The organism is Pseudoclavibacter sp. RFBI5 (genome assembly GCF_002931395.1).
Lineage (GTDB): Bacteria > Actinomycetota > Actinomycetes > Actinomycetales > Microbacteriaceae > Pseudoclavibacter.
In genome coordinates, this window is record NZ_PSYA01000005.1 from 1 (window position 1) to 113,782 (window position 113,782).

At 69.4% G+C, this 113,782-nt stretch carries 102 protein-coding genes and 2 tRNA genes (1 of these 104 cut by a window edge); 58 read left to right on the forward strand and 46 right to left on the reverse strand.

What is annotated here, in order from left to right; all coding sequences use genetic code 11:
- Nucleotides 1–194 precede the first annotated feature (194 nt).
- The 5 genes from C5E06_RS03995 to C5E06_RS04015 are packed head-to-tail and all read right to left on the reverse strand — an operon-like array spanning nt 195 to nt 5,801.
- Entirely contained in the window at nt 195–1,502 is a 1,308-nt protein-coding gene (locus tag C5E06_RS03995; protein WP_104306064.1) for a DUF58 domain-containing protein, read from the reverse strand.
- Between the two features lie 58 nt (nt 1,503–1,560).
- Nucleotides 1,561–2,514: a MoxR family ATPase gene (locus C5E06_RS04000; protein ID WP_104240388.1), complete on the reverse strand. Its 954-nt coding sequence runs from the start codon at nt 2,512–2,514 to the stop codon at nt 1,561–1,563.
- The gene (locus C5E06_RS04005) at nt 2,504–3,802 is read right to left on the reverse strand and encodes a DUF4350 domain-containing protein (protein ID WP_104306065.1); all 1,299 of its coding nucleotides are present in this window, start codon (nt 3,800–3,802) and stop codon (nt 2,504–2,506) included. The genes C5E06_RS04000 and C5E06_RS04005 overlap by 11 nt, the downstream gene beginning before the upstream one ends.
- Nucleotides 3,799–4,476 carry a DUF4129 domain-containing protein gene (locus C5E06_RS04010; RefSeq protein WP_104306066.1) on the reverse strand — a complete coding sequence of 226 codons (678 nt, stop codon included), beginning with the start codon at nt 4,474–4,476 and terminating at the stop codon, nt 3,799–3,801. The genes C5E06_RS04005 and C5E06_RS04010 overlap by 4 nt, the downstream gene beginning before the upstream one ends.
- On the reverse strand, nt 4,476–5,801 hold the full coding sequence (locus C5E06_RS04015; protein WP_146081181.1) for a hypothetical protein: 1,326 nt from the start codon (nt 5,799–5,801) through the stop codon (nt 4,476–4,478). Before C5E06_RS04015 ends, C5E06_RS04010 begins: the two co-directional genes overlap by 1 nt.
- Before the next feature lie 118 nt (nt 5,802–5,919).
- Between C5E06_RS04015 and mtrA the strand changes: the two genes are divergently transcribed.
- From mtrA to secA, 6 genes are all read left to right on the forward strand, one after another.
- Entirely contained in the window at nt 5,920–6,609 is a 690-nt protein-coding gene (gene mtrA, locus C5E06_RS04020) for an MtrAB system response regulator MtrA (RefSeq protein WP_104240392.1), read from the forward strand.
- Nucleotide 6,610: 1 nt separating this feature from the next.
- The gene (mtrB, locus tag C5E06_RS04025; protein ID WP_258067483.1) at nt 6,611–8,752 is read left to right on the forward strand and encodes an MtrAB system histidine kinase MtrB; all 2,142 of its coding nucleotides are present in this window, start codon (nt 6,611–6,613) and stop codon (nt 8,750–8,752) included.
- Nucleotides 8,749–10,467, forward strand: a complete 1,719-nt coding sequence (locus C5E06_RS04030) for an LpqB family beta-propeller domain-containing protein (protein WP_104306067.1) — start codon at nt 8,749–8,751, stop codon at nt 10,465–10,467. The genes mtrB and C5E06_RS04030 overlap by 4 nt, the downstream gene beginning before the upstream one ends.
- A 77-nt stretch (nt 10,468–10,544) precedes the next feature.
- A complete protein-coding gene (locus C5E06_RS04035; protein ID WP_104306068.1) occupies nt 10,545–11,333 on the forward strand; it encodes a ComF family protein in 789 nt (262 codons plus the stop codon).
- Nucleotides 11,334–11,444: 111 nt separating this feature from the next.
- Nucleotides 11,445–12,113 (forward strand): ribosome hibernation-promoting factor, HPF/YfiA family, encoded by a 669-nt coding sequence (gene hpf / locus C5E06_RS04040; protein ID WP_104240395.1) that lies wholly within the window; start codon nt 11,445–11,447, stop codon nt 12,111–12,113.
- Nucleotides 12,114–12,255: 142 nt separating this feature from the next.
- A complete protein-coding gene (gene secA, locus C5E06_RS04045) occupies nt 12,256–15,210 on the forward strand; it encodes a preprotein translocase subunit SecA (RefSeq protein ID WP_104240396.1) in 2,955 nt (984 codons plus the stop codon).
- An 89-nt stretch (nt 15,211–15,299) separates the two neighbouring features.
- Here the strand turns inward: secA and C5E06_RS04050 are convergent, their stop codons facing one another.
- A complete protein-coding gene (locus C5E06_RS04050) occupies nt 15,300–15,767 on the reverse strand; it encodes an Rv3235 family protein (protein ID WP_146081182.1) in 468 nt (155 codons plus the stop codon).
- Between the two features lie 138 nt (nt 15,768–15,905).
- Between C5E06_RS04050 and C5E06_RS04055 the strand changes: the two genes are divergently transcribed.
- Nucleotides 15,906–16,502 (forward strand): hypothetical protein, encoded by a 597-nt coding sequence (locus C5E06_RS04055; protein WP_146081298.1) that lies wholly within the window; start codon nt 15,906–15,908, stop codon nt 16,500–16,502.
- A gap of 89 nt (nt 16,503–16,591) precedes the next feature.
- Here the strand turns inward: C5E06_RS04055 and C5E06_RS19750 are convergent, their stop codons facing one another.
- Nucleotides 16,592–16,903: a helix-turn-helix domain-containing protein gene (locus C5E06_RS19750; RefSeq protein WP_104306070.1), complete on the reverse strand. Its 312-nt coding sequence runs from the start codon at nt 16,901–16,903 to the stop codon at nt 16,592–16,594.
- A 125-nt stretch (nt 16,904–17,028) separates the two neighbouring features.
- Between C5E06_RS19750 and C5E06_RS04065 the strand changes: the two genes are divergently transcribed.
- From C5E06_RS04065 to C5E06_RS04075, 3 genes are read left to right on the forward strand one after another with little or no spacing between them, the layout of a single operon-like run.
- The gene (locus C5E06_RS04065; RefSeq protein ID WP_104306071.1) at nt 17,029–17,655 is read left to right on the forward strand and encodes a hypothetical protein; all 627 of its coding nucleotides are present in this window, start codon (nt 17,029–17,031) and stop codon (nt 17,653–17,655) included.
- 1 nt (nt 17,656) lies between these two features.
- Nucleotides 17,657–19,168: a P-loop NTPase gene (locus C5E06_RS04070; RefSeq protein ID WP_104306072.1), complete on the forward strand. Its 1,512-nt coding sequence runs from the start codon at nt 17,657–17,659 to the stop codon at nt 19,166–19,168.
- Nucleotides 19,169–19,177: 9 nt separating this feature from the next.
- Complete coding sequence (locus tag C5E06_RS04075) at nt 19,178–20,680, forward strand: sensor histidine kinase (protein ID WP_104240402.1); 1,503 nt, start codon at nt 19,178–19,180, stop codon at nt 20,678–20,680.
- A gap of 48 nt (nt 20,681–20,728) precedes the next feature.
- Here the strand turns inward: C5E06_RS04075 and C5E06_RS04080 are convergent, their stop codons facing one another.
- Complete coding sequence (locus C5E06_RS04080) at nt 20,729–20,977, reverse strand: WhiB family transcriptional regulator (RefSeq protein WP_068476994.1); 249 nt, start codon at nt 20,975–20,977, stop codon at nt 20,729–20,731.
- Between the two features lie 179 nt (nt 20,978–21,156).
- Between C5E06_RS04080 and C5E06_RS04085 the strand changes: the two genes are divergently transcribed.
- Nucleotides 21,157–21,573, forward strand: coding sequence for a hypothetical protein (locus C5E06_RS04085; protein ID WP_104306073.1), 417 nt, complete (start codon nt 21,157–21,159; stop codon nt 21,571–21,573).
- Here C5E06_RS04085 and bcp read toward each other — a convergent pair.
- Entirely contained in the window at nt 21,570–22,049 is a 480-nt protein-coding gene (bcp, locus tag C5E06_RS04090) for a thioredoxin-dependent thiol peroxidase (protein ID WP_104240404.1), read from the reverse strand. The two genes, C5E06_RS04085 and bcp, sit on opposite strands and share 4 nt — an antisense overlap.
- A gap of 89 nt (nt 22,050–22,138) precedes the next feature.
- Here bcp and C5E06_RS04095 point away from each other — a divergent pair.
- Nucleotides 22,139–22,211: transfer RNA gene (locus C5E06_RS04095), tRNA-Lys, on the forward strand.
- A 210-nt stretch (nt 22,212–22,421) separates the two neighbouring features.
- Nucleotides 22,422–23,729: a D-arabinono-1,4-lactone oxidase gene (locus tag C5E06_RS04100; protein ID WP_181062886.1), complete on the forward strand. Its 1,308-nt coding sequence runs from the start codon at nt 22,422–22,424 to the stop codon at nt 23,727–23,729.
- A 58-nt stretch (nt 23,730–23,787) separates the two neighbouring features.
- On the opposite strand, the gene C5E06_RS04105 is transcribed toward C5E06_RS04100, so the two are convergent.
- Complete coding sequence (locus C5E06_RS04105) at nt 23,788–25,050, reverse strand: MFS transporter (protein WP_104240406.1); 1,263 nt, start codon at nt 25,048–25,050, stop codon at nt 23,788–23,790.
- A gap of 135 nt (nt 25,051–25,185) precedes the next feature.
- On the opposite strand from C5E06_RS04105, the gene C5E06_RS04110 reads away from it, so the two are divergent.
- Both C5E06_RS04110 and C5E06_RS04115 read left to right on the forward strand, forming a co-directional pair.
- On the forward strand, nt 25,186–25,977 hold the full coding sequence (locus C5E06_RS04110; protein ID WP_104240407.1) for a thioredoxin domain-containing protein: 792 nt from the start codon (nt 25,186–25,188) through the stop codon (nt 25,975–25,977).
- A 12-nt stretch (nt 25,978–25,989) separates the two neighbouring features.
- Entirely contained in the window at nt 25,990–26,637 is a 648-nt protein-coding gene (locus C5E06_RS04115) for a vitamin K epoxide reductase family protein (protein WP_104306075.1), read from the forward strand.
- 101 nt (nt 26,638–26,738) lie between these two features.
- On the opposite strand, the gene C5E06_RS04120 is transcribed toward C5E06_RS04115, so the two are convergent.
- Together C5E06_RS04120 and C5E06_RS04125 are read right to left on the reverse strand one after the other, a co-directional pair.
- Nucleotides 26,739–27,248, reverse strand: a complete 510-nt coding sequence (locus C5E06_RS04120) for a hypothetical protein (RefSeq protein ID WP_104330602.1) — start codon at nt 27,246–27,248, stop codon at nt 26,739–26,741.
- Nucleotides 27,249–27,501: 253 nt separating this feature from the next.
- A complete protein-coding gene (locus tag C5E06_RS04125) occupies nt 27,502–27,693 on the reverse strand; it encodes a hypothetical protein (protein ID WP_104240410.1) in 192 nt (63 codons plus the stop codon).
- A 178-nt stretch (nt 27,694–27,871) separates the two neighbouring features.
- Here C5E06_RS04125 and C5E06_RS04130 point away from each other — a divergent pair, with 178 nt between their 5' ends.
- The 3 genes from C5E06_RS04130 to C5E06_RS04140 are packed head-to-tail and all read left to right on the forward strand — an operon-like array spanning nt 27,872 to nt 33,677.
- The gene (locus C5E06_RS04130; RefSeq protein ID WP_104240411.1) at nt 27,872–28,468 is read left to right on the forward strand and encodes a TetR/AcrR family transcriptional regulator; all 597 of its coding nucleotides are present in this window, start codon (nt 27,872–27,874) and stop codon (nt 28,466–28,468) included.
- A 29-nt stretch (nt 28,469–28,497) separates the two neighbouring features.
- Nucleotides 28,498–31,458, forward strand: coding sequence for an MMPL family transporter (locus C5E06_RS04135; RefSeq protein ID WP_104306076.1), 2,961 nt, complete (start codon nt 28,498–28,500; stop codon nt 31,456–31,458).
- Nucleotides 31,455–33,677: a YhgE/Pip domain-containing protein gene (locus C5E06_RS04140; RefSeq protein WP_104306077.1), complete on the forward strand. Its 2,223-nt coding sequence runs from the start codon at nt 31,455–31,457 to the stop codon at nt 33,675–33,677. Before C5E06_RS04135 ends, C5E06_RS04140 begins: the two co-directional genes overlap by 4 nt.
- Before the next feature lie 132 nt (nt 33,678–33,809).
- Here the strand turns inward: C5E06_RS04140 and C5E06_RS04145 are convergent, their stop codons facing one another.
- From C5E06_RS04145 to C5E06_RS04155, 3 genes are read right to left on the reverse strand one after another with little or no spacing between them, the layout of a single operon-like run.
- Complete coding sequence (locus C5E06_RS04145; RefSeq protein ID WP_104306078.1) at nt 33,810–34,625, reverse strand: sugar phosphate isomerase/epimerase; 816 nt, start codon at nt 34,623–34,625, stop codon at nt 33,810–33,812.
- Nucleotides 34,626–34,679: 54 nt separating this feature from the next.
- Nucleotides 34,680–35,402, reverse strand: a complete 723-nt coding sequence (locus C5E06_RS04150) for a response regulator (protein ID WP_104306079.1) — start codon at nt 35,400–35,402, stop codon at nt 34,680–34,682.
- On the reverse strand, nt 35,392–37,089 hold the full coding sequence (locus tag C5E06_RS04155; protein ID WP_181062887.1) for a sensor histidine kinase: 1,698 nt from the start codon (nt 37,087–37,089) through the stop codon (nt 35,392–35,394). The genes C5E06_RS04150 and C5E06_RS04155 overlap by 11 nt, the downstream gene beginning before the upstream one ends.
- A gap of 161 nt (nt 37,090–37,250) precedes the next feature.
- On the opposite strand from C5E06_RS04155, the gene C5E06_RS04160 reads away from it, so the two are divergent.
- The gene (locus tag C5E06_RS04160; protein WP_104240417.1) at nt 37,251–38,630 is read left to right on the forward strand and encodes a cation:dicarboxylate symporter family transporter; all 1,380 of its coding nucleotides are present in this window, start codon (nt 37,251–37,253) and stop codon (nt 38,628–38,630) included.
- 112 nt (nt 38,631–38,742) lie between these two features.
- On the opposite strand, the gene C5E06_RS04165 is transcribed toward C5E06_RS04160, so the two are convergent.
- Nucleotides 38,743–39,708: a magnesium transporter CorA family protein gene (locus C5E06_RS04165; RefSeq protein ID WP_181062888.1), complete on the reverse strand. Its 966-nt coding sequence runs from the start codon at nt 39,706–39,708 to the stop codon at nt 38,743–38,745.
- Nucleotides 39,709–39,736: 28 nt separating this feature from the next.
- Entirely contained in the window at nt 39,737–40,963 is a 1,227-nt protein-coding gene (locus tag C5E06_RS04170; protein ID WP_104306082.1) for a DUF418 domain-containing protein, read from the reverse strand.
- Nucleotides 40,964–41,060: 97 nt separating this feature from the next.
- Between C5E06_RS04170 and C5E06_RS04175 the strand changes: the two genes are divergently transcribed.
- From C5E06_RS04175 to serA, 11 genes are all read left to right on the forward strand, one after another.
- Nucleotides 41,061–44,138 carry a Na+/H+ antiporter subunit A gene (locus C5E06_RS04175; RefSeq protein WP_104306083.1) on the forward strand — a complete coding sequence of 1,026 codons (3,078 nt, stop codon included), beginning with the start codon at nt 41,061–41,063 and terminating at the stop codon, nt 44,136–44,138.
- Nucleotides 44,135–44,821: a Na(+)/H(+) antiporter subunit C gene (locus C5E06_RS04180; RefSeq protein WP_104306084.1), complete on the forward strand. Its 687-nt coding sequence runs from the start codon at nt 44,135–44,137 to the stop codon at nt 44,819–44,821. Before C5E06_RS04175 ends, C5E06_RS04180 begins: the two co-directional genes overlap by 4 nt.
- Complete coding sequence (locus tag C5E06_RS04185) at nt 44,818–46,383, forward strand: Na+/H+ antiporter subunit D (RefSeq protein ID WP_104240422.1); 1,566 nt, start codon at nt 44,818–44,820, stop codon at nt 46,381–46,383. Before C5E06_RS04180 ends, C5E06_RS04185 begins: the two co-directional genes overlap by 4 nt.
- Nucleotides 46,380–47,087, forward strand: a complete 708-nt coding sequence (locus C5E06_RS04190) for a Na+/H+ antiporter subunit E (protein WP_104306085.1) — start codon at nt 46,380–46,382, stop codon at nt 47,085–47,087. Before C5E06_RS04185 ends, C5E06_RS04190 begins: the two co-directional genes overlap by 4 nt.
- On the forward strand, nt 47,087–47,371 hold the full coding sequence (locus tag C5E06_RS04195) for a monovalent cation/H+ antiporter complex subunit F (protein ID WP_104240424.1): 285 nt from the start codon (nt 47,087–47,089) through the stop codon (nt 47,369–47,371). Before C5E06_RS04190 ends, C5E06_RS04195 begins: the two co-directional genes overlap by 1 nt.
- Nucleotides 47,358–47,855 carry a monovalent cation/H(+) antiporter subunit G gene (mnhG, locus tag C5E06_RS04200; protein WP_104298332.1) on the forward strand — a complete coding sequence of 166 codons (498 nt, stop codon included), beginning with the start codon at nt 47,358–47,360 and terminating at the stop codon, nt 47,853–47,855. Before C5E06_RS04195 ends, mnhG begins: the two co-directional genes overlap by 14 nt.
- A gap of 51 nt (nt 47,856–47,906) precedes the next feature.
- Nucleotides 47,907–49,607: a dihydroxy-acid dehydratase gene (gene ilvD, locus C5E06_RS04205; protein ID WP_104240426.1), complete on the forward strand. Its 1,701-nt coding sequence runs from the start codon at nt 47,907–47,909 to the stop codon at nt 49,605–49,607.
- A 62-nt stretch (nt 49,608–49,669) separates the two neighbouring features.
- On the forward strand, nt 49,670–51,475 hold the full coding sequence (locus tag C5E06_RS04210; RefSeq protein ID WP_104306086.1) for an acetolactate synthase large subunit: 1,806 nt from the start codon (nt 49,670–49,672) through the stop codon (nt 51,473–51,475).
- Between the two features lie 3 nt (nt 51,476–51,478).
- Nucleotides 51,479–51,985 carry an acetolactate synthase small subunit gene (gene ilvN, locus C5E06_RS04215; RefSeq protein WP_104240428.1) on the forward strand — a complete coding sequence of 169 codons (507 nt, stop codon included), beginning with the start codon at nt 51,479–51,481 and terminating at the stop codon, nt 51,983–51,985.
- 69 nt (nt 51,986–52,054) lie between these two features.
- Nucleotides 52,055–53,080, forward strand: a complete 1,026-nt coding sequence (gene ilvC, locus C5E06_RS04220) for a ketol-acid reductoisomerase (protein ID WP_104240429.1) — start codon at nt 52,055–52,057, stop codon at nt 53,078–53,080.
- 184 nt (nt 53,081–53,264) lie between these two features.
- Nucleotides 53,265–54,857, forward strand: coding sequence for a phosphoglycerate dehydrogenase (gene serA, locus C5E06_RS04225; protein ID WP_104240430.1), 1,593 nt, complete (start codon nt 53,265–53,267; stop codon nt 54,855–54,857).
- 606 nt (nt 54,858–55,463) lie between these two features.
- Here serA and C5E06_RS04230 read toward each other — a convergent pair.
- Nucleotides 55,464–55,991 (reverse strand): hypothetical protein, encoded by a 528-nt coding sequence (locus tag C5E06_RS04230; protein ID WP_104240440.1) that lies wholly within the window; start codon nt 55,989–55,991, stop codon nt 55,464–55,466.
- A gap of 73 nt (nt 55,992–56,064) precedes the next feature.
- On the opposite strand from C5E06_RS04230, the gene C5E06_RS04235 reads away from it, so the two are divergent.
- From C5E06_RS04235 to C5E06_RS04245, 3 genes are read left to right on the forward strand one after another with little or no spacing between them, the layout of a single operon-like run.
- Nucleotides 56,065–57,147 carry a 3-isopropylmalate dehydrogenase gene (locus tag C5E06_RS04235; protein WP_104306087.1) on the forward strand — a complete coding sequence of 361 codons (1,083 nt, stop codon included), beginning with the start codon at nt 56,065–56,067 and terminating at the stop codon, nt 57,145–57,147.
- Entirely contained in the window at nt 57,144–58,289 is a 1,146-nt protein-coding gene (locus C5E06_RS04240) for a branched-chain amino acid aminotransferase (RefSeq protein WP_104306088.1), read from the forward strand. The genes C5E06_RS04235 and C5E06_RS04240 overlap by 4 nt, the downstream gene beginning before the upstream one ends.
- A 43-nt stretch (nt 58,290–58,332) precedes the next feature.
- Nucleotides 58,333–58,743 carry a hypothetical protein gene (locus C5E06_RS04245; RefSeq protein ID WP_146081300.1) on the forward strand — a complete coding sequence of 137 codons (411 nt, stop codon included), beginning with the start codon at nt 58,333–58,335 and terminating at the stop codon, nt 58,741–58,743.
- On the opposite strand, the gene C5E06_RS04250 is transcribed toward C5E06_RS04245, so the two are convergent.
- The gene (locus C5E06_RS04250) at nt 58,740–59,252 is read right to left on the reverse strand and encodes a hypothetical protein (RefSeq protein ID WP_104306090.1); all 513 of its coding nucleotides are present in this window, start codon (nt 59,250–59,252) and stop codon (nt 58,740–58,742) included. The two genes, C5E06_RS04245 and C5E06_RS04250, sit on opposite strands and share 4 nt — an antisense overlap.
- Before the next feature lie 45 nt (nt 59,253–59,297).
- Nucleotides 59,298–60,743, reverse strand: coding sequence for a PucR family transcriptional regulator (locus C5E06_RS04255; protein ID WP_104306091.1), 1,446 nt, complete (start codon nt 60,741–60,743; stop codon nt 59,298–59,300).
- Between the two features lie 138 nt (nt 60,744–60,881).
- Here C5E06_RS04255 and gabT point away from each other — a divergent pair, with 138 nt between their 5' ends.
- Complete coding sequence (gene gabT / locus C5E06_RS04260) at nt 60,882–62,231, forward strand: 4-aminobutyrate--2-oxoglutarate transaminase (RefSeq protein ID WP_104240446.1); 1,350 nt, start codon at nt 60,882–60,884, stop codon at nt 62,229–62,231.
- Between the two features lie 284 nt (nt 62,232–62,515).
- On the opposite strand, the gene C5E06_RS04265 is transcribed toward gabT, so the two are convergent.
- From C5E06_RS04265 to C5E06_RS04305, 9 genes are all read right to left on the reverse strand, one after another.
- Nucleotides 62,516–63,328 carry a sulfite exporter TauE/SafE family protein gene (locus tag C5E06_RS04265; RefSeq protein ID WP_104240447.1) on the reverse strand — a complete coding sequence of 271 codons (813 nt, stop codon included), beginning with the start codon at nt 63,326–63,328 and terminating at the stop codon, nt 62,516–62,518.
- A 7-nt stretch (nt 63,329–63,335) separates the two neighbouring features.
- On the reverse strand, nt 63,336–64,694 hold the full coding sequence (locus C5E06_RS04270; RefSeq protein WP_104306092.1) for a Zn-dependent hydrolase: 1,359 nt from the start codon (nt 64,692–64,694) through the stop codon (nt 63,336–63,338).
- Nucleotides 64,691–65,938: an alanine--glyoxylate aminotransferase family protein gene (locus tag C5E06_RS04275; protein ID WP_181062889.1), complete on the reverse strand. Its 1,248-nt coding sequence runs from the start codon at nt 65,936–65,938 to the stop codon at nt 64,691–64,693. The genes C5E06_RS04270 and C5E06_RS04275 overlap by 4 nt, the downstream gene beginning before the upstream one ends.
- A gap of 20 nt (nt 65,939–65,958) precedes the next feature.
- Complete coding sequence (locus C5E06_RS04280; protein ID WP_181062890.1) at nt 65,959–67,623, reverse strand: AtzH-like domain-containing protein; 1,665 nt, start codon at nt 67,621–67,623, stop codon at nt 65,959–65,961.
- The gene (locus C5E06_RS04285) at nt 67,620–68,813 is read right to left on the reverse strand and encodes an acetamidase/formamidase family protein (protein ID WP_104306093.1); all 1,194 of its coding nucleotides are present in this window, start codon (nt 68,811–68,813) and stop codon (nt 67,620–67,622) included. The genes C5E06_RS04280 and C5E06_RS04285 overlap by 4 nt, the downstream gene beginning before the upstream one ends.
- Nucleotides 68,810–70,156 carry an allantoinase AllB gene (allB, locus tag C5E06_RS04290; protein ID WP_104306094.1) on the reverse strand — a complete coding sequence of 449 codons (1,347 nt, stop codon included), beginning with the start codon at nt 70,154–70,156 and terminating at the stop codon, nt 68,810–68,812. Before allB ends, C5E06_RS04285 begins: the two co-directional genes overlap by 4 nt.
- Nucleotides 70,153–70,908 carry an aspartate/glutamate racemase family protein gene (locus tag C5E06_RS04295; protein ID WP_104306095.1) on the reverse strand — a complete coding sequence of 252 codons (756 nt, stop codon included), beginning with the start codon at nt 70,906–70,908 and terminating at the stop codon, nt 70,153–70,155. The genes allB and C5E06_RS04295 overlap by 4 nt, the downstream gene beginning before the upstream one ends.
- 6 nt (nt 70,909–70,914) lie before the next feature.
- Nucleotides 70,915–72,528, reverse strand: coding sequence for an NCS1 family nucleobase:cation symporter-1 (locus C5E06_RS04300; protein ID WP_104306096.1), 1,614 nt, complete (start codon nt 72,526–72,528; stop codon nt 70,915–70,917).
- Between the two features lie 138 nt (nt 72,529–72,666).
- Nucleotides 72,667–73,329 (reverse strand): TetR/AcrR family transcriptional regulator, encoded by a 663-nt coding sequence (locus tag C5E06_RS04305; protein ID WP_258063027.1) that lies wholly within the window; start codon nt 73,327–73,329, stop codon nt 72,667–72,669.
- Nucleotides 73,330–73,510: 181 nt separating this feature from the next.
- On the opposite strand from C5E06_RS04305, the gene C5E06_RS04310 reads away from it, so the two are divergent.
- The 3 genes from C5E06_RS04310 to C5E06_RS04320 are packed head-to-tail and all read left to right on the forward strand — an operon-like array spanning nt 73,511 to nt 77,428.
- On the forward strand, nt 73,511–74,878 hold the full coding sequence (locus tag C5E06_RS04310; protein ID WP_104306097.1) for an NAD(P)/FAD-dependent oxidoreductase: 1,368 nt from the start codon (nt 73,511–73,513) through the stop codon (nt 74,876–74,878).
- Between the two features lie 52 nt (nt 74,879–74,930).
- Entirely contained in the window at nt 74,931–75,851 is a 921-nt protein-coding gene (locus C5E06_RS04315; protein WP_104298351.1) for a universal stress protein, read from the forward strand.
- A complete protein-coding gene (locus C5E06_RS04320; RefSeq protein ID WP_104240456.1) occupies nt 75,848–77,428 on the forward strand; it encodes an APC family permease in 1,581 nt (526 codons plus the stop codon). The genes C5E06_RS04315 and C5E06_RS04320 overlap by 4 nt, the downstream gene beginning before the upstream one ends.
- A gap of 190 nt (nt 77,429–77,618) precedes the next feature.
- On the opposite strand, the gene C5E06_RS04325 is transcribed toward C5E06_RS04320, so the two are convergent.
- The gene (locus C5E06_RS04325) at nt 77,619–78,956 is read right to left on the reverse strand and encodes an LCP family protein (RefSeq protein ID WP_181062891.1); all 1,338 of its coding nucleotides are present in this window, start codon (nt 78,954–78,956) and stop codon (nt 77,619–77,621) included.
- A gap of 199 nt (nt 78,957–79,155) precedes the next feature.
- Between C5E06_RS04325 and C5E06_RS04330 the strand changes: the two genes are divergently transcribed.
- Together C5E06_RS04330 and C5E06_RS04335 are read left to right on the forward strand one after the other, a co-directional pair.
- Entirely contained in the window at nt 79,156–80,757 is a 1,602-nt protein-coding gene (locus tag C5E06_RS04330; protein ID WP_181059721.1) for an APC family permease, read from the forward strand.
- 44 nt (nt 80,758–80,801) lie between these two features.
- Entirely contained in the window at nt 80,802–81,572 is a 771-nt protein-coding gene (locus C5E06_RS04335) for a fumarylacetoacetate hydrolase family protein (protein WP_104240461.1), read from the forward strand.
- Between the two features lie 105 nt (nt 81,573–81,677).
- Here C5E06_RS04335 and C5E06_RS04340 read toward each other — a convergent pair whose 3' ends face one another.
- The 5 genes from C5E06_RS04340 to C5E06_RS04360 are packed head-to-tail and all read right to left on the reverse strand — an operon-like array spanning nt 81,678 to nt 86,641.
- Nucleotides 81,678–82,706: an ABC transporter substrate-binding protein gene (locus C5E06_RS04340; RefSeq protein ID WP_104240462.1), complete on the reverse strand. Its 1,029-nt coding sequence runs from the start codon at nt 82,704–82,706 to the stop codon at nt 81,678–81,680.
- A 50-nt stretch (nt 82,707–82,756) separates the two neighbouring features.
- On the reverse strand, nt 82,757–83,623 hold the full coding sequence (locus C5E06_RS04345) for an ABC transporter ATP-binding protein (protein ID WP_104306100.1): 867 nt from the start codon (nt 83,621–83,623) through the stop codon (nt 82,757–82,759).
- Nucleotides 83,620–84,690 (reverse strand): iron chelate uptake ABC transporter family permease subunit, encoded by a 1,071-nt coding sequence (locus C5E06_RS04350; RefSeq protein ID WP_258067487.1) that lies wholly within the window; start codon nt 84,688–84,690, stop codon nt 83,620–83,622. Before C5E06_RS04350 ends, C5E06_RS04345 begins: the two co-directional genes overlap by 4 nt.
- Entirely contained in the window at nt 84,687–85,700 is a 1,014-nt protein-coding gene (locus tag C5E06_RS04355; protein WP_104306101.1) for an iron ABC transporter permease, read from the reverse strand. The genes C5E06_RS04350 and C5E06_RS04355 overlap by 4 nt, the downstream gene beginning before the upstream one ends.
- On the reverse strand, nt 85,697–86,641 hold the full coding sequence (locus tag C5E06_RS04360) for a siderophore-interacting protein (RefSeq protein ID WP_104306102.1): 945 nt from the start codon (nt 86,639–86,641) through the stop codon (nt 85,697–85,699). Before C5E06_RS04360 ends, C5E06_RS04355 begins: the two co-directional genes overlap by 4 nt.
- Nucleotides 86,642–86,800: 159 nt before the next feature.
- Between C5E06_RS04360 and C5E06_RS04365 the strand changes: the two genes are divergently transcribed.
- The 12 genes from C5E06_RS04365 (at nt 86,801) to C5E06_RS04420 (ending at nt 98,102) form a co-directional block, all read left to right on the forward strand.
- On the forward strand, nt 86,801–87,778 hold the full coding sequence (locus C5E06_RS04365) for a tripartite tricarboxylate transporter substrate binding protein (protein ID WP_104306103.1): 978 nt from the start codon (nt 86,801–86,803) through the stop codon (nt 87,776–87,778).
- Nucleotides 87,779–87,791: 13 nt separating this feature from the next.
- Entirely contained in the window at nt 87,792–88,304 is a 513-nt protein-coding gene (locus tag C5E06_RS04370) for a tripartite tricarboxylate transporter TctB family protein (protein WP_146080294.1), read from the forward strand.
- Nucleotides 88,301–89,809 carry a tripartite tricarboxylate transporter permease gene (locus tag C5E06_RS04375; RefSeq protein WP_104306104.1) on the forward strand — a complete coding sequence of 503 codons (1,509 nt, stop codon included), beginning with the start codon at nt 88,301–88,303 and terminating at the stop codon, nt 89,807–89,809. The genes C5E06_RS04370 and C5E06_RS04375 overlap by 4 nt, the downstream gene beginning before the upstream one ends.
- Nucleotides 89,810–89,813: 4 nt before the next feature.
- Nucleotides 89,814–90,731 (forward strand): sugar kinase, encoded by a 918-nt coding sequence (locus tag C5E06_RS04380; RefSeq protein ID WP_258067488.1) that lies wholly within the window; start codon nt 89,814–89,816, stop codon nt 90,729–90,731.
- A gap of 13 nt (nt 90,732–90,744) precedes the next feature.
- Nucleotides 90,745–91,494 (forward strand): IclR family transcriptional regulator, encoded by a 750-nt coding sequence (locus C5E06_RS04385; protein ID WP_104306105.1) that lies wholly within the window; start codon nt 90,745–90,747, stop codon nt 91,492–91,494.
- Nucleotides 91,487–92,098 (forward strand): bifunctional 4-hydroxy-2-oxoglutarate aldolase/2-dehydro-3-deoxy-phosphogluconate aldolase, encoded by a 612-nt coding sequence (locus tag C5E06_RS04390; RefSeq protein ID WP_104306106.1) that lies wholly within the window; start codon nt 91,487–91,489, stop codon nt 92,096–92,098. Before C5E06_RS04385 ends, C5E06_RS04390 begins: the two co-directional genes overlap by 8 nt.
- A gap of 43 nt (nt 92,099–92,141) precedes the next feature.
- Nucleotides 92,142–93,194: an aldo/keto reductase gene (locus C5E06_RS04395; RefSeq protein WP_104306107.1), complete on the forward strand. Its 1,053-nt coding sequence runs from the start codon at nt 92,142–92,144 to the stop codon at nt 93,192–93,194.
- On the forward strand, nt 93,187–93,723 hold the full coding sequence (locus tag C5E06_RS04400; protein ID WP_104306108.1) for a heme-degrading domain-containing protein: 537 nt from the start codon (nt 93,187–93,189) through the stop codon (nt 93,721–93,723). The genes C5E06_RS04395 and C5E06_RS04400 overlap by 8 nt, the downstream gene beginning before the upstream one ends.
- Before the next feature lie 130 nt (nt 93,724–93,853).
- Entirely contained in the window at nt 93,854–94,972 is a 1,119-nt protein-coding gene (locus C5E06_RS04405; RefSeq protein ID WP_104306109.1) for a GNAT family N-acetyltransferase, read from the forward strand.
- Nucleotides 94,973–95,025: 53 nt separating this feature from the next.
- A complete protein-coding gene (gltX, locus tag C5E06_RS04410; RefSeq protein ID WP_104306110.1) occupies nt 95,026–96,549 on the forward strand; it encodes a glutamate--tRNA ligase in 1,524 nt (507 codons plus the stop codon).
- A gap of 300 nt (nt 96,550–96,849) precedes the next feature.
- Nucleotides 96,850–97,935: an NAD(P)/FAD-dependent oxidoreductase gene (locus tag C5E06_RS04415; protein ID WP_104306111.1), complete on the forward strand. Its 1,086-nt coding sequence runs from the start codon at nt 96,850–96,852 to the stop codon at nt 97,933–97,935.
- 95 nt (nt 97,936–98,030) lie between these two features.
- Nucleotides 98,031–98,102 (forward strand) — tRNA-Gln (locus C5E06_RS04420).
- Nucleotides 98,103–98,293: 191 nt separating this feature from the next.
- Here C5E06_RS04420 and C5E06_RS04425 read toward each other — a convergent pair.
- Nucleotides 98,294–99,448, reverse strand: coding sequence for a hypothetical protein (locus C5E06_RS04425; RefSeq protein ID WP_146081301.1), 1,155 nt, complete (start codon nt 99,446–99,448; stop codon nt 98,294–98,296).
- Between the two features lie 177 nt (nt 99,449–99,625).
- Between C5E06_RS04425 and C5E06_RS04430 the strand changes: the two genes are divergently transcribed.
- On the forward strand, nt 99,626–100,837 hold the full coding sequence (locus C5E06_RS04430) for a carbamoyl-phosphate synthase large subunit (RefSeq protein WP_104306113.1): 1,212 nt from the start codon (nt 99,626–99,628) through the stop codon (nt 100,835–100,837).
- A gap of 129 nt (nt 100,838–100,966) precedes the next feature.
- Here C5E06_RS04430 and C5E06_RS04435 read toward each other — a convergent pair whose 3' ends face one another.
- From C5E06_RS04435 to C5E06_RS04445, 3 genes are all read right to left on the reverse strand, one after another.
- Nucleotides 100,967–101,230 (reverse strand): hypothetical protein, encoded by a 264-nt coding sequence (locus C5E06_RS04435; RefSeq protein WP_104298365.1) that lies wholly within the window; start codon nt 101,228–101,230, stop codon nt 100,967–100,969.
- A gap of 79 nt (nt 101,231–101,309) precedes the next feature.
- A complete protein-coding gene (locus tag C5E06_RS04440; RefSeq protein ID WP_104306114.1) occupies nt 101,310–102,158 on the reverse strand; it encodes a phosphatase PAP2 family protein in 849 nt (282 codons plus the stop codon).
- Nucleotides 102,159–102,205: 47 nt separating this feature from the next.
- Entirely contained in the window at nt 102,206–103,288 is a 1,083-nt protein-coding gene (locus tag C5E06_RS04445; protein WP_146081302.1) for an LppP/LprE family lipoprotein, read from the reverse strand.
- A gap of 608 nt (nt 103,289–103,896) precedes the next feature.
- On the opposite strand from C5E06_RS04445, the gene C5E06_RS18915 reads away from it, so the two are divergent.
- Complete coding sequence (locus C5E06_RS18915) at nt 103,897–104,496, forward strand: hypothetical protein (RefSeq protein ID WP_146081303.1); 600 nt, start codon at nt 103,897–103,899, stop codon at nt 104,494–104,496.
- Nucleotides 104,497–104,631: 135 nt separating this feature from the next.
- Nucleotides 104,632–105,534, forward strand: coding sequence for a hypothetical protein (locus tag C5E06_RS04455; protein WP_104306117.1), 903 nt, complete (start codon nt 104,632–104,634; stop codon nt 105,532–105,534).
- 77 nt (nt 105,535–105,611) lie between these two features.
- On the opposite strand, the gene C5E06_RS04460 is transcribed toward C5E06_RS04455, so the two are convergent.
- Nucleotides 105,612–106,067: a YbhB/YbcL family Raf kinase inhibitor-like protein gene (locus tag C5E06_RS04460; protein WP_104240484.1), complete on the reverse strand. Its 456-nt coding sequence runs from the start codon at nt 106,065–106,067 to the stop codon at nt 105,612–105,614.
- A gap of 197 nt (nt 106,068–106,264) precedes the next feature.
- Here C5E06_RS04460 and C5E06_RS04465 point away from each other — a divergent pair, with 197 nt between their 5' ends.
- A complete protein-coding gene (locus C5E06_RS04465; protein ID WP_104306118.1) occupies nt 106,265–108,280 on the forward strand; it encodes a BCCT family transporter in 2,016 nt (671 codons plus the stop codon).
- Between the two features lie 93 nt (nt 108,281–108,373).
- Nucleotides 108,374–108,745, forward strand: coding sequence for a RidA family protein (locus C5E06_RS04470; RefSeq protein WP_104240486.1), 372 nt, complete (start codon nt 108,374–108,376; stop codon nt 108,743–108,745).
- 69 nt (nt 108,746–108,814) lie between these two features.
- Here C5E06_RS04470 and C5E06_RS04475 read toward each other — a convergent pair whose 3' ends face one another.
- From C5E06_RS04475 to C5E06_RS04495, 5 genes are all read right to left on the reverse strand, one after another.
- Nucleotides 108,815–110,005: an alpha/beta fold hydrolase gene (locus C5E06_RS04475; protein WP_258067490.1), complete on the reverse strand. Its 1,191-nt coding sequence runs from the start codon at nt 110,003–110,005 to the stop codon at nt 108,815–108,817.
- Between the two features lie 65 nt (nt 110,006–110,070).
- Nucleotides 110,071–110,343, reverse strand: coding sequence for a hypothetical protein (locus C5E06_RS04480; RefSeq protein WP_146080486.1), 273 nt, complete (start codon nt 110,341–110,343; stop codon nt 110,071–110,073).
- Nucleotides 110,340–110,669 (reverse strand): hypothetical protein, encoded by a 330-nt coding sequence (locus C5E06_RS04485; protein ID WP_104306119.1) that lies wholly within the window; start codon nt 110,667–110,669, stop codon nt 110,340–110,342. The genes C5E06_RS04480 and C5E06_RS04485 overlap by 4 nt, the downstream gene beginning before the upstream one ends.
- 32 nt (nt 110,670–110,701) lie before the next feature.
- Nucleotides 110,702–111,481, reverse strand: coding sequence for an SDR family oxidoreductase (locus C5E06_RS04490; RefSeq protein WP_104306120.1), 780 nt, complete (start codon nt 111,479–111,481; stop codon nt 110,702–110,704).
- Between the two features lie 48 nt (nt 111,482–111,529).
- Nucleotides 111,530–111,793: a hypothetical protein gene (locus C5E06_RS04495; RefSeq protein ID WP_104240490.1), complete on the reverse strand. Its 264-nt coding sequence runs from the start codon at nt 111,791–111,793 to the stop codon at nt 111,530–111,532.
- Nucleotides 111,794–112,063: 270 nt separating this feature from the next.
- On the opposite strand from C5E06_RS04495, the gene C5E06_RS04500 reads away from it, so the two are divergent.
- Both C5E06_RS04500 and C5E06_RS04505 read left to right on the forward strand, forming a co-directional pair.
- On the forward strand, nt 112,064–112,390 hold the full coding sequence (locus tag C5E06_RS04500) for an ATP-dependent DNA ligase (RefSeq protein ID WP_104240491.1): 327 nt from the start codon (nt 112,064–112,066) through the stop codon (nt 112,388–112,390).
- A gap of 28 nt (nt 112,391–112,418) precedes the next feature.
- Nucleotides 112,419–112,739 carry a hypothetical protein gene (locus C5E06_RS04505; protein ID WP_104306121.1) on the forward strand — a complete coding sequence of 107 codons (321 nt, stop codon included), beginning with the start codon at nt 112,419–112,421 and terminating at the stop codon, nt 112,737–112,739.
- A gap of 165 nt (nt 112,740–112,904) precedes the next feature.
- Here C5E06_RS04505 and C5E06_RS04510 read toward each other — a convergent pair whose 3' ends face one another.
- Nucleotides 112,905–113,782: the 3' portion of an aldehyde dehydrogenase gene (locus C5E06_RS04510; protein ID WP_181062892.1), read on the reverse strand. It continues 640 nt past the right edge of the window; only the last 878 of its 1,518 coding nucleotides appear in the window; the start codon falls outside the window, past its right edge; its stop codon occupies nt 112,905–112,907.

Here is a 113,782-nt window from a genome sequence, read left to right on the forward strand (position 1 = left end):
ACCCTGTGGGAGAGTAGGTCACCGCCGGACTTCTTCATAAGCCGGGGTTGGTTGTTGAGTGAGCAGAGATGCTCCTCGATGACCAACCCCGGCTTTTTTGTTGCCCGAAAACAACAGCATTGCAGGCGGAGCGGCGAATGTGCGCCAAGGCCTGCTGAGATGAGCCCCCGCAGCCCTGGCGCACGCTGAGACGCCTAGAGGCGGCCCGTGGCCTTCAGCTCGATGTAGTGGTCGGCGATCGCTGGCGGCAGCGCCGATGGCGTCCCTGTCACCGTGTCCCCGCCGACGCGGAGAACCGTCTGACGGACGCGCTCCTGGTCCAGGAGCGCGCGCTCCGCGGCCGACGCAGCATACGTCTGCTCACGCGTCTCACGACGCACGGCGACCTCGTGAACATCCGGGTTCAGCACCGACCCCAACACGACGACGTGCTTGCTCGCCAGCTGCGGCAGCGCAGCGATGACGGGCTCGAGGGTGCCACCGGTCTCCAGCGTCGACAGAATGACCACAAGAGAACGGTGTGTCGTCACTCCACGCACCAGCCCTGGGATGGCCCGCCAATCCGTCGCGATGAGTTCGGGCTCGACATCCGCGAGCGACTCCACCATGCGGCTCAGCAGCTCAGCCCCCGAGACGCCTTGGATGCGCGCCCGCACTCGACGGTCCCAGGCGACGACATCGACGCGGTCACCCGCACGCGTCGCCAGCGCCGCGAGCAGCAGCGCCGACTCGATGGCAGTATCGAGGCGCGTCTCGTCCGCGACGCGAGCCGCCGACGTTCGCCCGGTGTCGATCACGATCACCACGCGGCGGTCACGCTCGGGCCGCCAGGTCCGTACGACCAGTTCCTGACGACGAGCGGTGGCTCGCCAATCGATCGAGCGGACGTCGTCGCCCCGCACGTACTCGCGCAGCGAATCGAACTCCGTGCCCTGCCCACGAACCATGAGGCGCGTGGCGCCGTCCAGCTCGCGGAGGCGCGCCAGACGTGAGGGGAGATGCTTCCTCGAGTTGAAGGGAGGGAGCACCCGCAGGACTCCGCGGTCAGCGAGGCTCACCTGTCGGGCCGCCAGCCCCATCGGACCCCAGCTGCGGAGCGTGACGAGCTCGGCCCGACGGTCGCCGCGGCGCGACGGAAGCAGCGGGAACTCGGCCACGCGGCGCTCGCCGACTGGCACATCCAGCTTCGGTCGGTGCTGCGTGCCACCGGCCGTCGGCTCCCAGCCGTCGCGCACCTGCAGCCGCAGCGTGCGTGAGCCGCGGTTCGTGATGGCGACGCGGCTCACGGCCGCCTCGCCGAGGCGGACCCGCGAAGGCAGGCTCCGCTCGATCTCCACCTGACGGGGTGCCCCCGCCAGGAGGACATCCGCGATGGACGTGAGGAGCACGAAGAGCAGCCAGATCGCCAACGTCACGTACGCCGATTCGGCGGTCTGCCCGAAGAGCACCACGGGTACCGCCCCGACGGCGGTCAGGAGGACAAGACGTCCACTCACGACCATGCGCTCACGCTTCCCTTCCAGCTCTCGACTTCAACGGTGATTGCGCAGCTTGCAGGGCTCAGATCGGAACCTGCACCTGCGCGAGCACGGAGCGGAGGATCGCATCGGCACCGACGCCCTCCAGCTCGGCTTCCGGCCGGAGCTGGAGGCGGTGGCGGAGCACGGGAAGCGCCATCGCCTGCACGTGATCCGGAGTCACCGCCTGGTAGCCGCTCAGATATGCGAACGCCTTGCTGGCCGACATGAGGGCCGTCGCCCCGCGGGGAGAGACGCCCATCCGCACGGACGGAGACTGCCTGGTCGCGCGGGCGATGTCGACGATGTACGCCAGCACATCCGCTCGCACCTCGACGGCAGCCGCCTCAGCCTGCGCTCGGCGCAGCTCCTCGGCAGAGAGGGCGCTCCGTACCCCGGCAGCCCGCAGGTCACGCGGCGAGAAGCCGGCGGCATGCCGCCGGAGCACTTCGAACTCCGCGTCCCGGGACGGGAGCTCGAGGACGAGCTTCAGCAGGAAGCGGTCGAGCTGCGCCTCGGGCAACGTGTACGTGCCCTCGTACTCGATGGGGTTCATCGTCGCCGCCACGAGGAAGGGAGCCGGGAGGGCGCGGGTCACGCCGTCGGCGGACACCTGTCGCTCCTCCATCGCCTCGAGCAGGGCCGACTGCGTCTTCGGCGGCGTGCGGTTGATCTCGTCGGCGAGGAGGATGTTCGTGAAGACGGGGCCCTCGCGGAACTCGAACTCGCCGGCTGCGGAGTCGTAGACCAGCGACCCGGTGATGTCGCCCGGCATGAGGTCCGGGGTGAACTGGACCCGTTTCGTGTCGAGCGACAGGGTCTCGCTCAGCGTGCGCACGAGCAGCGTCTTGCCCACGCCGGGAACACCCTCGAGCAGTGCATGCCCTCCTGCCAGGAGGGCCACGAGGAGGCCGTCGACGGCGCGCTCCTGTCCGACGACGGCCTTGGCGACCTCGCCGCGGACTCGCTGCAGTGCTTCACGGACATCAGTGCTCATAGGTGCCTCCGTAGTTCTCGGCGGTGCTGCTTGGGTCGGTGATCGTGGGGCGGGCCTGGCGAGGGCGGGCGCTGCTCGGATCGACGGCTGCTGCGACTTCCCGTTCGAGGGTCAGCAGCGCTTGGCTCAGATCGAGGAGCTCGGCCTCGCTGCCGGGAACGGCGTCGAGCAGCGTCCACGCGACTGCGGCTCGGTTCGCCCCGAGGGCCGCAGCGCTCGATGTGATGATGTCCTGGACGTGGCTCGCGCGCGCTAGCCCGAGCGACCTCGCGAGACGAGTCGTCGTGCCGATGCGGAGATTGTCGATGGCGCGAAGCCGGGCCCGCTGCTGCGCGTAGAGCCTGCCGCGGCCCTGCATCGTCTCGGAAGCCTCGACGACGACTGGCAGCCGCTCCTCGACGAGGGGCCCGAAGCGGCGTCCTCGCCACACCATCACTCCGAGCAGCGAAGCGAGCGCGATGAGGATGGTCGGCGTGAGCCACGGCGGGACGTAGGTGCCGAGCGACGGCTGCGCTCCGAAGACCGACTCGGCGTCGGCGACGCCCGGCACGTACCAGACCAGCGACTCCGTCTCGCCGAGGACCGCGAGACCCATGGCCGCGTTCGCGGCGCTGAGCACTTCGCCGTTGCTGAGGTTGTCGGTCGCGCCCAGCGCGGCGAGCTCCGTTCCGGAGGCGAGCTTCGTCTCGACGTAGGCGAAGCGCGCGGACTCGGCGTAGCAGGCGCTGCCTCCAGAGGCCTCGTCACCCAGCTGGTACAGCCGCGCACCCCGTTGGGAGATGTCGGGGGCGAGATCTCCGAGCGGCGAAGCGCACTCCTCGCCTGCGGCGACCGTGTCTGCATCTTCACCGTCGGCACCGACGCCGCCCACGACGATCGCACCGTCGAACGCCTCGAGGAGGTCTCGGCTCGGTGCGAGGAGCAGCACCCGCTCCGCGTCGAGCTCCGCGACCTGAGCTGCGAGGTCGTCGACGGCCAGGCCGTCACGGTCGTGGACGACCAGCGTCGTGTCGCCCTCAGCGTCCAGCAGCTGCGACCGAGCCTCCTCGAGGCTCGAGGCCGCGCTCGTGGACACCCCCTGGTCGCCGAGCACGGTGAAGACGGCCTTCGCTCCATTGGGCTGTGCGGAGTCAACGCCGAGATACGGCGAGGTCGCGCTTGCTATCCCCCCGGCGAGGAGCGCGCTGGTCGCGGCGATGACGACCGCACCCGCGGCGATGAGCAGCCACGGACGCGCGCGTCTGAGCCGCTCCGGAACGGTCGGCGTCGCGGCGCGCGTGATGCTCACGAGGAGCGCCCGGAGAACGAGGCCAGCTTGACCGGTGCTGCCGAGTCGAGCGCGAGGTCGAGATCGCGCAGCTGGTGCCAGTCAGCCTCGGAGGCTCCGAGACCGAGGTACCTGGCAGCGTCGAAGGCCTTCGCGGCGACGTGCAGCGCTGGAGCGTGACCGGGGAACGAGACGCCCGTCGCCTCCGCGACCGCCGTCGCCGTCATCCCAGGACTGAGAGAGATCACCGTGCGCTCATGCACTGCCCGAGCGAGCGCCCGGAACTGCTCTACGACGGCCGTCTCGAAGTCGCCTCGCGATGCCGCCGCGGCTGCGGAACCGCGCAGGTCGCGAGCAGAGCGTTCATCGCCGTCGAAGAGATCCGCGGGCATGCCGGTCCGTCGCCTCGCCCGTTGCGCGAGGATCGGCCGACCGATGAGCAGCGCGAGGACGCCGAGGACGACAACTCCGCCCAGGATGAGCGCGATCGGCGAGAAGCCCCCTGGCACCCCCTCGATGGGCTGGAGCAGGTCATTCACCCAGTTCCAGAAATCGTCGATCCAGAGATCGAGCCAGGTGGGGGAGGCCTGCGTGTACTCGGCCTTCGCGAGCTCACCCTGCAGAAGATCGCGCGCCGGATCCTCGTCGATCTCAAGCGGCGGCTCCATCGAGCCGACCCACGGGCCGAGCCGCATCAGCGCACGTACCCCGGAGCCCCCGTCGCGGAGACCGGCCGCTGCACCTGCACGTCGAAGTCAGCATCGGCGATGTCGGCACCGGCCGCGGACTGCTCCGCATATCGCTGCAGGGTGACGCCGAGCGCCTCCTTGCGCATCCGCAGGTCGAAGTACAGGATCGTCGCGTTCCCGCTCGTCAGGACGAGGACGATCGCCCCGAGGAGCACCTGCAGCGCGGAGGTGATGAGCAGGATCAGCGCGAACGCGACGATCGTGCCAGCGTCAGGTTCGGACGACTCGCCACTTCCGAGGGGCAGGATGATGACCTGACCAAGGCTGACGGCCAGCTGCGCGACCGTCGAGACGGCGCCGGTGGCGACGTTCAGGATCACCTGGATGACGACGACGACCCCGAGCACTCGCCAGAAGTTGCCATGGGAGAGGTTCCAGCTGCGGCGGATGGCGGCGATGGGGCCGAGGCCCTCGAGGACGATGGCGCTCGGGGCGAACATGATCTTGATGCCGAGCCACACCATGAGCACGACCGTCGCCCCGCCGAGGAGCAGCGTGAAGATGACGCCGAGCCCGATCGAGCCGGCGATCGTCGCCTCATCTCCGCCTGACCCCGAGAGGACGGCGAACATGATGAGCGGGATGAGGAGCCAGCCGACGGCGATGAGCACCACCGCGCCGACTCCGACGAGCAGCGCGTACCCGATCAGTCGCCAGATGCCGCGCCACCCCGCGCGCCAGGCCTCCTTGAAGCCGAGCTTCTCGCCGATCGCGCCACGGGCGACGACGCGCACGAGGATGCCCTGCAGGAGCGCTGAGCCGACCCCCGCGACGGCGAGGCCGAGGATCGCGGCAAGCGATGTCAGCGTGATGGAGGAGACCAGCATCGGCGCGATGTCCTCTTGGCTTCCCCCAAAGGGGATGCGCGTGAACATGAGCATTCCGACGACGACGGGAAGCAGGCTCGCGAAGAGCGTCGTTGCTCCCATGACGATGACGGCGCTCCCGAGCGTTGTCTTCGGTGAGGTGCGGAACAGGCGGAACGTCGCGGCGAGAGCGTCGCCGAAGGCGAGCGGACGGAGGGGGAAGAGGCCGGGCGTCGGGGCCGGCATCCACTGACCGCCCGGCTGGCCCTGGCCCGGTTCCTGCGGAGGTCCGTACTGCCAGCTCGCCGGGCCGGGTGCGCCGTACTGATCGGGCTGCTGTCCCTGCCATTGCCCCTGGCCCTGCCAGTGACCGGCCTGCGGGAAGGCGCTCGGCGTCGGCGCTCCGGGCTGCGGCGGATACGCGTGGTTGGGCTCGGGTGCGTGCTCGTATGGGCCATGCGTCACGCGTCCATCGTGGCACACCCCGCGCCGCGCACTCTGGGTTGAGCCTCTGAGGGGACTATGCCCGCTACGCTGAGGGAAGCGCCCGGTCTCGGGCAGGTTCTGGAACAGGGAGGGTTCTGTGGGCGAACGCATCCTCGTGGTCGATGACGACCTCGCGCTGTCGGAGATGATCGGCATCGTTCTCAGGGCCGAAGGCTACGAACCCGAGTTCTGCGGCGACGGCGCGGCTGCCCTCGGCGAGTTCCGTCGGGTCAAGCCGGAACTCGTCCTGCTCGATGTCATGCTTCCCGGCCTGGACGGCATCCAGATCTGCCACCTGCTTCGCGCGGAATCCGGCACGCCCATCATCATGCTGACCGCGAAGTCGGACACGACCGACGTGGTCCGCGGGCTCGAAGCCGGTGCCGATGACTACATCGTCAAGCCCTTCAACCCCAAGGAGCTCGTCGCTCGCATCAAGACCCGGCTGCGCGCGAGCCAGCCGGAGGTGCAGAGCATCATCCGCGTCGGCGACCTCACGTTGAACGTCAACGCGCACGAGGTCCTGCGCGGCGAGGAGCAGATCAACCTGACTCCGCTCGAGTTCGATCTGCTGCTCACGCTCGCCGCGAAGCCGCAGAAGGTCTTCACACGCGAGGAGCTGCTCGAGCAGGTCTGGGGCTACCAGTACAAGGCCGACACGCGTCTCGTCAACGTGCATGTGCAGCGCCTGCGCGCCAAGGTGGAGCACGACCCGGACCACCCGAAGATCGTGGCGACGGTTCGCGGCGTGGGGTACCGCGCTGGGAACACGACCGCGTTCTCCTGACGTGAGCGCAGTAGCCCGGCGGACGACCTCCACCCCTTCTTCTCGGACGCCCGACGTCGACACGGAGGGCATCCGCGTCCCGTACCGGTGGCGCTCCGCGCACGGGGTCTGGCGGAACCTCGTCTTCCTCTGGCGGACGTCGCTTCCCTTCCGGACGATCGCGCTCTCGGTCGCGTTGACGACGGCGACGGTGCTGTCCGTCGGCTTCGTCATGTCCAACTCCATCGCGAGCGACCTGTTCAACTCGAGGCTCAGGCCCCTCGTCTCGGAGACCGAGCGTGCCGTGACCGCGGCTCAGACGGTCTTCGCCTCAGGCGAGGAGACCGACAGCGCGGCCCTCGAGACCCTGCAGACGCTTGCGGTTGACGCGGCGCAGGACTCGGCGGCCAACAGCTACGGCGTCATCTTCATGCAGGGGGCGTCGGACGGCGAGGAGCAATCCAACGAGCTGCGGGCGCTGGCGAAGGGGCCAGTCTCGGCCGATCTGGTCTCGCCGGAGCTGAAGGAAGCGGTGAGGTCGGGCGCGGAGACCGCGGCGACCGGAACGACCTCGGCGTCGCCGCAGACGTACTACCAGTCGATCGCGCTCGTCGACGAGTTCGGCAACGAGGTGCCCGGCATCGTCATCGGCTCGACCGTCACCGTGCAGAGCCTCGGCCAGTACGAGATGTACTTCGTGTACTCGATGGAGGAGACGCAGCAGACGCTCGACTTCGTGCAGCGCACCCTCGTGGTCGCCATGATCGTCCTGGTGCTCCTGGTCGCCGTCATCACGGGGTTCGTCATGCGGGCTGTGATCCAGCCGATTCGGGAGGCCGCGAAGACGAGCAGGCGCCTCGCGGCGGGGCACCTGGAGCAGCGCGTGCCGGAGTCGGGAGAGGACGACATCGCGACGCTCGCGAGGTCGTTCAACGAGATGGCGGACAGCCTGCAGGACCAGATCGAGCGCCTCGCGAACCTGTCCCAGGTGCAGCAGCGCTTCGTCTCAGATGTCTCGCACGAGCTGCGCACGCCGCTCACGACCATCCGTCTCGCCGGTGGGATGCTCTTCGACCGTCGCGACGACTTCGACACCGTCACGGCGCGGTCGGTCGAGCTCCTCCACGACCAGATCGAACGGTTCGAGATCCTGCTCGCCGACCTCCTGGAGATCTCCAGGTACGACGCCGGAGCGGTCGAGATCCTGCGGGAATCGAACAGCCTCGCGACCGTCGCCGACGACGTCATCGGCGCCATGACCCCGGTCGCGCTCGATCACGGCACGCGCCTCGTGCTCAAGGCGCCAGGTGGCTACGGGGAGTCCGAGTTCGATGCCCGCCGCATCAACCGCGTCGTCAGGAACCTCCTCGGCAACGCCATCGAGCACGGGGAGGCGAAGCCGATCGTCGTGTCGGTCGACTCCAACGAGTCTGCCGTCGCGCTGTCCGTGCGCGATTACGGCATCGGCATGACCGAGGCCGAGCGCACCAGGGTCTTCGACCGCTTCTGGCGCGCCGACCCGTCGCGCAAGCGCACGATGGGCGGGTCCGGTCTCGGTCTCGCGATCTCGCTCGAGGACGTTCGCCTGCACGAGGGGCGCCTGGAGGTCTGGTCGGAATCGGGCAAGGGGACGAACTTCCGGCTCACCCTGCCGCGATTCGTCGGCGGCAAGATCATGGGCTCACCGCTTCCGCTCGAGCCCGGAGATGCAGGTGCCGCCACCGTCATGATCGACGAGGAGGACGTGTCCTCCGAGGCGTTCACCGACGAGGACGTCGACACTCAGCCGATCGAGCTGCCTGACCTCGTCGGCATGCGCTCCTCCAACGCCGAACCGCTCGTCTCCTCGGCACCCACGAACTCGATGGATGTCATCGAGGCGACGTCCCTCGACGAGCCGGCCCAGACCCCAGCACCCTGGGACGATGCGGAAGCTGTTGTGGTGACCAGCTCGGCTCCCGAGTCCGTGCCTTCGCTTCCCAGCATCGACGACCACGATGGTGATGATCACGATGGCGGCGATCACGACGGCGATGCCGACACGCGCCGCGAGGACCACCAAGGCGACGAGGGCACGCGCGGCGAGGATGCGCGCGAGGACGCAGAGGACGAGGACCCGCCCGTCGGGGAATCAGCAGAGCAGGGGCAGGAGGAGCGGACATGAGACGAGCTGCGAACCGACGGCGCGCGACGCGGGGAGCCGCGGCAGGAATCCTGGTCATCGCGATGCTCGTGCTCGTCGGATGCGCCCGCATCCCGACCTCCGGCCAGGTCCTCGCGGGCGAGTCCGAGCAGCAGGAGAGCGACCAGTCGTACAGCTTCTTCCCCGACCCGCCGCGCGACGGCATGAGCCGCGAGGAGGTGATCGAGGGGTTCCTCGATGCAGGAACGGGAACACAGAACGACTACGAGGTCGCTCGGGAGTACCTCGACGAATCGTTCCGGCAGGAATGGGACCCGAACGCCCGCATCATCGTCACCGCCTCCGTCCCTGATGTGGTCGACGACGGGTCCGATCGGGTCGAAGCGAGCTACAAGTCCTCGGCCAGCGTCGATGCCGAGGGCATCTACAGCGAGCTCAAGAGCGGGACGACCGAGCGCCTCGACTTCACGCTCGCCCAGAACGCGGACGGTGAGTGGAGGATCACGGAGGCGCCTCCCGGCATCGTGCTGCTGAACCAGAACTTCCGCAGTCTCTTCAAGAGCTACACCCTCTACTTCTACGACGACACGCTTTCGCGGCTCGTCCCGGACGTCCGGTGGTTCGACGCGCAGCAGACCGCGATGACGCGCATCGCGCGTGCCCTGGTCAACGGGCCGGCGCCCTGGCTCGCCGAGGGCAACGTCGTCAGCGCCATCCCCTCCGACGTGACGCTGCTCGGCGCCGTGACCGTCGAGGGAGACGTCGCCGATGTCGACTTCTCGTCGGTTCTCTCCTCGGCCTCTCCCGAACGATATTCGCGGATGCTCTTGCAGCTCACCGAGAGCTTCGCCGACTTCGAGTCGATCACGAGCGTCACCATGTCCATCACAGGCGTCCCGATCGACCAGGATCTCCCTCCTGAGGACGCCGTCGTCGTCAACCGACAGGTGACCAGCACCCCCCTCGTCTACAAGGGCGGCGAGCTCGGATTCCTGAGCGGCGTCAACGTGACGGCGTCGCCGGAGACCGCGGCCCTGCAGGGGGCGATCGCCTCCCTCACCCCGCAGAAGGGCGCCTACTCGAGCGCCGGCGATGTCGCCTCGTTCGTGACGCCCAACGGCGTCTACACGACCCCGATCGCCGTCCCCGACCCGCTGCTCGTCGACGCCAGGCCGGGTCCCCTCGCGATGAGCCTCGACAGCTGGGGGTACACCTGGACGGGCAGCACGGATGGTTCCGGGCTCCGTGCCACGGATGTCGACGACCGTCAGCACAGCTGGCTGGAGCCCGCGGAAAACGTCGGCGCGACCGGCTATCGGTCCATCGCCGTGTCTCGAGACGGCGCCAGGCTCGCGGTGCTCGAGAACAGCTCCGTCGGAGTCAAGGTCGCCGTCATGGCGATCGAACGCGAGCCCAGCACCAACCGGCCGATCGCGCTCGGCAACCCGCTCATCCTCGAGCCGGGCGGCGCCTCGCCGATCGACCTCGCCTGGGTCGATGAGACCTCGCTCGCGGTGCTCGCGACGGGGAGCGAGGGCACGGCCGAGGTGCGCACGCAGACGGTCGGTGGCACGGTCAGCGTCAACGGCGCCGTGCTCGAAGGGCAGCAGATCACGGGGAGCAACACGCCCGCCGGTCTTCGAGTGCTCGACAAGGACCGCCATATCTACGTGCCGAAGGGCAACAGGTGGCAGCAGTCGGAGGCTGTCGTGGACTTCATCCTGACCCAGGTGTGATCAAGGGCCGGTCTCGGTTCTCCACAGCTCCGGGATCGAGGCAGCGTCTCGCCCTCGCTTGTCGTCATGCTTGGACGATGCCTCTGCCCGCCGGCGTCACAGCGCTGCTCCACGACCGGGTGGAGCGACTGCGCGCAGCTTCGCTCGACGCACTGGCGGTTCTCCTCCCCGTCGCCTGCGCCGCCTGCGGCCGGCTCGGTCGCGCGCTCTGCCGGGGCTGCGCTGAGCAGCTTGCCCGGCTCGCTGCGGTGCGGGCGTGCGGCGTGAGGATCATCGCCGCTGATGGAGGCCGGATCCCCGTCATCGCCGCCTGCGCCTACGAGGGCTCCGTGAAGGTGCTCCTCGCCTCGCTCAAGGAACGGGGGAGAGCGGATGCGGCGCGCCCGCTCGGGGTGCTCCTGCGGTCGGCGGTCTCGGGGTTCGCCGCCGCTGCCAGAAGCGGTCGGGAGGCGGCGCCGCACTCCGGGCCCGTCTCCGCGACCTGGGTGCCGGTGCTCATCCCGTCGTCGGCGAGCTCGATCCGTGCTCGTGGCTACGCGCACCTCGCTCTGCTCTGGGAGCAGGCGCTGCCAGGGACGAGGAGTGTGCGGGCGCTCCGACTCGTCCGGCGCGTGCAGGACCAAGCTGGGCTCACGGCCCCCGCTCGGGCCGAGAACCTGCGGCGCGCCTTCGCCGCCGACCCGGGAATGGCAGGCGCGCGGGTGGTGCTCGTCGACGATGTCGTCACGAGTGGCGCGACGATGCGTGAAGCGGTCCGTGCCTTGGAGAGCGTCGGCGCGGTCGTGGTCGGATGCGTCGTCGTCGCCGAGACAGTCGGCAGATCTGCGAGGGCAGCGCGCCCGGAAGTCGACACGCGCGGAGGGTAGGGCATGTCTGCGAAATCGCAGACAACACCGGGTGAATAGGGGTCTACGATTGCGGCACAGCATCACGAGGCAGTGACACCTCGGCCTCGTGCAGAACGACAGGAGAGTGACATGGAAATCACGATCACCGGTCGCAACACCGAGATCCCGGACCGCTTCCGCGAGTACGCCACCGAGAAGGCGCTTGCGAAGGTCTCGCTTCTCGATGGCAAGACGCAGGCAGCGGAAATCAAGCTGACCAAGCGAACCGACAGGGCTGGAAACCTGCTCGACAAGGGCAAAGTCGAGATCACGCTCTTCGGACCCGGCCCGGTCGTCCGCGCCGAGGCCGAGGCCGGTGACAAGTACGCGGCCTTCGATCTGGCCCTGGACAAGCTCGTCGAGCGACTTCGCCGCAACAAGGACCGCAAGAAGATCCACCGCGGCCAGCACACGCCACTCCGTCTCCAGGAGGCGGCCGCCGACAACTTCGCGCAGATCGACGTCACTCCCGCCAACACCGACACGATCCGCCTCGTCGAATCCGGCGCCACCGCGTCGGAGATCGAGGCCGAGGAGGAGAGCCTCGAGGAGCTCTACTCGCCCGTGGTGATCCGGGAGAAGACCTTCGCCCCCAAGCGCCTCAGCAACGACGAAGCCGTCGACCACATGGAGCTCCTCGGGCACGACTTCTTCCTCTTCATCGAGAGCGAGTCCCTCCGTCCGAGCGTCGTGTACCGACGCCGCGGCTGGGACTACGGAGTCATCGCGCTCGACGAGAACTCGGTTCCCGTCTCCTAGTTCCGTTCTCGCCCACCTCGCCCCGGTCGATGCATCCAGCATCGGACGGGGCGAGGTGCGTAGAATCAACCGATGTGCACAGCACGGGCTGTGCTTCGCCGCGCGTTCTCGCGCCACTTGCGTCAACCAGTAGGAGCAGACCTTGGCCTCAGTTCTCGAGAAGATCCTCCGCATGGGCGAAGGGCGCACCCTTCGCAAGCTGGAGAGCGTAGCCAAGCAGGTCGGTCGCCTCGAGGACGCCTTCAAGGAGTACAGCGACGACGAGCTCCGTGACATCACGGTCTCGTTCCGTGAGCGTCACGAGGCTGGGGAGTCGCTCGACGCTCTCCTCCCAGAGGCCTTCGGTGCCGTCCGCGAGGCCGCGGGACGTGTGCTCGGCCTCCGGCACTACGACGTGCAGCTCATGGGTGGGGCGGCGCTCCACCTCGGCAACATCGCCGAGATGAAGACCGGTGAGGGCAAGACCCTCGTCGCGACCCTGCCCGCGTACCTCAACGCCATCGCCGGCAAGGGCGTGCACGTGGTCACGGTCAACGACTTCCTCGCGACCTACCAGTCCGACCTCATGGGCCGGGTCTTCCGTGCCCTCGGCATGACGACCGGATGCATCGTCGCGGGGCAGTCCCCGGCCGAGCGCCGTGAGCAGTACGCCGCCGATGTCACCTACGGCACGAACAACGAGTTCGGCTTCGACTACCTCCGCGACAACATGGCCTGGCGATCAGAGGACATGGTGCAGCGCGACCACTTCTTCGCGATCGTCGACGAGGTCGACTCCATCCTGATCGACGAGGCCCGAACGCCTCTCATCATCTCCGGGCCAGCGCAGGGTGACGCGAACCGGTGGTACTCGGAGTTCGCCTCGATCGTGCGCAAGCTCAAGGAGGGCCGCGACTACGAGGTCGACGAGAAGAAGCGGACCATCGGCGTGCTCGAGCCGGGTATCGACCGAGTGGAAGACGCCCTCGGCATCGACAACCTCTACGAGTCGGCCAACACCCCGCTCATCTCCTTCCTGAACAACGCCATCAAGGCGAAGGCGCTCTTCAAGCGCGACAAGGAATACGTCGTGCAGAACGGCGAAGTCAACATCGTCGACGAGCACACCGGCCGCATCCTCAAGGGCCGACGCTACAACGAGGGTCTCCACCAGGCCATCGAGGCGAAGGAAGGGGTGCAGATCAAGGCCGAGAACCAGACGATGGCGACGGTCACGCTGCAGAACTACTTCCTCATGTACGACAAGCTCGCAGGCATGACCGGTACGGCCGAGACCGAGGCCGCGGAGTTCATGAGCACCTACAAGCTCGGCGTCGTGCCCATCCGCACGAACCGCCCCATGCAGCGCAAGGACAACCCCGACCTCGTCTACAAGAACGAGAAGGTCAAGTTCGATCAGGTCGTCGAGGACATCGTCGAGCGCCACGAGACCGGCCAGCCTGTCCTGGTCGGCACCACGAGCGTCGAGAAGAGCGAGTACCTCTCGAAGCTCCTCGCGAAGCGCGGCATCAAGCACGAAGTGCTCAACGCGAAGAACCACGCACGCGAGGCGGCGATCGTCGCCCAGGCTGGGCGCCGAGGCGCCGTCACGGTCGCGACGAACATGGCCGGCCGCGGTACCGACATCATGCTCGGCGGGAACGCCGAGTTCCTCGCCGTCGCCGAGATGACGGCGCTCGGTCTCGACCCGCAGGAGAACGCGGACGAGTACGACGAGAAGTGGCTCGAGGTCTTCGGCTCCATGAAGGAGCAGGTGAAGAGCGAGGCTGACGAGGTGGCTGAGGCAGGGGGGCTCTACGTCCTCGGCACCGAGCGTCACGAGTCCCGCCGAATCGACAACCAGCTCCGCGGCCGCTCCGGCCGTCAGGGCGACCCCGGCGAGAGCCGCTTCTACCTGTCGATGACCGACGACCTCATGCGTCTTTTCAACACGGGAGCGACGCGCGCGATCATGGCAGGCGACGGAACACCCGACGACCTCGCCCTCGAGTCCCGCATCGTGTCGAGGGCCATCCGGTCGGCGCAGTCCCAGGTCGAGTCCCGCAACGCCGAGATCCGCAAGAACGTGCTCAAGTACGACAACGTGCTCAACGAGCAGCGCACCGCGATCTACAGCGATCGCCGCCGCATCCTCGAGGGCGACGACATCGCCGACAAGGTGCAGAACTTCCTCACCGACGCCATCGACGACATCATCCAGGAGCACACGGGAGATGGCACGGGCGACGACTGGGAGTTCGACGCCCTGTGGACCGACCTCAAGCAGCTCTACCCGGTCGGCATCACCGAGGACGAGCTCTTCGAGGAGGCTGGCGGGCGCAGCAAGCTCACGAGGAAGATGCTCGAGGAGGAGGTGCTCTCCGATGCACGTCTCGCGTACGAGCGTCGTGAGGAGTCGATCGGCGAGGAAGCGACCCGCGAGCTCGAGCGACGCGTCGTGCTGAGTGTCATCGACCGCAAGTGGCGCGACCACCTGTACGAGATGGACAACCTGAAGGACGGCATCGGTCTGCGTGCGATGGCCCAGCGCGACCCGCTCGTGGAGTACACGCGTGAGGGCTTCGCGATGTTCCAGCAGATGCTCGGCAGCATCCGTGAGGAGTCCGTCGGGTTCCTCTACAACCTCGAGGTCACCGTCAAGAAGGACGAGACCCCGTCTGCGAGTGAGACCCCGGACGTGCAGATCGTCGCGAAGGGGCTGGACGAGAAGGCCCAGACCGCGTTGAGCTACTCTGCCGCGACCGACCAGGGTGAGGTCGAGGTGCGCAACGAGCGTGGCCAGCTCAACCAGCGGGCGACGGCGGACGCGAAGCGTCGCGAGCGCGACCTCGGCACTTCGTCGGCGCTCGACCAGGCTCGTGAGGAAGCCGGCGAGGAGCCCGCGGCACCGGTCGCGAAGGCCCCGCAGGGCACGCGACCCCGCCAGCCTGTCTCTCGCTCGGGGAACCCCGCCAAGCGTCAGGCTGCGGAGCAGGGCGAGCAGGCGGAGGCGGAGTCCTCAGGGCCGGCTGCAGGCAGCTCGTTCGGCAAGGGCGCGACGTCCAAGCCGGGTGGACAGCCAGCGGGCAACCGGGCTCAGCGCCGCAGGAAGAAGTAACGACGGCTGCTCGGAGTCGAGCACCCTGACCAGCGGGCGTCCCACAGTGTGGGGCGCCCGCTGCGTCGTCCGAGGCGCCGCAACCGCGATCAGAGCACGTGGATCGCGGACGCCCGCCAGCGACGGTCGAGCCCTTCCAGCCGCACGGTGACCGCGCGAACGCGCGCCCCGAAATCGAGGATGACAACCGCGTCGACGATGTTCTCGCTTGTGGTCTGCACTCGCAGGCTGAGCTCCACGAAGTGCGGGCGTCGCGTCGGTCGCCGTCGTGCCTGCCGCGCTCTGTTCGCGTGCTGCGTGCGGATGAGGAGATGGCGGAAGACGTCGTCGGTGACCCACCGTGAGAGCTGCTCGATGTCTCGGACGCCCGCGATCACCTCGACGACGCTCCTCGCGAGGTTCGAGATGAGCGGGCTCGGTTCCGGCAGGTCGCTCGCGGCCGTGCGCTCGCGGACGAACAGCGGATCGGCATCGATGAGCACCCCCGCCCCGGACGTGGCGGATGGATGAGCTGCATCGACGGCGCGTAGCGCCCCGATGCTGCGCGCTGGCAACATGCGGCCCCCGAATGTTCTGCGGCGATTCCCCCCGAACCGCCTGGCGTCATGAAACCACGCGTCCGGCTCGGCTCGCGAGGTTCGAACTGCCCTGTGGATAACCCTCGCCGCTGCTGCGCCTGCCCCTACGCTGGCCGCGTGCGCTGGGACGACATGTTCGACGACCTCGCAGGTCAGCTTCAGGGCGGGATCGACGACGAGGCCGCCAGGCGCGCCATCGACGACGAACGGCTGCGGGTCGGTCGGCTCTCGCTGCGTGAACGGCTCGTCGCGCTCGCGGAGAGCGGTGACGAGCCCGTGTCGCTGCAGATGTCCGACGGCTCGATCGTGGCGGTGCGCCCACGGGCCTTCGGCAGCGACTGGCTCTCGGCCGAGCTCGTCGCGGAATCGGGGCGAGTTCGCGTCTGCATCGTGCCGACTGCCGGCATCGCGTCGTTGGTGCTCACGGAGGCGCAGCTGCTCGCGAGCCTCCGCGAGTCAACGGGGAACAGGCCGGGCGATCTCTCCGGCAGGCTGGGGCTGGCGTTCGCACTCCGAGACCTTGGTCGGCGCCGAGCGCAGTGCGAGTTCGTCGTGACCACTGGGTCGATCGTCGGCACCATCGACCGCGTCGCCCGAGACCACGTCGACGTCGCGGTGCACGAGCGAGGGGTCGCGCGTCGCTCGAAAGATGTCGTCGCCTACCGGATCATCCCGCTCGACGATCTGCGTCTTGTGGTCCTCGCCGGCGACTGAGCCGCGGACCGGCCGCGGATCGCGGCCTCGCACGCCCGCGCGGCACTCTCCCGCGTCGCTGGCTCGGTGAGCGCTTGAAGAGGTGCGAGCTAGAGGAGTGGCCGAAGTCGCGGGGGTGCCTCGTCTTGATGCTCGTCAGCGGTCATGAAGTCGCCGGAGTCGGCGAACTCGGCCTGCCGGAGCGCGGCGACACGGCGCTGGTAGTCGTACTGGTCGTCGATGTACTGCTCGAGCATGCTCCGCTCGACCCGCCACTCGCCGACTCCGCCGATGCGGATCGCGGGCAGCTCCGCGCTCTGCACGAGTCCCATTGCGACATCCATCGTGACGTTGAGGATCTCGCAGACCTCGGCGAGGGTCAGGAAGCGGCCGATTGACTGGGGGTCAACGGATGCGTTCATGCCGTCGATTATCGCCCGCCCCCGCTTGCTCGCCCCGCGTTGTGGATAACTTCTGCGCCGTTTCCCACCTTGCGCCACGATGTCCGAGTCGCCGCGACTGGCGACCGACGGTGGGGGAGAGACGCATGACCGTGACCAAGGCTCGGAAACCGAGACGCTGGGTCGACCCGCGGGTCGTCATCGGCGTGCTTCTCGTCGCCGTCTCGGTGCTGGGAGTCGTGGGGGTGCTCGTCGTCGGCAACCGCACGTCGGTCGCCTACGCGGCGGCATCGACGATCGCGCCAGGCGCGGTGCTGACGGTCGATGACCTCGTCCCGGTCGAGGTGGGTCTCGGGGCGAGCGCCGGGGCGTACCTCGATGTCGGGACCGCCCCGCAGGGCGAGTTCGTCGTGACGCAGGCAGTGCAGTCGGGCGAGCTCGTCCCGAGATCCCTGATCGGAGCCGCAGACACCAGCCGCACCTCGATCGTCGTGGAGATCGCGGGCGGCCTCCCGACCGAGCTGGGTGCGGGCGGCGCGGTGGAACTCTGGTCGAGCCAGGAGAGCAGCCCAGGAACCTACGGTGCGCCAGTCCTGATCTCGGCAAGCGCCATCGTCGCGAAGATCCTCCCCCGGGAAGGAGCGCTCTCGCGCAGCCAGGCCGATCGCGTCGAACTGCTCCTCCCGAAGAGCGAGATACCGACGCTGCTCGCTGTCGTCAGCAACGACGCCCGCGTCGCGCTTGTGCCCGTGTACCTCGAGGCGGAGGACTGAGGTGGCGCGCATCCTCATGGCCATCGACTTCGAGATCGAGGCCCGCCTGCTGGAGGGCATCATCGCGGCCGGGCACGACATCGTCGACCGGGTCTCCGGGGGACTCGCCGCCGCAACCGCAATCGAGCGTCTCCGCCCCGAGATCGTCCTCCTGCAGGGCGCGCCGGAGACACTGACAGCACGGAGCCTCGCCGCCTGCGTCCGGTTCGGGGCGCGCTTCATCGTCGTGGTGGCAAGCGACCTCGAGCGCCGCAACGCGGAGACGCTCTCCGCGCGGGAGGTCGTGGAGGCGGCGGCGAGCTGGAGCGAGATCGAGATGCTGCTCGAGTCCTCGCCAGACGGCGTCGGCGATGTCTCGACGGGGCCGATCCCACAGCAGTCGCCCTCGTTCGCGAGGCCTCCTGCGGCTCTGCCTCGCCCGACGGACGCGCGGCATGCAGCCCGCGACACGGAGCGCGTTCCGGTGGCCGAGGGCAGCCGCTCAGCGGCCAGGCGTGCTGGGCGAGCCCGTGCACACGCGGCGACTCGGGCGACAAGAGAGCCGGGCGCCGCAGAGGCACCACGTCCAGCACGAAGAGGAGAGCGGGGAGGAAGGGGCGCCCTGCTCGCAGTCTGGGGCTCGCACGGGGCGCCGGGGGCGTCGACGGTCGCGGCCGCGGTCGCCGCCAGCGCGGCCGCGGCAGGCCGGAGGGTGCTCCTCATCGATGCCGACAGCTACGGGGGATCGCTCGCCGCCATGCTCGGCATCACCGACGAGGCCCCTGGCTTCGCAGCCGCGTGCCGTCTCGCGGGTGCGGCGCGGCTGACGCTCGCCGAGCTCGAGCGGATCGCGGCCCCCTCTGCAATCGGTCGAGACGAGCTGCTGGTGCTCACGGGCATCGCCAACCCTGCCAGGTGGCCGGAGCTCAGTCGGGAGCGTGTCCTCACCGTGCTCGAGAGATGCCGGGAGATCGCCGATCTCGTCGTCGTGGACGTGGGGTTCAGCCTCGAGAGGGACGACGAGATCGCGAGCGATGCGTTCTCCCCTCGTCGATCGGCGGCGACGCTCACCTCACTCGGCGCTGCGGACCGGATCCTGGCCGTCGCAGACGGGCAGGCGGTCGGCCTGCAGCGGTTCCTGCGAGCGAGGGTGAACCTCATCGAGATCACCGGCGAGACCCCTGTGGACGTGATCGTCAACCGAGTGCGGGGGGAGGCGGTCGGCCTTGGCGCAGCGGGACAGATCAAGCACGTGCTCTCGCGCTTCGCCGGTCTGCAGGCGAGCGCCCTCATCCCGCTCGACCAGTCGGCGTGCGACCGTGCGCTCCTCGCAGGCGAGCCCGTGACCTACGCGAGTCCCCGCTCCGGATTCGCACGCGCGATCTCCAGCTACGTCGCAGACTCATTGCTGGCGGAGGCGGAAGCCAACACCCCGGCTGTCGACGGCGTGCGCCTCGGCAAGCGGACAGCAGGAAGTGCCCCATTTCGTCGATTCTGGCGCGGTCGTGGCGAACTGCAAGGTCAGAACTCCTAAGCTGACCGAGTGTCCAGTCTCTCCTCGCAACTCCAGCGCCGCGGAACCCTCAGTGAAGCTGAGCAGTCGTGGATACTCCAGCTGAGCGCCGACTGGCAGCTCCTCACCGACCTCTCGTGCGCCGACGTGGTTCTCTGGGTCCATACCAAGGACGACGACTTCGTAGCGGTCGCGCAGGGCCGCCCATCGAGCGCCCCGACGCTGTTCTACCGAGACCTCATCGGGCAGCCCGTTCGCGAGCAGTGGGCGGTCGCCGTCCGCCGTGCCTACGAAGAGGGCACCACCGTGCGATCGACAGAACCCGACTGGTTCGACGAGATCCCGACACAGCTTCTCGTGACGCCCGTCTTCTGCCGTCTCCCCGGCGAGGGTGTGAGCCAGCACCCCATCGCCGTCATCACACGGCACACCAATCTCGGCAGCACGCGTTCCATCACTCGTCAGGAAGAGACCTTCCGCGACTGCGCGGACGAGATCTTCGCCATGATCGAGGAAGGCGCCTTCCCAGACCCGGAAGCCCCGCAGATCTCCCGCCGGGGCGCGCCACGCGCCTCAGACGGCCTCATCCGGCTCGACAGGGACGGGGTCGTCACGTTCGCGAGCGCAAACGCGCTCAGCGCGATGAACAAGCTCGGCTTCGGCGGCGAGCTCGAAGGCGAGGTGCTTTCGGAAGTCGCTTCCGCCCTGGTCCATGACAAGAGCCGCGTCACGGTCGATGAGGCGCTTCCGCTTGTCGTCACCGGTCGAGCGCCCTGGATGACCGACGTCGAGGCACGAGACATCACCGTCACCCTCCGTGCACTCCCGCTGCGAGCGCACGGAGAGCGCACTGGCGCGATCGTCCTCTGTCGTGACACCACCGACGTCAGGCACCAGCAGCAGGAGCTCATCACCAAGGACGCCACGATCCGCGAGATCCATCACCGGGTCAAGAACAACCTCCAGACCGTCGCGGCCCTCTTGCGCATCCAGGCCCGGCGCTCCCGCAGCGACGAAGCCAGGGAGTCGCTCACCCAGGCGATGCGGCGCGTGTCCTCCATCGCGGTCGTGCACGACACGCTCTCCGGCGGCTTCTCGCAGACCGTCGACTTCGACGAGGTGTTCCTCCGCGTGATGAAGCTCATCACGGAAGTCTCCTCGACCTCCAACACGGTCGTCAGGCCAGTCGTCAGCGGTCGCTTCGGCACGCTGCCGAGCGAGTACGCCACACCCCTCGCCCTGGCGCTCACCGAGCTCGTCACGAACTCCGTCGAGCACGGCCTCGCGGGCCAGGAAGGCGAGGTGACGGTCACCGCTGAGCAGACGCCTGGAGGCCTCTCCGTCACGGTCGCCGACACCGGATCCGGATTCGTCGCCGGACGAATCGGGGCGGGTCTCGGAACGCAGATCGTGCGCACGCTCGTCGAGGGCGAACTCGGTGGCTCGATCGAATGGCACTCGGAGCCGGGTGAGGGCACGCAGGTGAAGCTGCGCATCCCGAGCCGCTGGAAACGCGAAACGGGCGGCGCGTGAGCGCCGCCCGTCGGGCGATCCGCGGACAGGCCGCGGAATGTTCGGTTGCTAGGAAGCTCGTCGAGCCCTCGCTGCGCGACGCTTGAGCGCGCGACGCTCGTCCTCCGAGAGGCCTCCCCAGACGCCGGAATCCTGACCGGTGTCGAGTGCATACTGGAGGCACACCTCGGTGACCTTGCACGAAGCGCAGACGGCCTTCGCAGCATCGATCTGGTCTACAGCTGGGCCGGTGTTCCCGACGGGGAAGAAAAGCTCGGGATCTGCGTCCAAGCAGGCGGCAGTGTCGCGCCAATCCATCAGTGGTGCTCCTTATCGAGTGCGCCTCGCGCACAAAAACGCTCCGCTGGGAGCGAAGTTCTGGAACCCGGGATGCGGTGACTGGCCTATAGACTTGGCCTCGATTTTGCATTCCTCCGGGTATCTCTACCTAGAGAAAGATTTTGCCACAGCGTGATTTTCCAGGCAAGGGGTAATTCGTGAGCACCGGCACGACCAAGCGCCCGAAGACCGTCCTGCTGCTCGCCGGAGTCCTCGGGCTCGAGGCCGCGATCCTCGCCGCCGCGACGGTGTTCCTCGTCATCGAGACGGCTGCGCAGGAGGCCGAGTTCCTCGCGTCATCCCTTGCGCTCGCTGGCCTGTCGCTGCTCGGGGCCGTCCTGCTGGCGCTCGTCGCCGTGGCGACGCTGCGCCTGCGCTCCTGGGTCCGTGGGGCCGCCATCACCTGGCAGATCATGCAGCTGGCAGTCGCCTGGGTGTTCCTCCAGGGCGATATCGCGGTCTGGGTCGGCTGGGCGCTGACCGCGGTCAGCCTCGTCGGCGTCGTCGCGGCCGTGCATCCGGCGACCGGCCGTGCACTGCACCGCGACGACGACGAGCTGGCCGAGTCCCGCTAGACCTCGAGCAGCTTGAGGATGCGGGCGACGTGGCCCGCCGCTCGAACGTTGTAGAGCGCGTGCACGATGCGCCCCTCTTCGTCGATCACGAAGGTGGAGCGGATCGAGCCGACCGCGACGCGGCCGTACTTGTTGCGCTCGCCGTACGCGCCGTAGGCGGTCTGCACCGCGTGATCGGCGTCGCTCAGGAGCGTGAAGTCGAGGTGCTCGGCTTCGCGGAACTCGGCCAGCTTCTCCGGGTCGTCCGAGGAGATGCCGAGGATCGTGTAGCCGGCTGCGCGCAGGGGAGCGTCGCTCTCGCGGAAGTCGCAGGCCTCAGCCGTGCATCCGGGCGTGAAAGCCTCGGGGTACGTGTAGAGGATGACCCGCTTGCCGCGGAAGTCGGCGAGGGAGACGGCGCTGCCGTCCTGGTCGGTCAGGGTGAAGTCCGGGGCGCTGGTGCCCGGCTCGAGGCGGGCCGGAGTTGTTGTCGTCATGCCCTCAATCGTGGCATGTTGCGGCCGATTGGACTTCGAGTTCAAAACAGTGCTATGCTCTCTCGGTCGCCACGGAAACGGAACGACATGCACCTCTAGCTCAATTGGCAGAGCAATTGACTCTTAATCAATGGGTTCTCGGTTCAAGTCCGAGGGGGTGTACGAGACAGGCCCGGTAGCTCTCGCCAGCTACCGGGCCTTCTTGCATCTGCGCGCAGGCCCTGGCGTCGGTACGCAGGCTCTTGCATCTCCCCGCAGGGTGCCTCTCCGGCCCGCCCATCGCCGGTCTGCCGTTCTTGGAGGCTGGGTGCTGGCAGAATGGGCATGCACTGGCTTGGCGCGGAACGCGCCGACGACGAGGAGGCGGATTCCGTGACGAATGCACCCGGTGAACTGTGGGCGAACTGGCCGCGAACCGCACGGGCGAACCCCTCGAGCATCGTTGCTCCTCGGGTCGCCGAAGACGTGCAGCAGATCGTCGCGGACGCCTACGCGAGTGGCAGGCACGTTCGTCCGGTCGGTGCGAGCCACACCTCGAACGCCCTGGCTGCAGCGCCTGATGTCCTGCTCGACGCGCGCGGGCTGCGCGGCCTGAACTGGATCGACCTCGACAGCCGCGAGGCCGCGTTCGGTGCGGGCACCACGATCGCCGAGGCCGGGGCCCTCCTCGAGTCCTACGGCTGGCAGCTCGAGAACATCCCGAACAACCCTGCCGTGACGCTCGGCGGTGCCGTCGCCACGGGCAGCCATGGCACGGGCGCGCGCTTCGCGAGCCTCTCGTCCCAGCTGGTCTCGGCCACGCTCGTGTCGGGCACGGGCGAGCTGGTCACGGTCAGCGCCCACCAGGATCTCGAGCTCTGGCCATCGGTCAAGCTCAGCCTCGGCGCGCTCGGCGTCTTCACGGAGCTCGTGTTCCGCATCGTGCCCGGCTACCGCATCCGCACCTCCGCCGAGGAGATGCGCATGAGCACGCTCGTCGACGAGTTCGAGGTCCTCGCCTCCGGGGCCGACCACTTCTCCGCGAGCTGGCGGCCGCACACCGATGAGGTGTTCGTGACGCAGGGGTTCCGCGAGTCCGGTGAGATCGCCGACGAGCCGACGCCGTCACGACGTTCGGCGTCGTTCGGTGCGCTTGGCGAGGTGCTCGCGATCGGGCTCTCGAAGTCGCTGCCGCTGCTGACTCCCGCCGTGAACAGGCTCGCGAACCGCGTGCATCCGGTGGGCGAATCGACCCTCGGCCCCATGCGGGCGCTCGCGGAGCCCGCCCCGGTGCGGTTCGCCTCGCTCGAGTACTCGTTCCCCATCGCCGAGACACCTGAGGTGCTTCGTGCCCTCGACGAGACGATCGAGCGCGCTCACCTGAACCTGCCATACGCCGTGCGCATCTCGACGACTGCCGCCGACGACGCGTGCCTGTCGAACGCCTACCGCAGGGCCGTCGGCAACATCGCCGTCCGGGTCCCGTCGACGCTCGACGCTCGGCCCATCTTCAGCGCCGCAGAAGATCTGTTCCTCCGCCTCGGTGGTCTGCCCCACTGGGGGAGCTTCCACACGGTGCGGGCCGAGGAGTTCAAGCACGTCATCACGCGCTTCGGCGACTTCCATACGGCACGGGAACGACTCGACCCCGCAGGCGTGTTCGACAACGCCCACCTCACGCGGGTCCTCGGGGCGCACTAGCGGCCCACGCGGCCCTGTGGGGAGTCCTCAGGGCGCACTCAAGGTGCGCTCAAGGCGCTCAGAGCGGTTGGTCGGCTCGCGGGTCGTCCGGTTGGCGCCATGGCCTGTCGCGCCATCTGAACGCTCCGGCCCGATGCAGGATCCAGGCGGCGAGCAGGGCTCCGACGGCTCCGGATGCGCCGCCCACGAGCAGGGCGGCTCGCGGCCCGAACAGCTCGACGATCCACCCCACGACTGGCGCGCCGATCGGGGTTCCGCCGAGGAAGATCGCCATGTACAGCGAGAGCACCCGTCCGCGCATGGATGGCTCGACGCTGCCCTGCACGAGCGCGTTCGCGGTCGTGATGGCGCTCAGCGAGGTGAAGCCGATCGGGATGAGCGCCAGCGCGAACAGCCAGAAGGTCGGCGCGAGTGCCGCCGCAAGGCAGCTGAGTGCGAAGAACCCGCTCGAGGAGAGCAGTACGCGGAACCTGGCGCGTTCCCGCTTCGCGGCGAGCAGCGCACCGCCGAGCGAGCCGATGGCCAGGATCGAGGAGAGCAGCCCGAAGCTGTCGGCGCCGCCCTGGAACTCCATGGTCGTCATCGTCGCGGTGTAGATCGGGAAGTTGAGTCCGAAGGTGCCGAGGAGGAACACCAGCACGAGCACGGCGACGATATCGGGGCGGTTCGCGACGTAGCGGATGCCCTCCCGGATCTGGCCGCGACCTCGCTTCGACGGGGGAGACGGCAGCAGCTCCGAGGTGCGCATGGCCAGGAGCGCGGCGATGGTCGCGACGTACGTCAGTGCGTTGACGAGGATCACGGGGCCGGCGCCGATGAACACGGTGAGCACCCCGGCGACCGCCGGGCCGATCATCCTGGCGCCGTTGAACGAGGCTGAGTTGAGCGCCACGGCGTTCGACAGCAGCTTGAGCCCGACGACCTCGGAGACGAAGGCCTGGCGTGCTGGGGCGTCGAGGGACGCGGCGCAGCCGAGCAGCAGGGCGAAGACGTACACGTGCCAGAGCTCGGCGACGCCCGCCGTGACGATGGCGCCGAGCGCGAGTGCGAGCACTGCCATGACCGACTGCGTCCAGATGAGGACCTTCCGCTTCGACACGCGGTCGGCGATCACCCCCGCGTAGGGGGCGAGCAGCAGCTGGGGGCCGAACTGCAGGGCCATGACGACGCCCAGCGCCGTCGCATCGTTGTCGGTGAGCTCGGTCAGCACGATCCACGCCTGGGCGGTGCGCTGCATCCACGTTCCGACGTTGGATGTCAGCGATCCGGCGAACCAGATGCGGTAGTTCCGTTCACGGAGCGAGCGGAACATCGAACTCACGGCAGCTGCTCCCTGGGGGTGGTCTTGGTCTCGGGGGTGCACAATGTAATGGTTGTGGCCGCAAGTATTTATGTGAAGGTCACAAAATGATCTCACGTACAATGACGCCGGTCGTCGAACCCGAGGAGAGCCGCAATGGCAGACAAGAACCGCGAACACATCCAGAAGCTTCGCGAGGAGGCCAACGCCATCCGCAAGCAGGAAGAAGCGCGCGCCAAGCGCACGCGCGTCCTGACGCAGGTCGGCATCATCGTCGGCGCCGTGGTCGTGCTGGGCGCGATCGTGCTGCTCGCCGTGTTCGGCTCGACCTGGTTCGGCAAGAAGATCGAGATCTCGGCTGAAGGAAACGTCGCCGTCGCGCGCCTCGACGGCTCGACCGTCGAGCAGCCCATCCAGGTCGTCGACAACTCGGCGATCGTCGTCGGCGCAGCGGATGCTCCGGTCAAGATCGACTACTACTACGACTACTCGTGCCCCCACTGCGTGGACTACCACGAGCAGACCGGGGCCGTGTACAACGACCTCGTCGCAGCCGGTGAGATGCAGGTCACCTACCACGCGATCAACATCGTCGCGCCGTACGGTGCCGAGGCCGCAGCCGCCATCGCCTCGACTGTGGCATACGAGCCCTCCGCCTTCTTCGCGGTGCACGACGGACTCTTCGGCATCCCCGCACAGACGCAGACCAGCTGGGGCCCCGCGGACTACTCCTCGGCGCTCAGCCAGCTGGGCGTCACGAACCCGGAAGCGCTCGCCGCTGCGACGAACGGCGAGTTCTCGGGCTGGGCTGCCTCGAACACGACCGCCTCGCGCGAGGCTGGCGTCTCCGGCACCCCGAGCATCTTCGTGGACGGCGAGCTGCAGCAGACTCCTCCGGACGTCGAGGCGCTCATGGCGCTTGCCGGCACCGCGAACACCGGCGAGTAGCGGGCACGCGAGATGGCGAGCTCTTCCGAACCGGCAGAGACCATCGAGGACGAGCAGGGCAGCGCAGTCAAGCTGCCCTGGCTCGTCCGAACGCCCAAGAACGTGGCGTGGGCGCTCGTCGTCTTCGGCGGCGTGGGGCTGCTTGCGAGCTTCTTCCTGACCGTCGAGTACATCCACAAGCTGCAGGAGCCCACGCAAGCGCTCATCTGCGACCTGAACGTCTTCGTCACGTGCGGGCCCGCCATGCAGTCGTCCGCCGGCGCGATCCTCGGTTTCCCGAACATCATCATCGGGCTCGTCACCTTCGCGGTGACGGTCGCGATCGGCGCGGGGATCCTCGCCGGTGCGAGCTACCGCCGCTGGTTCTGGGTCGCGTTCCAGGTCGGGCTCTTGGGTGCCGCAGCGCTCGTCAGCTACCTGCAGTGGTACAGCGCCTTCGAGCTCGCCCGCCTGTGCCTGTGGTGCATGATCATCTGGGCCGCGACGATCCCCCTCGTCTCGACCGGCACGATCTTCAACATGGCGCACGGGCACCTCGGTGCCGGCGCCAAGCGCGTGGGGGAGAAGCTCGCCCCGTTCCTGCTGACGATCATCATCGTCTGGTACCTCGTGGTCGCCGCCGTGATCTTCACGGGGCTCCTGCCCTACCTCGCCTTCTAGGCGCGCAGCGCGCACGCAAGAACCCCGGTCCGAACTTCGGACCGGGGTTCTTCGTTGTGCAGCTCAGCTGGAGAGTCGGTGACGACTCAGCCGATGAAGACTCAGGCGATCTTCCGCTCTGCGGACATTGCTGCCCGAGCGGCGATGTCGGCGGGGCGAGGAGTGACCGTCTCGACGAGGTCCTCGAGCGACTCCTCTGGCTTCAGAAACGTCTCGATGGCGCGCTGACGTTCCTGCTCGCTCACGGGCGTCAGTCGGGCCGGAGCCGCGTCGCCGGCTTCGAGTGCGGCAACCGTTCCGAGCGTGTTCTGGATGCGCCGAACGAGGTCGGCGACCATGATCTCGGAGAACATGGCGTCGTCGCCTGGCTCGCGGTCTGGGCGCCACTCGAGCCGGTAGCGGCCCTCTGCCCCGAACATGTCGTCGAGGAGGAGCGTGAGCTCTTCGCGTGCCTCGTCGCTCATGATGGCGCTCGGCTCGAGCAGGCGCGGCGGCTCCAGCTCGCTGCCGGGACGCTCGAGCCCCGAGAAGTTCGGGTGGCCTCCGAGCGGCATGGCCGGGCGGGCTGACGGTGCCGAGACTGCAGGGATCGGCGCAGGAATCGCGCTCATCGGCTGCTGGGGGAAAACGGGGGGAGTGGGGGCTCCCTGCTGGGGGGTGGGCTGTGTCGAGTCTGTCGTCGACGTGGCGTCACCCTCGGGGTGTCGCCGCTTGCGGAACCAACCGAACACGGAGTCCCCTTTCTGCACCGGGAATATGGGCTCTTCTTCCGGGTACAGGTCATCTGCGCCCGAAATGAGACGGCACTAGTCTCGCGGCGTTCGTGCGGCGAGTCGAGAGACACGCCGCACGCTGCCGGGATTGTTAGTCGAGCTCGAGCTTTCGCTGGTTGGCGTCGTCCATGACGGCGCTGATGGCGAGGGCCGTCGAGATGCCCCAGGCGAGCCAGACGAGCACCGCGCGCCAGCGCTTGGTCTCCATCGAGGTCTGTCGGAAGACGCCGACGATACCGAAGATCGAGGACAGGATCGCTCCGTTGGTGAGGAATTTGCGCATGGCTTCCGCTCCCTGCTTGTGCCGGGGGTCGCGTCGTTGTGATCGCGCCGACGTTCTGGTGGACGTGGTCAGGTTAGCGGTGCCGTCTGTCTGCATCTTGGAGAGTGCCGTGAAGCGCCACCCCACGTTTCCTGACCGATCGGTTGAAGTCTGACCGTTCGGTCAATAGACTCCACGGGTGACCGAGATCCCCCCAGCCGAGAAGGCCCAGGCCGAAGCGCCCCACGCAGGGCAGCGCAAGCACCCGACCGACCTCCTCAAGCAAGCCGCACTCGTCGAGTTCGCCGCGCACGGCTACGAAGGGGCCTCACTGCAGGAGATCGCGAGCAAGGCCGGGTACACGAAGGCCAACCTCCTCTACCACTTCGGTTCGAAGCAGGGGCTCTTCGAGCAGGCAGTGCTCGAGGCCCTCGGCGCGTTCGAGGAGCTCGTCGACTCGCTGCAGCACCTCGACATCGGCACGGAGGAGGAGCGCCTCGTCGGCCCCTTCGTCGACTTCCTGCTGCAGCACCGCCTCGCCGTGCACATGTTCGTGAACCACCGCAGCACCGGGGCCGGCGAGTTCATCGCCACCCGAGTCGACCCCATCATCGAGCGGCTCGTCGTCGCCCTCTCGGACGACGACCCGGACCGCGCCCTGCGCATCGCCATCGGCCTCGCGGGAGTCGCCTACTGCCTCGCCAACGAGAACATCCCAGGCGAGGCCAACAAGCCGGAGCCGACACGCGACGAGCTCGTCGCCGCCCTCACCTTCATCTCGGCCACGCGCCGGTAGTCGACCGACGACAGTCAGGCAAAGAACCCATGGCCCTCCTCCTCTTCCGAATCGCCCGCGGCTCCTACCGCCACCCGTGGCGCGTCCTGTCCGCCTGGATCCTGCTGCTCGCCGTGCTGCTCGGCGTCGGCGTCGCTGCCGGAGGGGCGCTGAAGGAGTCGTTCGCGATCCCAGGCACCCAGTCGCAGGCGGCGCTCGACCGGCTCGGCGAGGTGTTCCCCGAGGCCGCAGGCGCGAGCGCGAGCGTCGTCGTCGTCACGCCGACGGGTGACTCCGTCGAGGATGAGCCGTACCGCGGCGCCATCGACGATGCGGCGGACCGGCTCGGCGAGCTCGACGGAGTCAGCCAGGCGCTGTCGCCCTTCTCCGAGTTCGCGACCGACGCGATCTCCGACGATGCCGAAGCCGGCATCATCCGCGTGCAGTTCGACGGCACCAGCGAGGACATCAGCGAGGCGACGATCGACGAGGTCACCGAGATCGGCACCTCGCTCGAGGGGTCCGGCCTGCAGGTCGGCTTCGACGGTCAGATCTTCCAGAACCTCGAGTACGGCCTCACCCCGACCGAGGTCATCGGCGTGGTGTTCGCGGCCATCGTGCTGTTCGTCGCCTTCGGGTCGGTGCTCGCCGCAGGTCTCCCGCTCGCCTCCGCGATCGTCGGGGTCGGTGTGACGATGGGCGGGATCCTCTTCGCCGCGAAGTTCGTGGTCGTCTCCAGCGCCACCCCGCTGCTCGCGGTCATGATCGGCCTCGCCGTCGGCATCGACTACGCGCTCTTCGTCGTCTCCCGCCACCGCACGCAGCTCGCCACCGGCATGGACCCGGAGGAGTCCACGGCCACGGCCGTCGGCACCGCGGGCAACGCCGTCGTCTTCGCCGGCGTGACCGTCATGATCGCCCTGCTCGGCCTGGTGATCGTCGGCATCCCGTTCCTGAGCGTCATGGGCGTCGCCGCCGCCGCCGCGGTGTTCGCGGCGATGGCCGCCGTCATCACCCTCGTGCCAGCCCTCCTCGGCTTCGCCGGTGAGCGGATGCGGCCCAAGGCCGGGTCGCGCGCCTTCCGCCGCGAGACCGGCGCGAACGCGAAGCCCACCATGGGCAGAAGGTGGGTGCGACTCGTCATGCGGGCGCCGCTCGCCTTCGCGCTCGCGGTCGTCGCCATCCTCGGCACGCTCGCCATCCCCGCCCTCGACCTCAAGCTCGCACTGCCCTCCGGCGCCTCCGAGCCGGAGGACAGCGTCGCGCACATCGGCTACGACCTCGTCTCCGAGCACTTCGGGCCGGGGGCCAACGGGCCGCTCATCGTGATGGTCGACATCACGCAGGGCGACAACGACACACTGCTCGACGACCTGCAGCTCATCGCCGACCGCGTCGCGCAGGTCGACGGCATCGACACCGTCGGCGACCCGCTGCCGAACCTGACCGTCGACTCCGCGATCATCCAGGTCGTCCCCTCGACCGGACCGGACGACGACGAGACGCTGAGGGTCGTCGGCGAGATCCGCGACCTCGGCGACGAGCTCGAAGCCGAGACGGGCATGAAGACCTCGGTGACCGGTGCGACCGCCATCGCGCTCGACATCTCCGATCGCCTCAACCAGGCGCTCCTGCCGTTCGCGGCTGTCGTCGTCGGGCTCAGCTTCTTCCTGCTTATGATGGTGTTCCGGTCGATCCTCGTTCCCCTCAAGGCGGCGCTGAGCTTCCTGCTGAGCGTCTTCGCCGCCTTCGGAGTGGTCGTCGCGATCTTCCAGTGGGGGTGGTTCGCCGACGCCCTGCACGTCGTGCCCGGCCCCATCATCAGCTTCATGCCCATCCTGCTCATGGCCATCATCTTCGGGCTGGCCATGGACTACGAGGTCTTCCTCGTCTCCGGGATGCGCGAGGCCTACGTTCGCGGCGGGAACGCCAAGGAGGCGGTCGAGACCGGCTTCGCGAACGGCGCGCGCGTCGTCACGGCTGCCGCACTCATCATGTTCTTCGTGTTCGCCGCCTTCGTGCCAGAGGGAGCCGGCGTCATCAAAGCCATCGCCCTCGGCCTCGCGGCCGGGATCTTCTTCGACGCGTTCCTCGTGCGCATGACACTCGTTCCCGCCATCATGGCGATGCTCGGCAAGCGGGCGTGGGCCCTGCCCGCCTGGCTCGAGCGCATCCTCCCCGACCTCGACGTGGAGGGCGAGCACCTTCGCCACTACCGGCAGAACGCGGAATGGATGCGGGACCAGCCAGACGGCATCGCCATGGACGCGCTCATCGCCGGTGCCGACTCGGCGGCGACACGCCCCGTCACGGGCGGCATCGAGCGCGGCGGCGTGCTGCTCGTCGAAGGACAGCTCGCCGAACGGCGGCTGCTCGCCGCGACGCTCGCCGGACGCATCGCCCCCGTGAGCGGGCACGCCCACGCCCACGGGCACCTCACTCCCGGAGACGAGAGCGCGCTCATGCAGCGCGTCGCCGTCGTCGACGCGTCGACGCTCGACGCCAGATCCGCGGAGCTCACCGTCGGGGCGCTCATCGAGGAGCGCCTCCGCCTCGGGCGCGGCGCCGCCGGGGGAGCCGTGCCGTCGGGACTCATCGACCAGGGAGTGGCCGAGATCTCGGCCGCCACAGCCCGCCTGCGCGACGGCTCGCCGCGCGTCAGCGCCGAGACGAGCCTCGGCGAGCTGCGGCCAGCATCCAGAGGAGTCGCGCTCGCCCGCATCGCGCTCGCCGAGGGCCCGGAAGTGCTTGTCCTCGACCTCGGGCCCGGAGCAGAACCGGACGTCACGACGCGCCTGGCGGCCGCCGTGCTCGCCGCCGCCAGCTCGCTCGCCGCGCCGGAGACGACGATCGTGCTCGGGCTCCCCAGCGGACTCGACGCCGCCGCCATCCTCGGAGAGGTCCGCCGCCCCGCCGGGCGCATCCGCCTCGATGCGCAGCCGAGCGCACCCACCGGCACCCCAGCATCCACCCAAGCAGCAACCAGCACGCACAAGGGAGCACTCGCATGAGCGCCGCCGTCCTCCACGCCGTCACGGCCGACCGCGGGGCCCTGCGCCAGAGGCGCCTGCGCAACCTGCTCGTCGCCATCCTCGTGCCGCTCGTCGTCGCGGGCGCCTACTTCGCCGGCCTCGCCGGCGCGGAGGCACGCACCTCGGCGATCCCCGCGATGATCGTCAACAACGACCAGCTGCAGACCCAGACGGCGCCAGACGGCACGGAGACGACCGTCATCGCCGGACGCCTCGTCGTCAGCGCCCTCACCGATCCCGACACCGCGACGGGCTTCGACTGGCAGCTCGCCAACGCGGACACGGCCAAGGCAGCGCTGGAAGACGGTTCCGCGTATGTCGTCGTCACCATCCCGGAGGACTTCTCCGCGCGCATCACGGGCATCGCCGATGATGGCGCGCAGCCGGCCACGATCGACGTGACCACCGACGAGTCGCACGACTACCTCTCCCCGGCAATCGCCAACGGACTCGCAGACGCCCTCACCGCCCAGTTCGGCACGCAGGTGACCGAGATGGTCGCCGTGCAGCTCTTCGATGGCATCGGTCAGACGGCGACCTCGCTGCGCGACGCGGCAGACGGCGCCTCGCAGCTCGCCGACGGCGGCACGCAGCTCGGCTCCGGGCTCTCCCAGTTCGCCGACGGGCAGGACGAGCTCGCGACCGGGCTCGTGCAGAGCGCCGACGGCGCAGGCGAGCTCTCCACCGGTGTGACCACCTACGTGTCCGGAGTCGGCGAGCTCTCGAGCGGCATCAGCCAGTACACGACGGGCGTCGACCAGCTCTCGGCGGGCGTCACGCAGTACACGAGCGGCGCCGACCAGCTCGCGGCCGGTGTCGGCGAGCTCGCCGTGCAGGCGCCAGGGCTCCGCGAAGGCGGCCAGCAGCTGCAGGACGCCGGCACGCAGCTCAAGGGATATTCGAGCGCCGTCACACAAGGCACTGCGACCTACCAGGAGCAGATCAGGCCAGCGCTCGTCGCCCTGAACGACTCCACAGACGGTCTCGTCGCCTGGTGCGCCGCGCTCGCCGACCCGACCCTCAAGACCGAGTGCGAGACGCAGCTGAAGGGCCTCGTCGGCACGACCGGTGGCGTCGACGGCCTCGTCGAGACCCTCGACAGCGCGACGGGCGAGCTCACGGCCGTGACCGAGGGCGCATCCGATCTGCCCACGCTCGGTGTCCGCCTCGTCCAGCTCGCCGACGGCATCGACCAGCTCAACGCCGGGGCCACGCAGCTCTCCGCCAGCTCAAGCAGCCTCACGACGGGAGCCTCCGACCTTGCGACGGCAGGCGACGAACTCGAGAGCGGCGCGTCCCAGCTCGTGAGCGGCGGCGCCCAGCTCGAGACGGGTGCCGGCGCGCTCGCGACCGGGCTCGGGCAGCTCCGCGACGGGCAGCAGCTGCTCGTCGACGGCGTCGCGCCCATCCAGGACGGCGTCGGAGAGCTCACCTCCGGCGCAAGCCAGCTCTCGACGGGCCTGAGCGACGGCGCCGCACAGGCCGAGAACGCCGTCGGCGACCCCGACGCGCTCGCCGAAGTGGTTGCCAACCCCGTGCAGGCGAACCAGACCATGCAGCACGAAGTGAGCTTCGGCGAGATCCTCACCACCCTCATCCTGCCGCTCGCCCTCTGGCTCACGGCCCTCGCGACCACGCTCATGCGGCGCCTCGTGCCGACCGAGGCCTACGCCTCCATGGCCTCGAACGGGCGCATCCTGCTCGACGCGACCAGGCGCATGCTCCTGCCGCTCGGCGCGGTGCTCTTCGCCGTCATGGTCATCGCCCACGGCTTCGTGGGGGTTCCCGTCACGGCCGCGTTCGCGACGCTCGGACTGGGAGCGCTCTGCGCGCTCGCCCTCATCGGGGTGCACCTGCTCTTCACGACGCTCTGGGGCAGGCGTGCCGCGGCCGTGGCATCCATGGGCCTGCTGAGCATCCAGGTGCTCGCCATGCGCGGTCTCGTGCCGCTCGAGCTGAAGTCGCCCTTCGTCGAGATGCTGTCGGGGCTGCTCCCCGGCACGCACCTCGCCGCTGGGCTGCAGCTCGCCTACTCGGGCGGCACCGCATCCGGAGTCGTCATGGCCGCTGTCGGCATGCTCGTCATCGCCGCCGTCGCCTTCGGGGCCGCCAGCCTGGTCATCGGCCGCAGGCGGCGCTCGAAGCCGTCGCTCGTGGCTGGACTCACGGCGAGCCGACGCGAGCCCGTCACCGTGTAGCCCCGGCTCGGCCGGCCCGGCCTCGCCTCACCACTGCAGGCTTCTGGATGGCTTTCTCGCCTCGGGATGGCCCGCAAGCCATCCGAAGTCGTGCAAGCCATCCCGAGAACCGAGTGCGGGAGGCGACCGGGCCTAGACGGTGTCGGCGACGGGGCGGCCGAGCTGCAGGTGCTCGTGCGCGAACGCGACCGTCTCGCGCAGCATGCGCAGGCGGTCCGGCTCGTTCTTCGCCTTGCGCGTGTTCACCTCGGCGACCACGTGGCCAGACCAGCCGATCGACGCGAGGTACTGGAGGGTCTCGGCCACGGGCTGCCCGCCCTCGCCGGGCGCGAGGTGCTCGTCGAAGAGCTTGTCGTTCGCCTCGGGCGCCTGTCCGTCGCAGAGGTGGATGTGCCGCAGCCGGTCGCCGGCCGCCTTCGCCATCTGCAGGGAGTCGCGGCCGGAGAGCGCGGCGTGCGAGAAGTCGAGCGTGATGGCGTCGCAGTCCATGTCGACCGGGTCGATGCCCGGCTTGTAGGCCTGCAGCGCCCGGCCGGACACCTTCCACGGGAACATGTTCTCGACGGCGATCTCGGTGCCGGTGTCCTCGTTGATCTCGCGGACGATGCCGAGGAAGTTCTCCGCGTATCCCGATTGCCACCGGAACGGCGGGTGCACGACAACCGTGGAGGCGCCGATGTCGCGGGCGAGCTCGGCGGAGCGCTGGAGCTTCGTGCGCTGGTCGCGGCCCCACACGAACTGCGTGAAGAGCAGCACGGGTGCGTGCACGGCCAGCACGGGGAGCTGGTACTTGTCGATGAGCCGCTTCAGCGCATCCACGCTTCGTGACGTCTGGTCCGTCGAGATCATGATCTCCATACCGTCGAAACCCGCGTCGCGAGCTATCTGGAACGAGGTCTCGACAGACTTCGGGAACGTGCAGGAGGTGCTCATGCCGACGGTGATCATTTTCCGGAGATTACTCCTCCCGGCTGTCCGAAAGGTGACGGAGCCTGTTCCGGCTCAAGAGAGCCGGTACTCGAGTTCCGGTCGACCGGGCGTGCCGTACCTCGGGGTGCGCTCGGCGGCTGCCGTGTCGACGAGGTGCTCCAGGTAGCGGCGGGCAGTGACCCGGGAGAGGGCGAGCTGCTCGGAGAGCTCCTTGGCGGAGATGCCGCTGCCGGCGTCGAGGCCGCGGAGGGCGGCGATGACGCCCGTAAGGGTCTCGCTGGTCAGCCCCTTGGGGAGGCTCGACTGCGGTGCGGCGTGCCGGAGGGCCGCGAGGGTCTGGTCGACCTCGTCCTGGCTCGAGACGACGTGGTCGAAGAGGCCGGCACGGTATTCGCGGAGCGCCTCGAGCTTCTCCGCGAAGGTCTGGAAGGTGAAGGGCTTCAGCAGGTAGTGGGCGATGCCGAGCGACACCGCCTGCTTGACCGTCGCGGCCTCGCGGACGGCGGTGACCGCGATGATGTCGACGTCGTGCCCCTCGGCCCGAAGCTTGCGGGCGACGTCGATGCCGGTCGCATCCGGCATGTTGATGTCGAGGAGCACGACGTCGATGCGAGCAGCGTCGCCGTGGCCCGACGCTCGGACGGCGAGGATCGCGGCGGACGCCGTGCCGACGACGCCGACCGTCGTGAAGCCGGCGAGCCGGTCGACGTAGGAGGCGTGCGCTCGTGCGGTCATGGGCTCGTCGTCGACGACGAGCACATGCAGGTCTCGCGGCGAGCGTTCGTCAGCGGTCATCCGACGCTCCTGCACTGCGCGAGGTGGCGCCTCGTGGGCCCGCGGGCACGTGGATGCGCGGCACGCCGTGCCCGGTCTCGGTCACCGTGTCCTCTGCTCGGGCCTCCGGCTGCTCGCGCAGCGGCAGGCAGACCGTGAACGCGGACCCCTCGACGTCGATGCTTCCCCCGGACCTGCGCACGGCCTGGCGGACGAGCGCGAGCCCGACGCCTCGGCCCTTGCCGGGCTTGCCGGAGACGCCGAAGTCGAAGATGCGGCTGAGGAAGTCCGGGTCGGGTCCCTCTCCGCTGTCGCTCACCTCGATGAGCACCTCCCCGTCGAGTTCCTCGACGAGCACCCGCACGGCGGGGGAGGGCGTCGTCCGGGCCGCCTCGAGCGCGTTGTCGACGAGGTTGCCGACGATCGTGATGAGGTCGCGAGCCGAGGCGCTCGCGGGGACCCGCTCCGGCAGGTGCAGCTCGAAGCGCACGTCCATCTCGTCGGCCTGCGCCGACTTGCCGAGGAGCAGGGCGACGAGCACCGGGTCCTCGACGGCGCGCACGAGGCGGTCGGCCAGCTCCTGGCTGACTCCGAGGGTCGAGCTGGCGAGGCGCATCGCCTCCTCCGGCTGCCCGAGCTCGATGAGGGCGATGATGGTGTGGAGTCGATTCGCGAACTCGTGCGCCTGCGAGCGGAGCGCCGCGGCGAGGGTCTGGGAGGTCTCGAGCTCGCCGCTCAGCTCCTCGATGCGGGAATGGTCGCGCAGCGTGACGACGGTGCCCGCGAACCGGGGAGCGTCGTGGCCGGGGCCGCGCGTCACGACCGCCTCGCCGTTCACGACGAGCACGTGGCGCTCCGTCACCACGATCTCGTCGACGACGGCCTCGCCGCGCAGCATCACCTCGCGGAGGATCTCGGGTGCCTCCAGGTCGCGCACCGGGACCGGCGCGGCGTGCTCGTCGAAGGGCGGCAGGCCGAGGTACTCGGCGGCCTTCACGTTCGTGAGCGCGATCCTGCCCTTCGTGTCGATGAGCACCAGGCCCTCGTCGATGGAGCGCAGCACCCCCTCGTAGTAGGCGAACATCCGCGCGAGGTCCTCCGGGCCGCGATTGTCGGTCACGCGGCGAAGGTAGCGGCTGAGCGCCCAGGCGCCAGCCCCGCCGATGAGCAGCGCGCCGAGCGCGGACCAGAGGATGAGCGCGATGCGGGACCCGGTCGCGACGTGCGCGTTCGACACGGTGACGCCCGCAGAGACGAGGGCGACGACCTCGCCGTCGTCCCAGATGGGGGCGACGGCGCGCACCGAGGGGCCGAGGGTGCCCGTGTAGGTCTCCGTGAAGGTGGAGCCGGCGAGTGCAGCGTCGATGTTGCCCTGGAACGGGCGGCCGATCTCCTCGGGGTTGCGGTGCGTGATGCGCACCCCGTCCGTGTCCATGATCGTGATGAAGTCGACCCCGGTGGAGTCGGAGATGGAGATCGCGTAGGGCTGCAGGGTGCTGCTCGGGGCGGCGGTCTCGAGCTGCTCCACGACGAACGGGTCGTGGGCGATGGTCTCGGCGACGGCGAGGCTGCGCAGCGCGGCGTCGTCTTCGGCTTCGCGTCTGGCATCCGCCCACACGATCGCCACGCCGATGCCGGTGAGCACGAGGATGGCGACGAACTGCAGCACGAAGAGGCGCGTCGCGACGCTCCAGCTTGCGAATCGCATGGCGCTCCTCCTCACGGTCGTCGCTTCTCCCGGCGCTGCACTGCACCGCCGGCGGTGAGAACAGTATGAACGCAAGTCGCGGCGGTCATGTGGGGGAGCGGATGCTCGATCCATCGTTCCCGACGCAGCTCGCGTCGGATCTCAAAGGAGAGAAGACAGCAATGGCGCTCACATCTCAGGACCAGAAGGCTCCGCGCAAGCGCGGCATCGACAAGACGCACTGGCTCTACATCGCCGTCATCATCGCGGTGCTCGCGGGCATCACGGTCGGTCTCGTCCTCCCGGAGTTCGGGAAGGCGCTCAAGCCCGTCGGGGAGGCGTTCGTCGCCCTCATCAAGATGATGATCGCCCCGATCATCTTCTGCACGATCGTGCTCGGCGTCGGCTCCATCGCGAAGGCCGCGACGGTCGGCAAGGTGGGTGGGCTCGCGCTCCTCTACTTCATCACGATGTCGACCTTCGCCCTCGGCATCGGCATGGTCGTCGGCAACTTCATCCACCCGGGTGAGGGCCTCAACATCGCCAGCGCGTCGTACGAGGCGGATGCGGCGAAGAGCGAGGGAACGGCCGACTTCCTCCTCGGCATCATCCCGACGTCGCTGTTCTCATCGCTGACGGACGGCAGCATCCTGCAGGTGCTGTTCGTGGCGCTGCTGCTCGGCTTCGGCCTGCAGAAGATGGGCACAAAGGCGGCGCCCATCATCGACGCGATCGCGCAGATCCAGGCGCTCGTGTTCCGCGTGCTCGGCATGATCATGTGGGTCGCCCCGGTCGGCGCGTTCGGTGCCATCGCCGCGGTCGTGGGGGCGACGGGCATCGACGCGGTCATCGCGCTCGGCACGCTCATGATCGCCTTCTACATCACGTGCGCGCTGTTCATCGTCGTGGTGCTCGGCTCGCTGCTGTGGCTCGTGGCCCGCGTCAACATCTTCAAGCTCATGAAGTTCCTCGGCCGCGAGTACCTCCTCATCGTGTCGACGTCGTCGAGCGAGGTCGCGCTGCCCCGCCTCATCGCGAAGATGGAGCACGTGGGCGTCTCGAAGTCGGTCGCCGGCATCACGATCCCGACCGGTTACTCCTTCAACCTGGACGGCACGGCCATCTACCTGACGATGGCGTCGCTGTTCATCGCCAGCGCGATGGGCACGCCGCTCTCGATCGGCGAGCAGGTGTCGCTGCTGGTCTTCATGATGATCGCCTCGAAGGGCGCCGCCGGTGTGACCGGTGCTGGCCTCGCGACGCTCGCCGGCGGCCTGCAGGCTCACCGCCCCGACCTCGTGGATGGCGTCGGCGTGATCGTCGGCATCGACCGCTTCATGTCGGAGGCCCGTGCCCTCACGAACTTCACGGGCAACGCCGTCGCGACGGTGCTCGTCGGAACGTGGACGAAGGAGATCGACAAGCAGCGCGTCGACCTCGTGCTCAGCGGAGGCGCCCCCTTCGACGAGGCGACCATGAACGAGGACGTGCACGGCTCGACCGACCACTCCCGTGACGCGAAGAGCGCGCAGGTCATCGACCAGGAGCGCGCGACCGCCTAGGCCGCTCGGCGCGGTCGGCTGGGGCGGCCCGCGCACGCAGACCTGTGGGGTGTGCATCCGTTTCGCGAGAACCGGATGCACACCCCACAGGTCTGTCTGCTCGCAGTCGCGCTTACAGCCAGTCGCGCCTCTTGAACACGATGTAGAGCACGACGGAGGAGCCGATGACGAGGGTGATGGACGCGATGAGGCCCTCGACCTGGTCGTGGCCGGGGAAGTCGACGTTCATGCCGAAGAAGCCCGTGATGGCTGTCGGGACGGCGATGATCGCCGCCCAGCCCGTGACCTTCTTCATGATCTCGTTCATCTTGTTGCCCTGCAGGGCGATGCTGGTCTCGATGGCCGTCGAGATGTGGTCGGCGAGTGTCTCCGACCAGTCGGCGGCAAGGCCAGCATGGTCTCCGACGTCGGCGAAGTAGGGGTGCAGCTCCGGCGCCACCTTCTCCTCTCCCTGGTGGATGAGGAGGGTGATGACCTCCTTGAGGGGGAGCGTCGCGTGGCGCAGCTTGGAGACGCTGCGGCGCAGGGTGAATGCGCGCCGCTGCACCTCGCTGGTGTCGGGCCGTTCGCTGAAGAGGCCGTCGCTGAGCGCCTCGATGACCTCGTCGAGCCGCTCGACCGAGTCGGTGTGGCTGTCGACGACGATGTCGAGCAGCGCCCACACGAGCCATGGGACCCCGTAGGTGGAGAGCTCCTCGTTGTCGTCGAGCCGCTTCGCGACCGCGTCGATGGGGAAGCGATCCTCGTGCACGGTGATGAGGATGCCTGGCAGGATGAAGGCCGTCAGCCGCGAGATCTCGACGGTGCCCTCCTCGTCGCACTCCGACGCCGAGAGCGTCAGCAGGAGGTGCGAGTCGAATCTGGCGAGCCGAGGCCGCTCGAGGTGGGACCGTGCGTCCTCGACCGCGAGCTGGTGCAGATCGAGGAGCGTCGCCAGCTCGTCGAGGGCACCCTCCTCGTCGAGCGTCAGGTCGACCCAGGCGGTGCAGCTCGCGGATGCTCGGTGCTCGGCGAGGGCCGTCAGCGAATGCTCACCTTCGACTCGCTTTCCTTCGCGGTAGAGCCTCTTCGTCTGCATGCGGCTCATCGTACGACCGCGGCTGGCGTCAGCTGTGCGGGGACTGTGCGGCGCTCGCGGGAGGCTTGCCGTAGCTGAGTCTGCGGATGGCCCACTCGGCCGGTCCCGGCTTGCCTGCCCGCTCGAGCAGGACGGCGCCGAGGAGCGTCACGAGCCACGCGCCGGCCCCGATGAGGAACGCGCCACCGGTGCCGACCGTGCCGCCCAGACCGAGCGACCAGGCGGGCATGAGCAGCAGGAAGATGACGGACTGTGCCAGGTAGCCGGACATGGAGCGGCGCCCGAGGGCGGTCAGTGCCCCGACGATGGGGCCGGGCGCTGTCCCGGCCTGCTGGCTGCGGGCGACGATGAGGGCGAAGAGCGCCGCGTAGCCGGCCCCGGCCAGGATGCCGGTGGCGGAGTGCAGCGACCCGGCCAGGAACCACACCGGGCCAGGCTCGAAGCCGAACGCGAGCCCCAGGGCGAACGGGATCCCGCCGATGACGGCCGCCGCGACGCCGGCCGTCGCGATGAGGCGCACGGTGCGAGCGTGCTCCCACGGGCGTTCGAGGAGCTTGTGCCTCGCCATGATGAGGCCGAGCATCATGGGTGGGAGGACTCCGAGCACCGTGAGCGGCGCGAACGCCAGGAACGGCAGGAACTCGCCCACCCGCGCGGCCTGCGCATCCAGGAACGTCTCGCTCAGGACCGACGGCATCTGGACGACAGCCCCCGTCTCCATCTCGCTGAGCCCGGACGCCGCAGCCCCGTCGCCGCTGCCGAACGCGATGGCGAGCGGGGCGGTGATGCCGAAGACGAGCCAGAGTACCCAGCTCGGTGAGCGCATCAGCAGGATGAGGACGAAGCCTGCGAGGGCGTACGTGTGCATGATGTCGCCCATGAAGAGGAGGAGCCCGTGGAGTGCACCGAACACGAACAGCCACGTGTTGCGCTTCGCGAGGAGCCCGCGCACCACCGGCCACGGCGTGCCCCTGCGCTCCTCGCGGGTGACGAGCTGATGTAAGCCGTACGCGAACAGCAGCGAGAAGAGAGGGAAGCTGCGGTTGTCGATGAAGAGCGCACCGAGGACATCGGCGATGCGGTCGCCGACGCCGGGGTCCAGCGGGCGGAACAGGATGCCCTGTTCCCTGCCGTACAGGTACACGGTGAGGTTCGCGATCGCGATGAAGAGGAGGGCGAAACCTCGAGCCGCATCCGGCGCGAGAGCACGCGCCTGAGTCGCCGTGGGCTGGAGTCCTGGCGGTGAGAGCTGCATGCACACACGCTACCGAGAACGGCATTCGGCACACACGCAGTCAACTGCCAGGTAAAATAAATCTGTCCACACCGCTGCATGAGCTCCAGGAGGCCGAATGATCGCGTTCCTGGCTATCTTCCTCGGCGCGAGCATCCTCATTCCGGTGCTCCACAGGTGGCTTCGGAACGTGACGTTCCTCGTCGCCGCCGCCGTCCCCGCCGTCGCCTTCGCCTGGACCGCGCTGCTCGGTCCGCGCATCCTGAGTGGCGAGGTGCTCGTCGAGAGCATCCCCTGGATCCCGCAGATCGACATCGCCATCGCCATGCGGATGGACGTGCTCGCCTGGGTCATGACGCTCATCGTCACGGGCATCGGCTCGCTGGTGCTCGTCTACTGCGGCCGGTACTTCAAGCCGGACGAGCCCGACATCGGCCGCTTCGCCGCGGTGCTGCTCGCCTTCGCCGGCGTCATGTTCGGCCTCGTGCTCGCCGACGACATCTACCTCCTCTTCATCTTCTGGGAAGCGACGAGCGTGCTCTCCTTCCTGCTCATCGGGCACTACTCGTCGAAGCGCGCGAGCCGCGGTGCTGCGATGCAGGCGCTGCTCGTCACGACGCTCGGCGGCCTCGCCATGCTCGTCGGCCTCGTCATGCTGCACGCCTCGACCGGCACGTCGCTGCTGTCCGGGATCATCGCGAACCCGCCCGAGTTCGACGGCTTCACCATCACGGCCATCATGCTCGTGCTCGCGGGTGCCGTCACGAAGTCGGCCCTCGCGCCGTTCCACTTCTGGCTCCCCGCCGCGATGGCAGCCCCCACCCCGGTGAGCGCGTACCTGCACGCCGCGGCGATGGTGAAGGCCGGCATCTACCTCATCGCGCGCCTCGCACCCGGCTACGCGGAGATGCCCGGCTGGCGCGAAGTGCTCGTCACGATCGGCATCGCGACGATGCTCATCGGCGGGTGGCGTTCGCTGCGCCAGCACGATCTCAAGCTGATCCTCGCCTACGGCACCGTCAGCCAGCTCGGCTTCATGACCATCGTCGTCGCCTTCGGCACGCGGGACGCGGCGCTCGCGGGCCTCGCCATGGTCATCGCCCACGCGTGCTTCAAGGCCGCGCTGTTCCTCATCGTCGGCATGATCGACCACCGCACGGGAACCCGCGACATCCGCAAGCTCTCCGGCCTCGCGAAGGCCGCACCCGTGCTGTTCTGGATGACGGCGCTGGCGATCGCCGCCATGGCCGGCGTGCCCCCGATGTTCACGTTCGTCGCCAAGGAGGCCATCCTCACGGCCCTCCTCGAGGCGGGCGAGGCAGGCAACATGTGGGGCTGGGTCGCGCTTGTCGGCGTCATCATCGGCACCGTGTTCACGGTCGCCTACTCGGCCCGCTTCCTCTACGGCGCCTTCGCGTCGAAGCCCGAGGTCGAGCGCGTGCGCTACGTGCCAGAGCACCTCGACTTCATGTTCTCCCCGCTCATCCTCGTCGCCGCCTCGCTGGGTCTCGGCTTCGCCTCCGGCCTCGTCGACCCCGTGCTCGCGATGTACGCGGACACGCTGCCGGAGATGCCGGGCGCCAAGCCGTACTACCTGGCCCTGTGGCACGGATTCGAGCCGGCGCTGTTCATCACGATCGGCACCTTCATCCTCGGTGGCCTGCTCTTCCTCTGGCGGGCGCCCGTCGCCCGCGCCCAGGCGAAGGTTCCGCCGCTCATCGAGTCGTCGCGCGGCTACTGGACCACGATGCGCGTCGTCGACGTCATCGCCGCCCGCACCACCGCGACCACCCAGCGCGGCTCGCTGCCCTTCTACCTCGCGTCGATCTTCATCATGTTCGTCGTCGCCTCCGTCTTCACGCTCGTCACGATGGACACCCCGGTGCCCGCGTTCGAGACCGAGATCCGCTGGCAGGAGATCGCGATCATCCTGATCATGATCCTCGCCGCGTTCTTCGTGACGAGCTCGGAGAAGCGCTTCCAGGGCGTCATCCTCGTGGGTGTCACCGGCTACGGCATGGCGGGGCTCTTCGCGCTTTCCGGCGCCCCGGACCTCGCGATCACGCAGGCGCTCATCGAGACGATCACGCTCGTCGTGTTCGTCCTCGTGCTGCGCCGGCTCCCGGCACGCCACGGCAAGGCGCTCAAGAACCCGCCATCGTGGCTGCGCTGGCTCATCGGCGGCTCCGTCGGGATCGTCATGGCCATCGTCGCCTGGATCGCGCTCGCCTCCCGCCAGGCTTCCCCCGACTCGCTGTTCTTCCCCGAGTTCGCCTTCAAGGGCGGGCACGGCTCGAACATCGTCAACGTCACGCTCGTCGACATCCGCGGCTGGGACACGATGGGGGAGCTCTCCGTGCTCATCGCGGCCGCAACGGGCGTCGCGAGCCTCGTCTACCTCAACAACCGCGGCCGCTCGCGCGTGGACGCCGCCCGCGGCCCGCGCTTCCTGCGCGCCTCCCGACCCGTCACCGAGCCCATCGACCTCGCGGCAGTGAGCGCCGCCGGCCAGAAGCTCGGCAAGGCAGACAAGCTGCAGGGGGAGCGCCGCAAGGTCTGGCTCATCGCCGGGAAGTCGCTCGCCCCGAACAACCGCTCGATCATCCTCGAGGTCGTCGTGCGGCTCGTGTTCCACGCGCTGCTCATCGCATCCCTCTTCCTCCTCTTCACCGGCCACAACACCCCAGGTGGCGGTTTCGCCGGCGGTGCCGTCGCGAGCCTCGCGCTCGCCGCGCGCTACCTGGCCGGCGGCAGGGCCGAGCTCGACGAGGCAGTGAAGGTGGATGCGGGCCGGCTGCTCGGCATCGGGTTCCTGCTCGCGACGCTCACGGCGCTCGTGCCGATCTTCTTCGGCCAGGCGCCCTTCACCTCCTCGTGGATCGACCAGGACATCCCCGGCATCGGCCAGTTCGTCTTCGTCACGTCGACCGTCTTCGACATCGGCGTCTACCTCATCGTCATCGCGCTGGTCATCGACATCCTGCGCTCCCTCGGTTCGGAGATCGACCTGCAGATCGAACAGGATGCGTCCCCCGACTCCGACTCGGCTGCCGAGCACGACGGCCTCCAGGGCGAGACCCCTGACGGTGGCGAGACGGGCTACAACACGGGGGCACTCGCCCGCGTCAACGAAGAGGTCGAAGCCGTTCAGTCAGACATCGAACCCGTCGAATCCGAGGAGGTGACCCGCTCATGACCCTGTCCCTCGTGCTCCTCGTCGGCATGGCCGCGCTCTACACGTGCGGCGTCTACCTGCTCCTCGAGCGCAGCCTCACGCGCATGCTCCTCGGGATCCTGCTCGTCGGCAACGCCACGAACATCCTGCTCTTCTTCATGTCGGGCAGCTTCGGCCTCGCTCCCATCTACGACCCTGACGTCGCGCCGGAGGACTACTCCGACCCGATTCCGCAGGCGTTCATCCTCACGGCCATCGTCATCACCTTCGGCGTGACGGCCTTCATGCTCGCCCTCATCTACCGCTCGTGGCGCCTGGCGCAGGCCGACACCGTGAGCGACGACGAAGAGGACATCGCGATGCGCACGGCCGACCTGTCCCAGGACGACGAGGAGTTCGACGAGGACGACTCGGGCGACACGGAGTTCGGGGAGTACGCGGAAGCGGCGGTCTCGACCGCCCGCATCAACATGGGCGGGGGGCCGAAACCCGGCTCGGGCAAGGACAGCTTCGCCGAGGCATCGCTCAAGGCCACCGAGCCGAGCAACCGGCACGAGGAGCTGGAGGAGTTCCGGGCTGGTGAGCAGGATGCGGAAGCCGAGCAGGGCTCGCAGCCCGACGGTGCTCGCGAGGTCGGACTCGACTCTGGCGCCGACGACCACGCCGAACCGCACGACGACGCAGGGAAGGGGGACCGCTCATGACCTGGCTCGTTCCCCTCATCGTGCTCGTGCCGCTCATCGGAGCGGCCCTCACGCTGACCGCGGCTCGCGCGGCTCGCCTCCAGATCTTCCTGGCCCAGGCAACGCTCGTGCTCGCACTCGTCGTGAGCATCGGCCTGCTCGTGGCCGTCAACACCTCGGGTGAGGCGCTCGTCGTGCAGGGCGGCGGCTGGCTCGCCCCCTTCGGCATCTCGCTGGTCGTCGACCAGCTGTCGGCGATGCTCGTGCTCGTCACGAGCATCGTGCTGCTCGCCGTCATGGCGTTCTCCATCGGACAGGGCGCAGCGGACGGCGACGACGAGACACCCGTCTCGATCTTCTACCCCACCTACCTCGTGCTGGCGGCTGGCGTCTACAACGCGTTCATCGCCGGTGACCTCTTCAACATGTTCGTGGGCTTCGAGATCCTCCTCGTGTCGAGCTTCGTGCTCATCACGCTCGGCGGCACGACGGAGCGCATCAAGGCGGGCGTGACGTACATCGTCGTCAGCCTCGTGTCCTCGTTCATCTTCCTCGGCTCGATCGCCCTCATCTACGGCGCGGTCGGCACCGTGAACTTCGCGGAGATCGCCGTGCGGATGGCCGAGCTGCCGCAGGACGTGCAGCTCATGCTGCACATGCCGCTCCTCATCGCGTTCGCCATCAAGGCGGCGCTCTTCCCACTGTCCTTCTGGCTGCCGGACTCGTACCCGTCGGCGCCAGCACCGGTGACGGCCGTGTTCGCGGGCCTGCTCACCAAGGTGGGCGTGTACGCCATCCTGCGCACCGAGACGCTGCTGTTCTGGGACAACGACATCTCCGTGCTGCTCATGGTCATAGCGCTGCTGACGATGGTCGTCGGCATCCTCGGCGCCGTGGCGCAGGCCGGCATCCGACGAATGCTGTCGTTCACGCTCGTCAGCCACATCGGCTACATGATCTTCGGCGTCGCGCTCGGCACGGAGCTCGGTGACGCCGCGACGGTGTTCTACATCGTCCACCACATCATCGTGCAGACGGCGCTGTTCCTCGTCACGGGGCTCATCGAGCGCATCGCGGGCTCGTCCTCGCTCACGCACCTGGGCGGGATGCTCAAGCGCGCGCCGTTCGTGGCGGTGCTGTTCTTCATCCCGATGCTCAACCTCGGCGGCATCCCGCCGTTCTCCGGCTTCATCGGCAAGGTCGGCCTCTTCACCGCTGGCGCGGCGGAGGGCAGCGTGCTCAGCTACGTGCTCATCGGCGCGGGTGCCGTGACGAGCCTCCTGACGCTCTACGCCCTCATCCGCGTCTGGAACCTCGGCTTCTGGCGCACGCAGGAGCAGGTCGTCGACTTCTCGTCGCCCATGACGGAGCGCATCTCCGACACCCCCGAGTCCGCCGTCGTGACCGAGACGAAGTCCTCGTCGCGGCTCATGACGATCGCCACGACCACCATGGTCGCCGTGAGCGTCGCCATCACGGTCTTCGCCGGCCCCATCTACGAGTGGTCCGAGACGGCCGCGTTCGACCTGGTACCCGCCGAGTACATCAGCTCGGTCTCCAACGGGGAGGTGCTCAAGCCATGAAGGTGAAAGACGTCAGCGCCCGCAAGCCGAGGCGCCACGCCATCCTCGTCCAGCTGCCGCTGCTGCTCGCGCTCGTCGCGTTCTGGCTGGTGCTGTGGGGGCACGTCGACGTCATCAGCGTCGTCACCGGGATCATCTTCTCGGTCATCATCGTCGAGGTCTTCTACCTGCCGGCGGTCGACCTCTCGGGTCGCTTCAACCTGTGGTGGAGTCTCGTCTTCTTCGTGAAGTTCCTCTACCGCCTTGTGAGCGCATCCCTCATCGTCGCGTGGCTGGCGTTCCGGCCCGCGAAGCCGCCACTCGGCTCCGTGGTCTCGGTGCAGCTGCGCACGCGCAGCGACTTCGTGCTCACCCTCACCGCCGAGGTGAACATGCTCATCCCCGGCTCCATGGTGGTCGAGGTCGACCGGATGCACTCCGTGCTGTACCTGCACGTGCTCGATGCCTCCACCGACGAGGCCGTCGAGTCCGTCAAGGCGCTCGCGCTCGACGTCGAGGAGGGCCTCGCGCTCGCCCTGGGCACACGCGACGACCTCTGGCGAGTCAACCGAGACCGGGTGCGCCGCGGCCTCGGCCCCATCGGCCAGTCGCCAGCGCAGAAGAAGCACGAGGGCATCCGCGACAAGCAGTTCGCGCACGACATGCCCGTCTTCATCGAGGGCGCGGCGGGCAGCCGCTCAACGGCTCCGGAGGGGAACAAGTGATGGTCGTCGACGTGCTCGTCTGGATCTTCGGCACGATGTTCGCGGTCGCCGCGCTGCTCGCGGTGATCCGCATCATCCGCGGCCCCTCCATCATCGACCGCATGGTCGCGTCCGACGCGCTCCTCACGATCCTCATCTGCGTGCTCGTCGCCGACATGATCATCCGCGGACACACGGACACCCTCCCGCTGGTCCTCGCGCTCGCGATGACCGCATTCATCGCCTCGGTCGCAGTGGCCAGGCACGTCACCAGGCAGGAGGCGAACGCCAGTGAGCGCTTCTGACCCGCTTCTCGCATCCGGGGGGCTCCTCACCGAGGGGCCACTCGAGATCCTCGACGTCATCTCCCTCGTCTGCCTCGGCCTCGGCGCGCTGCTGTCGCTCGCCGCGGGCGTCGGCCTCATGCGCTTCTCCGACGTGCTCATGCGCATGCACGCGCAGACGAAGCCGCAGATCGCCGGGCTCATGTTCCTGCTCATCGGCCTCGCCGTCCAGCAGACGCACCTGCCGACGATCCTGTTCCTCATTCCGATCATGTTCTTCCAGATGCTGACGACCCCGGCAGGTGCGACGATGCTCGCGCGAGCCGGCTACCGCAGCAGGCAGTTCGACAACGTGCCCCTGTACGCCGACGAGCTCGCGGCCGCCGTCGAAAGCGCGCAGCGCCGCACGGACGACGAACTGACTCGGGCGCACGCCGTCCGGACCGGCCAGCCGGAACGAGAGCCGGCACCCGAGCACGAGGGCCTCGGGCACGGCGAGAAGTAGCCCCGTCGCCACGGCACTGCCCGGCCGTCGCCGCGGCGTAGAATGGCGGGCATGCCTGAGCCAGAAATCGACATCAAGCCACGCAGTCGGGTCGTCACCGACGGCATCGAAGCCACCACGTCGCGCGGCATGCTCCGCGCCGTGGGCATGGGCGACGAGGACTGGGACAAGCCGCAGATCGGCATCGCGTCCTCGTGGAACGAGATCACCCCCTGCAACCTCTCCCTCAACCGCCTCGCGCAGGGCGCGAAGGAGGGCGTGCACTCGGGCGGCGGCTACCCGCTGCAGTTCGGCACCGTCTCCGTCTCCGACGGCATCTCGATGGGCCACGAGGGCATGCACTTCTCGCTCGTCTCGCGCGAGGTCATCGCCGACTCCGTCGAGACCGTCGTCATGGCCGAGCGCCTCGACGGCACGGTCCTGCTCGCGGGATGCGACAAGTCGATCCCCGGAATGCTCATGGCTTCCGCACGCCTCGACCTCTCGAGCGTCTTCCTCTACGCGGGGTCCATCGCGCCGGGCTGGGTGAAGCTCTCGGACGGCACCGAGAAGGACATCACGATCATCGACTCCTTCGAGGCGGTCGGCGCCACGAAGGCCGGCAAGATGTCCGAGTCCGACCTGAAGCGCATCGAATGCGCCTTCGCGCCAGGCGAGGGCGCCTGCGGTGGCATGTACACGGCCAACACGATGGCCTCCGTCGCCGAGGCCCTCGGCCTCAGCCTGCCGGGCTCGGCGGCCCCCGCATCGGCCGACCGCCGCCGCGACGCGTTCGCCCACCGCTCCGGCGAGGCAGTGGTCAACCTGCTCCGCCAGGGCATCACGACGGGCGACATCCTCACGAAGGAGGCCTTCGAGAACGCGATCGCGATCGCGATGGCACTCGGCGGATCGACCAACGTCGTGCTCCACCTCCTCGCGATCGCCCGCGAGGCGCAGGTCGACGTCACCCTGCACGACTTCAACCGCATCGGCGACAAGGTTCCCCACATCGCCGACATGAAGCCCTTCGGCAAGTACGTCATGAACGACGTCGACCGCCACGGCGGCATCCCCGTCGTCATGAAGGCGCTCCTCGACGAGGGCCTCATGCACGGCGACGCGCTCACGGTCACGGGCAAGACGCTCGCCGAGAACCTCCGCGACCTCAACCCCGACCCCGTCGACGGCGACGTCGTGCACACGGTCAGCAACCCCATCCACGCGACCGGCGGCATCACGGTGCTGCACGGCTCCCTCGCTCCCGAGGGCGCGGTCGTCAAGACGGCCGGCTTCGACGCCGACGTCTTCGAGGGCCCAGCGCGTGTCTTCGAGCGCGAGCGCGGCGCGATGGATGCCCTCACGAACGGCGAGATCGAAGCGGGCGACGTCATCGTCATCCGCTACGAGGGCCCGAAGGGTGGACCGGGCATGCGCGAGATGCTCGCCATCACGGCGGCCATCAAGGGCGCAGGTCTCGGCAAGGATGTACTACTCTTGACGGACGGACGATTCTCAGGCGGCACAACCGGCCTGTGCATCGGCCACATTGCACCGGAAGCGGTCGACCAAGGTCCTATCGCTTTCGTCCGCAGTGGAGATCTGATTCGGGTCGACATCGCGGCTCGCTCGATCGACCTACTCGTCGACGAAGCTGAGCTCGCCTCCCGCCGAGAAGGCTGGGAACCGCTCCCTCCGAAGTTCACGCGCGGCGTGCTTGCGAAATACTCGAAGCTCGTTCGCAGCGCGTCCGAGGGCGCGACCACGGGCTAGCCCTCAGGGCTGGCCCTCATCGACCGCGCTCGACTCATCGAGTACGAAGAAGAACGGATCTCATGACGCAGGAAACTGCCGCCCGCATCGCCGCGGCGTCACCACCCTCCGCTGGGCACGAGCCCGAGATGCTGACCGGAGCCCAGGCTGTCGTCCGCACCCTCGAGAACCTCGGGGTCACGGACGTCTTCGGACTGCCGGGTGGCGCCATCATCGAGGTGTACGACCCACTCCTCGACAGCACCAAGCTCCGCCACATCCTGGTTCGCCACGAGCAGGGCGCCGGCCATGCCGCCGAGGGCTACGCCTCGGCGAGTGGCCGCACCGGCGTCTGCATCGCGACGAGCGGCCCAGGCGCAACGAACCTCGTCACCGCGATCGCCGACGCCTACATGGACTCGGTGCCGCTGCTGGCCATCACCGGCCAGGTGTTCTCGCACCTCATGGGAACGGACGCCTTCCAGGAGGCCGACATCATCGGCATCACCATGCCGGTGACGAAGCACAGCATCCTCGTCCGCACGCCGGAGGAGATCCCGGCGGCCATCGCCGCGGCGTACCACATCGCGTCGACCGGTCGTCCCGGGCCCGTGCTCGTCGACATCACGAAGGACGCGCAGCAGAAGAAGGCACCGTACGTCTGGCCGGTGAAGCTCGACCTGCCCGGCTACCGCCCGGTCATGAAGGCGCACGGCAAGCAGATCCTCGCCGCGGCGCAGCTCATCGCGCAGGCCAAGAAGCCCGTCTTCTACCTCGGCGGCGGCATCGTCCGCTCCGGAGCCTCCGCCGAAGTGCAGCGCCTCGTCGAGAAGACCGGTGCGCCCGCCGTCACGACGCTCATGGCGCGCGGCGCGTTCCCCGACTCGCACCCGCAGATGCTCGGCATGCCCGGCATGCACGGCACGGTACCCGCGGTGCTCTCGCTGCAGGAAGCCGACCTGCTCATCACGATCGGCGCCCGCTTCGATGACCGAGTGACCGGCAAGTCGGCGCTCTTCGCGCCGAACGCCAAGGTCATCCACGTCGACATCGACCCCGCCGAGATCTCCAAGATCCGCACGGCCGACGTGCCGATCGTGGGTGACGCGCGCGAGGTCGCCATCGACCTCCTCGCCGCCGTCACCGACCACGCTCCCGCTGAGGCCTCTCGGCTCGAAGAGTGGTGGACCTACCTCAACGGCCTCAAGGCGGAGTTCCCGCTCGGCTTCACCGAGCCGAGCGACGGCCTCCTCTCGCCGCAGCGCATCATCCAGCGCATCAGCGAGCTCACCGGGCCCGAAGCCATCTACGCGGCGGGCGTCGGCCAGCACCAGATGTGGGCGGCGCAGTTCGTCAAGTACGAGCGCCCCAACGCGTGGCTCAACTCCGGCGGCGCCGGCACCATGGGCTACGCCATCCCAGCTGCGATGGGCGCCAAGGTCGCCGAACCGCACCGCACGGTGTGGGCGATCGACGGCGACGGATGCTTCCAGATGACCAACCAGGAACTCGCGACCTGCGCGATCAACGACATCCCCATCAAGGTCGCGATCATCAACAACTCGTCGCTCGGCATGGTGCGACAGTGGCAGACGCTCTTCTACGACGGACGCCACTCGAACACCGACCTCAACACGGGGCACGAGACGGTCCGCATCCCCGACTTCGTGAAGCTCGCCGACGCCTACGGGGCGCTCGGCATCCGCGTCACGAAGGAGGAGGAGATCGACGCCGCGATCAAGCTCGCACTCGAGACCAACGACCGCAGCGTCGTCATCGACTTCGTCGTGAGCGCCGACGCCATGGTGTGGCCGATGGTGCCGCAGGGCGTCTCGAACAGCTTCGTCCAGTACGCCAAGGAACACAGCCCGACCTTCGAGGGGGAGTAGAACATGTCGAAGCACGTACTTTCCCTCCTCGTCGAGGACAAGCCGGGCCTCCTGACGCGCGTCGCCGGGCTGTTCGCCCGCCGAGGCTTCAACATCGAGTCGCTCGCCGTCGGCACAAGCGAGGTCGAAGGGCTCTCGCGCATCACGGTCGTCGTGGACGTCGAGGAGTTCCCGCTCGAGCAGGTGACCAAGCAGCTCAACAAGCTCATCAACGTCATCAAGATCGTCGAGCTCGAATACGACGCCTCCGTGCAGCGCGAGCACCTCCTCGTGAAGGTCAAGGTCGATGCGACGACGCGCTCGCAGGTCATCGAAGCCGTCAACCTGTTCCGGGCCCGCGTCGTCGACGTGGCGACGGATGCGCTCGTCATCGAGACCACGGGCGACACGGGCAAGGTGCAGGCATTCCTGCGCGTGCTCGAGCCGTACGGCATCCGCGAGATCGTCCAGTCGGGCCTCGTGGCCGTCGGGCGCGGCGCCAAATCCATGACCGAGCGGGTCGCACGCTGACCCTCGCGTCGCGCGCATCCGCTCAGCACCACCCAAACGCCAGAACGCCAACAATCAAGGAGCACACAAGTGGCTGAAATCCTGTATGACACCGACGCAGACCTGAGCATCATCCAGAGCAAGAAGGTAGCCGTCGTCGGCTACGGCTCGCAGGGCCACGCCCACGCGCAGAACCTTCGCGACTCCGGCGTCGAGGTCAAGATCGGCCTGAAGGACGGCTCCAAGTCGGCCCCCAAGGCTCAGGAAGATGGCTTCGAGGTCCTCAACGTTGCGGATGCAGCCGAGTGGGCCGACGTCATCATGATCCTCGCCCCCGACCAGCACCAGCGCTCCATCTACACGGACAGCGTCAAGGACAAGCTCACCGAGGGCAAGACGCTCGCGTTCGCCCACGGCTTCAACATCCGCTTCGGCTACATCGACGCCCCCGAGGGCGTCGACGTGATCCTCGTCGCCCCGAAGGCCCCCGGCCACACGGTGCGCCGCGAGTTCGTCGCGGGCCGCGGCATCCCGGACATCATCGCCGTCGAGAACGACGCGTCCGGCACCGCCTGGGCGACCGCGCTCTCCTACGCCGCCGCCATCGGCGGAACCCGTGCAGGCGTCATCAAGACGACCTTCACGGAGGAGACCGAGACCGACCTCTTCGGCGAGCAGGCTGTGCTCTGCGGCGGCACGTCGCAGCTCATCCAGTACGGCTTCGAGACGCTCACCGAGGCTGGCTACCAGCCCGAGATCGCCTACTTCGAGGTGCTCCACGAGCTGAAGCTCATCGTCGACCTCATCTGGGAGGGCGGCATCGCCAAGCAGCGCTGGTCGGTCTCCGACACGGCGGAGTTCGGCGACTACGTCTCCGGCCCGCGCGTCATCGACCCGAGCGTCAAGGAGAACATGCAGGCCGTTCTCGCCGACATCCAGTCCGGCGCCTTCGCGAAGCGCTTCATCGACGACCAGGACAACGGCGGCGTCGAGTTCGCCGAGTTCCGCAAGAAGGGTGAGTCGCACCCCATCGAGAAGACCGGCCAGGAGCTGCGCAAGCTCTTCGCCTGGAAGCAGACCGACAGCGACTACGTCGACGGACAGGTCGCGCGCTAAGCGTCACCAGCCGTCCGCAGTCCTGAACTGCACGGGGCCGGCCCAGAGCATCCGCTCGGGGCCGGCCCTTCTGCGCATGCCAGGGGCCGCGTGTTACGGCGGCGCGGGCCGCTGGCGCGCCCCGCGATAGGATCGGTTCGGCCTGCGCCCGCAGACTCCCTGTCTCCACTGGAGGATTCTTCACGTGTCAAAGCCCGTCGTTCTGCTTGCCGAGCAGCTTTCCCCCGCAACCGTGGATGCGCTCGGTCCCGACTTCGAAGTCCGCCAGGTCGACGGCACCGACCGTGCCGCGCTCCTCGAGGCACTCGCCGAGGCCAACGCCATCCTGGTGCGCAGCGCGACCCAGGTCGACGCCGAGGCGATCGCCGCAGCCCCGAACCTGAAGATCATCGCGCGCGCCGGCGTCGGCCTCGACAACGTCGACACGCCAGCCGCCACGAAGGCCGGCGTCATGGTCGTCAACGCGCCCACCTCGAACATCACGTCGGCCGCCGAGCTCGCGGTCGGCCACATCATCTCGCTCGCTCGCCACATCCCGAACGCCAACGCGTCGATGAAGGCCGGCGACTGGAAGCGCTCGAAGTACACGGGTGTCGAGCTGTTCGAGAAGACCGTCGGCATCGTCGGCCTCGGCCGCATCGGCACGCTCGTCGTCGACCGCCTCAAGGGCTTCGGCGTGACGCTCGTCGCCTACGACCCCTACGTGACGCCCGCCCGCGCCTCCCAGCTGGGCGTGCAGCTCCTCAGCCTCGAAGAGCTCATGGCGCAGTCCGACTTCATCACCATCCACATCCCGCGCACCCCCGAGACGACGGGGCTCATCGGCGACGCGGAGTTCGCGCTCGCCAAGCCCGAGCTGCGCATCGTGAACTGCTCACGCGGCGGCATCATCGACGAGAACGCGCTCCGCGACGCCCTCGAGTCGGGCAAGATCGCCGGCGCCGCCCTCGACGTGTTCGTCACCGAGCCGCCGTCGAACCGCGACCTCCTCGACCAGCCGAACCTGCAGCTCACGCCGCACCTGGGCGCATCCACCGACGAGGCCCAGGAGAAGGCCGGCGTCTCGGTTGCCCGCTCCGTGCGCCTCGCGCTCGCCGGCGAGCTCGTGCCCGACGCGGTGAACGTCGCCGGCGGCGTCATCGACGAGTACGTGCGCCCCGGCATCCCGCTCATGGAGAAGCTCGGCCAGTTCCTGCAGGGCCTCATCGGCGCCTCCCCGGTGGCGTTCGACATCGAGGTGCACGGCGAGCTCGCACGCTACGAGATCAAGGCGCTGCGTCTCGCCGCGCTCAAGGGCTTCTTCACGAACATGGTGACCGAGCAGGTCTCCTACGTGAACGCGCCGCTCCTCGCGGAGGAGCGCGGCCTCGAGGTTCGCATGAACGCGGATGAGGACAGCGACGAGTACCGCAACGTGCTTACCCTCCGCGCGACGCTCAGCGACGGCAAGACGGTTTCCGTGTCCGGCACGCTCACCGGCCCGAAGCAGATCGAGAAGCTCGTCGGCATCAACGGATACAGCATCGAAGTGCCGCTCGCGAACCACCACCTCGTGATGGTCTACAGCGACCGCCCCGGCGTCGTCGCCGTCTACGGTGCCGCGCTCGGCGACGCCGGTGTGAACATCGCCGGCATGCAGATCGCACGCGACGAAGAGGGCGGCCAGGCCCTCTCCGTGCTCACGATCGACGAGCCCGCGAGCGACGAGCTGCTCGCGAAGCTGCGCGACGCGATCGGCGCCTCCGAGCTGCACGAGATCGACATCATCGAGAGCTAGCACTTCCAGCGGCGGCCTGCCGCCCCGGCGAACGCTGCCTGCGTCTTCACCCCTGCGAGAGCTCGCCGGGGGTGAAGACGCAGGCAGCGTTTTTTGGTCAGTGGCTGTCATGGCCAGCTTGCGGGATGGATGCCGCCCGGTGGGACCCGGTGGACGTGCTGCGGTGCATCCGTCACGCAAGCTGGCCGACGCCCGGGCGGGTGGAGAGCCGTCCCGTCCCGTCCTGTCCTGTCCTGTCCCGTCCCGTCCCGTCCCGTCGCGTCCCGTCCCGTCCCGTCCCGCCGCGGGCGCGATCACTGCCAGCCAATTGCCCCGCTGACGCCCCGGCTGGAGGGCGACTCGCCGGGCAGCGATGGAGGTTCGGAGTCGGGGCGGAGGTGAGGCGCGAAGGGGCGTGGCGTGGGGCTCGTGGGCTTGGCCAACTTCCGGGCCCCGCCCCGCCCCGACCCGGCGCGGGCGCGATCGCTGCCAGCCGATTGCCCCGCTGACGCCCCCGCTGGAGGGCGACTCGCCGGGCAGCGACGGAGGCTCGAGGGCGGGCTGCGGGCTGCGGGCTGCGGGCAATGGGGCAGTGGGCAATGGGGCGCGGGGCGGTGGGGCGCGCGGTCAGTGCCCGAGGTTCGCCTTGAGCACGGAGATGCCGACGCCGACGAGGGCGAGGCCGATGCCGGCCGCGAAGGTGCGGAAGGAGGGCTTCTCGCCGCGGATGCGCTGGATGGTGAAGCCCATGCCGGCGAGACGCACGATGATGACGACCTCGGCGACGATCTGCGCCGTCTCGCCGTCGATGACACCGAGCGCGGCGACTCCGAGGATCGCCGCGGGGATGGACGCGGCAGAGGCGATCGGGACCGCGTCCCGCAGCTCGTGGAGGAATTTGAGGTGCGCTGTGCGCTCTGGGCGGTCGGCGGCGCGTGTCGAGTGGCCGACGGCGTCGGCGATGAGGTGCGCGAGGAGGGTCGTGCCGCCCGTGGCCAGGACCACGATCGCGCCCTCGCCGGGGTTCTCGCCAGCGTGCACGAGTCCGAGGAGCGTCGCGAGCACGATGATGTTGCCGTACACGTACGCCGTGAGGCGGCTCGCGGCGCGCTCCCGAGGCAGGTCGTCCTTGCGGCGCAGGATGGCGGTGGTCATGGGGACAGACGCTAGCCCAGCCGCGGCCTAAACTGGGAGAGCCGCGATCGCCGTCGGCAGGAAAGGACGCCTCGTGTCGGAACGTGCAGCGACTCAGAAGCTCGACATCGCCGTCATCCCGGGTGACGGTATCGGCCCGGAAGTCGTCGCCCAGGCGCAGCGAGCGCTCCGCGCCGCCCTCCCGGGAGACGTCGAGCTGAGCCTCACCGAGTATCCGTTCGGAGCGGGGCACTACCTCGAGACCGGCAACATCATCTCCGAGGCGGAGCTGCACGCGCTCGCTCAGCACGACGGCATCCTGCTCGGCGCGGTCGGGGGAGACCCCGCAGACGAGCGCCTCGCGGGCGGCATCATCGAACGCGGTCTGCTGCTGAAGCTGCGCTTCGCGTTCGATCACTACATCAACCTGCGCCCTGGCGCGATCTCGCCCGGCGTGAGGACCCCGCTGAGCGACCCAGGCGAGGTCGACTTCGTCGTGGTCCGCGAGGGCACCGAGGGGCCATACGTCGGCAACGGCGGCGTGGTCCGTGCCGGGACGCCGCACGAGATCGCGACCGAGGTATCCGTGAACACGGCCTACGGCGTGGAGCGCACCGTCCGCTACGCGTTCGAGAAGGCGCAGGCGCGTCCGCGCAAGCACCTGACGCTCGTGCACAAGAAGAACGTGCTCGTCAACGCCGGCGTGCTCTGGCAGCGTGTCGTCGACCGGGTCTCGGCTGACTACCCGGACGTCGCCGTCGAGTACCTGCACGTCGACGCTGCTACGATTTTCTTCGTCACGAACCCACAGCGATTCGACGTGATCGTCACCGATAACCTGTTCGGCGACATCGTGACCGACCTTGCCGCAGCCATCACCGGCGGCATCGGGCTGGCGGCCTCGGGGAACATCAATCCCGAAGGCGAGTTCCCCAGCATGTTCGAGCCCGTCCACGGCTCGGCTCCAGACATCGCGGGCCTCGGCAAAGCCGACCCGACGGCGGCGATCCTCTCCGTCGTTCTGCTGCTCGAGCACTTCGGGCTCTCGGACGCAGCCGCATCCCTCGAGAGCGCCTGCCGCGCTGACCTCGCATCCCGAGGTGGCGCGGCCAGGAGCACCTCCGAGATCGGCGACGCCATCATCTCCCGACTGACCGCGCAAGGAACCCACGCATGAGCGACACCAGCAGCACCCAGCCCGGCACGACGACGCAGGCCGCCGCGGCCGAGGGAGCCTCCCTCGAGTTCACGATCGAACGCAACCCGACTCCGGCTTCGGCCGAGGTCAGGGACGCGGTGCTCGCCGACCCCGGGTTCGGCAAGCACTTCACGGACCACATGGTGATCATCGACTGGACCCTCGCCGAGGGCTGGCACGATGCCAGAGTCGTGCCGTACGGGCCACTGCAGGTCGACCCCTCGTCCGCCGTCTTCCACTACGGCCAGGAGATCTTCGAGGGGCTCAAGGCCTACCGGCACGGCGGGGGAGACGTGTTCGCGTTCCGGCCGGAGCGCAACGCCCGCCGCCTGCAGAGCTCCGCACGGCGCCTCGCGCTGCCCGAGCTGCCCGAGGAGCTGTTCGTCGAGTCGGTGCGCCAGCTCGTGCAGATCGACGAGCAGTGGGTCCCGGCGGCTGGCGAGGGCAAGACCCTCTACCTGCGCCCCTTCATGATCGCGTACGAGAACTTCCTCGGCGTGCGCGCGGCGCAGACGGTGCGCTACATGGTCATCGCCTGCCCAGCCGGCTCCTACTTCTCCGACCCCACGCGCCCCGTCGACATCTGGCTCTCGCAGGAGTACTCCCGCGCTGGCGCGGGTGGCACGGGAGCCGCGAAGTGCGGCGGCAACTACGCATCGTCGCTGCTCCCACAGGAGGAGGCGTACGCGAACGGCTGCGAGCAGGTGCTGTTCCTCGACGCGGCGGAGAACACGTACCTCGAGGAGCTCGGCGGCATGAACATCGTGCTCATCAAGTCGGACGGCACGATCCTCACCCCGCTGAGCGACTCCATCCTGCCCGGCATCACGCGGGACAGCGTCCTCGAACTGTGCGAGCGGGCCGGTCGGAAGATCGAGCAGCGCCGCATCACGATCGACGAGTGGCGCGAGGGGGTCGCCGACGGCACGATCGTCGAGGCGTTCGCCTGCGGCACTGCGGCGGTCATCTCGCCGATCGGCAAGGTCAAGTCGCCCGACTTCACGATCGAGAACCCGGTCATCACGCAGGATTCGGTGAGCATGCGCATCCGCGCCGAGCTCACGGGCATCCAGAACGGCGAGCTGCCCGACCTCATGGGCTGGACGCAGCGCCTGGCCTGAGGGCTGGCGGACCAGAGTGAGCGGACGGACGGCGGGCTGACGCGTGGTCTACGGCTGGGCTGCCCGCAAGGGTGCTGACTACCAGGAGCGGGCGATGGCCGCGCCGTCGAGGCGAGGCTTCGTGCTGCTCGCGGTGCTCGAGCTCGGCCTGGCTGCCCTGTTCGCCGGGGTCCTCACGGCCGGGCAGTTCTGGCTGGCGCCGGTGGTGCTCGTGGTCGCCACGCTCGCGGGATGGGCGACCACGAGGTTCCTCGTGCACGTCTCGGCGTCGCTGCGGCGGGTGGTGGTGATCTCGGCGGTGCTCGGGATGCTCGCGCTCGGGGTGTTCGCGAGTCCGGTCGCCGGCATGGGGCTGTTGGCGCTGTTCGCGTTCGCGGGAGGCTGGTTCCTGACGTTCGCGGTGGCGCCGTCGCGCGCCGTCCGCTGGCGTGCGGTGACGCGGGGTCGCCGCTAGCTCGTGTAGTGGAGCGCCATGTAGGACCCGCGCAGCAGCTGCACCTCGAGGACAAGCTGCCGGAAGGTCCAGGCGCGCGGGGGCCGGCAGGTGATGAGCGACATCGGTCCGTCTCGCAGCTCGAGCAGCTCGATGCCCTCGATCTTCAGCTCGGTGTCCGGGCGTGCCTTCGCGAGCAGCGCGCGAACGCCGTCCTCGTCCATGTCGGTGTCGCGGGGAGCGTCGAACTCGAACGTGAGCTCGTGGATGTCGACGAACAACGAGTCGGTGTCGTCGAACTCGTCGCGCCGCCCGTCCTCGCGCTGCTCCTCGCGGTACACGTAGCCGAGCACGTCGTCGCCGGCTGGCATCGTGACGATGAGGCCGCGGCCGGGTTCGAGCTGCTGGCGCAGCGACCGGCAGACGTGGGCGAACGCGAGGTCCTCGACGTCGAGGACGTCGACGGTGATGTCGACGGCTCCGTCGTCGCCGAGCTCGACGCCGTTGGGGAGGGTGTACGTGTTCGCCATGCCGTCAGTCTCCCAGAACGGCGGGGTGCGGATGCGCGCGGCGCGTCACGCGCCGCCGGCGCGCAGCCGCCTGGCCGCCCCGGCGAGCCACAGCTGCACGCCCTCCGACATGATGCGCGGGTCGAGGCCGGAGATGGCGGCGATCTGGTCGAGGCGGTAGCGCACCGTGTTGCGGTGGGTGCCGAGCCCGTCGGCGACCTGCGCGATCTGGCCGGAGTGGGCGAAGTAGGCGTCGAGGGTGGCGAGCAGCATCGATCCGTGCTCGGCGTCGTGGGCTTCGAGCGGCCCGAGCACTTCGGCGGCGAGCTCCAGCACGGGCACGTCGCGGCTCGCGAGCAGCAGCGAGGAGATGGACAGGCGTGCGGAGGTGGCGACGTCGATGTCCTTCGGCGCGTTGCGCAGCGCATCCCGGGCCTCGAAGTAGCTCCAGCGCAGGGCGAGGGAGGCCGGGTAGAGGTCGCCGATGCCGACCCGCGCCGCGATGCCCGCGGAGCGGGCGAGGCCGATGAACGCCTCGGCCGCGTTCGGCATGCGCGTGCGCTCCGGCGCGATGATGAGGAGACGGCCCTCGAAGACCGCGGACACCGACGACTGCAGCTCGGCGGGCAGCGGCAGCGCGGTGAGCTCCGCGGTGCGGCGTTCCTCGGTCTCGGCGACCAGCACGCGTGCGGCCTGACCCGTGGCCACGCCGAGCGCCGTCAGGCGCCGCTCGGCGTCCTCGACCGTGAACTTGCCGCGGATGAGGTCGTGCAGCACGTGCCCAGACGCGTCGCGGGCGGCGCGAACGCGACGCGTGTCCTGGATGAGCTGCAGGCTGAGCAGCGACCGCGCGTAGTTCACGAGGCCCTCGTTGACGCGGGGGTTGGTGATGTGGAGGGTCGCGCCTGCCGACTGGCCCGTGGAGATGGGGAGCGCATCCCACCCCGTGACGGCCTCGTCGTGCACGTCGAGGCTGCCGGCGAGCAGCTCGCCGAGGCGGGTCACGGCGACGTGCGAGCTCGTCAGCCTGGCGAGCCTCGCGGCGAGCCCCGTGATGCCGCCGTCGGAGAGCAGCGACGTCACCAGCTGCTGCTGCTGGCGGTGCTCGCTCTCGAGGCGCGAGTGCTGCTCGTCGGTGCTCGCCTGCGTCACGACCTTCGTGAGCGCCGCGAACGGCGTCTCGTAAGCGACCTCGAAGAGCGGGAGCCCGGCCTGCTCGGCCGCCGCTATGAGGGCGGCCGGCACGGTGTCGTGCGTGAAGCCGGTCCCGACGCCGAGCGCGACCGTGTCCGCCTCGACGAGGGACTCCACGAACGAGCGGTACGCGCGTGTGCCCCGCAGGCGCATCCCGGTCGTGAGCACCAGCTGTCCGCCCGTGAGGAACGGCTGCGGGTTGAGCAGCTCCGTCGTCGCCACCCACTCGATGCCGGCGCGCAGCGCCTGCGGCTCGCCCGTGTGCAGGGTGAGGCCCAGGGAACGGTTCGCGAGGAGCGTGTCGACGGTGGCGAGCATGCCCCGATTCTAGACATGCCCTAGACGGATGCACAGAAGTGGTCGGACCGGTCGTGCGCGTGCCCATTCGTCTCGCGGTGCAGAACCGCGTAGCCTTCAAGCCATACCAAGAGGTCGAACCCCGAGGAAGGAAGCACCGTGACGGAGTTCCGCATTGCCCAGGAGCGCAAGCTCGAAGGCGCCATTCCAGGCCCCAAGTCGCAGGCCCTGACTGCGCGTCGTGAGGCGAGCGTCTCCGCATCGCTTGTCCCCGCAGTCCCCGTGTACGCGGCTGACGTCGACGGCGCCATCATCCGCGACGTCGACGGCAACCAGTTCGTCGACTTCGGTGCCGGCATCGCCGTCACGAACGTCGGCGCATCCCACCCCCGCGTCGTCGCGGCCGTGCAGGAAGCGGCAGCGCACTTCACGCACACCGCATTCGGCATCACCCCGTATGAGGGCTACGTCGCCGTCGCCGAGAAGCTCATCGAGATCACGCCGGGCGACCACGCCAAGAAGGCCGTGCTCCTCAACTCCGGCGCGGAAGCCGTCGAGAACGCGGTCAAGATCGCCCGCCACTCGACCGGCCGCAACGCCGTCATCGCGTTTGACCACTCGTTCCACGGCCGCACGAACCTCACGATGGCCCTCACCGCGAAGAACATCCCGTACAAGGACGGCTTCGGCCCGTTCGCGCCCGAGGTCTACCGCGCGCCCATGAGCTACCCCTACCGTGACGGCCTCACGGGCGCCGAGGCGGCAGCGCGCACGATCGACGTCATCGAGAAGCAGGTCGGCGGCAAGAACGTCGCGGCCATCATCATCGAGCCCATCCAGGGCGAGGGCGGCTTCATCGTCCCCGCCGATGGATTCCTCCCCGCGCTCGTCGAGTGGGCGAAGGCCAACGGCGTCGTCTTCATCGCCGACGAGGTCCAGGCCGGCATGTGCCGCACCGGCGCCTGGTTCGCGTCGGAGCACGAGGAGATCGTGCCCGACCTCGTCACGATCGCCAAGGGCGTCGCGGGCGGCATGCCGCTGTCGGCCGTCGTCGGCCGCGCCGAGATCATGGACAGCGTGCACGTCGGCGGGCTCGGCGGCACCTACACGGGCAACCCGGTCGCCACGGCCGCCGCGCTCGCGACGATCAGCATCATGGAGGACGAGCAGCTCGCTGCCCGCGCCCTCGAGATCGAGACGATCGTGAAGACGCGCTTCGAGGCGCTCAGCGCCGAGCTCGGCGAGAACACGATCATCGGCGAGGTCCGCGGTCGCGGCGCCATGCTGGCGTTCGAGTTCGTCGAGGCCGGCACGGCGACGACCACGAAGAAGCCCCACCCGGCCGCCGTCAAGGCGATCGTCGCGGATGCGCTCGGCCAGGGCGTCGTGCTGCTCTCCTGCGGCACCTACGGCAACGTCGTGCGCCTCCTCCCGCCGCTCACCATCACGGACGAGCTGCTGAACGACGGCCTCGACGTGCTCGAGGCGGCTATCCGCGCTCAGGCGTAGAACGCCCGCGCCCGTCTCGGGCGCGCATCAAGCCGCCGGGGGAGACCCCGGCTACAGAATCTCGACGCCCCGGCACATTCTGCGCCGCCGGGGCGTCGAGGTATTTCCGGGCGTACCGCTCGCCGCCGCCCTGGCGCCCCGGGCGCAGACCCCCAACAACACAGACCTCGGGCAGATGCAGCTTCATCGCGAGACGAAGCTGCGTCTGCCCGAGGTCTGTGCCGGGACGCGTGTCTGTGTCGGGGACGCGTGTCAGTGCCTGCCGCGTGTCTGCGCCGGGCGGGTCAGGCGGCGGGGGCCCGCTTCGCCTTGCGCTGCGCCTTGATGGTCTTGTACGCGTTCTGCCCGGCGATGAACAGCAGGTACGCGCCGAAGAGGATGCTGCCGACCATCGGGTCGATGAGCACGGCGCACCACACGCCGAGGAGGCTCGTGAGCGCGGCCGTCAGCCCGATCGCGGCGGCCGCCTTCAGGTCGACATTGCGGCGGCGCGAGTTGCCGATCGTGCCCGTGATGGTGGTGGGGATCATGACGAGGAGGCTCGTGCCCTTCGCCTCGAGGTCGCTCGAGCCGAACAGCAGCATGAGCGCAGGCACGAGGATGACACCGCCGCCGACACCGATGAGCCCCGAGATGATGCCGGTGACGAGGCCGAGCGCGACGAGCATGAGTGCCGTGAGCGCCGTCATGGTGACCTCGGCGTCGCGGCTCGGCACGGCGAGGAACAGGGAGACGGCGACGCCGAGCAGGAACACGATGAACATCCACCGGAGCACGATGAGCGGCAGCTTGTTGAGGAGCCACGATCCGATCCAGGCGCCGGCGATGGCGCCGACGATGAGGATGAGGCCCGCGAGCCAGTTCACGGAGCCGGTCAGGACGTAGCCGACGACGCCGACGATGGCGGGCGGGATGATCGCGGCGAGCGACGTGCCAGCGGCGAGGCGCTGGTCGAACGCGAGCATGGCGGTCAGCGCGGGCACGATGATGGTGCCGCCGCCCACGCCGAGGAACCCGGAGAGGAAGCCTGCCGCGAGGCCGATCGAGATGAGCACTATCCAGTCGCGGCGGGTCCTGGTGGTGGCGGGCGTGGTCATGGAGCTCCTAGGTTCTGCGGTGTTCTGCGCCGAGGTGGGCGACGGCTTCCGCGAGGGCGCGGATGCCGAGGGCGACGTCGCCGAGCGATACTGCCTCGTCTGGGTGGTGGCTGACGCCGTCTGGGTTGCGCATGAAGAGCATCCCCACGTCGGTGATGGCGCCGATGGCCATGCCGTCGTGTCCGGCTGGGCTGAACAGGGTCGTCGGGTCTTCGGGCCGGCCCGAGCCGAGGATACTCCCGTCCACGGCGCTGCCCGGCACGAGCGTGGAGCGGATGCCTTCGCCGACGACGTCCTGCAGCAGCGGCGCGCAGAACAGGGCTGGGGCGTTGTGCACTTCGCGGGTGTGCCAGCGCAGGCGCCTGCGGCCCATGATGTCGTCGAGCTCGCGGGAGATCTGGTCCCACACGCGGTCGCGTTCGCCGTCGAATTCTCCGCGCAGGTCGAGGCTGAACCTCGCCTCGCCCGGAACGATGTTCATCGCGCCGGGGAACGCCTCGAACTGGCCGACCGTGCCGATGATGTGGTGCTGGGTGGAGCAGATGCGCTCGACGGCGAGGGCCGCCTCGCTCGCGCCGAGGAGCGCGTCGCGGCGCATGTCGTACGGGGTGCCGCCGGCGTGCCTGGCCTCGCCCTCGACGACGAGCTGGAAGCGACGGGCGGAGGCGATGGAGGAGACGACGGCGAGCGGTTCGCCGCGGGCGTGTAGCTCGGGCCCCTGCTCGATGTGCGCTTCGAGGTAGCCGACGAGCTCGCTCGGCCTGCGGGCGGCTTCCGAGACCCGGCCGGGGTCGAGGCCGAACTCGAGGGCGGCTTCGCGCAAGGTGGTGCCGTCTGGGTCCTCGAGCTCCCACCAGGCGTCGTCCCACGTGCCGGCGACGGCGGAGGAGCCGAGGAGCGCCTTGCCGAAGCGGGCGCCTTCCTCGTCCGAGAACGCGGCGACCTCGAGCCCGAAGTCGAACGGGGAGCGGGCGGGGGCATCCACCCCACTCGTGTCGTCGTCGTGGCGCTGGAGCAGGCGCACGACCTCGATGGCCATGAGCACGCCGACGATGCCGTCGTAGCGGCCGGCGTCGACGACCGTGTCGAGGTGCGAGCCGAGCATGAGCACGGGCGCCTCCGGGTCCGCCGCGGGGAGGAGGCCGAGCTGGTTGCCCGCCGCGTCCTGCCTGGTCTGCAGGCCGGCCTCGCGCATCCACTCGGCGGCAAGCCGGTTGACGCGCGCGTGCTCGGGGGAGAGGTGCACGCGGGTGATGGCGCCTGGGGTGGAGGTGATGCGGGCGAGCTCGTCGCAGCGCGCCATGACGCGGCGGGCGGCGAGCTCGAAGACGGTGGGATCGAGGGCGCCCAGTCGCGCGGCCGTCATTCGGCGGCTCCCAGGGGGCTGTCGGTTGCGCGGAAGACGTCGGCGGCGGCCTCGACTCCACCGCCGGTCGGCACGGATGCGCCGTATCGGCGGAGCACGGCCTCGAGCGCCGCGAGGGTCGTGAGCACGGTGTCCTTGCGGGCGTTGTAGCCCATCGTGCCGAGGCGCCACACCTTGCCGTGCAGCGGGCCGAAGGAGGTGCCGATCTCGATGCCGAAGTCGTCGAGCAGGTCCTGCCTTGCCGTGTCGCCGGGGACGCCGTCCGGGATGACGACGGCGACGACGTTGTTCATCTTGTGCGCGATGTCGCCGAAGACCTCGAGCCCGAGCGCCTGGACGCCGGCGAGCATGGCGGCACCGGCGACACGGTGGCGTTCGATGACGGCGTCCCGGCCCTCGCGCAGCAGGACGGCCGCGCACTCCCGCGCCGCGTAGAGCATGGAGGTGGCTTCCGTGTGGTGGTTCAGGCGTCTCGGCCCCCAGTAGTCGAGGATCATGGCGAGGTCGAAGTAGTTGGATCGGATGAAGTCGCTCGCGGACTCGTCACCCGTCTCGCGGATGCCAGCCTCGACCCGGCTGCGGGAGCGGATGACCTCGACGGCGCGCTCGGAGAGGGTGATGGGTGCCGAGCCGCTCGGGCCGCCGAGGCACTTCTGCAGGCCGGCGGTCGCGGCGTCGAGGCCCCAGGCGTCGGCGAGGAACTCGTTGCCGCCGATGGACGCCGTCGCGTCGGCGTAGAAGAGCACGCCGTGCTTCGCGCAGATGGCGCCGACCTCGTCGAGGGGCTGGTTCATGGTGGTGGAGGTGTCGCCCTGGACGAGGGCGAGGAGGGTCGGCTTGACGCGGACGATGGCCTCCTCGATCTGCGAGACGGGGACGACCTGCCCCCACGGCACCTCGATGGTGTGCACCTCGGCGAGGGCGCGCTCCGCGATCTCGGCGAGGAGGTGGCCGAACCGACCGAAGACGGGGACGAGCACACGGTCGCCGGGCCGGATGAGAGAGACGAGCGCCGCCTCGATGCCGGAGCGGGAGGTGCCGTCGACGAGCACGGTCGCGGTGTTCTCGGTCGCCCACACCTGCCGGTACAGCTCCTGCGTCTCGTTCATGGCCTGCGTCATGAACGGGTCGTACTGGCCGACGAGGGTGCTCGACATGGCGCGGAGCACACTCGGGTACGCCGAGATGGGTCCGGGCCCCATGAGGAGGCGGGCTGGCGGTTCGATGGGGAGGATCGCGGTCATCTGCTTCATTCTCTCGGTGCTCACGCGCTCGTCGCGTCGCGGCTGGTGGCTCTCGGCGTGGGGGCTGCGGCGGATGCGAGCCTGCGGCCGAGTCGGACGAGCGCCAGGTCGGAGCCCGCTCGCGACACGAAGCAGACGCCGACGGGCGCGGCCTGCGCGCTGCTCGTGGTCGGCAGGCTGAGGAGCGGCGCGGAGAGCGCGGGCAGCCCGGCGACGGCGGCCGGGGTGGTCATGCGCAGCGTCGCGGTGCGGATGGCGTCGATGCTCGCTGCATCCGCGGCTCGGCTCGGCGCTGCCCCAGGGGCGGTGGGGAAGAGGAGCACGGCATCGCGGACGAGTCGCTCGAGGCGGGCGCTGAGGGGAGCGAGGGCGTCGCGGGCCGCCTGCTCCTGCGCCTCGGTGATCTGCGAGGCGGCGAGGAACCGGGCAGCGACGGCGGGGCCCGTGGCGCCGGGGTGCGCTTCCAGCCATGGGCGGTTGTTGCGCCAGGCCTCAGCGCCCTGCACGATCCGGAACGGCTCCTGGTAGCTCGCGAGCTCGCCGATCGAGGCCCGCTCGACCGGCGCAGCCACGGCTCCGCGCTCCTCCAGCTCGCGCAGGAACGCCTCGAAGGCGGACACGGTCTCTGGCGAGGCGGCCGCCAGCACCTCGGCCGGCACGACGAGGCGGCCGGGGAGGTCCTCGCCGCGCTGCCCCGCCGCGCTCGCGGTGGACTCGGAGCTGTCGTAGGAGAGGCACCAGTCGGCGACCCGCTGCAGGGTCTCGCCGTCGCGCGTGAGCCACCCGACGGTGTCGAACGACTGCGCGAGCGGCAGGAGGCCCTGACGTGGCACGAGGTCGTGTGTCGTGCGCAGGCCCCACAGCCCCTGATAGGAGGCGGGGATGCGCACCGATCCGGCGGTGTCGGTCGCGAGGCCGATGTCGGCCTGGCCGTTGGCGACGGCGGATGCCGGCCCGCTCGAGGAGCCGCCGGGGAGGGCACCGGGCACGGCGGCGTTCGGGGGAGTCCCGAAGTGGGCGTTGTCGCCGGCGATCGAGTACGCGAACTCGTCGGTGCGGGCGATGCCGCGCAGGGAGGCGCCGCCGCGCAGCAGGTCCCTGACGGCGGGCGCGGTCCTCGTCTCCGCCTTCGCGGAGTCGAGGTAGCTGGGGTTGCCTGCGCCGATGCGGTAGCCGCGAATCGCGAAGAGGTCCTTCACGGCGACGGTGAGCCCTTCGAGGGGGCCCTCCCACGCGCCTTGGAAGAGCGGGTCGCCGACGGTGCGCCAGATCGAGCGGTCGAAGGCGCGGGGCCTCGGGGTCACGTGCGCGGCCGTGATGCGCCAGCCCTGCGGCAGCTGCTGCCAGAGCTGCGTCTGCAGTCCGAGCCCGCCGGTGGCGAAGCGCGAGGTGGAGACGAGCAGCGCGACGCCGTCGGCCAGGGCCCGGTACTCGATGCGCTCGATGGTGCGCTTCGCGACGCCGCCGCGCTGGGCGCGGAACTCGCTGATCTGCTCGTGGCCGACCAGCAGGCCGCTGTCGTCGCCGCGAAGCGTCGCGTCTCCTGGCGCGAACCAGGCGTCGAGCTCGTCGAGGTCGTTGCTCTGCACGGCCCGCTCGTAGGCTTCGAAGGCGGCGAGCAGCGCGGCGGGTGGGGTTCCGTCCGCGCGCGTCGTCTCTGGGGCGTTCTGCTCGACTGAGGTCACGCGGGTGCTCCTGTTCCGTTCTGCGGTGCCGTGCCAGCCGGCACGTCGGCGAAGTCGGCCTCGCGGATGCGGGCGTGCACGCCGCAGACGACGTCGACGACCTGCGAGATGTCGAAGTCGGTGGCCGCCGACAGGTACGCGTAGGCGAGGTGCTCGTCCATGCCCCACCGAGCCTGCAGCAGGTCGACGGCGGCGCGCACGCACTTGCGCATGGCCGCGTTCAGGTCTGGGTCGAGGCCGGTGGGCACGAGGTACTCGGGCGTGCGCACGAGCGGGCCGGTGAGGTCGCCAAACTCGCGCCGCGCATCCGCCGCCGGAACGACGTCGAAGGTGAGGGTCGCGCGCAGCGAGGCCTCGAGCGCCGTGAGGGCGACCTCGCCGTCGCCCTGCGCGAAGTGCGGATCGCCGACGTAGGCGAGCGCGTCGGGGACCTGCACGGGCAGGTAGAGCACGCTGCCCTCGGTGAGCAGCTTGATGTCGATGTTGCCGCCGTGCGGGCCGGGCGGCACGGAGTGCGGGCGCGCGCCCGCGGCGGGAGCGACGCCCATCGTGCCGAGGAACGGGGCGAGGGGGAACACGACGCTCCGAACGCCGCCCTCGGTGAGCGGCATGGTGCCGACGAGCTCGCCGCCGCGTTCCTCGACCGCGGCGAACACGCTCACGGTCTCGCGGCTGCGCGGCAGCACGCCGGGCAGCGCGCCCTTGCCGTGCCGGTTGGAGATGACCCCGTATGGCACGCGAGGCTCGAGCTTCTCGACCGTGATGCGCAGCAGGTCGCCTGGCATGGCGCCCTCGACGGCGATGGGGCCGGTCACGACGTGCGGGCCGTCGTTCGCCGGGTCGCGGGGCGCGTGCTCGGCGATCTCGATGGCGTCGAGCAGCACGGCATCCGGATGCACGCCGTGCGCCGCGAAGAACGCGGCGGGGTGCTGTCCCTGGTCGGGCAGCAGGCCCTCGTGGCTGACGGTGTCGATGACGACGCTCGCCCCGGGCCGCACGGTCAGCACGGGGGTGTCGCGCGCGCTCGGGAGCCTGCCCCAGATCGAGGTCGATGCTCCAGATGGCAGGTAGCTCGCGCCCTCAGGCAGGCGTGTGCCCGGCTGCAGGATGGGGAGCGGGGCGAATGCCGGCGTGGCTGCGCCGACGCCGTAGCGGTTCGCCGCGGGAGCTGCGGTGGGAATCGTGGTCATGCTGCCTGCTCCTCGTCGAGGTCCAGTCGTGCGGGGTTCGCCGCCGCGAGCACCTCGCGGCCCAGGCGGGACGTGAGCCCGGCTGCCCGTGCGTAGATCAGCTCGCCGTGCAGGTAGGTCGAGTCGACGACCCCGTGCAGCCGCGCCCCGTGCCACGGACTGATCTTGGTGCGGTACTCGAGGGTATTCTCCTCCAGCGTGTGCTCGAGGTCTGGTTCGAAGATCGCGAAGTGGGCCGGGGCGCCGACCGTGATGAGGCCACGGTCCTCGAGGCGCACGAGCGCGGCCGGTCCCGTGGTGAAGAGGGGCAGGATCGCCTCCAGCGGGATGCCGCGCCGCCTGGCCTCGGTCCAGACCGCGGTGAGCCCGGTCTGCACCCCGGCGATGCCACCCCACGCGGTGCCGAGGTCGGGCCCCGCCTTGAGCTCGAGCGTTGCTGGGGAGTGGTCGCTGACGATCGCGTCGATCGTGCCGTCGAGCACGCCGGCCCAGAGCGCGTCCTGGTTCGCGGTGTCGCGGATAGGTGGGCAGCACTTGAAACGCCCGTCGCCGTCCGGCACCTCCTCGGCCCGAAGGCTCAGGTAGTGCGGGCAGGTCTCGATCGTGATGCGCACGCCGTCGGCCTTCGCCGCGCGGACCAGGTCGAGGGCCTCTGCCGCCGACACGTGCACGATGTGCGCCCTGGCGCCGGTGCGCCTCGCCGCGGCGATGACGGCGCGGATCGCCTCGACCTCCGCGACCGGCGGCCTCGACGCGACGAAGTCGGAGAAGACGGGGCCGGATGCCTCGCTCAGGTGCGCTTCGAGCTCGGCGTGCGCGATCAGGAGCCCATCGACCTCGGCGAGCTCCTCGAGCGCCTGCTCGAGCTCGGGGAACGAGAGGTGATCGAACTCGTCGATGCCGCTCGGCGCGAGGAAGCACTTGACGCCGACCGCGCCCGCCGCGAGCAGCGGACGCAGGGAGCCGAGGTTCTGCGGGACGACGCCGCCCCAGTAGGCGAGGTCGACGGCCAGCTGGCCGGAGGTCGCCGCGCGCTTCGCGTCGAGCGCCTCGACGCTCGTCGTGACGGGCAGCGAGTTGAGCGGCATGTCGACGACCGTCGTGACCCCGCCAGCGGCGGCGGCAGCCGTGCCCGTCGCGAAGCCCTCCCAGTGCGTGCGGCCCGGCTCGTTGAGGTGCACGTGCGTGTCCACGAGGCCAGGCAGGAGCACCTGGGTGTCCGGCAGGACGACGTCGGCGTCGTCGTCGAACGGGGCGATGGCGGCGATGGTGCCGTCGCTGACGGACACCGTCGCCGGCGAGAATCCGCCGCCGAGGAAGACGCGTCGCGCGGAGATCCTCATGCGATCGCCGCCGCTGGAACCCGCAGCTGCCCCTGCGGCGCGGCCTGCGCCCGGGTGGGGCGTGCGTACTCGTCCCGCTTGCTCGTGCCGACGCCCATGCGCGACATCGCCGCGACGAGCCCGACCGATGCGGCGACGCCGTCGACGACCGGCACCCCGACCCGCTCGGAGAGGCGAGCGCACAGGTCGGCCATGCCCGCGCATCCGAGCACCACCGCGTCGGCGCCGTCCTCCCGGACGACTCGCTCGCACCACGCGGCGATGTCCTCGAACGCCGCCGAGCCGGTCTCCTCGAGTGCGAGGACGGGGATGCCGGTGCCGTACGCCGCGACGCACGCCCGCTCGAACCCGTACCGCTGCACGAGGTCGTCGGCGCGGCCGAGCGTGCGGGAGAGGGTCGTGACGATGCCGAACGTGCGCCCCGTGAGCGCCGCGACGTGCATGGCCGCCTCGGCGATGCCGATGACGGGCACGTCGACGAGCTCGCGTGCCGCGTCGAGCCCCGGGTCGCCGAAGCAGGCGATGACGTAGCCGTCGCTGCCGCCGTCCGCGAGATCGCGCTCGACGAGCTCGACGACGACGGAGGCCGCCCGCACCTCGTCGAAGTGGCTCTCGATGGCCTCCGGGCCCTCACCGGGGGCCGGGCACACGGCGACGATCTCGACGCCGGGGCCGGCCACGGCTCTGGCCGCTGCCGCGACCTTCTGCGTCATGGCGACGGAGGTATTCGGGTTGATGAGCGTGATGCGCATGCTGGGTCAGTCCTCCTCGATCGATCCGTCGGAGATGCCGGCGGTCTCGCCCTCGAACGTCGGCATGAGCGGCTGGCGGCGCTCGAACAGGACGAAGAGCGCGAATCCGAGTCCGCAGCCGATGAACCAGCTGAAGTCGGCGAGGTAGCTCAGGTCCAGGATGCCCGCCTCGGCGAGCGGCCGGGTCAGCACCGCGATCGCGACCGTCGGGGCGCCGGCGAGCACCATGGCCCACGCCGCGTTCGGGTTGAACCCCTTGCGGTACCAGTAGGCGCCCGTCTCGCTCATCGTGAACATCTCGTCGACCTTGATGCGCTGCCTGCCAATCACGTAGTAGCCGGCGATGAGGATGCCGAAGAGCGGTCCGATGAGCGCACCGAGCACGCCGAGCGTGTTCTGGATCGCGGCGTCGTTGTTGTACCAGTTCCACGGGGTGAGCAGCACGGAGCCGACGGCGGCGATCATGCCGCCCATCCGCCAGCTGATCCTGTGCGGGGCGACGTTCGAGAAGTCGAACGCCGGCGCGATGAAGTTCGCCACGATGTTGATGCCGACCGTCGCCGTCACGAACGTGAGGCCGCCGAGGAGGATCGCGAAGTGCGTGTCGATGCGCTCGACCGTGTGGATCGGGTCCGTGATGAGCTCGCCGAAGACGGGCACGGTGGCGCTCGCGGTGAGCACCGTGAGGATGGAGAAGAACAGGAAGTTGAGCGGGAGCCCGAGGAAGTTGCCCCGCTTCACGGCCTTGTAGCTCTTCGCGTACCTCGAGAAGTCGCCGAAGTTGAGCATGGGGCCGGAGAAGTAGGAGACGACGATCGCGATGGCCGTGAACATGACCGGGATGGAGGCCCAGAAGTCGAGCGGCTCACCCGCGGAGAGGTTGAAGTCGATGTTCTCCCAGCCCGCCTGGCTGACGAGGTAGATGGCGAGCACGATCATGACGACGTACACCGCTGGCCCCGCCCAGTCGATGAAGCGGCGGATGGACTCCATCCCGCCCCAGAACAGCGCTGCCTGCGCGAACCAGAGGATCGCGTAGGAGATCCAGCCGAGCGCCGACAGGCCGAGGAACGAGTAGTCGGTGCGCAGCACCTCGCTGGCGGGGATGAACTTGAGGAACACGATGTTGAGCGACTCGGCGGCGAGGAACGTCTGCACGCCGTACCAGGCGATGGCGATGAGGCCGCGGATGATCGCCGGGATGTTGGCGCCCTTGACGCCGAAGATCGCGCGGTTCACGACGGGGTAGGGCACGCCCGTCTTCTGGCTCGACTTGGCGACGAGGTTCGTGAAGAACTGCACGATGAGGATGCCGACGATGAGGGCGACGAGCACCTGCCAGCTGGCGATGCCGAGCGCGAAGAGGCTGCCGGCCGTGACGTAGCCGCCGACGCTGTGCACGTCGGACATCCAGAAGGCGAAGATGTTGTAGGAGCCCCAGCGCTGCTTGCGCAGGGGAGCGAGGTCCTCGTTCGCGAGCCGCGGGTCGTAGCCGGGCTTCATGTTGCCGTCGCCGACGGGGTGGCCCGCCGCCTCGACGAGGTTGTCGGGCGCCGCGCCTTCGGTGCCCAGGCCGCGGGTGCTGCCGGATGCGCCAGTCTGTGCCAGTTGATCGGTCATGCGTTGAAGTTATGACTTCACGCTTCGCGGGAGGTTTCTGCAATGTAACGCTCGTGTAAAACCGAGGTCCCCTCGATGGCGTGCAGTCAGCACTTCACGGTCTCGGCGGTGACCGCGGCGCTGCGTCGGTCTCCGGAGTCAGACTCCCGCTGCCGCCCCGAGTCCGCGGATGAGCGCGTCGAGCCCGCGCTCGAAGGCCTGCTCGCGCAGCCCCAGCGGTGTGTGCGCCGCGACGGAGGCCGCGAGCGTGGGTGCCGCATCCGCCTGATCGCCGAGCTCGAAGATATCGAGGGGCGCGTTGAGGTCGTACGCGGAGCCGTAGACGAACGACTCGATCGCCACGATCGCCGGCATGATGTTGGCGTCCGGCCAGCCGGCCCGTCGGAGGCCTGAGGCGACCCCCTCGTACATCGCGAGCGTGTCGGTCGCGCCGGCGACGGGCATCTTCGCGATCGCCTCCACGAGCGAGTCGTGCTCCTTCATGACGAGGCGGTAGCTGCGCGCCCAGCTCGCGAGGGCCGCGTCCCACGGCTCGGTCTCGAACGCCGAGGCGTCGACGGCGGCCATGAGGCGATCCTCGATCCAGCGCAGGATCTGCCGCTTCGAGTGCGCGTGGTTGTAGAGGGCCGCGGGGGTGACGCCGAGCGCCTTGGCGAGCTTCGCCATCGTCAGGGCGTCGTACCCCTCGTGGGTCGCGACGCGCATGGCGGCGTCGGTGATGCGCTTCTGCGTGAGGATGCGCGTGCGGGGTCGCCCAGCACGCCGCTGTCCGTCAGACTCCACATGCTCGCTGGTGCTCACTGGCCCTCCCGTTGTCCGACCCTAGCTCCTCGGAAATGCGGCTTGTCCGAGGGGCCCGTCTCGACTAACGTAAATTAATCCTGTTTATTTGGAAGGCGGCGCCAGGAAGCCGGCCGCCAACCACACTCACTTCGACGGCGAAGCCAGGGCGCTTGGAGCTGTCACAACGGAAAGAGCGGAAATGCAGACCATCGAACGCGACGTCGTCATCATCGGAGCAGGCCCCTCCGGCCTCACAGCGGCCCGCCGCCTCACCCAGGCAGGCAAGACCGTCGCCGTCCTCGAGGCGCGCGACCGAGTCGGCGGACGCACCTGGAGCAACATCATCGACGGCCAGTTCTTCGAGATCGGCGGCCAGTGGGTCTCGCCAGACCAGACGGCGCTCCTCGCCCTGCTCGAAGAGCTCGGCAAGGGCACCTTCTCGCGCTACCGCGAGGGCAAGTCGGTCTACATCAGCCCCAAGGGCGAGCGCACCGTCTACGAGGGCGACACGTTCCCCGTCAGCGAGCACACCGCCGCCGAGATGGACCGCATGATCGAGCTCCTCGACGGCCTCGCCGCCGAGATCGGCCCCGTCGAGCCGTGGGCGCACGCCAAGGCGCGCGAGCTCGACACCATCTCCTTCCACCACTGGCTGCGCCAGCAGTCCACCGACGAGGAGGCCTGCAACAACATCGGGCTGTTCGTCGCCGGCGGCATGCTCACCAAGCCGTCCTTCGCGTTCTCGGCGCTGCAGGCAGTGCTCATGGCCGCATCCGCCGGTTCGTTCTCGAACCTCGTCGACGAGAGCTTCATCCTCGACAAGCGCGTCATCGGTGGCATGCAGTCGGTCAGCCAGCAGATGGCGCAGGAGCTCGGCGACGACGTGTTCCTGAACAACCCAGTGCGCTTCCTCCACTGGGAGGACAACGGAGCGGGCAATGCGGCCTCCGTCACCGCGGTCGCCGACCACATCACCGTCAAGGCGCAGCACGCCATCATGGCCGTGCCGCCCAACCTCTACTCGCGCGTCTCCTTCGTCCCCGCCCTGCCGCGCCAGCAGATGATCGTGCACCAGCACATCTCCATGGGCCTCGTCATCAAGGTGCACGCCACCTACGCCACCCCGTTCTGGCGTGAAGAGGGCCTCAGCGGCACCGCGTTCGGCGCCGGCCACATCGTGCAGGAGGTCTACGACAACACCAACCACGAAGACGAGCGAGGTACCCTCGTCGGCTTCATCACCGATGAGGCGGCGGAGGCCATGTGGGCGCTCAGCGACGAGGAGCGCAAGGCCGCCGTCCTCGGCTCCGTCGCCGAGTTCCTCGGGCCGAAGGCCCTCGACCCCGAGGTCTTCTACCTCTCCGACTTCGGCGCAGAGGAGTGGACCCGCGGCGCGTACGCCACGAGCTACGACCTCGGCGGACTCCACCGCTGGGGCGCCATCCAGCACGACCCGGTCGGCCCGATCTTCTGGTCGAGCTCCGACCTCGCGGCAGAGGGCTACCAGCACGTTGACGGCGCGGTGCGGATGGGCGAAGCTACGGCGAAGCGCATCCTCCAGTCCTGAGCGCCCACGGCATCCCGAAATCGGACGACACCCCAAGAATTGGAGAGGCAGCATGGCGCAGCGTTTCGTAGTGGGCTACATCGCGAGCGATCGAGGGCATGACGCCCTCGCCCTCGCCTCCTTCCTCGCGAAGGGCACCGACACGGAGATCATCGTCGCGATGATCACGCCGGAGACGTCGCCGTACAGCGGCACGCATCCGCTGCCGCTCGACGATGCCGACAGCATCATCGGCAAGCAGATCGACACGTGGATGAGCGAAGCGCTCGCCCAGGTGCCGGAGGGCATCGCGGCGCGCGGCGTCGTCCGCAGCGCCACGGGCGAGGCCCAGGGGCTCATGGACATCGCCGCTGAATTCGGCGCTGCCGCGCTGGTCATCGGCGCCGCCACCACCGCACTGCTGCGGCAGTTCACCATCGGGACAGTGGCATCCACGCTGCTGCACGCCTCGCCGCTGCCCGTCGCGCTCGCTCCGGCTGGGTTCGCCGAAGAGGGGCCCGTCACACGCATCACCACGCTGTTCGGCACCCGCTCGGGGGCCGCCGCGCTCATCGGCACCTCCGTCGAGAGCGCGCTGCAGCGCGACGTGCAGCTGCGCCTGCTCTCGCTCGTGCAGCTCGACCGGGTCCCGCCCAGCCAGGTGCAGGAGGTCGACGAGTTCGTGCGCGAGTTCGGTGGGGCAGTGCTCGCCGGCCGTGCGGAGGCCCTGCTGGAGTCGGGCAAGGCCACCGTCGAGACGGTCGAGGGCGAGAGCCTCGAGGCCGCACTCGAGCGGGCCGACTGGAAGCCGGGCGATGTCGCCTTCGTCGGCTCCAGCCGCCTCGCCCAGGGAGGGCGCATCTTCCTCGGCGCCCGCGCGCAGCGCCTGCTGCGCGTGCTGACCGTGCCGATCATCGTCGTGCCGCGCGCCGCGCAGCCTGCCGAGGCGCCCAAGTCCGCTCCCGAATCCCCAGCGACAGGAACAGGGCAATGACCAGGACAGAAGACAGCACGGAGCGGGGCGGACTCAGCTCCAAGGGGCTCTCCGCAGGCAAGGTCGGCGTCATCGGCGCGACCATCATCGGCATCTCGTGCATCGCCCCGGCGTACACGCTGACCTCGGGTCTCGGCCCGACCATCTCGCAGGTCGGCCTGCAGACGCCGGCGATCCTCTTCATCGGCTTCATCCCGATGGTGCTCGTCGTCTTCGGCTACCGCGAGCTGAACTCGGCCATGCCGGACTCCGGCACCACCTTCACGTGGGCGTCCCGCGCGTTCGGGCCCTGGATCGGCTGGATGGGCGGATGGGGGCTCATCGCGGCGACCGTCCTCGTGCTCTCGAATCTCGCGGCCGTTGCCGTGGACTTCCTGTTCATCCTGCTCGCGCAGGTGTTCCAGAATCCGGAGCTCGCCGACCTCACGACGGTGCTGTGGATCAACATCCCCGTCACGATCCTCTTCACGGCGCTCGCGGCGTGGATCTCGTACCGGGGAGTCGAGGCGACCGAGAAGATCCAGGTCGGGCTCGTCGCGTTCCAGCTCATCGCGCTGGCCTGGTTCATCGTCGCCGCCTTCATGCACCTGAGCAACAACACGGCCTTCGACCCGACCCCCATCGAGCTGTCCTGGTTCAACCCCTTCGAGCTGGGCGACATGGCCGTCGTCGCCGCCGGCGTCTCGCTGTCGATCTTCCTCTTCTGGGGCTGGGACACGGTCATCACGATGAACGAGGAGGCGAAGGACCCGAAGAAGACACCGGGCCGCGCCGCCATGCTCACGATCATCATCATCATGGTGATCTACCTGCTCACGACCCTCGCCGTGCTCGTCTTCGCGGGCATCGGCACCGAGGGCCTCGGAGCCGGCAACCCGGACAACCAGGAGAGCATCTTCGCGGCGCTCGCGGGGCCGGTCATGGGGCCGTTCGCGCTGCTGATGTCGATCGCCATCCTGTCGTCGTCGGCGGCCTCGCTGCAGTCGACGATGGTCTCCCCATCGCGCACGATCCTCGCCATGGGGCACTACGGCGCCCTGCCGAAGCGCTTCGCGGACGTCAGCCCGCGCTTCAAGTCGCCGTCGGTCGCGACCCTGGCCTCGGCCATCGCCGCTGTCGTGTTCTACGTCGTCATGAGGCTGCTCTCCGAGAACGCGCTGTGGGACACGATCGCGGCCCTCGGCCTCATGATCTGCTTCTACTACGGCGTCACGGGGCTCGCGTGCGTCTGGTACTTCAGGCACAGCCTGTTCAGCTCGGCCAGGAACTTCTTCTTCCGGTTCCTGTTCCCACTGCTCGGCGGCATCGTGCTGCTGTACTTCTTCTACGAGACGGCCGTCGCGTCCCTGTCGCCGTCGTTCGGCTCAGGCTCGGCGGTCTTCGCGACGAGCTACGACGCCGACGGCATCGCCCAGGACGGCATCGGTCTCGTGTTCGTGCTCGGCATCGGAGTGCTGCTGCTCGGCGTGGTCATCATGGTCGTGCAGTACTTCCGCAGCCCCGGGTTCTTCCGCGGCGAGACGATCCAGATCGGCAACGACCGCGACACGCAGTCGATCGAGGTGCTGAAGGACTAGCTGTCCCGCGGTATCCCGCATCCCAACCCGCCCCGCCGCATCCGCCGCAGATGGGGCACTTCCACCCCGTATCGAGCGCTGATACGGGGTGAAAGTGCCCCATCTGCGGCGGATGCGGCGGTGGGGGCGTTGCACAGGGGGTGTTGCGCAGCTCGGGTGGGCGTTGCAGAGCGGGGGCGGGGCGGCGAGGTCAGCTCGCGCAGGTGGTGTCCTCCGCCGTCCGGCCGACGATGTCGTCGGAGAGGGTCAGCGGCTCGCCGGGCGCGGCAGCCGCGTCGTCCGATCGCGTCGCGTCGTCGGGCTGTTCCGGGCCTTCCTGCTCGCCGTCGCCATCGGGGGCATCCCCGGCGGATGCATCCGCTGCCTGGTCATCCTGGAACGACAGCGGCTGGTCGGCGCGGAGGGTCGCGAAGATGGCGTCGGTCTCCGCCGTGATCGGCTCGACTCGGTTCGGGTCCGCCCAATAGGGCGCGACGGGCAGCTGCAGCATGACGATGCGGTCGAGGTCGACGTTCGCGAGCGTCTGCGCGAGCGCGACGAGGCTGCTCGGCTGCGCGAGCGCCTCGTCGACGGTCATGGCCTTCGACGCGGAGTCGGCGAGCCCGTAGAGGGCCCCCGGGTTGGTGAGCGTGCCGGCGCTCGTGACCTTCCGAGCGAGGGAGGCGAGGAACGCCTGCTGGGCCTGGATGCGCCCCAGGTCGCTCCCGTCGGCGAAGCCGTGCCGCGTGCGCAGGAACGCGAGGGCCGCCTCGCCCTGGAGGCTGTGGGTGCCCGCGGTCATGTACAGCCCCGAGTAGTCGTCGGCGATGTCGTTCTCGACGCACACGTCGACGCCGCCGATGGCCTCCGTGATGCCGATGACGCCGTCGAAGCCGACGACGATGAAGTGGTCGATGTCCAGGCCGGTGAAATCGCGGATCGTGTCGAGCGAGCAGAACGGCCCGTTCTCGAGCGCCCCGTTGATCTGCGCGGCCTCCTGCGCTGGCACCACGGCACCGTCCGGGGTCGTGCATTCCGGGGTCGGCAGCATCGTGTCTCGGGGAATGCTGATGAGGGTCGCGTCCTCGCGATCGGCCGACACGTGCAGCAGCATCATGACGTCGGACCGCGCCCCGCTGGCCTCCCCGTAGTCGGCGCTCGACTGCCCGTCCCTGGAGTCGGAGCCCATGATGAGGATGTTAACGGCGCCATCCCATCCGGAGATCTCGGTGCCCGTTCCGTCCGCTCGACCCACGGCGTTGTCGGCGAGGTTGCCCACGACCTGGAAGTAGGTCGCGGAGATGAAGCCGATGCCGGCGACCATGGTCACGCAGACGGCCGCCGCGGCGGCGACCATGAGGCGGCGTCGCACGAACTTCGAGCTCGTGCGCCTGTGCCGCGAGACGTGGCGCCCGCTGCCGGTGATCGGGCGGCGAGGTCCAACCGCCGGTGTCCGCCTGGAGGACCGGGTTCTGGGCTGCGGTTCGTCGTCGCCGCCGCCGTCGAGCAGGGTCTCGATCACGGGATGCGGATCTGTGGGCCTCTTCATGGTCCCTCTCGCTCGAGGTCGATGCCCGCCGTCGGTCAAGGGAGGGGCGATATCTGACAACTGCCAATGTCTCGCGAGGCGCGGCGCAATGCAAACCGAGCGCCGCCCCGGAGGCCCCGGCCGTTCTGTCGATTCACGCAATATTTCCGGGCCGTTTCGGCCCATTGACGGTTCTCCGGGGATGGGCCATCATCACCAAATGACAACATCGGAAACCGCAGCGGCGGCGAAGCTCAACGAGGAGCTGCATGGTGGGGGACTGAGCGCGAAGGGCCTCTCCGCCGGCAAGGTCGGGGTGCTCGGGGCGGCCGTCATCGGCGTCTCCTGCATCGCGCCCGCCTACGCCGTCACGTCCGGCCTCGGCCCCACCATCGCGCAGGTCGGCGTCTACACGCCCGCCATCATGCTCGTCGGGTTCATCCCGATGCTGCTCGTCGTGTTCGGCTACCGGGAGCTCAACACGGCGATGCCGGACTCCGGCACCTCGTTCACGTGGGCGACCCGCGCGTTCGGGCCGTGGATCGGGTGGATGGGCGGATGGGGGCTCATCGCCGCGACCGTCCTCGTGCTCTCGAACCTCGCGGCCGTCGCCGTCGACTTCTTCTTCATCATGCTGGCGCAGATCTTCCAGAACCCGGAGCTCGCGGACCTGACGCGCGTGCTGTGGATCAACATCCCGATGACCGTCATCTTCACTGCCCTCGCCGCGTGGATCTCCTACCGCGGCGTCGAGTCGACGAAGAAGGTCCAGTACGTCCTCGTGGTCGTGCAGCTCATCGCCATCGTCTGGTTCATCATCGCGGCGTTCGTGCACGTCGGGAACGGCACCGCGTTCGACGCGACCCCCATCGAGCTGTCGTGGTTCAACCCGTTCGAGGTGGGCTCGCTCGCCGCGATCTCCGCCGGCGTCTCGCTGTCGATCTTCCTGTTCTGGGGCTGGGACACGGTCATCACGATGAACGAGGAGGCGAAGGATCCGGAGAAGACCCCGGGCCGTGCCTCCATGCTCACGATCTTCGTCATGGTCGCGATCTACGTGCTGATGACGCTTGCGGTCCTCGCCTACGCGGGTATCGGCGAGGAGGGCCTCGGTGCCGGCAACCCAGACAATCAGGAGAGCATCCTCGCCTCCCTCGCGGAGCCGATCATGGGCCCGTTCGCGCTGCTCATGACGGTCGCCGTCATGTTCAGCTCGGCGGCCTCGCTGCAGTCGACGATGGTGTCGCCCTCTCGCACGCTCCTCGCCATGGGGCATTACGGGGCGCTGCCCAGGTCGTACGCCAGCGTGAGCCCCCGCTTCAAGTCGCCGTCGGTGGCGACCATCGCCTCGGCGGCCGCGGCGATCGTCTTCTACATCGTGCTGCGGCTGCTCTCCGAGAACGCCCTCTGGGACACCATCGCGGCGCTCGGCCTCATGGTGTGCTTCTACTACGGCGTCACGGGGCTCGCATGCGTCTGGTACTTCCGCCGCTCGCTGTTCTCCTCGACGCGGAACCTGTTCTTCCGGTTCCTCTTCCCGCTGCTCGGCGGGCTCGCGCTGCTCTACTTCTTCTTCGAGACCGCCAGGGCGTCGCTGTCGCCGTCGTTCGGCTCGGGCTCCGCGGTCTTCGCGACGAGCTACGACGCCGACGGCATCGCGCAGGACGGCATCGGCCTCGTATTCGTGCTCGGGGTCGGCGTGCTCCTGCTCGGCGTCGTGCTCATGGTCGTGCAGTACGTCCGCAGCCCGGGGTTCTTCCGCGGCGAGACGATCAAGACGGGCGCGGATGGCGACGCGGAGCCTGCGCCGGCGCTGCAATGAAGCGGCTCGGCGCGGGCTCGGCCGCGCCGCTGTAGGCTGGCACGGTGAAGATCGCGCGCTTCGAATACCAGGGTCAGCTCACTTTCGGCATCCTCGACGAGGAGGAGAAGGTCTACGTCAAGCTGGCGGGTGACCCCCTCTACCTCGGCTACGAGACGCTCGACGAACGCATCCCGATCGACCAGGTGCAGCTGCAGTCGCCCGTGCTGCCGCGCTCGAAGGTGATCGGCTTCGGACGCAACTACGCGGAGCACGCGAACGAGCTCGGCAACGAGGCCGCCGAGGTGCCCATGATGTTCCTCAAGCCGAACACCTCGGTCATCGGCCCCCGCCACCCGATCGTGCTGCCGCCCCAGTCGGAGCGCGTCGACCACGAGGCGGAGCTCGCCGTCGTCATCGGCCAGGTCGCCCGCAACGTGCCGGCCGCCGACGCGGCTCAGGTCATCTTCGGCTACACGATCGCGAACGATGTCACGGCCCGTGACCTGCAGAAGAGCGACGGCCAGTGGGCTCGCGCGAAGGGCTTCGACTCGTTCTGCCCGCTCGGCCCGATCATCGAGACCGACTTCGACCCCTCGAAGGGCCGCATCACCGCTGAGGTCAACGGCGAGCTGCGCCAGGAGGGCGACCTCTCGCAGATGATCACGTCGGTCGCGAAGCTCGTCGAGTACGCGTCGAGCGTGTTCACGCTGCTGCCGGGCGACATCATCCTCACGGGCACGCCCGCGGGCGTCGGTCCGCTCGCGAAGGGCGACACGGTCACCTGCACGATCGAGGGCATCGGCTCGCTCTCCAACCCCGTCACCGCGCGCTAGGCGCTCGGTCGGGCAGAACCACCGCTGCCAGTCAGATGCGCCCCCTCGGCTTCCGAGAGGGCGCATCTGACTGGCAGCGTTCTGCGTGGGGGTGGGCCCCCGTCGCTAGCTCTTCGCGACCGCGGTCGCCGTGGCGAGCTGCTCGACGAGCATCGGGAGGAAGAACGGGATGGAGAGGGCGGTCGGCGAGATGGCCGCGCCGTTCTCCTCGCCCACGAGCGCTGCGACGGCGCCCTTGGAGACGGCGGGGATGAGCTTCGTGCGGTCCGAGGTCAGGAACGTCTGCAGCTGCTCCTCGGTCTCGGTCTGGGTGAAGACGACGTCCGCGTCGATCTTGTCGAGGTTCTCGCTGGAGACGGTCGTCGAGAACGTCGACTCCCCGGTTGCGAGTTCCGCGACGGATGGCGCGCTCGTGAAGCCGAGGTCGGTGAGCAGCTCGACGCGCGGGTCGTTCTCGAGGAGGAGGTAGAAGGTGTCCACATCCTCGGACGCGTAGGCGATCGTCGTGCCTTCGAACTCGGGATGCTCGGCGGCCTGATCGGCGACCTGCTGGTCGAGGTCGGCGAGGATCTCGTTGGCGTCCGCCTCGAGGCCGAGGGCCTTGCCGGTGTCGGTGATGACGTCACGCCACGGCGTCGACCAGATCGCTTCCTCGGGGGCGACGACGGGCACGCCGGCCGCGGTGACGGCGTCGTACTCCTCCTGCGTGAGCCCGGAGTAGGACGCGATGAACACGTCGGGGTCGGTGGCGAGCAGCGCCTCCACGGAGAGCTCGTAGGTGGCGTTGTCGAGGATGACGGGGGCTTCGCCGCCGAGCTCCTCGATCTTGTCGGAGACCCACGGCGCGATGCGGTCCTCGCCTCCGCCGTAGTCCATCGATGCCATGGCGACGGGGACGATGTCGAGCGCGAGGACCGCGTCGGTGACGCCCCATCCCCACGTCGCGACGCGGGTCGGCGCCTCTTCGATCGTGGTGGTGCCGTACATGTGCTCGAAGGTGACGGGGAAGCTCGCGGCGTCGCCCGGTGCGGCGGCCGCGTCGCTCGTGTCGGTGGCGGCGGGGGCGCAGGCGCTGAGCGCGAGCGCCGTGACCGCCACCGCGGCGGCGGCGATCGGTCGGAGGGTGCGGTTCATGGGGTGGTTCCTTTCGTGCGGATGCGTGAAGAGCTGGGGGTGGAGAGGGGCTACTCGGGCTCGCTGCCCGTGTGGGCGCCTCCCGGGACGGGGACGATGAGGGGTGTTCTGGTGAGGGGGTCCGGCATGACAAGCGCGTCGAGGGCGAAGGCGTCGGCGACGACCTCTTTCGTGAGCACCTCGGTGGGGGAGCCGTTGGCGACGATGCGACCGTCGCGCATCACGATGAGCTCGTCGGCGTAGCGGGCCGCGAGGTTCAGCTCGTGCAGGACGACGACGATGGTGGTGCCTTCGCGCCGGTTGAGGCTCACGAGCAGGTCGAGGACCTCGAGCTGGTGGCTGAGGTCGAGGAACGTCGTGGGCTCGTCGAGGAGGAGCACCTTGGGGTTCTGCGCCAGGGACATGGCGATCCAGACGCGCTGCCGCTGCCCGCCGGACAGGTCGCCGACCGGTCTATCGGCGAGCTCCGCGACGCCGGTGCGGCGCATGGCCTCGTCGACGTGCTTCGTGTCGGCGGTTCCCCAGCGGTCGAAGAGTCCGCGGTGCGGGTGCCGGCCTCTCGAGACGAGCTCGGCGACCGTGAGTCCGTCGGGGGCGGTCGGATGCTGGGGGAGCATCCCGACGGTCTGCGCGAACCGGCGCCTGGGGATGCTGGCGGCGTCGACGTCGTCGAGCTGCACGCTGCCGGCGAGGGGCGAGGTGAGGCGCGCGAGCACGCCGAGGAGGGTGGACTTGCCGCAGGCGTTGGCGCCGATGATCATCGTGATGCGGCCCGGGGTGATGTCGAGGTCGAGTCCTTCGATGACGGTGCGGCCGGGGTAGCCGGCCGAGAGGCCGCGTGCGGAGAGGCGCGGCCCCGCTGGCGTTGCGGCGGTGGGGTCGACCGAGGCTGCGGGTGCTTGGTGGTCGCCGGTCACAGCTGGCGTCCTTTCGTCGAGGCGAGGAGCCAGAGCAGGAACACGGCGCCGACGGCCCCCGTGACGACTCCGACGGGCAGTGAGGTGTCCGGGATCGCGAACTGCGCGACGAGGTCGGCGCCCGTGAGGAGGGCGGCCCCCGTGATCGCGCTCGTCCCGACTCCGATGGAGCCGTGGCCGAGCAGGGACCTGGCGATGGCCGGTGCGCAGAGCGCGATGAACGAGATGGGCCCCGCGAAGGCGCACGTGACGGCGGTGAGCAGCACGGCGGAGACGACCGCGATCATCCGCACCCGGCTGGTGGTGACGCCGAGCCCGGCTGCCGTGGATGCGCCGAGCTGGGTGATCGGCAGCCAGCGCGCGGAGATGAGCACGGCGGGGAGGAGTGCGACGGCGACGACGGCGACGACGAGGAGGTGCCACCACGCGGTGGAGGCGAGGGAGCCCGTGACCCAGAGCAGCGCGGCCTGAGCGAGCTCGACCTGGCTGCGGACCATGAGGTAGTTCATGATGGCGACGGTGAGGAACGAGATGCCGATGCCGGCGAGGATGAGGCGAAAGCCGGCCTCGCCTCGCCTGCCTGCCGCGAGGAGCAGGATGGCGGCGACCGCGAGCCCCCCGGCGAAGGCGGCGACCGCGAGGATCGGCCCGGTGACGCCGAAGATGAGGAGCAGGAACACGGCTGCGACGCTGCTGCCGCCGCTGATGCCGAGGAGGTCGGGGCTCGCGAGCGGGTTCCGGAGCACGCCCTGCAGGAGGGCGCCTGCGACGCCGAGGCAGGCGCCGACCAGGACGCCCATGAGCACGCGCGGGAGCCGCACCTGGAAGAGCACGTAGGACTCGAGGCGGTCGCCGCCCCCGAGCAGGGTGCGCGCGAGCTGCTCGAGGGTGAGCGGGTAGTCGCCGGTCGTGACGCCGAGGAGGACGACGGCGATCAGGGCCACGGTGACGCCGCCGACGACGAACCCGCGGCGCCGTCTGACGCGGGCTCGCACCGCCTCGAGCGGCGACTCGGAGCCGCGGAGGGGCGCTGCCGTGTTCTTCGGGAGGACATCGCGGGCGGTCACAGGGCCACCTGCTTGCGGCGGAGGACCAGCGCGATGAGCACCGGGGCGCCGACGAAGGCGACCACGACACCGGCCTGGACCTCGCCCGGCGGCGCGATGACGCGGCCGACGATGTCGGCGATGAGCAGCACCGCGCCGCCGAGGGGCGCGCCGATGAGGAGGAGCCGCCGGTAGTCGTCGCCGACCATCGCGCGCAGGGCGTGCGGCACGAGGAGCCCGATGAAGACGATGGGCCCGGCGATCGAGGTGGCCCCGCCGCAGAGCAGCACGGTCGCGAGGATGCCGAGCGCGCGCGTGCGCGGCACGTTCTGGCCGAGGCCTGCCGCGGTGTCGGCGCCGAGGGCGATGAGGTCGAGGCCGCGCGCGCTCGCGATGGCGATGATGCCGCCGATGAGCAGGGGGATCGCGACGACGGCGACCGTGTCGAGGCCGCGCGAGGTGAGGCCTCCGACCTGCCAGTAGCGGAAGACGTCGAGCGCCACGATGGAGGTGGTGAGGATGAGGGTCGTCACGGCGGTGAGGCCGGCGGTGACGGCGGCGCCCGTGAGCGCGAGCTTCGCCGGATTGTCGCCGTCCGGGCCGCGCGTGCCGATGACGGCGACGACGACTGCGGCGACGGCAGCCCCAGCGAAGGCGAACCACACGAACCCGGTGGGTGCGGAGATGCTGAAGAACGTGATGGCGACGAGCACGGCGACGGAGGCTCCCGCGTTGATGCCGAGGAGCCCCGGGTCAGCGAGCGGGTTGCGCGTGATCCCCTGCATGAGGGTGCCGGCGACGGCGAGCGCCGCACCGGCCAGGACGCCGATGAGGGTGCGGGGGATGCGCTGATCCCTGACCACGGTGTGGTCGGCCAGGTCCGGGTTCGGCGCGAGCAGGGCATCCACGACCACGGATGGCGCGACGGTGCGGGCCCCCACGAGGAGGCTCACGATCACGGCGACCAGGAGCAGGGCGACCGCCCCGACGGCGACGAGGCGGACGCGGCGCGCGCGTGCGCCCGCGATCATTCCTGGTGCTCGGACTGGCCGAGTCGCCAGTACCCCATGAAGGCGACGCGCTTGCGGTCGACGCCGTTGGTGGTCACCAGGTGTCGGCGGAGGGTCTTGATGGTGGCGGCCTCGCCGGCCATCCACGCGTAGAACTCGCCTTCGCCGTCCTCTGGGCTGTCCCAGAGGAGGTCGACGTCGACGTCGATGTCGGCGATCTGCTGCGGGCGGGGGGCCGCGGCCTGTGCGAGCGCCTCGGGGGAGTCGAGGCACCACTGCTGCAGGGCTTGCGTCAGCCGGGCGCCGTGGGCGGCGCCGTCGCGGGGCAGCCAGGTGATGCGGAAGCTGGCGGGCACGTCGATGGGGATGATGTCGGCGCTCGTTGGCACCTCGAGGAGCGCATCCACCTCGCACCGGCCGCTGAGCGATTCGAGGATCGAGCCGATCGCGGGAACCGCTGTCTCGTCACCCGCGAGCAGGAGGCGCTTGGCGGTGCCGGGATGCCAGTCCGCGCCGAGGTGCGAGTGCTCGCTGCGCTGGTCGGGGCCGACGATGACGAGGTCGTCGCCCGGCTTCGCGTTCTCGGCCCAGGCACCTGCCGGACCCGCGCCGTGGTGCACGACGAAGTCGACGTCGATCTCGCGAGCTTCAGGGTCGACGCGGCGCACCGTGTAGGTGCGCAGGGGGCTGCGGCGTTCCGTGGGGGTCGCCCGCCAGCGCTCGTACCAGAGGCCGGCGTCGAGCACCTCTGCGTCGCGCTGCCCGAAGTCGCTGGTCGTGCCGTCCGCCATGGGGAGGATGAGCTTGATGCGCTGGTCGAGTCCGGTCGTGCCGAAGTACTCGAAGTCGTCGCACGTGAAGGTCACGCGGGTGAATGCGGGAGCAAGGCGCTGCACTGCTCTGACCTCGGCGCAGTACGGCCGGTAGGCGGGGCGGGTCTGAACAGCAGTGGAAGCACTCACCGAGCAAAGATAAGCCTTGCCTTACCCCTTCGTCCAGTTCTGGAGACGATCTTCGGCTTCCACTTGCGTGCTGCTTTCGGTTTTCATACGATGTGTGCAGTTAGTGCAACCGCGTTGCAACATATGCAACACATTCCCAACGAAGTGGATGGAACCCCGATGAAGCGACGTCCTTCGAAACTGGCGCCCCTCGCGTTGCTCGCCGCCGCGGCGACCGTGCTCTCCCTCTCCGGCTGCGCGAACCGCGCGGGCGGAACCGCAGGTGGCGAGGAGTTTCCCTCGCAGGCCATCACGTTCTACACGCCGACGCAGGCCGGAGGTGCGACCGACCTCACCGCCCGCACCCTGGCGACGCAGCTCGAGTCCGAGCTGGGGCAGTCGATCGTCGTCGACAACCGACCCGGCGGTGCCGGCTCCGTCGGCATGCAGCACGTCGCCGGCCTCGCGGCCGACGGCTACTCGATCATGGTCTTCCCCGTCGAGGTGAGCATGCTCGGCCACCAGGGGTACGACATCGACCCGGCCAGCTACGACTTCCTCGGCATCGTCAACGAGCAGCCGGGCACGATCGCGGTCCCCGCGGACAGCCCCTACCAGACGCTCGAGGAGCTCGTCGCCGCCGCGGCGGCGAGCCCGGGCAGCGTCACGATCTCCAACGCCGGCCCCGGCTCGATCTGGGAGGCCGGGGCGACCGAGCTCGGCAACGTCGCCGGTGTCGAGTTCCAGGGCGTGCCCTTCGACGGCGGCGCCCCCGCGGTCACGGCAGCTGTCGGTGGCCAGGTCGACGCAGTCGTCGCCGGCATCGGCGAGACCGCTCCCGCTGACGAGGACGGGCGACTCCGCGTGCTCGCCGTCTTTACCGAGGAACGCGCCCCCGCGCTGCCTGACGTGCCGACGGCGGGCGAGCAGGGCTACGACGTCGTCATCGGCAGCTGGGCCGCCGTCGGCGCGCCGACCGGGCTCGACCCCGCGGTCAAGGAGTCGCTGCAGGCGGCGCTCGAGACCGCGGCCGGCAGCTCCGAGTACGTCGAGCTCATCGAATCGGGCGGCAACATCCCCGTGTTCATCCCCGGCGACGAGGCGACCGACTTCGTGAAGGCCGAGAACGAGCGCTTCGCAGAGCTGTTCGGCGAGTAGAGGCGTGACCGTCATGGACAGATCAGTCGAGGCGAACCCTCTCGACGTGGCGCTCGGCGTCGACGAGGAGACCTCCGAGTCTCGGCCCGTCAGCCGGCGGCGGGACATGCTCATCGCGGCGGGTGTGATCGCCGTCGGCGGAGCATCCATCGCCCTGGCCGTCGCCGTCGTCCCGGCGACGGGCGGCGACCCGTTCGGCCCGCGCTGGTGGCCGACCGTGCTCGGCGGGGCCATCGTGCTCCTCGGGGCGCTGCTCATCGGGGTCGCCATCCGCAAGCCTGATGCGCCGAGCGAGGACGCCCCCACGAAGCGCGGCATCTCGCGGGTGCTCCTCATGCTCGCGGCCATCGCCGCCTACGGTGTCGCCTGGTACTTCCTCCACTTCGTGATCGTCACGCTGCTCCTCGCCGCCGGACTCACGTTCGTGCTCGGCGGCCGCGGCTGGCGTGACCTCGTGCTGTTCCCGGTCATCGTGACGGTTGTGCTCTACGGGGTCTTCGGGCTCCTCCTGGGGGTGCCGCTGTGAACGGCATCACGGAAGGGCTCGGCGCGCTCCTCGACCCCACGATCGCGCTGTGCCTCATCATCGGGGTGCTCCTTGGCACGCTCGTGGGCGCCATTCCCGGCGTCACGGCCACGATGGCCGTCGCGCTCGCGGCCGGCTTCACCCTCACCCTCGAGCCCCTCCAGGGTCTCGCGGTGCTGCTCTCCATCTACATCGCCGCGCAGTTCGGCGACCGGGTTCCATCGATCCTCATCAACACGCCGGGCACCCCCGCCTCGATCGCGACGACCTTCGACGGGTACCCCCTCGCGAAGCAGGGCAAGGCCGGCATCGCGCTGACGAGCTCCGCGCTCGTCTCTGCCGTCGGCTCCTTCGCCGGGATCCTCATCCTGCTGTTCCTCGCGCAGCCCATCTCGGGCTTCGCGCTGAGCTTCGGGCCGATCGAGATGTTCGCGCTCGTCGTGTTCGGGCTCACCATGATGATCGGCGTCTCCGGCGACCGCGTCATGAAGGGCCTCGCGGCCGGAGCGTTCGGCCTGTGGCTCGGGACGATCGGCAACGACCCCATCTCGGGCGACCAGCGCTTCACGTTCGGCATCCCGGAGCTCTCGAGCGGCGTGCCGTTCATCGCCGCCATCATCGGCCTCTTCGGCATCGCCGAGGTCTTCAACCAGGTCATCTCCGCCAAGAGGGGGCCCGAGCCGCAGCCGATCACGCAGCTCGGCAAATGGTGGCCGAACAAGGCGGAACGCAAGCTGCTGCGCAAGCCGACGGCCATCGGCACGGGAATCGGCGCCGTCGTCGGCGTCATCCCCGCGGCCGGCGGCGACATCGCCGGCGTCATCGCGTGGGACCAGGCGCGCCGCGCCTCCAAGACCCCGGAGAAGTTCGGGAAGGGCGCGCTCGAGGGAGTCGCGGCCGCCGACAGCTCGAGCACCGCGACGATGGGCGGATCGGTCACGACGACCCTGTCGCTCGGCGTGCCAGGCGACTCGGTCATGGCCGTCATGCTCGGCTCCATGATCGTGTGGGGGCTCCAGCCGGGGCCGAGCCTCTTCGCGAACCGGCCCGATCTCGTCTTCAGCCTCTCCGCGATCATGCTCATCGCCACCGTGCTCGCCCTCGCCCTCGCGCTCGTGCGCATGCGCGGCGTCGTCAAGCTGCTCGCCATGCCGAAGCGCTACCTCTCGGTTGTCATCGTCACCTTCTGCATGGTCGGCACCTTCGCCGTCTCCAACTCGGTGTTCGACGTCGTGCTCATGTTCGCCTTCGGGCTCCTCGGGCTCGCGATGCGACGCTTCGGCTTCCCGCCGGGGCCCCTCGTGCTCGGCCTCATCCTCGGGCCGCTCGCGGAGGGCAACCTCCGGCGTGCGCTCCTCATCGACGGCTACGGAGCGGTCTTCACGAGCCCCATCGCGCTGACCCTCATCATCCTGAGCGTCCTCGCCGTTCTCGCCCCGTGCATCCGCGCCCTGCTGAAAGGACGGTCGACGCGTGAGCGCACCGAAGAGCCCATTCTCAAGTAGCGCCGTGCCTGCGAACACCCCGCGCGCCGGTCGCGTGCTGTGCCTGGGCGAGACCATGGCCATGGTCACGCCGACCCACGTCGCCCCGCTCAGGGAAGCCGTGAGCTTCGCCGTCAAGGCCGGGGGCGCGGAGTCGACGGTCGCCATGTACCTCGCCGACTCCGGCGTCCCCTCCAGCTGGGTGAGCTGGCTCGGCGACGACCCACTCGGGTGGCGCCTCCTCGACGAGGTGCGCGCGAGCGGCGTCGACGTCGCAGGCGTCCAGCTCGTGCCGGGGGCGCCGACCGGCGTCTACTTCAAGGACCCTGGCGACGGGGAGACCACCGTCTACTACTACCGGGCCGGTTCGGCCGCGTCGCGAATGGATGCGACCGTGCTCGCCCAGCTCGACTGGGAGGGCGTCGCCACCCTCCACGTGACGGGCATCACCGCCGGCCTCTCGACAAGCTGCTCGGCGATGCTCGAATCCGTCATGCTCGAGGCGCGGCGGCGCGCCATCACCGTGTCGTTCGACGTGAACTACCGCCCCGGGCTCTGGAGCATCGAGGCCGCGGGGCCGCGCCTCGCCACGCTCGCAGCGCTCGCGGACCTCGTGTTCGTGGGCCGTGACGAGGCCGAGACGCTGTGGGGCGAAGGCCACCCGGCGACGCTCCACTCGCAGCTCGGGCTGCCCGGCAGCCTCGTCGTGAAGGACGGCAGCGTCGGCGCAACCGAGGTCGCCGTCGTCGCCGGCGGCGTGTCCTCGACGTTCGTGCCAGCGCATCCCGTCGATGTCGTCGAAGCCGTCGGGGCGGGTGATGCCTTCACCGCCGGCTACCTCGGTGCGATGCTTGGCGGCGAGCCCGTCGATGCGCGCTTGAACCGAGGGCACGGGCTCGCCGCCCGAACCCTCGGCAGCACACACGACTTCGTCCCGGCCTGATCGGAGTTCCACCATGTCCCAGAGCATCCACCGCGCAGCAGAGATCCTCGAGTACGTGAGCCTCGCGCCGCGCACCCAGTCGGAGATCGCCGTCAAGCTCGGCGTGCACCGATCGACGGCACTGCGGATGCTGCAGACGCTCACCGAGACCGGGCTCACCCGCCGTCACGCGGACAGCAGGTACGGGGTCGGATACCGGCTGAGCGGTCTCGCCCGGGCGGCCAGCGACCAGTTCGACCTGCGCAACATCGCCCGCCCCGTGCTGCAGGAGCTCGGCAGGGACTGCACGCACACCGTGCACCTCGCCGTCCTCGAGGGTGACCGCATCGTCTATGCCGACAAGATCGAGCAGCCTGGGATGGTCAGGCTCTACTCCCAGATCGGGCAGCCGGTGCTCCTGCACACGGCGGGCGTCAGCAAGGCCATCCTCGCCCAGCAGGACGTTGAGAAGACCGACCGGATGCTCGAGGGCTACGAGTACACGCCATACACCGACAACACGATCGTCTCGCGCGCCGCCCTCGACGCCGAGCTCGAGCGCACCCGCGAACGCGGCTGGGCCGTCGACGATGCCGAGTACGAGAACTTCATCAACTGCATCGCCATGCCCATCCGCGATTCGAGCGACACGGTCGTCGCGGCCGTGTCCATCACCGCACTCAAGGCGAGTGCCGACCTCGACGCGCTCGCCGAATGGCAGCCGCGACTCGACGACGTCGTCCTCGCCATCTCCCACGACCTCGGCTGGAGACCACATGACTGACACCTTCGACACCATGTTCGCCGGATCGCCCGTCATGGCGATCCTGCGCGGCTACACCCCGGAGCGCAGCGTCGAGCTCGCGAACCTCGCCTGGTCGCTCGGCATCTCGAGCGTCGAGGTGCCCATCCAGAACGATGCGGCGCTCGACGCGCTCCGCGCCGTCGTCCGCGCCGCCGAGCCCGGCGGGCACGCGGTCGGCGCAGGCACCGTCGTCTCGCTCGCCCACGTCGACCAGGCCAAGCAGGCCGGAGCCACGTTCACCGTCGCACCCGGCCTCGACCCCGCCGTCATCGAGGCGGCCCAGGCCGCGGGCCTCGCCCCGCTGCCCGGTGTGGCCAGCGGGACCGACATCCAGCTCGCGAAGGCGCTCGGCCTGACCTGGGTCAAGGCGTTCCCCGCCAGCGTGCTCGGCGCCGACTGGTTCTCGGCCATGCGAGGGCCGTTCCCCGAGATGCGTCTTGTCGCTACGGGCGGCATCAACGCTTCCAATGCGGGGGAGTACCTCTCGGCAGGAGCCGACGTCGTCGCCGTCGGCAGTGCGCTCGAGGACGAAGCGCAGCTGCCCCTCCTCTCCGCGCTCCGCGCATCCGCTCCCGCGTGCTGACGCTGCCGCGCATCCACAACCTCCTCTGACAGAAAGGGCTCCCATGACCGCCCAGCTCACCCCCCGCTACAGCCCAGCAGCCGGCCGCTACGAGCGGATGCAGTATCGCCGTGTCGGTCGCAGCGGACTGCAGCTGCCCGCGATCTCGTTCGGCACCTGGCACGGCTTCGGCGACGACACCCCCCTCGCGAAGCAGCGGGAGCTGCTGCGGCACGCGTTCGACCTCGGCATCATGCACTTCGACATCGCGAACGGCTACGGCCCGCCCTTCGGCTCGACCGAGGCGAACGTCGGCCGGATCCTGCGCGAGGACTTCGCTGGCCTGCGCGACGAGCTCGTGCTGTCGACGAAGGCCGGATACCCCGTGTTCCCAGGCCCGAACGGCTCGGGCGGCGGCCGCAAGCACCTGCTCGGGAGCGTCGAGAACAGCCTTCGCCTGCTCGGCACCGACTACGTCGACATCTTCTACAGCCACCGCTTCGACCCCGAGACGCCCCTCGAGGAGACGGCGGCCGCGCTCGATGCGATCGTGCGCAGCGGGAAGGCCCGCTACGTCGGCGTCTCCTCCTACTCCGCGGAGCGCACCGAGGAGGTCGCCAGCCTCCTGCGCGAGCTCGGCACGCCACTGCTCATCTCGCAGCCGTCGTACTCCCTCCTGAACCGCTGGATCGAGGACGGCGAGCCGTCGGTGCTCGAAGCCAACGCGACGGCCGGGGCTGGCGTCATCGCGTTCTCCGGCCTCGCCCAGGGGCTGCTGACGAACAAGTACCTCGGGGGAGTGCCGGAGGGGTCGCGGGCGACGCAGGGCAAGACGCTGCGCGACGGGATGCTCAGCGACGAGAACCTCGAGCGGGTGCGCGCCCTCAACGCGATCGCGGAGCGTCGCGGGCAGACGCTCGCGCAGCTCGCGATCGCCTGGGTGCTGCGCGACGAGCGGATCACGTCCGCCCTCATCGGGGCGTCCCGCACCTCGCAGCTCGACGACCTCGTCAGGTGCCTCGACGCGGCGCCGTTGACCGACGCCGAGCTCGCAGAGATCGACACCTACGCCGTCGACGGCGGCATCAACATCTGGACGGCGTCGTCGGATGCCTGACGCGCCAGCGCAGGAGCGGGTGCAGGAGCAGGCGGGCGACACCGCGGCCGTCGCCGCCGCCGACGCCCTCGCGGATCTCGCGCGCATCCGCGCCGAAGAAGCCGAGCTCGTCTTCACCAGGTTCTCGCGCGATGATGCGTGGCGGCTCGGCTCCCGGATGCGCGAGGCGGCGGCGGCTCGTTCGCTGCCCGTGGTCATCGGCATCGTCGTCGGACAGCAGCGGGTCTTCCACGCCGCACTCGACGGCGCTGTGCCGGACAACGACGCGTGGCTCGAGCGGAAGACACGCGCGGTGCTGCACTTCGAGCAGTCATCGCTCGGCGTCGGTGCGCTGTTCCGCTCGCTGGGGCGCGTCTACGAGCAGGAGTCGCGACTCGACCCCGACGAGGTCGCCGCGAACGGCGGCGTGTTCCCCGTTCGCATCGACGGGGTCGGTGTCGTCGGCGCGGTCGGCATCTCGGGGCTGCCGCAGGTCGAGGACCATGCGTTTGTCGTCGAGCAGCTGCGGGAGTTCCTGGCCGAGGCGTAGCGCACGCTCACCTGCCGCACCCGCCGCGCGCATCCGCCGCCACGCCGGGTGCTTGAGGCGGCGGCGTCGCGGTCGATACCCTGGTCGGCTGCGACGCCGCAGCTTCATCGCACCAACAGGAAGCACTTCGATGTCGCCCGACACCACCGTTCCCGACTCCGCCGCCCCGGCTGGCTTCAGCGCGGAGCCCCTGCGCATCCCGTCTTCGCTCGACGATGTCGCGGCAGTGGCGTTCCACGAGATGACGGCCCTGCGCAACGCCGTCACGAGGAATACGTACCGCAACGACGACTTCGTGCTGCCCGCGGAGGTGCTGCTGCCGGGGTACGAGCCGAGCGAGTACGAGCGTCGGGACGGCCGCCTCATCCGCGAGCACGGTCGGCTCGTGGGGCGTGTGCTCTTCGACTTCCCGCTCACCGAAGACGTCGAGATGGCGAAGATGATGCTCGAGATCCACCCGGATGCGCGGGGCCGCGGCTTCGGGGCAGCCGCGTACGAGGTCGGGGAGCTGGCGGTGCGAGACGCGGGTCGCTCGGAGATCCGCACGTGGGTGGTGCACCGAGAGGTGGCTGGGCCGCGCATCCCGTCGCCGAGCGGTGTCGGGGACATCCCGGCACTGGACCCTGCCGCGCAGATGCTGCTGCGACGAGGGTTCGAGCTCGGTCAGGTCGAGCGCATGAGCGTGCTCGAGCTGGGCGCCGAGCACGACGACGCCCTGCGCGCGCTGCGCGACGGTGCCAGGGAGGCCGCGGGCGCCGAGTATCGCTGCGTGTCGTGGTCGTACCCGACGCCGGACGAGTTCATCGACGGCTACGCGGCGCTGAAGGCGCGCATGAGCACGGACGCCCCGCAGGGTGACCTCGCCGAAGACGAGCAGGAGTGGGACGCGAGGCGCGTTCGCGAGGAGCTCGAGGCGACGGCGATCGCCCGCGGCGACAGCGTGCTCGTGGGGGCAATCCAGCACGTTCCGACCGGGGAGCTCGTGGCCTTCAGCGAGCTGCAGCGGATGGACGACGGCACGAGGCGAGCCGACCAGGAGGACACGCTCGTGCTGCGCGAGCATCGCGGCAACCGGCTCGGGATGCTCGTGAAGGCGGAGAACCTGCTCGCCTGGAGGGCGATGCACCCCGACGTCGAGCGGGTCTACACGTACAACGCCGAGGAGAACCGCCCGATGCTGAACGTCAACGAGGCGCTCGGCTTCCGACCCTTCGTCAGCGAGGGCGCCTGGCGGAAGGTGCTCGTCTGAGTCGAGCCGCGCCCACTCGGTGACCCGCGCCGCCCCGGTAGGCTGGGGGTCTCATGACTGCATCCTCTTCTTCGCTTGTGACCACCGCTACGGGCAGCGATGTCCGTGTCCGCTTCTGCCCTTCGCCGACGGGGACCCCGCACGTCGGGCTCATCCGCACCGCCCTCTTCAACTGGGCCTACGCGAAGCACACCGGGGGCACGTTCGTGTTCCGCATCGAGGACACGGATGCTGAGCGCGACTCCGAGGAGAGCTACCAGCAGATCATCGACGGGCTCGGCTGGCTCGGGCTCGGCTGGGACGAGGGCGTGAACGTCGGCGGGCCGCACGAGCCGTACCGTCAGTCGCAGCGCACCGACATCTACCTCGACGTCATCCAGAAGCTCCGCGACGCCGGCCACCTGTACGAGTCGTTCGCGACGGGTGAGGAGATCGAGGCGCGCAACGTGACCGCCGGTCGCGACCCGAAGATGGGGTACGACAACTACGAGCGCGACCTGTCGGCCGACGAGATCGCGCGCCTCAAGGCTGAGGGCCGCGAGCCGGCGCTGCGCCTTCGAGTGCCGGACACCGACCTCTCGTTCGACGACCTCGTGCGCGGCGAGATCACCTTCAAGGCCGGGTCGTTCCCCGACTTCGTGCTCGTGCGACCCAACGGCAAGCCGCTCTACACGCTCGTGAACCCCGTCGACGACGCCCTCATGGGCATCACGCACGTGCTCCGCGGCGAGGACCTGCTCTCCTCGACGCCCCGCCAGATCGCGCTCTACCACGCGCTCATCGACGTGGGAGTCGCCGAGTTCATCCCGCGCTTCGGGCACCTGCCGTACGTCATGGGCGAGGGCAACAAGAAGCTCTCCAAGCGCGACCCCGAGTCGAACCTCTTCCACCACCGCGACCGCGGATTCCTGCCGGAGGGGCTCCTCAACTACCTGTCCCTGCTCGGCTGGTCGATCGCCGCGGACCGCGACGTGTTCACGATGGACGAGATGGTCGTCGCGTTCGACGTCGAGGACGTCAACCCGAACCCCGCGCGCTTCGACCTCACCAAGGCCGAGGCCATCAACGGCGAGCACATGCGGCTCCTGGGTGCCGACGACTTCGCGCAGCGCCTCGTCGCGCCGCTGCAGCTCGGCGGCGTGCTCCCGCTCGAGCCGACGGATGCGCAGCTCGCGCTCCTCGGGCGTGCGGCGCCGCACGTCCAGGAGCGCATGCAGCTCCTCGGCGAGGCTCCCGAGATGCTCGGGTTCCTCTTCGTCGATGCCGCTGATCTCGTGGTCGAGGACACGGCCGTCGGCTCCCTCAAGGGTGACGTGACGGGTGTGCTCGACGCCTCCATCGCTGCCCTCGACGCGCTCGAGGCGCCAGAGGCATGGACCACCGAGAACATCGAGGCCGCCCTCCGTGGAGCCCTCATCGAGGGGCTCGGCCTCAAGCCGCGCGTCGCGTTCGGCCCGATCCGCGTGGCCGTCTCCGGCCGCAAGGTCTCCCCGCCGCTCTTCGAGTCGCTGGAGCTGCTGGGCCGCGAGCAGTCGCTCGCTCGCATGCGCTCGCTCGTCTCGCGCCTCGCCGCGTAGCCGCGCCGCGTCCGCTCCGCGGCGCCGCCGCTCGGTTCGGCAGCTCGGCTCGCCTCCGCGCTTCGTCTCGGGATGGGGAGCGCGCTTCCGGATGGGTTCTTTCCCATCCGGAAGCGCGCTCCCCATCCCGAGACTCGTTTGTGGGGGAGTGGGCTCGCTCGCGGGGGAGTTGGCACGCTCGCGGGGCTCGCGGGGATGCTCGGCGACTCGCGCCGCCCTCGCACGTCGCGACGGGTGAGGCTAACCTAAGAGGATGCCCGCTGTCCTGAGCTGGTGGGCGCGAGACTCCGGGAGGACCGCATGACCGAGGCGCTGGGCACGCACTATGACGTCGTCGTCATCGGGGGTGGCCCTGCCGGGCTGCAGGCCGCGCTGATCCTCGCGCGGCACCGCTACTCGACCCTGGTGCTCGACGGCAACCGGCCCCGCCACTCGGCGACGCTGGAAGCCCACGGGTTCCTGACCCGCGACCACACTCCTCCGAACGAGCTGCGCAGGCTCGGCCGCGAAGACGTGGAGGCCTACGAGGATGCCGAGATCCAGTTCGCCCAGGTCACGCGCGTCCGGGCGCTCACCGAGGAGGAGGTCGTCGGCGCGGAGGTGTCGCAGGGGCCGGCATTCGAGGGCTCGTTCGGCTTCGTCGCCGGTGGGGTGGCGGGCGCTGGGGGTCAGCCGATGACCGCCGACCCACGTGAGATCGCGTCGCGTCGCCGCGACGGCGTGCGGGTTCCGTACCGCTTCGCGGTCGAGGCGAAGGGCGTGCGCGGCACGCCCGCACGAGCCGTGTTCGCACGTTCGGTCGTCTTCGCGACGGGCCTCACCGAGGTGCTGCCCGCCCTGCCCATGCTGCGCGCGTTCTACGGCACGAGCATCCACAGCTGCGTCGAGTGCGACGGATGGACGCAGCGCGACCGCCGAGTCTCGGTCATCGCGGCACCCGGCGTCACCGACCTGTACGAGCGGGCGGTGCAGCTCACACGCTTCACCGGAGCGCTCACGGTCTTCGCGGCCGAGGGGCAGCTCGCCGAGCTGCAGGAGTTCGATCTCGTCGAACGCGGCGTGGTCGTCGAGACGCGTGACGTCGTCGACGTCGAGGGCGGACCGGGTGGCGTGACGGGCGTTGCGCTCGCCGACGGCGACGTCGTGACGGCCGAGGCCGTGTTCGTGCGGCCCGATTACGTCGCGAAGCTCGACTTCGCGAGCGAGCTCGGCATCGAGTTCGACGGCTTCGGCCTCGTGGCGGCGGATGCCCAGGGCCGCACGAGCGTGCCCGGCATCTACGCGACTGGCGAGCTGACGGGCCCGGGGCCGCAGATGCTCATCGTCGCCGCGGGCAACGGGGCACAGACCGGCATGGCGGTCGACCGGGACCTGCTGGGCCTCTGAGTCGAGGGCGCGACGGGCGCGACCCGGTCGTTCGACGCGCTGATTTGTCCAGCCTCCGGGAGTGCGCTATGCTCTCTGAGGCGCTTCGGTGCCAGTGGGGTATGGTGTAATTGGCAACACGGAGGTTTCTGGTACCTTTGTTCTTGGTTCGAGTCCAGGTACCCCAGCAAATGTGAACACCACAGATGTGAACATGACGAAAAGGCCCCGCTGAGCGGGGCCTTTCGTGTATCTCCTCGGCACGCGCTGTATGTCTTCGGCCACGCGCTGCAGCTCTTCAGCCACGCGGTAGAGCCCAGCCGGCAAGCGCAGCCCAGCCCAGCCCAGCCCAGCGCCGCCCAGCAGCGCCGCCCGGACGCTATCCCGAGACGCTGCCGGCCGGCACCAATGCCTCGGCGCCCGCATCGGCACTCGCACCCGCTCCCGTATCTGCGCCTGCGCCCGCACCTGCGTGCGCATCCGCGTCCGCCTCGTCCAGCGGCTCGGCCGCGGGTATCAGGCGCGCGTAGTCGCCGAATGCGTCGATCTTTGCGCCCTGCTCGTGGAGGAACGCCGTGAGCCGCTCGATCTGCTCGACCTCGAGCGGGCGGCGTCTGGCGCGTTCGCGCCGCGTGAGGAGGTCCAGGAACTGCGCCTCGTCGGCGACGACGGCCGTTCGGTCGGCTGATGGCGTGAGCGTCGCGGCATCGGTGTAGACGGTCGCGGTGGCGTTCGAGTAGAAGACGCAGGTGTCGACGGCGATGGACTCGCCGAGGGTCTGTTCGCTCAGACCCGCGAGGTGCGTCGCATGGGCGAGCGCCTGGCTGCGCGGTGCTGACTGCCCGAGGTGCGTCAGCACCCGGAGGGAGCTCTCCGCGGCGCCGCCGTGCGGGGCGGTGCTGTCTGGGGTGGTGGCGGCGCCGCTCGTGATCTGCAGGGCGAACGGCGGACGCAGCGCCACATCGTCGACGAGGTTGCCGAAGGCCGGCTGCGCCTCGCTGGGCCGGACCCCGTCGAAGATGACGCCGTCCCAGGTCCTGTGGTCGATGAGGAGGGCGCCCGCGTCGGTGAGCAGCACGTGGTCGAGCTGGATGACATGGCGGTTGGTGCTCATGCCCTCCTGGACGAGGATGAACGTGCGGGTCGCGAGCACGCCGTTCAGCCCGAGTGTCTCGCTGGCCCGCAGGATCGCCTCCCGGGACACGAGTTCTGTCTCGATCGAACGCCTGGCGCGTTCCTTGAGGAAGTCGACGAGCATCCGCCGGTCTTGGAACGCGGCCTCGTGCTGGAGTGCGAGGCGCTCAAGGCGCGCCTCAGCATCTTCCTGCAGCTCCTGCTTCTGCTGCCGGAGCTCCGCGTGGGCGCGCTCGGCCTCGGCGGTGAGCGCCTGCCGCTCGGCCTCGGCGGCGTTCTGCCGCTCGTCGAGCGTCGCCCGCCAGCGCCTGTTCGCGCGCATCCGGACCACGAGCGCGATGATGACTGCAACCGTCGCCCCGAGCACAAAGCTCAGCGCAACCCACCCCTGAATCTCCATCCGCCCAGTACAGCACCGGCCACCGACATCGCCGGGAGTGGCGACCGGCACGTCGGCCCGCAATGCCGAAACGGGGAGTTCGACGGGGAGTTTGCCCGCGAATCCCCGGGGCGAGGCGGCGAGGAGCACTTCACTAGGCTGGCGTGACCCCGATCTCCCCCTTCGAGAGGATCTACCGTGCGAGTACTTGTCACCAGTTCCCGGAACACGTTTGCGCTCGACATCATCCGCAAGCTCGGCAGCACGGGCCACACGGTGTTCGCGAGCGACACGTACGAGGGGGCCATCGGCAGCCATTCGAGGTACCTCGCGGGGCATTTCGTGACGAACTCGCCGCGCGCCAAGACGGACGAGTTCATCGCCGACGTCGCGAAGATCGCGGCAGAGCAGCACATCGACGTCGTCATCCCGACGTTCGAGGAAGCCTTCTACCTCGCAGCCCGCGGCCACGAGCTCCCGGACGGCACGAGCGTGTTCACGGGCGGATTCGAGCAGCTCGCGCGCCTGCACGACAAGGCCAGCTTCAAGCGGCTCGCGCAGGAAGCAGGCGTGCCGGTGCCCGAGACGATCGTCGCGACGAGCCACGAGGAACTGCTCGCGGCCATCGACACGTACCCGAAGTTCTTCGCTCGCGCCGCGTTCTCGCGTGGCGGCGTCGGGCTCCTCACCAACACGGGTCCGCTCGCGGGCAAGATGTCGGTCGACGAGGCCGCGCCGACGCCCGACCAGCCGTGGCTCGTGCAGCCCTTCGTGGACGGCCCCATGATCTGCACGTACAGCATCGTCGTCGACGGCCGTGTCACGGCGCACTGCACGTACCGCGCACCCGAGCAGTGGGCGCACAGCACGGGCATCTCGTTCCTCGCGATCGACAGCACGGAGACGCTCGACTACACGCAGCGGCTCGTCGACACCCTCGACCCGAACTACACGGGCCAGCTGTCGTTCGACTTCGTCGACAACGATGGCGGGCTCTTCGCGATCGAATGCAACCCGCGCCCCACCAGCGGTGTCATCCTGCTCGAAGCCGACGAGGTCTCGGCCGCCTTCCAGGGCACGAACTCCGAGCCGTTCGTCGTGGCGCCTGGCGTCGAACGTCAGGTGAAGCTGGCGGTGCTGGCGGATGCGTTCGCCGAGCCCATCAAGCACCTCCCGAAGTCGCTCCACGACCTGCTGCACGTGCGCGACATCGGTGCGGGCTGGCACGACGAGCTCGCGATGCTGTGGAGCCCCGCGACGATCGTGCACGGTGCGCAGCTCACCCACGGTGAGCGCAAGGAGCTGCTCGCCGCGCTCGGCGATGACATCGTCTGGAACGGGGAGCCGATCGACGGGATGCTCCCCGAGGATCTCGTCGCGCTCGAGGCCGTGCACGAGCAGCGCGTTTGAGCACCGTTTGAACCCTGCTCAACCCCGCTGAGCTCGGCTGAGCACAGCTGAACCCCGCCGAGCGAGCCTCCGCCCCGCATCCATCATGGATGCGGGGCGGAGTCGTTCGAGATCTGCTGGAGTCGCAGCTCAGGCGATCGCGCGGTAGTGGAAGTAGTACCCGTTGTCGGTGAAGCCACCCTGCTGCGGGTAGTACGTGCATCCCTGGCTGATCTTCGTCCAGGAGGAGATGTACGTGACCTTGGCCGCCTCGCACTCGCTCACCGTCGAGAACGGCCCGACGCTCATGTTGGCGGTGGCTGCCTGCGCGGCGGTCGCCCCGCCGAACATGAGGCCGCCCGCGACGACGGCACCGGCGATGACAGTGGACACTCGCTTCTTGAAATGAACCATGTCCCGACCCTAGGCACGGGGCTTGAGTGGAGCCTCCGTCATGCTGGGACACCCGTGCGAAGGGGTTGCGGAGACGTCGTCACTGTGGATCGTTCGCCGGGTCGAGCGCCGCGCGCCGCTCGTGACGATGCTCGCGGATCGACAGGTACACGCGGTGCGCGAAGATCACGAACGCGAGCCAGGCCGCGCCGAGCACCCAGCCGGCGAGCACATCCGTGAACCAGTGGTGCCCGAGGTACACCCGCGAGATCCCGACCGTGATCGCGAAGACCACGGCGCCGAGCGCGATCAGCACCCGTGCGCGCTTGGTCTGTCTGCGCAGGATGAGCAGGTACGCGATGACCCCGACGACTGCCACCGCGTTGAGGGTGTGCCCGCTGGGGAACGACGCCGAGTGCTCGTACGGCGGCACGGCTTCCGCCTGGTCCGGGCGGACCCGGCCGATGAGGTTCTTCCCCGCGACCGTCATGAGCAGCGACCCGCCGCCCGCGGCGACGATGAGGATCACGGGTGTCCAGGAGCGGCGCCGGATGGAGAGGATGAGGAGCGCGGCGACGGCGATGATGGGCATGCCGATCTGCCCGGCGATGTCGGTGTACGCCGTGATGAGCATGTCGGCGAGCGGCGCTCGCAGGGTGATGGCGTAGTCGAGGAGGGGCTGGTCGAGGCCGGCAACGCCGTCGCTGTCGGTCACGTTCTCGTAGATCTCGGCCGCGAGGGCGCTGAGCCCGACCACGATCGCGAGTCCGATCACGAGCAGCAGGATGAGTGCGCTGTTGGGGCCGACCTTGTCGCCGACGACCCGAACGCTCTGCTCGACGGCGCGTCCAGCCTTCGACCGGGGTGGCCTCGGGGCGCGATTGTCGATGGTGGTGTCCTGGGCGAGCTCGCCTCTGACTCCCTGGGTGTCATCGTGGGGGTGGGTCACCGCACCAACTCTAGGCGGGGCGGCTGAAGCTGAGCAGGGCCGGTCGGTCACATGGGCGGGAGCTCGCCGGTCCGCGTGATCGACGCGCTCGCCTCGTCCCAGGCATACACGGAGGTTGCCGTCTTCGCTGGCCCGGCGATGTCCTCGCCCTGCCACATGTAGGTCACGGAGATCTCGCCGTCGGAGATGCGCTGCACGGACTCGACCGCGTAGTCACCGGTCGTCGGAGGCACGAACACGCCGTCGTGGAAGAGCAGCAGTGGCGTCACCGAGAACCGCGTGCAGCAGGACTCCGGCCGCAACTGCACCCAGGAGAGATCCGCGCAGTCGTCGTAGCCACTCGTGTCACTGAACTGCCCCGTGAGGTCCCACGGCATGCTTCCTTCGGCCTCCGGCGCCCATTTGGCGAGAGCCGCGCTGCCCGTCAGTCCCGAGCACTGACCGGTATCGGACGCTTCGGCATCGCCGTCTTCCGGGGCGCTGTCGGCGAGCGCCGGGTTTGCTCGGAGGAGCCCGTCGATGGCGGCCTGCACGTAGTCTCGCTGGCCCGCGCGGTCGAAGATCACCGTCCAGGTGTCCCCGAGGAAGATGTGGGTGGCCTGCGTGTTCGCCATCGCGAGGCTTGGCGCCTGGATGACGTACGTGAACGTGGCCGCGTCGCCGACGGACGCCTCCGTTGCGTCCGGGTCGTCGCGGAGCGCGTCGATGAGGGGACCCTGCTGGGCGGCGTCGAGTTCTGAGACGTACTGCGTCACCATGCCCTCCATGTGCACGGGCCACTGGCAGCCCCGCGTCTGCGCCGCCGCGTCCATCGCCGCCTGCGCATTCGTGCCGGCGAGTTCGTCGAAGGTCGTGCGGTCGGTTTCACCGGCCGGCACGCTGAAGACCTCGGGGCCGTAGTCGAGGTACTGCTGCAGGGCAGTCGCGTTCATGTCGTCACAGGTCGGGAGACTGATGGGCGCCGGAGTGGCGATCGGCATCGATGTCGCCGGCGGGTCCTGCGTGGTCTCGGACGGCGCGGAGCTCGGACCGCCAGGCGTGCTCGTGCTCGCGCATCCGGTGAGCACGAGCAGCCCGCTCATCCCCAGCACGAACGCCTTCGCCGTGTCCATTCGATTGCGCTTGCCCAAGAGATCCTCCGCCTTCCGATGAGGTGCAGACAGGCGCGACGGCGCGTGTCGTTCCCTCTCACGGTAGGAGCCGTCTTCACCGGTTCTGCCGTGGTCTGGCGTTTTCGCACAAGGCTGAACAGTCGAACGGGCTTCCGTGTAGGTTTGCACCGGCGAGATACGTGAGAGAGCCCTTCCTCCTGAATGCGCGGGCTGAGCTCTGGGGAGACGAAGGAGCGGTGGTGCCGAACTCTCCGACTTCGCTCGGTCCCGATTCCTTCGACAGGATCGCGTTCGATCTTCGCGAGCTGCGGGAAGCCTCCGGGGCGGTCTCCTATGCCGAGCTCGTGCGTCGAATCACCGACCTCCGGTTGGGCAGAGGCGTGCATGCGGCGGCGGCGATCCCTGCGCGATCGACGGTATACAACGCTTTCCGGGCGGGTCGAACGAGGCTGGACACCGAGCTGCTCCGAGACATCGTGACCGCGCTCGGCGCAGACGAGCGTGAGGCGGATTTGTGGGTGCGGCGATGCCGTGACGCGCGACGGATAGCACAGGACCAAGCCCTTCGGGAGCAGTCGAGGGAAGTCACGCCCGCTGCGCGACCTGCGCCAGCTGCTGGGGAGCCGATGGCCCCTGTCGGGAGCTCCACACCGGCCACGTGGGCCGTCGTGCTGCTGCTCCTGGTGTGCGTGGGGATCAACCTGCTCGGCCTCTTCACCGCCAACGTCTTCAGGCTCTCCGCGTACCTCGACATGGTGGGCACCGCCGTGGCGGCCCTGGCCCTCGGACCGTGGCACGGCGTCATCGTCGCGGTTGCCTCCAGCTCGCTCGGGTTCGTGGTCGGAGATCCTGAGACGCTCTCGTTCCTCCCGGTGAACATCGTGGGGGCGCTCGTCTGGGGCTACGGGGTTCGCCGATTCGGGATGGGCTCCGGGCTGGTCCGCTTCCTTGCCCTCAACCTCATCGCGGCTCTTGCCTGCGCGCTCGTCGCCGCCCCGGTCGTCGCGACGCTCTTCGACGCAGAGGGTGGGCACGCGTCGAAGGTGTCCGTGCTCTCGCTGGAAGCCATGAGCGTTCCCTTCATGGCGGCGGTCTTCTCGGCGAACATCGTCACCTCGGTCATGGACAAGCTGCTCACGGGGTGTGTTGCCCTCGGTATCTTCGCGGTCCTCCGCGGCCGGTTCGGTCTCTCTGGCGAGCATCTTCCCCTCGTCACCAAGCTCTGAGGGCGCTCACACCCGCTGGAGTCCGGTGGCACCGCCCCCTCAGTGACGCGACGGCCGCCCTCGAGCCCCGTTTTCGCACAGTTCTGAACGGCGAATCGGACCGACACTCGGGGGCGCGTCGGTAGCTTCTGAGACATGTCCCGCCATGCCTCCCGCCGCGCCGCCCTGGCCGTCGCCCTGCTCCTCGTGATCGGCATCTCCGCCTGTGCGGTCGCGGAGGAACCCGCACCGGAGGCTGCAGCATCGACATCGGCGACGCCCACGGGAGCGAGCGGACTGCCGTCAGCCCCGCCGACGCCCGAGGCCTCGTCACTCGGCGGCTTCGTGGCAGGGTTCGACTGGCCATCGGGGATGACGCTTCCCGTACCAGACGGCCTGCGCTTCGACCGGGCCGAGAATGCGTTCGCCTGCGATGGACGGCTTCTGCACGTGCTCGCGTGGAGTCCCACGGCCACCGACGAGACCGTTGCCGACTACCTCGAAAGCGTCCTCGCTGAGTTCGCCGTAGCCGGGGACGCGCAGTCGAATGGCGGTGACGGGCCGATCTGGGACGCGGATGGGGAGTTCGCGGAAGAGGGGCGCATGCAGAACGCCCCGAGCGCGGCCGACGCGACGAAGATCGTGAGCTGGGAGCCTCTCGAGCCCGGCGGGTACCGACTCATGCTCCAAGAGGAGACGAGCCCCGGTACCGTCACGGCGACACGGACAACACCGTCCGAGACCTGGGTTGGCTTCCCGTTCCCGAGCGATGTGCAGTTCGAGGACTGCATCCTCCGGGAGGAGCTCGGCGAATCGAGCGACTCCAGCGTCGGGACTTCCACCAGCTCGTGGACGATGCGAGTCCCCGTCGCTGGCCAGATGCAGGTGCAGGCTTGGATGACCGCTTTGGCTGCGGAAGGCTGGACGGCCGAGGGCTCTGAGAGCCGTTCTCGGCCCGGGCTGCCGGACGTCATCCTGTCATCGAGCGAGTACACGGCTCAGTACTCGGTCGGCGCTGAGTACATCACGCTCTTCGTGGGCACTCGAGTTCACTGGTAGCGACGACATGCTCTGCCCGCGCCCAAGCACTGGAGGGCGAAGCGATGTGCCCCGCCCTCCGATCGCGTGACCGTGCCCTAGTTCGAGTAGAGGCCCACGACTCGGTTCTGCTCGAGGATGGCGTGCGCGTAGCCGTCGAGGAACTCCTCTCGTGAGGGGGTTCCCTCGACGTGGTGGTCGAGCGCGTAGACGGTGAAGAAGTAGTGGTGGTCGCCGTGGCCAGCTGGCGGCTTCGGCCCCATGTACTCGGCCTTCCCTGCGGTGTTCTCGGCGACGCGTGCATGGTCGGCGCCCGCGTCGATCACGCCGTCCTGGGCGGGGAGCCCGTAGACGACCCAGTGGGTGAAGCCGAGGGGGAGCGGTGCATCCGGGTCGTGGACGATGAGGGCGAGCTCGACGGCTTCCGCGGGCACTCCGGTGATCTCGAGGCGCGGGGCGGCATTGCCTCCATCGGCCGCGAACTGGTCGGCGAGGCGAGTGCCAGCCTCGAAGTCGGGGCTGGTGATCTTGAGGTCGGCGATGTTGAGCGACATGGAGATTCCTTCGCGTTCGGGGGCGATGGCGGATGCGCACCAGCCTCCAAGTGTGTCCGAGCAGTCTCCGAGATTCCTCGGCGAACGGGGCCGCTTCCGGCTGCGCTGGCCCCTCGCGGAAGTGGGTCCGACGCCCCGTTCGGGTAACGTTGCACCCCGTTTGCCTTCCCCCAAGAGAAACGGATGATCCCAACGCCATGAGCTCACAGGACACACCACCCTCCTTGATCGGACCGCAGCGCAAGCCGGTGACACGCATCATCCGGGAGGTGATCGACCCGGATCCGGTGCATCCGGCCCTCGTTCCCGGCATCGGCGTCGAGCAGACCGGCCGCTCGTTCCGCACGAACTGGTCGGTGTTCGGCATCGCCGGTGCTGGCGTCATCGCGGTCATCGCCTGGGCGCTCGTCTCACCCGACAGCCTCTCGGCGGTCGGCACGGCCTCGCTCGACTGGGTGACGGGCAGCTTCGGCTGGCTGTTCTCGGTGCTCACGATCGCCGTCGCCGTCTTCATGCTCGTCGTCGGCTACGGGCGAACGGGCGGGGTGAGGCTCGGCGCGGACGACGAGAAGCCCGAGTTCTCGATGGTGTCGTGGATCGCGATGCTCTTCTCGGCGGGCATCGGCATCGGCCTCCTCTTCTACGGACCCATGGAGCCGCTCACCTACTTCCTCGCACCACCGCACGGCTTCGACGCGGAGTCGGGCACCGTGGATGCGATGCACACGGCGCTCGCGCAGACGGTGCTGCACTGGGGGCCCATGGCGTGGGCGTACTACGCGCTCGTCGGCGGGGCTATCGCGTACGCCTCCTACCGCCGTGGCCGCGCGCCGCTCATCTCTGCGCTGTTCGAGTCGGTGTTCTCGCAGCGCACGCAGGGCTGGTTCGGGCCCATCATCGACGTGTTCGCGATCCTCGTGACCCTCTTCGGCACGGCCGTCTCGCTGGGCATCGGGGCGCTGCAGATCGCGTCGGGCGTGCAGGTCGTCACCGGCATCGGCGAGCTCGGCAACGGCTTCCTCATCGCGACGATCGCGGTGCTTACGGCCCTCTTTATCCTGTCGGCCGTCTCGGGCGTCAAGCGGGGCATCCGCATGCTGTCGCACGTGAACATGGTGGTCGCGGGCCTCCTCGGAGTGTTCATCTTCATCGCCGGACCCACGCTGCTGCTCCTGAACCTCATCCCGGCCTCCGGTGTCGCGTTCTTCGGTGAGCTCGGCACGATGCTCATGCGCAACACGGAGATGGACGGGGACACCGAGGCGTTCATGCAGGCCTGGACGACCTACTACTGGGCCTGGTGGGTGTCGTGGACGCCGTTCGTGGGGCTGTTCATCGCGAAGATCTCCCGCGGCCGCACCCTCCGCCAGTACGTGACGGTCGTCATCGTGGTGCCGTCGATCATCTGCATGCTGTGGTTCGGCGTCGTGGGTGGCACGAGCATGTGGATGGAGTCGCAGGGGGTGCCGATCAGCGAGGCTGGCGCCCCGGAGCTCATGCTGTTCGCGCTCTTGCAGGAGCTGCCGTTCGGACTCATCACGAGTCTCGTCGCGCTCGTCTCCATCGTGATCTTCTTCGTCACGTCGGCCGATTCGGCGTCGATGGTGATGGGGTCGATGAGCCAGCAGGGCAAGCCGGTCCCGTCGCGTTGGGTCACGATCTTCTGGGGCCTCATGCTCGGCCTCATCGCGGCGTCGCTGCTGCTCGCCGGCGGACGGGATGCGCTCTCCGGGCTGCAGGCGATCATGGTCGTCACGGCGCTGCCGTTCGCGTTCGTCGTCATGGGCATCATGTGGGCGTGGGCGAAGGACCTGCGCATGGACCCGTACATGATGCGCCGCCGCTACGCGAGGGAGGCGATCGACGAGGGTGTGCGCGCCGGTATCGCCGAGCACGGGGACGACTTCGTGTTCGGGGCGAGCGTCGTCGAGGCGGAGCATGGGGCTGGCGCCTGGCTGGATTCCGAGGACCCGGCGCTCACCGAGTGGTACACGGACGCGACGACGGGCATGCTCGACGTCGTGAAGGGCGAGGAGGCGTCGACGGACGGCGAGACGTCGACGGTGTCCCCCGAGTCGGGGGAGCAGGCCGAGTCGGGGGAGCAGGCGCGGATCGAGGCGCCGGCTTCCCGCGAGGCGCTCGAGTCGGGCGGCGCCGAGCCACACGCCGGGGGCCACGGCGCCGACGGCGACCGGGACCGTGTCGGCGTCTGACGCGACGGCCTCCGAGGTCTCCGCCGTCGTGGCATGCTCTGAGCTGACATTCCCTGCCAGGACTCAGCGCCTGCCTCACGAAGGAGCCCTCTCATGACCGAACGCACGAACATCTCCTCCGGTTCGCCCTACGAGGCGACGGTCGGCTACTCACGGGCCGTGAAGGTCGGCAGCCACGTCTTCGTGGCGGGCACGACGGCGCCGGGTGTCGACGCTGAGGAGCAGGCGAGGGAGATCTTCGAGCGCATCGGCGCCGCGCTCGAGCAGGCCGGCGCCAGCCTGGCGGACGTCGTGCGCACTCGAGTGTTCCTCGTCGATATCGAGCGCGACTTCGAGTCCGTCGGTGCCGTGCACGGCGAGGTCTTCGGCGAGATCCGCCCGGCGTGCGCGTTCATCGGCACCGCTGGCCTTGTCGCGAAGGACCTCCTGCTCGAGGTCGAGGTCGACGCGATCATCAGCGAGTAGCTGCTGCCTGCGCGGGGTCGAGCCCGGCCCCGCGCACCAGCGCCTGTCAGGGCCTAGGAACCCAGGGTCCTAGGGCCTCACGGTGCTCTCGATGAGGGTCGCGGCGCCGAGCAGCTCCGGGATGCGCGCGGCGAGCCCCCGGCGCGGGAGTCGGTCGAGCGCGGCGGATGCTGCGGGCAGCGAGTGCTCGCGCCCGCGGACGAGTGCTCGGATGGCGTTGAGCAGGACCAGCGGGTGGGACTCGAGGGCCGAGTGGCCGTTCTCGATGTGCACGAGCACCGCATCCTGAGCCGTGGCGGCGACCGCCCGTGCGATGGGCGGCGGGGTGCGCAGGTCGCGCGTGCCGACGAGCAGCACGAGCGGCCACGGGAACTTCGGCGTCTCCTCGGCGAGGTCGAAGGGTTCGCCCGCGAAGGCGGGGAAGAGGTCGGCGATCTCCGAGTAGGTGAGCGCGGGGTCGAGGGGCAGCCCGTCGGGGTGGCCGCCGTAGCCGAGCTCCCGGAAGCCGATGACGCCGGACAGGTCGAACTCGTAGATGCCGGGGAAGCGGGCGATGGAGCGGTCGCGGGTCGCGTACTGCTGCAGGGCGCTCCAGGCTGCGGTGTGCGCGTGGTTCGCGCGCTGCCGGAGCACGGGGACCAGGAGCTCGTCGCCGCCCAGCTCGTAGGCGGCGCGGGCCACGTCGAGCAGGATGCGCGAGTCGACGCCCTTGTCGATGAGCGCGTGCGTCGCCTCTGCGGCTGCGGTGTCGGCGTGCCAGAACAGTTCGCGCACCGTGTGCCGCTCCAGGTTCAGGGACTCGGCGGACTGCAGGGCGGAGTCGAGCAGCATGCCGGCGACGCGGTCCGGGTGCCTGGCACCGAACGCTGACGCGAGGTATGTGCCGTAGGAGGCGCCGACGATGTGCGCCCGCGCGATGCCCTCCCGATCGAGCACGGCCGCGATGTCGTCGATCACCTCGATGATGTTCATCGCGGAGCTCGGCAGGTCGCGCCCGCCCAGGTCGGTGCGGGAGAAGCCGATGCCTCGGTGCTCGACCATGATGACGTCGAGGCCGCCCTGCGCGGCGCGCCTCCGGAAGCCGAGGTATGGGAGCAGCGAGCCGAGGCCGGGCCCGCCCGGGATCACGACGACCGGGGTCGACCCCCGCGGTCCACCTCGCGCGTAGGCCAGGTCGAACTCGGGCGTGGTGTCCGTGGCAGGGCGGCGCAGGTGACGCGCGTGCCGGTCGGCGAGCTGCGGGGGGATCTGCGGGGCCACGCGCTCAAGCTAGCAGGGGAGGGCGCGACCGGTCTGGGGGCAGATCTGGGGGCACGGGCGTTGCTTCAGCGACGTGGCTGAGATCTGCGGCGTCGCGCGAGAATCCACCCGACGGCGATGGTCGCGATCACGGCGGCGAGCCACAGCCATCCGTTGGTCTGGTTGCCCGCGAAGCCGAGCTGCGAGACCTCGCAGGAGGTGTGCGCCGGGTCGAGGGCGTCGAGGCAGGTCGTCGACGTGTACACGGGTGCCAGTGCGAGCGAGATGAGGATCGCGGTCACGGCCGTCCACAGCCAGATCCGGGACGTGGAGGGTGGGCGCAGGAAAGGTGGCGTCACGAGGCCCGCCCCTCGGGTGCGATCGCTGAGCCGGGTTGCGGTGGCGTCGCACGCTGCGCTCGAATGAAGCGCAGGACGACGATGACGATGATGGGCACCCCGATAGTCGCACCGAGCGCGTTGAACCAGAGCGAGAAGGCGGTGGGGATTCCGGCGGGCGAGTGCCGCAGGTCGAGGCAGGTCTCCGGCGCGCCGACGAGCTGGGCGCAGTGCTCCTCCAGCGCGACCGGGAGGAACAGCCACGTCGCCAGCCCCACTCCGAGCAGGATGATGACGGTCAGGAGCGTCCAGAAGCGAACCGGTCGGCGTCGCTGGTCGGCAGTCATGCGTCATGTCTACCGGATCGAGCCGCCCGCACCTATCCGACCGTGAACCCGCCGTTGCTGGACAGTACCTGCCCGTTGATCCAGGCTCCCTGCGGTGAGAGCAGGAACCGCACGAGGTTCGCGGTGTCCTCCGCCGTCCCGAGGCGACCGGCGGGCGTCGCCTCCCGGCACCCGGCGCGGGTCGCGTCGTCCATCCACCCCGTGTCGATCGGGCCGGGGTTGATGACGTTCGCGCGAACGCCCCTGTCGGCGAGCTCCGCGGCTGCCGCCGTGACGATGCGATCGAGCGCGCCCTTACTGGCGCCGTACGGCAGGTTCCCGACGGTGTGGTCGCTCGTGAGGGCGACGATGCTCGCGCGAGCATCGCCCGTTGGTCCGGTCGCGGGCAGCTGCTCGGCGAACGCCTTGATGAGCAGCCATGTCGCTCGCGCGTTGACGGCGAAGTGGCGGTCCCAGCTGTCGAGGCTCGTCGTGAGGATGGAGCTGTCGACGGATTCGGCGTGCGACATGACGAGCCCCGAGATTGTGCCGAGGCTCTGCGCCCTGCCGATGAGCATGGCCGGAACCGCCGGGTCGCTCAGGTCGCCCTCGACGAGTTCCACGGATGCGCCGAGCTCGCGGCATTCCTGCGCCACTGACCGCGGGTCGTCACCGGACCGCTCGAGACCGAGCCGGTCATCGTAGGCCTGCCAGTGGTTGAGCGCGAGGTGCCAGCCATCTCGAGCCAGACCGATCGCCAGCGCGGCTCCGATGGAGCGGCGGCGGCCGACGCCGGTGACGAGGGCGACCCTGGGCTCTCCTGTGATGCTCATGCACCCACGGTACGAGGTGCGGGCCACGAGGAGCGCGGCATGCGTCCGCTATCGCTGCGCCGCCTCCACGTCGACGAAGGCGATGTCCGGCACGAAGCCGGCCTCGTCAGCCACGACCTCCCCGGGGACGGGCTCGATCCACACCGCCGACTCGGGCAGCACAAGCGCTGCCGTGCCCGCCGCCGTCGGGTGGGGAAGCTCGACGAAGCCGCCACCGGCGCTGGCAGCGCCGAGCAGACTCGAGCGCAGACCCTCGATCGCGTTCTCGCCGACGACGAAGTCGCGGCCGTTGATGTGCACGAGATAGTCCATGGGCTCCTCTTGGTGAACGAGCTGATGCGGGAATGGGTGGGCCCTCACCCAACTCCCGATGCGATCCCCGGGCAACCGCATTGACAGGCCGTGCCCCATCCGATAACGGCGGGCTGTGAGATCAGGTGATCACATAGGCAATGCGCCGCTCGCGTGCAACACTCAAAGAACAATCGGTACTCCCTGCCCCTCCTTCGCTTGTTCGGGGCGCACACCGAGCGGTCGAGACGGATCCGTCGCCTTGGTTTCTCACAACCCAGAGGTGACCCCATGGGATTCATGTACTACGGCAGTCAAGGGCACGAGCTGGAGATCGACGACCGCCCGCTCCTGCATCTCAAAGTCGCACTCCTCAGCATGCTCCGGGCGGGCCACAGCGTCGCCTTCTCCATGTCGCGCCCCGCGAATCAGGGCAGCGGTCGGGAGACGCTCTGGATAAGCCCAACGACCGACCTTCGGTTCCGTTTCATCGGCGGACGCCTCCCCGCGATCAACGACGACTGGGTGCGCGCCATCATCGCCTCCGCCAACTCGCCGACCGGGATGCGCATCTGCCAGGAGCCTGCACCCGCCAGGGCGACGTCGCTGGCGGTGTGACCTCGCGGGACGCTCTAGGCTCGGTGCTGTGAATGCGAGCGCGAACGAAGCAGGCCAGCAGTCGGAGCGCATGCTTCGCGTCCGCGAGGCATACCTCCGCACGCGAGAGTTGAGGTCGCGGCTCGCGGCCCTCCGCAGTGAGGACCTGCAGCTGCCCGACTCCCTGTCCTTGTCGCTCTCGGAGCGCGCAGAGCGGCAGGCCGCCGACCGTGAGCGCCTCGAAGCGGAGCGCGCGACGAAGCTCGAGCTCGACGCCGCCGAGCGTGCGCTCAGCGACGCGGAAGCCGCAGTGCAGGAGTCGCTCAGCGGCAACGGCGACGACTGGATGCGCGGGACCGGTACGCGCTGAGCGGCACCGACTGGGCGGCACGCTTCGGGGGCTCCTCCTCGCTGTGCTCGGCGAACCCGCATCGTGCTCGGCAGATTCGCGCTGTGCTGGGCGAACCCGCATCGTGCTCGGCAGGGCGGCGCCGCGCTCGAGGAGTACGCGCCGTTCCCCGCGGGCCCGTGCCGTTCAGGATCCCGGGTACCGGTTCGCGGCCATCACCGCTCCGACCCGTGCCGTCGCCGGATAGTTGATGCTGTGGCTCTGCACGTACTCGGAGAGGCCGAGCTCCCCGAACTCTCGCCCGTGGCCGCTGACCCCGCGCCCACCCATCGGGGCTCGGAGGGATACTCCGGCACGGTTGGCGCAGTTGATGAACGTGAACCCCGCTCTGAGTCGGCGCGCGACGGCCTGCGCTCGCGGAATGTCGACGCTCCACACCGACGAGGCAAGCCCGTGCTCGACCCCGTTCGCTCGCTCGATGGCCTCGTCGACGGTGTCGTAGGCGAGGATCGGGAGGAGCGGCCCGAACTGCTCCTCGCGGACGAGCTCGTCCGTGTCGCGCAGGCCCGTGACGATCGCGGGCCGAACCCAATGGCCGCCGGGGGTGATGGACTCGTCGAGCGTGCCGATCTCGGTGACGGTCCCGCCCGCATCCGCTGACCGCTCGCGGAGGGCTTCGAGGCGTGCGCGCGCGTCGCCGCTGATGACGGGGCCGATCGTCACGCCCTCGACCCTCGGGTCTCCGACCCGCAGGACTCGCTCGGCGGCGGCCACGAGGTCGGCGACGAAGGCGTCGTGGCGCTCGCGGGGAACGTAGACGCGCTTGATGGCCATGCACACCTGCCCGCTCGTCAGCATGGCACCGAACACGACCCGCTCGGCGAGCTCCGGGCCCCAGTCGGCGTCGTCGAGGAGGATCGCCGCGTCGTTGCCGCCGAGCTCCATGACGGTGGGGCGGATGGTGCGGGCGGCGGCTGCTCCGATGGCTCGGGCCGCGGCGGGGCCGCCCGTGAAGGAGATGAGGTCGACGTCGGGGCTCTCGACGAGTGCGCTTCCCGTCTCGC

Excerpts from the sequence above, each read along its gene's own strand:
- C5E06_RS04255 (WP_104306091.1), bottom strand. The coding sequence starts at position 60,743 with ATGCTCGCCACCGTCGACACGCTCCTCGCGAACCGTTCCCTGGGCCTC.
- C5E06_RS04145 (WP_104306078.1), bottom strand. The coding sequence starts at position 34,625 with ATGATCACCGTCGGCATGAGCACCTCCTGCACGTTCCCGAAGTCTGTC.
- C5E06_RS04010 (WP_104306066.1), bottom strand. The coding sequence starts at position 4,476 with ATGCGGCTCGGCCCGTGGGTCGGCTCGATGGAGCCGCCGCTTGAGATC.
- C5E06_RS04115 (WP_104306075.1), top strand. The coding sequence starts at position 25,990 with ATGGCGAGCTCTTCCGAACCGGCAGAGACCATCGAGGACGAGCAGGGC.
- C5E06_RS04210 (WP_104306086.1), top strand. The coding sequence starts at position 49,670 with ATGACGCAGGAAACTGCCGCCCGCATCGCCGCGGCGTCACCACCCTCC.
- C5E06_RS04185 (WP_104240422.1), top strand. The coding sequence starts at position 44,818 with ATGACCTGGCTCGTTCCCCTCATCGTGCTCGTGCCGCTCATCGGAGCG.
- C5E06_RS04150 (WP_104306079.1), bottom strand. The coding sequence starts at position 35,402 with ATGACCGCTGACGAACGCTCGCCGCGAGACCTGCATGTGCTCGTCGTC.
- C5E06_RS18915 (WP_146081303.1), top strand. The coding sequence starts at position 103,897 with ATGGCCCCTGTCGGGAGCTCCACACCGGCCACGTGGGCCGTCGTGCTG.
- C5E06_RS04165 (WP_181062888.1), bottom strand. The coding sequence starts at position 39,708 with ATGCAGACGAAGAGGCTCTACCGCGAAGGAAAGCGAGTCGAAGGTGAG.
- C5E06_RS04155 (WP_181062887.1), bottom strand. The coding sequence starts at position 37,089 with ATGCGATTCGCAAGCTGGAGCGTCGCGACGCGCCTCTTCGTGCTGCAG.
- C5E06_RS04315 (WP_104298351.1), top strand. The coding sequence starts at position 74,931 with ATGGCGCAGCGTTTCGTAGTGGGCTACATCGCGAGCGATCGAGGGCAT.
- C5E06_RS04240 (WP_104306088.1), top strand. The coding sequence starts at position 57,144 with ATGAGCGACACCAGCAGCACCCAGCCCGGCACGACGACGCAGGCCGCC.
- ilvD (WP_104240426.1), top strand. The coding sequence starts at position 47,907 with ATGCCTGAGCCAGAAATCGACATCAAGCCACGCAGTCGGGTCGTCACC.
- gltX (WP_104306110.1), top strand. The coding sequence starts at position 95,026 with ATGACTGCATCCTCTTCTTCGCTTGTGACCACCGCTACGGGCAGCGAT.
- C5E06_RS04325 (WP_181062891.1), bottom strand. The coding sequence starts at position 78,956 with ATGAAGAGGCCCACAGATCCGCATCCCGTGATCGAGACCCTGCTCGAC.
- C5E06_RS04405 (WP_104306109.1), top strand. The coding sequence starts at position 93,854 with ATGTCGCCCGACACCACCGTTCCCGACTCCGCCGCCCCGGCTGGCTTC.
- C5E06_RS04080 (WP_068476994.1), bottom strand. The coding sequence starts at position 20,977 with ATGGATTGGCGCGACACTGCCGCCTGCTTGGACGCAGATCCCGAGCTT.
- C5E06_RS04035 (WP_104306068.1), top strand. The coding sequence starts at position 10,545 with ATGCCTCTGCCCGCCGGCGTCACAGCGCTGCTCCACGACCGGGTGGAG.
- C5E06_RS04275 (WP_181062889.1), bottom strand. The coding sequence starts at position 65,938 with ATGACCGCGATCCTCCCCATCGAACCGCCAGCCCGCCTCCTCATGGGG.
- C5E06_RS04295 (WP_104306095.1), bottom strand. The coding sequence starts at position 70,908 with ATGCGCATCACGCTCATCAACCCGAATACCTCCGTCGCCATGACGCAG.
- C5E06_RS04310 (WP_104306097.1), top strand. The coding sequence starts at position 73,511 with ATGCAGACCATCGAACGCGACGTCGTCATCATCGGAGCAGGCCCCTCC.
- C5E06_RS04390 (WP_104306106.1), top strand. The coding sequence starts at position 91,487 with ATGACTGACACCTTCGACACCATGTTCGCCGGATCGCCCGTCATGGCG.
- C5E06_RS04490 (WP_104306120.1), bottom strand. The coding sequence starts at position 111,481 with ATGAGCATCACAGGAGAGCCCAGGGTCGCCCTCGTCACCGGCGTCGGC.
- C5E06_RS04175 (WP_104306083.1), top strand. The coding sequence starts at position 41,061 with ATGATCGCGTTCCTGGCTATCTTCCTCGGCGCGAGCATCCTCATTCCG.
- C5E06_RS04125 (WP_104240410.1), bottom strand. The coding sequence starts at position 27,693 with ATGCGCAAATTCCTCACCAACGGAGCGATCCTGTCCTCGATCTTCGGT.
- C5E06_RS04435 (WP_104298365.1), bottom strand. The coding sequence starts at position 101,230 with ATGGTTCATTTCAAGAAGCGAGTGTCCACTGTCATCGCCGGTGCCGTC.
- C5E06_RS04030 (WP_104306067.1), top strand. The coding sequence starts at position 8,749 with ATGAGACGAGCTGCGAACCGACGGCGCGCGACGCGGGGAGCCGCGGCA.
- C5E06_RS04470 (WP_104240486.1), top strand. The coding sequence starts at position 108,374 with ATGACCGAACGCACGAACATCTCCTCCGGTTCGCCCTACGAGGCGACG.
- ilvN (WP_104240428.1), top strand. The coding sequence starts at position 51,479 with ATGTCGAAGCACGTACTTTCCCTCCTCGTCGAGGACAAGCCGGGCCTC.
- C5E06_RS04285 (WP_104306093.1), bottom strand. The coding sequence starts at position 68,813 with ATGACCACGATTCCCACCGCAGCTCCCGCGGCGAACCGCTACGGCGTC.
- C5E06_RS04135 (WP_104306076.1), top strand. The coding sequence starts at position 28,498 with ATGGCCCTCCTCCTCTTCCGAATCGCCCGCGGCTCCTACCGCCACCCG.
- C5E06_RS04120 (WP_104330602.1), bottom strand. The coding sequence starts at position 27,248 with ATGAGCGCGATTCCTGCGCCGATCCCTGCAGTCTCGGCACCGTCAGCC.
- C5E06_RS04415 (WP_104306111.1), top strand. The coding sequence starts at position 96,850 with ATGACCGAGGCGCTGGGCACGCACTATGACGTCGTCGTCATCGGGGGT.
- C5E06_RS04320 (WP_104240456.1), top strand. The coding sequence starts at position 75,848 with ATGACCAGGACAGAAGACAGCACGGAGCGGGGCGGACTCAGCTCCAAG.
- C5E06_RS04370 (WP_146080294.1), top strand. The coding sequence starts at position 87,792 with ATGGACAGATCAGTCGAGGCGAACCCTCTCGACGTGGCGCTCGGCGTC.
- C5E06_RS04000 (WP_104240388.1), bottom strand. The coding sequence starts at position 2,514 with ATGAGCACTGATGTCCGTGAAGCACTGCAGCGAGTCCGCGGCGAGGTC.
- C5E06_RS04330 (WP_181059721.1), top strand. The coding sequence starts at position 79,156 with ATGACAACATCGGAAACCGCAGCGGCGGCGAAGCTCAACGAGGAGCTG.
- C5E06_RS04340 (WP_104240462.1), bottom strand. The coding sequence starts at position 82,706 with ATGAACCGCACCCTCCGACCGATCGCCGCCGCCGCGGTGGCGGTCACG.
- C5E06_RS04500 (WP_104240491.1), top strand. The coding sequence starts at position 112,064 with ATGGGATTCATGTACTACGGCAGTCAAGGGCACGAGCTGGAGATCGAC.
- C5E06_RS04065 (WP_104306071.1), top strand. The coding sequence starts at position 17,029 with ATGACCGTGACCAAGGCTCGGAAACCGAGACGCTGGGTCGACCCGCGG.
- hpf (WP_104240395.1), top strand. The coding sequence starts at position 11,445 with ATGGAAATCACGATCACCGGTCGCAACACCGAGATCCCGGACCGCTTC.
- C5E06_RS04400 (WP_104306108.1), top strand. The coding sequence starts at position 93,187 with ATGCCTGACGCGCCAGCGCAGGAGCGGGTGCAGGAGCAGGCGGGCGAC.
- C5E06_RS04190 (WP_104306085.1), top strand. The coding sequence starts at position 46,380 with ATGAAGGTGAAAGACGTCAGCGCCCGCAAGCCGAGGCGCCACGCCATC.
- C5E06_RS04180 (WP_104306084.1), top strand. The coding sequence starts at position 44,135 with ATGACCCTGTCCCTCGTGCTCCTCGTCGGCATGGCCGCGCTCTACACG.
- C5E06_RS04460 (WP_104240484.1), bottom strand. The coding sequence starts at position 106,067 with ATGTCGCTCAACATCGCCGACCTCAAGATCACCAGCCCCGACTTCGAG.
- C5E06_RS03995 (WP_104306064.1), bottom strand. The coding sequence starts at position 1,502 with ATGGTCGTGAGTGGACGTCTTGTCCTCCTGACCGCCGTCGGGGCGGTA.
- C5E06_RS04195 (WP_104240424.1), top strand. The coding sequence starts at position 47,087 with ATGGTCGTCGACGTGCTCGTCTGGATCTTCGGCACGATGTTCGCGGTC.
- C5E06_RS04395 (WP_104306107.1), top strand. The coding sequence starts at position 92,142 with ATGACCGCCCAGCTCACCCCCCGCTACAGCCCAGCAGCCGGCCGCTAC.
- C5E06_RS04465 (WP_104306118.1), top strand. The coding sequence starts at position 106,265 with ATGAGCTCACAGGACACACCACCCTCCTTGATCGGACCGCAGCGCAAG.
- C5E06_RS19750 (WP_104306070.1), bottom strand. The coding sequence starts at position 16,903 with ATGAACGCATCCGTTGACCCCCAGTCAATCGGCCGCTTCCTGACCCTC.
- C5E06_RS04455 (WP_104306117.1), top strand. The coding sequence starts at position 104,632 with ATGTCCCGCCATGCCTCCCGCCGCGCCGCCCTGGCCGTCGCCCTGCTC.
- C5E06_RS04300 (WP_104306096.1), bottom strand. The coding sequence starts at position 72,528 with ATGACCGATCAACTGGCACAGACTGGCGCATCCGGCAGCACCCGCGGC.
- C5E06_RS04140 (WP_104306077.1), top strand. The coding sequence starts at position 31,455 with ATGAGCGCCGCCGTCCTCCACGCCGTCACGGCCGACCGCGGGGCCCTG.
- C5E06_RS04495 (WP_104240490.1), bottom strand. The coding sequence starts at position 111,793 with ATGGACTATCTCGTGCACATCAACGGCCGCGACTTCGTCGTCGGCGAG.
- bcp (WP_104240404.1), bottom strand. The coding sequence starts at position 22,049 with ATGACGACAACAACTCCGGCCCGCCTCGAGCCGGGCACCAGCGCCCCG.
- C5E06_RS04110 (WP_104240407.1), top strand. The coding sequence starts at position 25,186 with ATGGCAGACAAGAACCGCGAACACATCCAGAAGCTTCGCGAGGAGGCC.
- C5E06_RS04485 (WP_104306119.1), bottom strand. The coding sequence starts at position 110,669 with ATGACTGCCGACCAGCGACGCCGACCGGTTCGCTTCTGGACGCTCCTG.
- C5E06_RS04230 (WP_104240440.1), bottom strand. The coding sequence starts at position 55,991 with ATGACCACCGCCATCCTGCGCCGCAAGGACGACCTGCCTCGGGAGCGC.
- allB (WP_104306094.1), bottom strand. The coding sequence starts at position 70,156 with ATGAGGATCTCCGCGCGACGCGTCTTCCTCGGCGGCGGATTCTCGCCG.
- C5E06_RS04250 (WP_104306090.1), bottom strand. The coding sequence starts at position 59,252 with ATGGCGAACACGTACACCCTCCCCAACGGCGTCGAGCTCGGCGACGAC.
- C5E06_RS04425 (WP_146081301.1), bottom strand. The coding sequence starts at position 99,448 with ATGGAGATTCAGGGGTGGGTTGCGCTGAGCTTTGTGCTCGGGGCGACG.
- C5E06_RS04355 (WP_104306101.1), bottom strand. The coding sequence starts at position 85,700 with ATGATCGCGGGCGCACGCGCGCGCCGCGTCCGCCTCGTCGCCGTCGGG.
- C5E06_RS04365 (WP_104306103.1), top strand. The coding sequence starts at position 86,801 with ATGAAGCGACGTCCTTCGAAACTGGCGCCCCTCGCGTTGCTCGCCGCC.
- C5E06_RS04170 (WP_104306082.1), bottom strand. The coding sequence starts at position 40,963 with ATGCAGCTCTCACCGCCAGGACTCCAGCCCACGGCGACTCAGGCGCGT.
- C5E06_RS04265 (WP_104240447.1), bottom strand. The coding sequence starts at position 63,328 with ATGACCACGCCCGCCACCACCAGGACCCGCCGCGACTGGATAGTGCTC.
- C5E06_RS04385 (WP_104306105.1), top strand. The coding sequence starts at position 90,745 with ATGTCCCAGAGCATCCACCGCGCAGCAGAGATCCTCGAGTACGTGAGC.
- C5E06_RS04270 (WP_104306092.1), bottom strand. The coding sequence starts at position 64,694 with ATGACGGCCGCGCGACTGGGCGCCCTCGATCCCACCGTCTTCGAGCTC.
- C5E06_RS04050 (WP_146081182.1), bottom strand. The coding sequence starts at position 15,767 with ATGTTGCCAGCGCGCAGCATCGGGGCGCTACGCGCCGTCGATGCAGCT.
- C5E06_RS04160 (WP_104240417.1), top strand. The coding sequence starts at position 37,251 with ATGGCGCTCACATCTCAGGACCAGAAGGCTCCGCGCAAGCGCGGCATC.